General features: G+C 65.8%; 97 protein-coding genes and 1 pseudogene (1 of these 98 running past the window's edge). 61 read left to right on the top strand and 37 right to left on the bottom strand.

Annotated elements, in window-relative coordinates; translation table 11 throughout:
• The 5 genes from QRN07_RS17335 to QRN07_RS17355 form a co-directional block, all read left to right on the top strand.
• Positions 1–208 carry the end of a phosphodiester glycosidase family protein gene (locus QRN07_RS17335; protein ID WP_285241732.1) on the top strand. The gene continues 773 nt to the left of window position 1, outside the view, so 208 of the gene's 981 nt are visible here — the last part of the coding sequence; its start codon lies off the left edge, out of view; it ends in the stop codon at positions 206–208.
• 9 nt (positions 209–217) lie between these two features.
• Positions 218–1,318: a bifunctional glycosyltransferase family 2/GtrA family protein gene (locus QRN07_RS17340; protein WP_285241733.1), complete on the top strand. Its 1,101-nt coding sequence runs from the start codon at positions 218–220 to the stop codon at positions 1,316–1,318.
• Positions 1,319–1,394: 76 nt separating this feature from the next.
• Entirely contained in the window at positions 1,395–2,069 is a 675-nt protein-coding gene (locus QRN07_RS17345; RefSeq protein WP_285241734.1) for a DUF4956 domain-containing protein, read from the top strand.
• On the top strand, positions 2,066–2,851 hold the full coding sequence (locus QRN07_RS17350) for a polyphosphate polymerase domain-containing protein (protein ID WP_285241735.1): 786 nt from the start codon (positions 2,066–2,068) through the stop codon (positions 2,849–2,851). The genes QRN07_RS17345 and QRN07_RS17350 overlap by 4 nt, the downstream gene beginning before the upstream one ends.
• Before the next feature lie 38 nt (positions 2,852–2,889).
• Positions 2,890–4,488, top strand: coding sequence for a carbohydrate-binding domain-containing protein (locus QRN07_RS17355; protein ID WP_285241736.1), 1,599 nt, complete (start codon positions 2,890–2,892; stop codon positions 4,486–4,488).
• A 65-nt stretch (positions 4,489–4,553) separates the two neighbouring features.
• Here QRN07_RS17355 and QRN07_RS17360 read toward each other — a convergent pair whose 3' ends face one another.
• The 6 genes from QRN07_RS17360 to QRN07_RS17385 all read right to left on the bottom strand — a co-directional run bounded on the left by QRN07_RS17360 (position 4,554) and on the right by QRN07_RS17385 (position 11,015).
• Positions 4,554–5,390 (bottom strand): alpha/beta fold hydrolase, encoded by an 837-nt coding sequence (locus QRN07_RS17360; RefSeq protein WP_285241737.1) that lies wholly within the window; start codon positions 5,388–5,390, stop codon positions 4,554–4,556.
• A 147-nt stretch (positions 5,391–5,537) separates the two neighbouring features.
• Positions 5,538–6,713: a fatty acid desaturase family protein gene (locus QRN07_RS17365; RefSeq protein ID WP_050685094.1), complete on the bottom strand. Its 1,176-nt coding sequence runs from the start codon at positions 6,711–6,713 to the stop codon at positions 5,538–5,540.
• 13 nt (positions 6,714–6,726) lie between these two features.
• On the bottom strand, positions 6,727–7,824 hold the full coding sequence (locus QRN07_RS17370) for a ferredoxin reductase (RefSeq protein ID WP_050685093.1): 1,098 nt from the start codon (positions 7,822–7,824) through the stop codon (positions 6,727–6,729).
• Positions 7,825–8,043: 219 nt separating this feature from the next.
• Positions 8,044–9,327, bottom strand: a complete 1,284-nt coding sequence (locus QRN07_RS17375; RefSeq protein ID WP_285241738.1) for an MFS transporter — start codon at positions 9,325–9,327, stop codon at positions 8,044–8,046.
• Positions 9,324–9,914: a Chromate resistance protein ChrB gene (locus tag QRN07_RS17380; protein WP_285241739.1), complete on the bottom strand. Its 591-nt coding sequence runs from the start codon at positions 9,912–9,914 to the stop codon at positions 9,324–9,326. Before QRN07_RS17380 ends, QRN07_RS17375 begins: the two co-directional genes overlap by 4 nt.
• A gap of 69 nt (positions 9,915–9,983) precedes the next feature.
• Positions 9,984–11,015, bottom strand: coding sequence for an LLM class flavin-dependent oxidoreductase (locus QRN07_RS17385; RefSeq protein WP_285241740.1), 1,032 nt, complete (start codon positions 11,013–11,015; stop codon positions 9,984–9,986).
• Between the two features lie 120 nt (positions 11,016–11,135).
• Here QRN07_RS17385 and QRN07_RS17390 point away from each other — a divergent pair, with 120 nt between their 5' ends.
• The 4 genes from QRN07_RS17390 to QRN07_RS17405 all read left to right on the top strand — a co-directional run bounded on the left by QRN07_RS17390 (position 11,136) and on the right by QRN07_RS17405 (position 13,587).
• Complete coding sequence (locus QRN07_RS17390) at positions 11,136–11,468, top strand: YnfA family protein (RefSeq protein WP_050685149.1); 333 nt, start codon at positions 11,136–11,138, stop codon at positions 11,466–11,468.
• Between the two features lie 49 nt (positions 11,469–11,517).
• On the top strand, positions 11,518–12,714 hold the full coding sequence (gene lhgD, locus QRN07_RS17395) for an L-2-hydroxyglutarate dehydrogenase (RefSeq protein WP_285241741.1): 1,197 nt from the start codon (positions 11,518–11,520) through the stop codon (positions 12,712–12,714).
• A gap of 89 nt (positions 12,715–12,803) precedes the next feature.
• The gene (locus tag QRN07_RS17400; RefSeq protein WP_056601271.1) at positions 12,804–13,154 is read left to right on the top strand and encodes a YidH family protein; all 351 of its coding nucleotides are present in this window, start codon (positions 12,804–12,806) and stop codon (positions 13,152–13,154) included.
• Positions 13,155–13,293: 139 nt separating this feature from the next.
• Positions 13,294–13,587, top strand: coding sequence for a DUF202 domain-containing protein (locus tag QRN07_RS17405; protein ID WP_056601343.1), 294 nt, complete (start codon positions 13,294–13,296; stop codon positions 13,585–13,587).
• 63 nt (positions 13,588–13,650) lie between these two features.
• Here the strand turns inward: QRN07_RS17405 and QRN07_RS17410 are convergent, their stop codons facing one another.
• The gene (locus tag QRN07_RS17410; protein WP_050685089.1) at positions 13,651–14,049 is read right to left on the bottom strand and encodes a DUF3592 domain-containing protein; all 399 of its coding nucleotides are present in this window, start codon (positions 14,047–14,049) and stop codon (positions 13,651–13,653) included.
• 80 nt (positions 14,050–14,129) lie between these two features.
• Between QRN07_RS17410 and QRN07_RS17415 the strand changes: the two genes are divergently transcribed.
• On the top strand, positions 14,130–14,366 hold the full coding sequence (locus tag QRN07_RS17415; RefSeq protein WP_050685088.1) for a DUF2630 family protein: 237 nt from the start codon (positions 14,130–14,132) through the stop codon (positions 14,364–14,366).
• Positions 14,367–14,400: 34 nt separating this feature from the next.
• On the opposite strand, the gene QRN07_RS17420 is transcribed toward QRN07_RS17415, so the two are convergent.
• Positions 14,401–15,087: a DUF2848 domain-containing protein gene (locus QRN07_RS17420; protein ID WP_285241742.1), complete on the bottom strand. Its 687-nt coding sequence runs from the start codon at positions 15,085–15,087 to the stop codon at positions 14,401–14,403.
• Between the two features lie 149 nt (positions 15,088–15,236).
• Here QRN07_RS17420 and QRN07_RS17425 point away from each other — a divergent pair, with 149 nt between their 5' ends.
• Positions 15,237–16,619, top strand: a complete 1,383-nt coding sequence (locus tag QRN07_RS17425) for an MFS transporter (RefSeq protein WP_285241743.1) — start codon at positions 15,237–15,239, stop codon at positions 16,617–16,619.
• Positions 16,620–16,633: 14 nt separating this feature from the next.
• Here QRN07_RS17425 and QRN07_RS17430 read toward each other — a convergent pair whose 3' ends face one another.
• Positions 16,634–17,290 carry a GntR family transcriptional regulator gene (locus QRN07_RS17430; RefSeq protein WP_056601264.1) on the bottom strand — a complete coding sequence of 219 codons (657 nt, stop codon included), beginning with the start codon at positions 17,288–17,290 and terminating at the stop codon, positions 16,634–16,636.
• 31 nt (positions 17,291–17,321) lie between these two features.
• Between QRN07_RS17430 and QRN07_RS17435 the strand changes: the two genes are divergently transcribed.
• Positions 17,322–18,116, top strand: a complete 795-nt coding sequence (locus tag QRN07_RS17435) for a carbon-nitrogen hydrolase family protein (protein ID WP_285241744.1) — start codon at positions 17,322–17,324, stop codon at positions 18,114–18,116.
• Positions 18,117–18,188: 72 nt separating this feature from the next.
• Here the strand turns inward: QRN07_RS17435 and QRN07_RS17440 are convergent, their stop codons facing one another.
• Positions 18,189–18,680, bottom strand: a complete 492-nt coding sequence (locus QRN07_RS17440; RefSeq protein ID WP_285241745.1) for a MarR family winged helix-turn-helix transcriptional regulator — start codon at positions 18,678–18,680, stop codon at positions 18,189–18,191.
• A 62-nt stretch (positions 18,681–18,742) separates the two neighbouring features.
• Between QRN07_RS17440 and QRN07_RS17445 the strand changes: the two genes are divergently transcribed.
• Together QRN07_RS17445 and QRN07_RS17450 are read left to right on the top strand one after the other, a co-directional pair.
• Positions 18,743–19,111: a VOC family protein gene (locus tag QRN07_RS17445; RefSeq protein WP_285241746.1), complete on the top strand. Its 369-nt coding sequence runs from the start codon at positions 18,743–18,745 to the stop codon at positions 19,109–19,111.
• 318 nt (positions 19,112–19,429) lie between these two features.
• The gene (locus QRN07_RS17450) at positions 19,430–20,803 is read left to right on the top strand and encodes an ammonium transporter (protein ID WP_285241747.1); all 1,374 of its coding nucleotides are present in this window, start codon (positions 19,430–19,432) and stop codon (positions 20,801–20,803) included.
• Positions 20,804–20,905: 102 nt separating this feature from the next.
• On the opposite strand, the gene QRN07_RS17455 is transcribed toward QRN07_RS17450, so the two are convergent.
• Positions 20,906–21,532 (bottom strand): helix-turn-helix transcriptional regulator, encoded by a 627-nt coding sequence (locus QRN07_RS17455; protein WP_285241748.1) that lies wholly within the window; start codon positions 21,530–21,532, stop codon positions 20,906–20,908.
• A gap of 177 nt (positions 21,533–21,709) precedes the next feature.
• On the opposite strand from QRN07_RS17455, the gene QRN07_RS17460 reads away from it, so the two are divergent.
• Together QRN07_RS17460 and QRN07_RS17465 are read left to right on the top strand one after the other, a co-directional pair.
• Positions 21,710–23,890 (top strand): transglycosylase domain-containing protein, encoded by a 2,181-nt coding sequence (locus tag QRN07_RS17460; RefSeq protein ID WP_285241749.1) that lies wholly within the window; start codon positions 21,710–21,712, stop codon positions 23,888–23,890.
• 59 nt (positions 23,891–23,949) lie between these two features.
• Positions 23,950–24,495, top strand: coding sequence for a GNAT family N-acetyltransferase (locus tag QRN07_RS17465; RefSeq protein ID WP_285241750.1), 546 nt, complete (start codon positions 23,950–23,952; stop codon positions 24,493–24,495).
• Positions 24,496–24,655: 160 nt separating this feature from the next.
• On the opposite strand, the gene QRN07_RS17470 is transcribed toward QRN07_RS17465, so the two are convergent.
• On the bottom strand, positions 24,656–25,249 hold the full coding sequence (locus QRN07_RS17470) for a DnaJ family domain-containing protein (protein WP_285241751.1): 594 nt from the start codon (positions 25,247–25,249) through the stop codon (positions 24,656–24,658).
• Between the two features lie 134 nt (positions 25,250–25,383).
• Between QRN07_RS17470 and QRN07_RS17475 the strand changes: the two genes are divergently transcribed.
• The gene (locus QRN07_RS17475; RefSeq protein WP_285241752.1) at positions 25,384–27,858 is read left to right on the top strand and encodes a beta-galactosidase; all 2,475 of its coding nucleotides are present in this window, start codon (positions 25,384–25,386) and stop codon (positions 27,856–27,858) included.
• Positions 27,859–27,968: 110 nt separating this feature from the next.
• On the opposite strand, the gene QRN07_RS17480 is transcribed toward QRN07_RS17475, so the two are convergent.
• Together QRN07_RS17480 and QRN07_RS17485 are read right to left on the bottom strand one after the other, a co-directional pair.
• Positions 27,969–28,466 carry an SRPBCC family protein gene (locus QRN07_RS17480; RefSeq protein ID WP_056601250.1) on the bottom strand — a complete coding sequence of 166 codons (498 nt, stop codon included), beginning with the start codon at positions 28,464–28,466 and terminating at the stop codon, positions 27,969–27,971.
• A gap of 12 nt (positions 28,467–28,478) precedes the next feature.
• A complete protein-coding gene (locus tag QRN07_RS17485; RefSeq protein ID WP_050685076.1) occupies positions 28,479–28,811 on the bottom strand; it encodes an ArsR/SmtB family transcription factor in 333 nt (110 codons plus the stop codon).
• Positions 28,812–28,894: 83 nt separating this feature from the next.
• Between QRN07_RS17485 and QRN07_RS17490 the strand changes: the two genes are divergently transcribed.
• Positions 28,895–29,665 (top strand): Type 1 glutamine amidotransferase-like domain-containing protein, encoded by a 771-nt coding sequence (locus tag QRN07_RS17490; RefSeq protein ID WP_285241753.1) that lies wholly within the window; start codon positions 28,895–28,897, stop codon positions 29,663–29,665.
• A gap of 125 nt (positions 29,666–29,790) precedes the next feature.
• Here QRN07_RS17490 and QRN07_RS17495 read toward each other — a convergent pair whose 3' ends face one another.
• Positions 29,791–30,525, bottom strand: coding sequence for a GAF and ANTAR domain-containing protein (locus QRN07_RS17495; RefSeq protein WP_285241754.1), 735 nt, complete (start codon positions 30,523–30,525; stop codon positions 29,791–29,793).
• A gap of 387 nt (positions 30,526–30,912) precedes the next feature.
• Positions 30,913–31,065 (bottom strand): hypothetical protein, encoded by a 153-nt coding sequence (locus tag QRN07_RS17500; protein WP_285241755.1) that lies wholly within the window; start codon positions 31,063–31,065, stop codon positions 30,913–30,915.
• A gap of 342 nt (positions 31,066–31,407) precedes the next feature.
• Here QRN07_RS17500 and QRN07_RS17505 point away from each other — a divergent pair, with 342 nt between their 5' ends.
• The 16 genes from QRN07_RS17505 to QRN07_RS17580 all read left to right on the top strand — a co-directional run bounded on the left by QRN07_RS17505 (position 31,408) and on the right by QRN07_RS17580 (position 44,189).
• A complete protein-coding gene (locus QRN07_RS17505) occupies positions 31,408–31,605 on the top strand; it encodes a hypothetical protein (protein WP_050685073.1) in 198 nt (65 codons plus the stop codon).
• A gap of 189 nt (positions 31,606–31,794) precedes the next feature.
• Complete coding sequence (locus tag QRN07_RS17510; protein ID WP_285241756.1) at positions 31,795–32,637, top strand: CPBP family glutamic-type intramembrane protease; 843 nt, start codon at positions 31,795–31,797, stop codon at positions 32,635–32,637.
• Between the two features lie 114 nt (positions 32,638–32,751).
• Positions 32,752–33,231: an Asp23/Gls24 family envelope stress response protein gene (locus QRN07_RS17515; protein ID WP_050687939.1), complete on the top strand. Its 480-nt coding sequence runs from the start codon at positions 32,752–32,754 to the stop codon at positions 33,229–33,231.
• The gene (locus QRN07_RS17520) at positions 33,228–33,419 is read left to right on the top strand and encodes a DUF2273 domain-containing protein (protein WP_050687940.1); all 192 of its coding nucleotides are present in this window, start codon (positions 33,228–33,230) and stop codon (positions 33,417–33,419) included. Before QRN07_RS17515 ends, QRN07_RS17520 begins: the two co-directional genes overlap by 4 nt.
• The gene (locus QRN07_RS17525; protein ID WP_197273625.1) at positions 33,416–33,838 is read left to right on the top strand and encodes a hypothetical protein; all 423 of its coding nucleotides are present in this window, start codon (positions 33,416–33,418) and stop codon (positions 33,836–33,838) included. Before QRN07_RS17520 ends, QRN07_RS17525 begins: the two co-directional genes overlap by 4 nt.
• A 2-nt stretch (positions 33,839–33,840) precedes the next feature.
• On the top strand, positions 33,841–34,422 hold the full coding sequence (locus QRN07_RS17530) for a hypothetical protein (protein WP_285241757.1): 582 nt from the start codon (positions 33,841–33,843) through the stop codon (positions 34,420–34,422).
• Entirely contained in the window at positions 34,419–35,030 is a 612-nt protein-coding gene (locus tag QRN07_RS17535; protein ID WP_285241758.1) for a hypothetical protein, read from the top strand. Before QRN07_RS17530 ends, QRN07_RS17535 begins: the two co-directional genes overlap by 4 nt.
• 53 nt (positions 35,031–35,083) lie before the next feature.
• Entirely contained in the window at positions 35,084–35,314 is a 231-nt protein-coding gene (locus tag QRN07_RS17540; protein ID WP_285241759.1) for a CsbD family protein, read from the top strand.
• Between the two features lie 87 nt (positions 35,315–35,401).
• Positions 35,402–35,986 (top strand): RNA polymerase sigma factor, encoded by a 585-nt coding sequence (locus QRN07_RS17545; protein WP_285241760.1) that lies wholly within the window; start codon positions 35,402–35,404, stop codon positions 35,984–35,986.
• On the top strand, positions 35,983–36,591 hold the full coding sequence (locus QRN07_RS17550; protein ID WP_285241761.1) for an anti-sigma factor: 609 nt from the start codon (positions 35,983–35,985) through the stop codon (positions 36,589–36,591). Before QRN07_RS17545 ends, QRN07_RS17550 begins: the two co-directional genes overlap by 4 nt.
• Entirely contained in the window at positions 36,588–37,034 is a 447-nt protein-coding gene (locus QRN07_RS17555) for a hypothetical protein (RefSeq protein ID WP_285241762.1), read from the top strand. Before QRN07_RS17550 ends, QRN07_RS17555 begins: the two co-directional genes overlap by 4 nt.
• A 283-nt stretch (positions 37,035–37,317) precedes the next feature.
• Positions 37,318–39,495, top strand: a complete 2,178-nt coding sequence (locus QRN07_RS17560; protein WP_285241763.1) for an HNH endonuclease signature motif containing protein — start codon at positions 37,318–37,320, stop codon at positions 39,493–39,495.
• Between the two features lie 121 nt (positions 39,496–39,616).
• Positions 39,617–40,351, top strand: coding sequence for a class I SAM-dependent methyltransferase (locus QRN07_RS17565; RefSeq protein WP_050685593.1), 735 nt, complete (start codon positions 39,617–39,619; stop codon positions 40,349–40,351).
• 103 nt (positions 40,352–40,454) lie between these two features.
• Positions 40,455–41,480, top strand: coding sequence for a LacI family DNA-binding transcriptional regulator (locus QRN07_RS17570; RefSeq protein ID WP_285241764.1), 1,026 nt, complete (start codon positions 40,455–40,457; stop codon positions 41,478–41,480).
• A gap of 147 nt (positions 41,481–41,627) precedes the next feature.
• Positions 41,628–41,933, top strand: a complete 306-nt coding sequence (locus tag QRN07_RS17575) for a hypothetical protein (protein WP_050685591.1) — start codon at positions 41,628–41,630, stop codon at positions 41,931–41,933.
• A gap of 36 nt (positions 41,934–41,969) precedes the next feature.
• On the top strand, positions 41,970–44,189 hold the full coding sequence (locus QRN07_RS17580; protein WP_285241765.1) for a penicillin acylase family protein: 2,220 nt from the start codon (positions 41,970–41,972) through the stop codon (positions 44,187–44,189).
• 31 nt (positions 44,190–44,220) lie between these two features.
• Here the strand turns inward: QRN07_RS17580 and QRN07_RS17585 are convergent, their stop codons facing one another.
• The 5 genes from QRN07_RS17585 to QRN07_RS17605 form a co-directional block, all read right to left on the bottom strand.
• Positions 44,221–44,400 (bottom strand): hypothetical protein, encoded by a 180-nt coding sequence (locus tag QRN07_RS17585; RefSeq protein WP_050685589.1) that lies wholly within the window; start codon positions 44,398–44,400, stop codon positions 44,221–44,223.
• Between the two features lies 1 nt (position 44,401).
• A complete protein-coding gene (locus tag QRN07_RS17590; protein WP_231686057.1) occupies positions 44,402–44,998 on the bottom strand; it encodes a hypothetical protein in 597 nt (198 codons plus the stop codon).
• A 428-nt stretch (positions 44,999–45,426) separates the two neighbouring features.
• Positions 45,427–46,467 carry an NAD(P)-dependent alcohol dehydrogenase gene (locus QRN07_RS17595; protein WP_050685587.1) on the bottom strand — a complete coding sequence of 347 codons (1,041 nt, stop codon included), beginning with the start codon at positions 46,465–46,467 and terminating at the stop codon, positions 45,427–45,429.
• A 68-nt stretch (positions 46,468–46,535) separates the two neighbouring features.
• Positions 46,536–47,198 (bottom strand): SDR family NAD(P)-dependent oxidoreductase, encoded by a 663-nt coding sequence (locus tag QRN07_RS17600; RefSeq protein WP_056598278.1) that lies wholly within the window; start codon positions 47,196–47,198, stop codon positions 46,536–46,538.
• Positions 47,195–48,499, bottom strand: a complete 1,305-nt coding sequence (locus QRN07_RS17605; RefSeq protein WP_285241766.1) for a multidrug effflux MFS transporter — start codon at positions 48,497–48,499, stop codon at positions 47,195–47,197. Before QRN07_RS17605 ends, QRN07_RS17600 begins: the two co-directional genes overlap by 4 nt.
• Before the next feature lie 102 nt (positions 48,500–48,601).
• Here QRN07_RS17605 and QRN07_RS17610 point away from each other — a divergent pair, with 102 nt between their 5' ends.
• From QRN07_RS17610 to QRN07_RS17635, 6 genes are all read left to right on the top strand, one after another.
• Entirely contained in the window at positions 48,602–49,507 is a 906-nt protein-coding gene (locus QRN07_RS17610; RefSeq protein ID WP_285241767.1) for a helix-turn-helix transcriptional regulator, read from the top strand.
• Between the two features lie 797 nt (positions 49,508–50,304).
• On the top strand, positions 50,305–51,423 hold the full coding sequence (locus QRN07_RS17615) for an ABC transporter substrate-binding protein (protein WP_285241768.1): 1,119 nt from the start codon (positions 50,305–50,307) through the stop codon (positions 51,421–51,423).
• Positions 51,420–52,283 carry an ABC transporter permease gene (locus QRN07_RS17620; RefSeq protein ID WP_285241769.1) on the top strand — a complete coding sequence of 288 codons (864 nt, stop codon included), beginning with the start codon at positions 51,420–51,422 and terminating at the stop codon, positions 52,281–52,283. Before QRN07_RS17615 ends, QRN07_RS17620 begins: the two co-directional genes overlap by 4 nt.
• Positions 52,259–53,080: an ABC transporter ATP-binding protein gene (locus tag QRN07_RS17625; protein WP_050685583.1), complete on the top strand. Its 822-nt coding sequence runs from the start codon at positions 52,259–52,261 to the stop codon at positions 53,078–53,080. The genes QRN07_RS17620 and QRN07_RS17625 overlap by 25 nt, the downstream gene beginning before the upstream one ends.
• Positions 53,081–53,114: 34 nt before the next feature.
• Positions 53,115–54,494, top strand: a complete 1,380-nt coding sequence (locus tag QRN07_RS17630) for an LLM class flavin-dependent oxidoreductase (protein ID WP_285241770.1) — start codon at positions 53,115–53,117, stop codon at positions 54,492–54,494.
• Positions 54,494–55,831 (top strand): LLM class flavin-dependent oxidoreductase, encoded by a 1,338-nt coding sequence (locus QRN07_RS17635; protein WP_056598293.1) that lies wholly within the window; start codon positions 54,494–54,496, stop codon positions 55,829–55,831. The genes QRN07_RS17630 and QRN07_RS17635 overlap by 1 nt, the downstream gene beginning before the upstream one ends.
• An 18-nt stretch (positions 55,832–55,849) precedes the next feature.
• Here QRN07_RS17635 and QRN07_RS17640 read toward each other — a convergent pair whose 3' ends face one another.
• The 5 genes from QRN07_RS17640 to QRN07_RS17660 all read right to left on the bottom strand — a co-directional run bounded on the left by QRN07_RS17640 (position 55,850) and on the right by QRN07_RS17660 (position 60,407).
• Positions 55,850–56,740, bottom strand: coding sequence for a DUF817 domain-containing protein (locus tag QRN07_RS17640; RefSeq protein WP_285241771.1), 891 nt, complete (start codon positions 56,738–56,740; stop codon positions 55,850–55,852).
• A complete protein-coding gene (locus tag QRN07_RS17645) occupies positions 56,733–57,587 on the bottom strand; it encodes an oxygenase MpaB family protein (protein WP_285241772.1) in 855 nt (284 codons plus the stop codon). Before QRN07_RS17645 ends, QRN07_RS17640 begins: the two co-directional genes overlap by 8 nt.
• 74 nt (positions 57,588–57,661) lie before the next feature.
• Complete coding sequence (locus tag QRN07_RS17650; protein WP_285241773.1) at positions 57,662–58,798, bottom strand: mandelate racemase/muconate lactonizing enzyme family protein; 1,137 nt, start codon at positions 58,796–58,798, stop codon at positions 57,662–57,664.
• Positions 58,795–59,745, bottom strand: coding sequence for a dihydrodipicolinate synthase family protein (locus QRN07_RS17655; protein WP_285241774.1), 951 nt, complete (start codon positions 59,743–59,745; stop codon positions 58,795–58,797). Before QRN07_RS17655 ends, QRN07_RS17650 begins: the two co-directional genes overlap by 4 nt.
• Positions 59,742–60,407 carry a GntR family transcriptional regulator gene (locus QRN07_RS17660; RefSeq protein ID WP_231686056.1) on the bottom strand — a complete coding sequence of 222 codons (666 nt, stop codon included), beginning with the start codon at positions 60,405–60,407 and terminating at the stop codon, positions 59,742–59,744. The genes QRN07_RS17655 and QRN07_RS17660 overlap by 4 nt, the downstream gene beginning before the upstream one ends.
• A 107-nt stretch (positions 60,408–60,514) precedes the next feature.
• Between QRN07_RS17660 and QRN07_RS17665 the strand changes: the two genes are divergently transcribed.
• From QRN07_RS17665 to QRN07_RS17685, 5 genes are all read left to right on the top strand, one after another.
• A complete protein-coding gene (locus QRN07_RS17665) occupies positions 60,515–61,858 on the top strand; it encodes an ABC transporter substrate-binding protein (RefSeq protein ID WP_056598305.1) in 1,344 nt (447 codons plus the stop codon).
• A gap of 3 nt (positions 61,859–61,861) precedes the next feature.
• Entirely contained in the window at positions 61,862–62,803 is a 942-nt protein-coding gene (locus tag QRN07_RS17670) for a carbohydrate ABC transporter permease (protein WP_050685575.1), read from the top strand.
• On the top strand, positions 62,800–63,702 hold the full coding sequence (locus tag QRN07_RS17675; RefSeq protein WP_285241775.1) for a carbohydrate ABC transporter permease: 903 nt from the start codon (positions 62,800–62,802) through the stop codon (positions 63,700–63,702). Before QRN07_RS17670 ends, QRN07_RS17675 begins: the two co-directional genes overlap by 4 nt.
• A 91-nt stretch (positions 63,703–63,793) precedes the next feature.
• Entirely contained in the window at positions 63,794–65,383 is a 1,590-nt protein-coding gene (locus tag QRN07_RS17680; RefSeq protein WP_285241776.1) for an aldehyde dehydrogenase (NADP(+)), read from the top strand.
• A 72-nt stretch (positions 65,384–65,455) separates the two neighbouring features.
• Complete coding sequence (locus QRN07_RS17685) at positions 65,456–66,862, top strand: MFS transporter (protein WP_285241777.1); 1,407 nt, start codon at positions 65,456–65,458, stop codon at positions 66,860–66,862.
• Positions 66,863–66,866: 4 nt separating this feature from the next.
• Here QRN07_RS17685 and QRN07_RS17690 read toward each other — a convergent pair whose 3' ends face one another.
• Together QRN07_RS17690 and QRN07_RS17695 are read right to left on the bottom strand one after the other, a co-directional pair.
• On the bottom strand, positions 66,867–68,870 hold the full coding sequence (locus QRN07_RS17690; protein ID WP_285241778.1) for a vWA domain-containing protein: 2,004 nt from the start codon (positions 68,868–68,870) through the stop codon (positions 66,867–66,869).
• 15 nt (positions 68,871–68,885) lie between these two features.
• Positions 68,886–70,274: a sigma 54-interacting transcriptional regulator gene (locus QRN07_RS17695; RefSeq protein ID WP_285241779.1), complete on the bottom strand. Its 1,389-nt coding sequence runs from the start codon at positions 70,272–70,274 to the stop codon at positions 68,886–68,888.
• Positions 70,275–70,375: 101 nt separating this feature from the next.
• On the opposite strand from QRN07_RS17695, the gene QRN07_RS17700 reads away from it, so the two are divergent.
• Together QRN07_RS17700 and QRN07_RS17705 are read left to right on the top strand one after the other, a co-directional pair.
• Positions 70,376–71,074, top strand: a complete 699-nt coding sequence (locus QRN07_RS17700; RefSeq protein ID WP_285241780.1) for a histidine phosphatase family protein — start codon at positions 70,376–70,378, stop codon at positions 71,072–71,074.
• 28 nt (positions 71,075–71,102) lie between these two features.
• A complete protein-coding gene (locus QRN07_RS17705; RefSeq protein WP_285241781.1) occupies positions 71,103–71,804 on the top strand; it encodes an SCO1664 family protein in 702 nt (233 codons plus the stop codon).
• A gap of 16 nt (positions 71,805–71,820) precedes the next feature.
• On the opposite strand, the gene QRN07_RS17710 is transcribed toward QRN07_RS17705, so the two are convergent.
• On the bottom strand, positions 71,821–72,156 hold the full coding sequence (locus QRN07_RS17710; RefSeq protein ID WP_285241782.1) for a DUF3846 domain-containing protein: 336 nt from the start codon (positions 72,154–72,156) through the stop codon (positions 71,821–71,823).
• A 426-nt stretch (positions 72,157–72,582) separates the two neighbouring features.
• Here QRN07_RS17710 and QRN07_RS17715 point away from each other — a divergent pair, with 426 nt between their 5' ends.
• Complete coding sequence (locus QRN07_RS17715) at positions 72,583–73,056, top strand: GNAT family N-acetyltransferase (protein WP_285241783.1); 474 nt, start codon at positions 72,583–72,585, stop codon at positions 73,054–73,056.
• Between the two features lie 77 nt (positions 73,057–73,133).
• Here the strand turns inward: QRN07_RS17715 and QRN07_RS17720 are convergent, their stop codons facing one another.
• A complete protein-coding gene (locus tag QRN07_RS17720) occupies positions 73,134–74,036 on the bottom strand; it encodes an NAD(P)-dependent oxidoreductase (protein ID WP_285241784.1) in 903 nt (300 codons plus the stop codon).
• Positions 74,037–74,131: 95 nt separating this feature from the next.
• Positions 74,132–75,160, bottom strand: coding sequence for a substrate-binding domain-containing protein (locus QRN07_RS17725; protein ID WP_285241785.1), 1,029 nt, complete (start codon positions 75,158–75,160; stop codon positions 74,132–74,134).
• Positions 75,161–75,436: 276 nt separating this feature from the next.
• Between QRN07_RS17725 and QRN07_RS17730 the strand changes: the two genes are divergently transcribed.
• The 8 genes from QRN07_RS17730 to QRN07_RS17765 all read left to right on the top strand — a co-directional run bounded on the left by QRN07_RS17730 (position 75,437) and on the right by QRN07_RS17765 (position 85,171).
• A complete protein-coding gene (locus QRN07_RS17730) occupies positions 75,437–76,789 on the top strand; it encodes an NAD(P)H-dependent oxidoreductase (RefSeq protein ID WP_056598332.1) in 1,353 nt (450 codons plus the stop codon).
• Complete coding sequence (locus QRN07_RS17735) at positions 76,786–78,051, top strand: ABC transporter substrate-binding protein (protein WP_056598335.1); 1,266 nt, start codon at positions 76,786–76,788, stop codon at positions 78,049–78,051. Before QRN07_RS17730 ends, QRN07_RS17735 begins: the two co-directional genes overlap by 4 nt.
• A gap of 26 nt (positions 78,052–78,077) precedes the next feature.
• Positions 78,078–79,025, top strand: a complete 948-nt coding sequence (locus QRN07_RS17740; RefSeq protein ID WP_285241786.1) for a carbohydrate ABC transporter permease — start codon at positions 78,078–78,080, stop codon at positions 79,023–79,025.
• A 3-nt stretch (positions 79,026–79,028) separates the two neighbouring features.
• Positions 79,029–79,919 carry a carbohydrate ABC transporter permease gene (locus QRN07_RS17745; RefSeq protein ID WP_082484187.1) on the top strand — a complete coding sequence of 297 codons (891 nt, stop codon included), beginning with the start codon at positions 79,029–79,031 and terminating at the stop codon, positions 79,917–79,919.
• A gap of 2 nt (positions 79,920–79,921) precedes the next feature.
• Positions 79,922–81,133: an ABC transporter ATP-binding protein gene (locus tag QRN07_RS17750; protein ID WP_285241787.1), complete on the top strand. Its 1,212-nt coding sequence runs from the start codon at positions 79,922–79,924 to the stop codon at positions 81,131–81,133.
• Between the two features lie 82 nt (positions 81,134–81,215).
• On the top strand, positions 81,216–81,527 hold the full coding sequence (locus QRN07_RS17755; RefSeq protein WP_056598349.1) for a putative quinol monooxygenase: 312 nt from the start codon (positions 81,216–81,218) through the stop codon (positions 81,525–81,527).
• 141 nt (positions 81,528–81,668) lie between these two features.
• On the top strand, positions 81,669–82,226 hold the full coding sequence (locus QRN07_RS17760; RefSeq protein WP_285241788.1) for a hypothetical protein: 558 nt from the start codon (positions 81,669–81,671) through the stop codon (positions 82,224–82,226).
• On the top strand, positions 82,223–85,171 hold the full coding sequence (locus QRN07_RS17765) for an ATP-binding cassette domain-containing protein (RefSeq protein WP_285241789.1): 2,949 nt from the start codon (positions 82,223–82,225) through the stop codon (positions 85,169–85,171). Before QRN07_RS17760 ends, QRN07_RS17765 begins: the two co-directional genes overlap by 4 nt.
• On the opposite strand, the gene metH is transcribed toward QRN07_RS17765, so the two are convergent.
• Both metH and QRN07_RS17775 read right to left on the bottom strand, forming a co-directional pair.
• Positions 85,161–88,799 carry a methionine synthase gene (gene metH, locus QRN07_RS17770; RefSeq protein WP_285241790.1) on the bottom strand — a complete coding sequence of 1,213 codons (3,639 nt, stop codon included), beginning with the start codon at positions 88,797–88,799 and terminating at the stop codon, positions 85,161–85,163. The two genes, QRN07_RS17765 and metH, sit on opposite strands and share 11 nt — an antisense overlap.
• A gap of 197 nt (positions 88,800–88,996) precedes the next feature.
• On the bottom strand, positions 88,997–91,453 hold the full coding sequence (locus tag QRN07_RS17775; RefSeq protein ID WP_285241791.1) for a hypothetical protein: 2,457 nt from the start codon (positions 91,451–91,453) through the stop codon (positions 88,997–88,999).
• A 239-nt stretch (positions 91,454–91,692) separates the two neighbouring features.
• Here QRN07_RS17775 and QRN07_RS17780 point away from each other — a divergent pair, with 239 nt between their 5' ends.
• The 5 genes and pseudogenes from QRN07_RS17780 to QRN07_RS17800 form a co-directional block, all read left to right on the top strand.
• On the top strand, positions 91,693–92,484 hold the full coding sequence (locus QRN07_RS17780) for an ATP-binding protein (protein WP_285241792.1): 792 nt from the start codon (positions 91,693–91,695) through the stop codon (positions 92,482–92,484).
• Complete coding sequence (locus QRN07_RS17785; protein WP_285241793.1) at positions 92,481–92,771, top strand: DUF8462 domain-containing protein; 291 nt, start codon at positions 92,481–92,483, stop codon at positions 92,769–92,771. Before QRN07_RS17780 ends, QRN07_RS17785 begins: the two co-directional genes overlap by 4 nt.
• 229 nt (positions 92,772–93,000) lie before the next feature.
• Positions 93,001–93,567, top strand: coding sequence for a hypothetical protein (locus QRN07_RS17790; RefSeq protein WP_285241794.1), 567 nt, complete (start codon positions 93,001–93,003; stop codon positions 93,565–93,567).
• A 104-nt stretch (positions 93,568–93,671) separates the two neighbouring features.
• The gene (locus QRN07_RS17795; RefSeq protein WP_285241795.1) at positions 93,672–96,425 is read left to right on the top strand and encodes a hypothetical protein; all 2,754 of its coding nucleotides are present in this window, start codon (positions 93,672–93,674) and stop codon (positions 96,423–96,425) included.
• A gap of 47 nt (positions 96,426–96,472) precedes the next feature.
• Positions 96,473–96,991, top strand: a pseudogene (locus QRN07_RS17800) (integrase core domain-containing protein); the annotation flags it as partial.
• 67 nt (positions 96,992–97,058) lie between these two features.
• Here the strand turns inward: QRN07_RS17800 and QRN07_RS17805 are convergent.
• From QRN07_RS17805 to QRN07_RS17820, 4 genes are all read right to left on the bottom strand, one after another.
• Positions 97,059–97,793: a class I SAM-dependent methyltransferase gene (locus tag QRN07_RS17805; protein ID WP_285241796.1), complete on the bottom strand. Its 735-nt coding sequence runs from the start codon at positions 97,791–97,793 to the stop codon at positions 97,059–97,061.
• Positions 97,790–98,404: a hypothetical protein gene (locus QRN07_RS17810; RefSeq protein WP_285241797.1), complete on the bottom strand. Its 615-nt coding sequence runs from the start codon at positions 98,402–98,404 to the stop codon at positions 97,790–97,792. Before QRN07_RS17810 ends, QRN07_RS17805 begins: the two co-directional genes overlap by 4 nt.
• 406 nt (positions 98,405–98,810) lie before the next feature.
• A complete protein-coding gene (locus QRN07_RS17815) occupies positions 98,811–100,826 on the bottom strand; it encodes an ABC transporter ATP-binding protein (RefSeq protein WP_285241798.1) in 2,016 nt (671 codons plus the stop codon).
• A gap of 201 nt (positions 100,827–101,027) precedes the next feature.
• Complete coding sequence (locus QRN07_RS17820) at positions 101,028–102,743, bottom strand: thiamine pyrophosphate-dependent enzyme (RefSeq protein ID WP_285241799.1); 1,716 nt, start codon at positions 102,741–102,743, stop codon at positions 101,028–101,030.
• Positions 102,744–102,895 lie beyond the last annotated feature (152 nt).

Genomic DNA, 102,895 nt, shown 5'->3' on the forward strand with positions numbered 1-102,895 from the left:
GGTGGTGGACGGCCGCAGCCCAGGCTACAGCGCCGGCGTCACCATGACCGGCCTAGCTGAAATCATGCAGGGCCTCGGCGCCACCACCGCGTACAACATCGACGGCGGCGGGTCGTCCACCATGTATTTCAACGGCTCCCTGGTCAACAATCCGCTGGGCGAAAACAAAGAGCGCGGCACCTCCGACATCCTCTACATCGCAGGCTAGGGCCGGGCCATGATCATCCTCATTCCCGCCTACGAGCCGGACGGCCAGCTGCCTGACCTGATCCGCACCCTCCACGACGCCGAGCCGTTCGCCCCCGTGGTGGTGGTGGATGACGGCAGCGGCCCGGCGTACAAGGACGTGTTCGACGCCGTCAGGGCACTCGGGTGCCACGTCATCGGTTACGGCCGCAACCGGGGGAAGGGGTTCGCGTTGCGTACCGGCTTCGGTTTTGTGGCGGAAAACCTTCCCGGCCACGACGTGGTCTGCGCCGACAGCGACGGCCAGCACCGGGCCAACGACATCCTGAAAGTAGCCAACACGCTGCAACAGAACAGGTCCGCGCCGTGGGGCCAGGCCACCATGGCGCTGGGCAGCCGGAACTTCACCGGCGAGGTGCCCGCCCGCAGCCGGTTCGGCAACGAAGCCACCAAGGCCCTCTTTACCCTGGCCACCGGCGAGCGCATCCCGGATACCCAGACCGGGCTCCGCGGCTACCCCGCAGCGATGCTTCCGTGGCTGCTGACCGTCCGCGGTGACAGGTATGAATACGAGCTGAACCTGCTGCTGGAGGCCCGGCACGCCGGTTACGCCCTGCAATCGGTGGAGATCGCCACGGTGTACCTGGACCACAATTCAGGCTCGCATTTCAGGCCGCTTGCCGATTCGGTCCGGATTTACGCACCGATGCTCAAGTTCCTGGCATCGTCCTTCGCCGCGTTCCTGGTGGACACCGTGGTGTTCCTGGTTTTGACCGTGCTGGTCGACTCGCTGCTCCTGGCGGTGCTGGGTGCCCGCGCGGTCAGTTCGGCAGTGAACTTCATGGTCAACCGGCGCCTGGTGTTCAGGCACGGCGGGGAGAAGCCTGCCGGGTCCACCGGCCTGCGCTACTTCGGCCTGGTAACTGTGCTGCTCGCCGCCAATTTCGGCCTGATCTGGTCACTGGAGGCCGGCGGGATCCACCCGCTTCCCGCCAAGATCCTGGCCGAGATCGCCCTGCTCGCCATCAGTTTCACGGTGCAGCAGCGCTACCTGTTCGCCGGCAAAAGCGCCGCAGCCCCCGTTGACCGGACGTCCAGCGCAGCACCAGCCCGCACTCATATATCCGGCTAGGTTCCGTCACAGCAGCGGCACAGTATTGCCCGGCATCGTAGTTACCAGCCCACCGAGAACCCACCCGGAGAATCCCATGAACCCCCTGATTTTTATCCTGGCAGACCTTGCCGCCATCAGCCTCCTGACCTTCGCCCTCTACCTCCGCCGGCACCGCCGCCGGGACCTGGTGGTGTCGTACCTGGGCATGAACGTCGGCGTCCTGGCCGTTGCCACCGCCCTCTCCGGCTCGGCAGCGAGCCTGGGCCTGGGGCTGGGACTCTTAGGGGTCCTCTCCATCATCCGGCTCCGGTCCACCGAACTGGCCCAGCATGAGGTGGCCTACTACTTCTCGGCCCTGGCCCTGGGCCTGATCGCCGGACTCGGCATCGAACCCCTGTGGCTGACCGTCTCGCTGATGGCCCTGATCCTGCTGGTGATGTTTGTGGGCGACCACCCCCGCGTGCTCCCCGCCCACCGGCACCAGAGCGTGATCCTGGACCGCGCCATCGCCGAGGACAGCGAGCTCTTCGCCCGGCTGGAAGCAGTCCTGCACGGCAAGGTCCACTCCGCCACTGTCCAGGAACTGGACCTGGTGAACGACAAAACCATTGTGGACGTCCGCTACGCTTACGTGCCGGCAACCTGGCCTGCCGTGCCGGCGTCCGTCGTCGAGCCCATCTACCCCGCCCGGCAGGCCGTTTCCTCCCAGCAGGCCGCCGCCAGCGAGGCCGTCCCCGCCGCGGCACACGCCGGGACCGGTGCGGCATGAGCACCCTGGCTGCCGTCCCCATGGACAACCTGCACCTCCTGCCCGCGGTGGGACTCGAAGAGCTCAACGCCGAAGCCGCCCTCCAGACCCGGGTGGACCGGAAATACGTGGTCCCCACAGCCGTGGCCCGCCACCTGCTGGCCACCTTCCGCCACGAGGCCCGCATCCTGGAAATGGACGGCGCCCGCAGCTTCGCCTACGACTCGGTCTACTTCGACACGGCAGCCCTGGACAGCTACCTGTTGGCGGCCCACGGCCGCCGCCGGCGCTACAAGATCCGCACCCGCACCTACGTGGACAGCGGCATCAGCTTCCTGGAAGTCAAAACCGAGGGCGCCCGGGAAGCCACCGTCAAGGAACGCATCCCGTACCGCCTGGCGGACCGGGACCGCCTCACCGAGGAAGGCCTGGACTACGTCCGCGAAACCCTGGCCGCCGCCGTCGGCACCGTTCCTGCCGGCACCCTTGCGCCTGTCCTGGAAACCAGATACCACCGCACCACGTTGCTCCTGCCGGGCTGCGGCAGCCGGGCCACGATCGATACCGGGGTGACCTGGCAGCGGCCGGCCCACCGGTCCTGGGTCCTTACCGACGCGATCATCCTTGAGACAAAATCCGGTTCCACTGCCGGCCCGCTGGACCGGCACCTCTGGGCCCACGGCATCCGGCCGTCCCGGATTTCAAAGTTTGCCACCGGCATGGCAGCCCTTCGGGCGGACCTGCCGGCCAACCGCTGGCACCGGACGCTTCGCCGGTCGCTGAACCTCCAGCCCGCAGCCTGACCCTCCCACTCTCTTTCTTCCCCCAAAGGACCTTCACCATGAAAAGCTTCCGTTCATACCTCTCCGTTGCAGCCCTCGCCGCCGCGATCGGCCTGGCAGGCTGCTCAGTGGCCGCGACCACCCCCACCGGGGTGTCGTCCGTCAGCGGCGCCACCACCGGCAGCAGTTCCACGGCCACCACCGGGACGGCGCAGGCCGTTTCGCTGGACACCCTGGCTGAGGACACCCACTACGACGCCGACGACCTCACCTGGGACGCAGCCAGCGAAGTAGCCGTGACGCTGGCGGACGGTGCCAGTGCCGTGGCCGGCGGCACAACGTCGGACGCGGTCACAGTGGATGGCGATACGGTGACCATCACCGCCGCCGGCACCTACCGCCTCAGCGGTTCCCTTTCCGACGGCCAGGTGGTGGTCGCTGCCGGCGAGGAGGACACCGTCCGGATCATCCTGGCCGGCGCGGACATCACCAGCTCCACCGGTTCCCCGTTTGTGGTCCAGAGCGCCAACGAGGCCATCGTGTTCCTCGAGGACGGCACCAACAACGCGCTCAGCGACGCCACCAGCTACACGGACCAGGGCACGGACGCCCCCAACGCGGCGCTGTACTCCATGGCCGATCTGACCATCGCCGGCACCGGAGCGCTGACGGTGGACGGTAACTACAACGACGGGATCGCCAGCAAGGACGGCCTGGTCCTGGCGGCCGGCAACGTCACGATTAAGGCAGCGGATGACGGGATTGTGGGCAAGGACTACGCCGTCCTCCTCGACGGCGCCTACCAGGTCACCGCGGGCGACGACGGCTTCAAAAGCGACAACGACACAGACGAAGGCCGCGGCTGGGTCCTCATCAACGGCGGCACCCTGACCGTTTCAGCGGCCGACGACGGCGTCAAGGCCTTCAACACCCTCACCATCGCGGCCGGTACCACCACCGTGACGGAGTCGGAGGAAGGCCTCGAGGCACAGCACATCGTGATAGCGGGCGGCACGGCCACCGTCACCTCGAACGACGACGGCGTGAACGCCTCGGGCGGCAGCTCCACCACGGGCGCGGCGCAAGGCGGAATGGGCGGCGGCGAGACGGTGGGCGACTACACCGTGGAGGTGACCGGCGGCCTGCTGACAATCAACGCCCAGGGTGACGGCCTGGATTCCAACGGCAACGCGTCCATCTCCGGCGGCACCGTGATCGTCAACGGCCCCACAAACAGCGGCAACGGCGCGCTGGACGTCAACGGCGAACTGGCCGTGACCGGGGGTACCGTTGCCGCCGCCGGCAGCGCCGGGATGGTGGTAACCCCGGGCAGCACCTCCACCCAGTCGGGAGTCCAGGTTGCCCTGGATTCCACGGTGTCAGCGGGCACCGTGATCCAGCTCGCCGACTCCTCCGGCACCGTGGTGGCGGCCTTCGTCACCACCAAGGCAACGCAGTCGCTGGTGTTCTCGTCGGCGGCCATCACGGCGGGGGCGGAGTACACCGTGTACACCGGCGGAACTGCCACCGTCAGCGCGGGCCTCGGCGAAGGGACCCTGGACGGCGCCTCCAGCGCCGGCACCGTGACCGCCGGCGAATACACGGCGGCGCAGGGCCCGGGCGGTGGCATGGGCGGGATGGGTGGCGGCCGGATGTAACTGGCCACCACATGGAACGGGTGGCAGCGGACTTCCGCTGCCACCCGTTTCAGTGCGTTAAGGGCCTACTTGGCCAGGAACCCGAGCAGGGCCTCGTTCACCTCTGCCGCGTGCGTCCACAGCAGGCCGTGCGGGGCACCTTCGATTTCCACGTAGTCGGCGCTGGGCAGGGCCTTCGCGAACAGGCGTCCGGTGGAGTCGATGGGCAGGATGTTGTCTGCGGTGCCGTGCACAATCAGGGCCGGGACGTCGATTTTGGGAATGTCGGCCCGGAAGTCGGTCAGCCACGTGGGCTGGGCCGCCACGGACGCGGTGGCGCTGGCGCCGGCAGCAAGGTTCCAGCCGGCGTCGATGACTTCCTGGCTGAGCCGGGGCGTGCCCAGGAACGTGTCGGCGTTGTAGAAGTTCTTGAAGAATTCCGTGAAGAAGGCGTACCTGTCTACGGTGACGGCTTCCTCGAGACCATCGAAGACTTCCTGCGGAACACCGCCGGGGTTGTCATCGGTTTGCAGCAGGTACGGTTCCAGGGAACCCAGGAACGCTGCCTTGGCCACGCGGGCCGAGCCGTAAGTGCCCAGGTAGCGGCCCACCTCCCCGGTGCCCATGGAGAAGCCCACCAGGACAACATCACTGAGGTCCAGGCTGGTCAGGAGGGTGTTGAGGTCCGCGGCGAAGGTGTCATAGTCGTAGCCTTCGGTGGGTTTGCTGGACTTGCCGAAGCCGCGGCGGTCGTAGGTGATGACGCGGTAGCCTGCGGCCAGCAGGGCAGCCGTCTGCTTCTCCCACGAGGAGCCGTCCAGCGGGTAGCCGTGGATCAGGACCACGGGCTGTCCCGCGCCGTGGTCCTCGTAGTACAACTCGATGTCGGTGCTGTTCTCGGTGCCAACTTTGATAAGTGCCATGGGCAGTCCTTTCGGGAGGGACGGCGGTCACCGGTCCTCCGGTACCCGCAGTTTCCACTCTAGGACGGTTGCGCGGCCGGTTTCACTGAACCGGCAGAAACAAAAGCACCCCCGGCGTGATCCGCCGGGGGTGCTTTCGAAAAGGGGTTACGCCTGGGCAGTGGCCGGCTTGCCCGGAAGGGCCAGCTTGAAGACCTTGGCCCAGGAGGAGCCAACCTGCTTCAGCAGCGGGCCGGTGGTGTACTTCAGGCCGTAGCGCTGGCAGATCTCGCGGACCCGGGGAGCCACTTCGGCGTACCTGTTGGAGGGCAGGTCCGGGAAGAGGTGGTGCTCGATCTGGTGGGACAGGTTGCCGGTCATCAGGTGCATGAACTTTGAACCTGAGATGTTGGCGGAGCCGATCATCTGGCGGACGTACCAGTCACCCCGGGTTTCGCCTTCCACCATTTCCTCGGTGAAGGTGTCGGTGCCTTCGGGGAAGTGGCCGCAGAAGATGACCGCATGCGCCCAGACGTTGCGGACCGCATTGGCAGTGATGGTGCCCAACAGTGCCTGCTTGGCGGAGCCGGTGAGCATGGCCACTGCCGGGGTGGCGGCGTAGTCCTTGGTGAACTGCGTGATGACCTTTTTGCCCAGGGCCTTGAGGTCCTTGTTCAGCGCTTCCTTGGACTTGAGCCCCGCCTTGTACTCGGTCAGCTCAAGGTCATAGACGGCGATGCCCCATTCGAAGATGGGGGCCAGGATGGCGTTGAACAACGGGTTGGCCAGGTTGATCGGCTTCCACGGCTGGTTCTCATCCATACGCAGGAGGTTGTATCCGACGTCGTTGTCCTTGCCCACCACGTTGGTCCAGCGGTGGTGGAGGTCGTTGTGGGTGTGCTGCCACGAGCGTGAGGGGGTAACGAAGTCCCACTCCCAGGTGGTGGAGTGGATGTCCGGGTCCCGCATCCAGTCCCACTGGCCGTGCAGGATGTTGTGGCCCAGTTCCATGTTTTCCAGGATCTTGGCCAGGCTCAGCAGCGTGGTTCCGGTGACCCACGCTGCCTTGTTTTTGCTGACCAGGAGCGCGGCGCGGCCGGAAATCTCCAGGCCACGCTGGATTTTGATCATGCGGCGGATGTAGGCGGCGTCGGCGGCGCCCCGCTTGCCCAGGATCTCGTCGCGGATGGCGTCCAGCTCGCGGCCCAGCTCGGCCACCTGCTCGTCGCTGAGGTGGGCAGCGGCGGGTGGCCGGACGGTGGGGCTGCCGGATTCCGCCAACTTCCCGGGGCGCGTTCGCGGGCTCTCGGTGGGAGTGGCTTTGGTGGGTGAAATTACAGACATACCTTGATGCTCCTCAGAGTTCGAGGTTGACGGGTCCGGCGGCTGCCGAGACACACGTTTGGATAAGTTGGCCGGGCTCGCCATGGACCTCGCCGGTGCGGAGGTCCCGGACCTGTCCGGCCAGGAGGGGGGTCAGGCAGCTGTGGCAGATGCCCATCCGGCAGCCGCTGGGCATCAGCACCCCTGCGTCCTCGCCGATGTCCAGGATGGGGGTATCGCCGTCAGCTTCCACTTCCCGGTCCGAGGCTTCGAAGGTGACCAGGCCGCCGTCGAATCCCACGCCGCCGGCGAAGGTGGTGTTGAAGCGTTCGATCATGAGGTTGCCGGCGCTGCCGGCCACTGCCACGTCCGTGCCGGGCGCCGCGGTGGTCAGCAGCGCGCGCTTCCAGAGGTCCTCGGCGTCGTCCAGGAAGCTGTCCGGGCCGCAGGCATACGCTGCGCGTTCCTTCCAGTCCGGGCAGATCTCGTCCAGCTGGGAGGTGCTGGTCAGGTCCATGCGGCCCTGCTCGCCGGTGAACCAGTGCGCCAGCCGGAAGTTGGGGAACTGGTCCGCAAGTTCGGCGAGTTCCTCGCGGAACAGGCTGTCTCCCGGCGTACGCGCTGAATGAACCAGCACAACGTCGGCATCCGGACGCCGCGGCACAAGGGTCCGGATCATGGACATCACCGGAGTGATGCCGCTTCCCGCGGTGACCATCAGGAGGGGACGCGGGTGCTCGGGGAGGACGAAGTCGCCCTGCGGCGGCGCCAGGAAGAGGACGTCGCCGGGCCGGGTGGTGCGCACCAGGGTGCCCGATACTGCTCCGACGTCCGTGACGGTGATGGCAGGATCTTTGCCGGCTGCGGCGCTGAGGGAATAGGAGCGCCAGTGGCGGACGCCGTCGAGTTCCACTCCGATGCGGGCCCACTGGCCTGCCAGGTGCGACTGCCAGCCGCGGCCGGGGCGGAAGAAGATGGTGGCGGACTGGGCGGTCTCCTGGACCACCCTTGTCACAACGCCACGGAGTTGCCGGGCAGAGAAGACAGGGTTGAAGAGGGCAAGGATGTCCTCGGGGGCCAGCGGTGTGGTGATCACCGAGGCCGCCTGCGCGAGTTGTCGTAGCCGGATCATGCGTTAAATCCTAGAGCGGCGCGAGCCATATTTCTCTCATTCCGTCATATGACCGTTCCGCAGTCACGCTGTTGGGGCGCTAAGCCCCCAAGCCGCACTTTAAGAGTAACGGCTGGGGCAGCCCAATGGTTCCGCGGGGGGAGTTTCTGGCGGCAGGAACGGCCGGTCCTGCCGGGTTTTACTTTTTGCTGATCCGTCCGGGGCCTGCGTCACTGCAGTTCAGGTGCGTTTCCGCGAATTCCGGAGGGTAACTGAAGAGGAGTCAGCTTTAGTCGTTTCGGCCGCCATCTTGGCTGTACCGGTGTGGCGCAACGCAACGAAGCAGGTGGCAGCGGCCGCGGCAAGCAGTGCCGCCAGGAAGCCGAGTCCGGCCGCGATACCGGCGATGGTGGCGATGCCGCCGACGATCAGCGGGCCTGCTGCGTCGCCCAGTTCCCGGCCCAGTTCGGCCGTGCCCATGGTCCGGCCCATCCGTTCGTGCGGAGTGTTCGCTGCAAGATGGGCGAAGCCCAGGGGCGTGGCGACGCCGATGCCCAGTCCGATGAGCGCTGCGGCGGGGTACAGCGTGAAAGGCTGTGGTGCAAGGGCGAGGATGATGATTCCCATGGCGATCAAAGCCAGCGCAGCCGCCATGCCGGTCCGGGGAACAATCCGCCCTTCATCACGGAAACGGCCGATGACGGGTTGGGTGAGCGTCGATGAGAGCGCCAGGACGGCAACGGCACCCATGCTGACGGGGACGGGCAGGTCCATGGAGTTGCCAAGCAGGGGCAGGAAGCCGACGGCGACCCCCAAAGCGCCCGTGGCTCCCGCCAGGACCATTGTGGGTACCAGGAATCCGCGGTCCGTGCTCTGGCGAAGGAGATCAGCCAGGGTGTAGCGCGGACGCGGCAGCGGCGGAAGTCCGGGCAGGGCGGCAAGGGTCCAGATGGCTGTCGCTGCCGAGCACACGGCGAGTGTGATGAACAGTGCGGGGAAGCCGCCGGCCCAGATCAGCCCTGCGCCAAGGAGCGGGCCAAGGACGTATCCCATTCCCTTCCAGGAACCGTAGCGGCCAAAGTAGCGTCCGGCCGCAGCGGGACCTGCAAGCCTGGCGACGGCGGCGGAGGACGCGGGCGAGAATGCGGACGCTGCCGCGCCCTGGCCAAGGCGGGCGAGGGCCAGCAGTGCGGGACCGGTGGCAAAAGCGCCGATGAGTGACGCGGCGCTGAAGGCGATGAGGCCGCCCACGATCACCGGTTTGACGCCGATCCTGTCGCTCAGCGAGCCGAAGACTGGTTTCAAAAAGACCTCTGCGACGTCATAGAGGGCCAGAAGAATACCGAAGGTCAGCAGGCTCAGGCCGATGTTTCCCCCCTCCACGCCCAATCCCGCGGCAATGCTGTGGGCCCCGAACGCGGTGGTGAACCCGGCTCCATAAAGGGGCGCGAGGACCCGCAACGACGGGTGTTCCTGCCCGGCGCCGGGCTGGGTGTCCGCAGCCGCGTTTCGCCGCCGGCTCATCCCGCTGCCTCTTTTTCTGAGGTCCCGGCCACGTCCTGGTCCTCAGCGGTGGCGTGGACCGTTTTATAGACCCGGTCAGCGAAGCCGTCGAGGAGGTTGCTGCATGCCCGCAACTTTTGCTCGGCGTCCTGGGCTTCGGAGAGCTCCAACACGTCCCGCTTCTTGAGTTCGCGGTACCAGCGGCGCAAACGGTCCAGGCTTTGCTCTTCCTCTTCGAGCTCGGCGAAGGTGAATTTTTCCTTCTCGATCTCTTTGGCGATCTCCTGCCCGAACTTAAAGCAGTCGCCGATGAATTCAGCCCACTCCTCGGCGCGGGCGGCGCGGAACAGGGTTCTGAACAGGTCAGCCGACGAAAGATCCCTGGGCGAGACCGTCACGACGGCGAACGTGCCGTTGCCTTCGCCGCAGAGGTCCCTGGCCCGCTCGATACCGGCTTCAAACACCGGGACCGCAGGCAACGTCCACAATCCGGGCGATACAGGCACCGCTCCCGTTTTGCGCAGCTGCCGCCACACAGACACCCGGTGCTTGGAGGGCTGCGCCGGAATCTGCACCATCAGCAGCAGCCAGTCAGGATCATTAGTCACATAGGGAAGTGTAACGGCTGTTACAAAATGGTTTTGGATCGACTTGCCTCGGCGGTGACGGGACGGGTGTCAGGCTCGCCCGGGCTGCCACCCCAGGGACGGGGCGATATGCCGGGCGATGTTTCCCAGAAGTTTTGCGTTGAAGTCCACACCCAGCTGGTTGGGGACCGTCAACAGGAGCAGGTCAGCGGCCTGGACGGCGGAGTCGGCGGCGAGTTCGCGTGCCAAGGCGTCCGGTTCACCCACATAGCTTTTGCCGAACCGCGCCGTCAGCCCGTCAATGACGCCCACCTGGTCCCGGCCTTCACGCAGCGCGCTGCCGGCAAAGTAGCGGGCGTCTTCGGCGTCCACAATGGGCAGGACGCTGCGGCTCACCGACACCTGGGGCGTGAAGGAATGCCCGGCGGCGGCCCAGGCGTCCCGGAACAACCGGATCTGTTCAGCCTGCAACTCGTGGAACGGCACGCCGGTGTCCTCGGTGAGCAGGGTGGAGCTCATCAGGTTCATGCCCTGCTCGGCAGCGCGCACGGCTGACTTGCGGGAGCCTGCGCCCCACCAGATCCGCTCGCCGAGTCCGGGCGACTGCGGTTGGACGGGGAGCAGCCCGGTGGTGGCGGCAAATCTGGGATCGGCGTTGGCCACGCCTGCCCCGCTGATGGCCGATCGGAAGAGGTCGGTGTGCTGGTGGGCCATGTCTTCATCGGTCTCCCCCGCCTGCGGGCGGTAGCCAAAGGCCGCAGCGCCGTTGAGGGCCGGCTCAGGTGAACCACGGCTGATGCCCAGCTGCAGCCGGTTCCTGCTGATGAGGTCCGTGGCGGCAGCTTCCTCCGCCATGTACAGCGGATTCTCGTAGCGCATGTCAATCACGCCGGTGCCGATGGCGATCCGGCTGGTGCGGGCGGCGATGGCGGCCAGCAGGGGAAACGGCGAGGACTGCTGCCGGGCGAAGTGGTGGACCCGGAAGAAGGCGCCGTCCACGCCCAGTTCCTCCGCGGCCACGGCCAGGTCGATGCCCTGCAGCAGCATGTCGCCGGCACTCCGGGTCTGGCTGCCCTGGCCGGGGCCCCAATGGCCGAAGGAAAGGAATCCGATTCGTTGCATATCTGCAGCAACCGGGAACACCCGCCCCGCATTCCCGGCGCCGCTGGTTCGGGCACCCCCGTCCCGCCAGGACGGAGCTGGCATGATGGCCGGGTGGACACAACAAATGACGCCGCTGCCATGGCAAAAACGGCGTTGCTGTTCCTGCTGGCTGCGGTCGCGGAAATCGGCGGGGCCTGGCTGGTGTGGCAGGCGGTGCGCGAAGGCAGGGACTGGTGGTGGGCCGGGCTGGGCGTTATCGCGCTGGGCATTTACGGCTTTGTGGCCACCCTTCAGCCGGATGCCAACTTCGGCCGGATCCTTGCAGCTTACGGCGGGGTATTTGTGGCCGGGTCGCTGGCCTGGGGCATGGCCTTTGACGGCTTCCGTCCGGACCGGTGGGACATCATCGGGTCCATTATTTGCCTGGTGGGTGTCGCGGTAATCATGTTTGCCCCGCGCAGCGGGGCCTGAGTCAACCACAGGAGCGCTAGGCTCAAACCTGAAACGGAGAGGCGGCCCAGTGACCCGGACGGACTACTGCATCATTGGCGGCGGCATCGTGGGCCTGGCCACCGCGTACCAGCTCCTTCGCCTGCAGCCGGATGCCTCGCTGGTGCTGCTCGAAGCGGCACCGGAACTGGCCTCCCACCAGACCGGCCACAACAGCGGGGTGATCCATTCCGGCATCTATTACGCCCCGGACAGCCTCAAGGCCCGGTTCAGCATGGCCGGCGCGCAGCAGACCAAGGAGTTCTGCCGGGAGCACGGCATCGACTACGCGGAACCGGGCAAACTGCTGGTGGCAACCTCGGAACTGGAACTGGCCCGACTGGGCCAGCTGGAGGACCGCGCCGCCATCCACGGCCTGCCCTGCGAGCGCATCGACGCCTCGGAACTGGCCCGCCGGGAGCCGAACATCACCGGGCTGGGGGCGCTGTTCCTCCCGGACACCGGAATTGTGGACTACCGCGCCGTAGCCCAAAAACTCGCGGAGCTGGTGGTAGCGGCCGGCGGGCAGGTGGTCACCGGCGCACCAGTGACCTCCATCCGGGAAGATCCGGATCTGGTGCATGTAGGCACGGCGACGGCGGACTACACCTGCCGCCGGCTGGTGGCCTGCGCCGGGCTGCAGTCCGACCGGATGGCGGAGCTGGCGGGGATGGACATCGATGTCCAGATCATCCCGTTCCGGGGCGAGTACTTTGCGCTTCCGGCTGCCATGTCCGGGTATGTCCGGCACCTGATCTATCCGGTGCCGGACCCTGCCCTGCCGTTCCTGGGGGTCCACCTGACGCCCACGGTGGCCGGCACCATAACGGTGGGGCCCAACGCGGTGCTGGGCATGGCGCGGGAGGGCTACCCCAAGTTCTCGGTGAACGTCCGGGACGTTGCCCGCTACGCGCGGTTCCCGGGGTTCTGGAAGGTGGCCCGGAACCACGCGGGGACCGCCGTCCGTGAGGTCCGCAACTCCTTGTTCAAAGCCAGTTACCTCCAGGAATGCCGGAAGTACGCTCCCGGGTTGCGCGCAGCCGACCTGCTGCCGTTTGAGGCCGGCATCAGGGCACAGGCTGTCCGCCGGGACGGCACCCTGATCCATGATTTCCTTCTTGCTGAAACGGAGCGGATGATCCACGTGCTGAACGCGCCCTCGCCTGCGGCCACTGCCGCCCTTCCCATCGGTGCCCACCTGGCCGGCAAGGCGGTGCTGGCACCGTGACGGACAACAGGGACACGTCCGCGGCGCCGGATCCCGGCGGGCGGCCGGGGGCACAACCCGCGCCGACAGCACATCCACCGCGCGGCAGGATGGCGGAACGGCTGCTTCCCGGCGGCGAGGAGCCGGACCCCCGGTTCACCCTGGCCAACGAACGGACGTTCCTGGCCTGGATCCGAACCTCCCTGGCGCTCCTGGCCGGCGGCATCGCAATCGAGGCCTTCACCGAGGATCTTTTTGTGGTTCCGGTCCGCAAAGGCCTGGCCATGATCCTGCTGCTGATGGGAATCCTGCTCAGCGCCGGGTCAGCAGTGCGGTGGCTCCGGGTGGAGCGGAGCATGCGGAACAAAGCACCCCTGCCTTTGCCCCTGGTGGTGCCGCTGCTGGCGGGGGCAGGCGCCCTGGCAGCCGCCGTTGTCCTGGCCTTTGTCCTCTGGCGCTGACGCCATGTCATCGTTGGGAGGCACAGCACCCGGCCATAACGGGTCAGGCCACAGCAATTCAGGCCACAACGGTTCAAGCCATAACGGGTCAGGCCATAACGGGTCAGGCCCTAACAGTTCAGGCCACGGCGACCCCGGCCTGCAACCTGAGCGGACCACCCTTGCCTGGGGCCGGACCGTGCTTGCCCTGGTGAGCGTCAGCGCCATTTTCCTGCGCTGGCTGCCGCAGCACGGGTTGCCCATCCTGCTGATGTTTGCCGTGGCCGCCGCCGCGGCGGCAGCCATTTATCTCACCCAGCGGCGCCGGTACGGCGCCTTTTCCCGCGGCCTGGTCCGGGAGCGGGTGGACGCTGACGCCGCAGCGGTGCTGTGGACGGCAGCTGCCGGCGTGGCGCTGGGCGGCCTGGGCATCGGCGTGGTGCTGGCCGGTTAGCCTGCGGAGATAACTGCCAGGCCGCCGTCGTACTCCTGGTTCTGGACTGCTGGCTGGTTACTGCTAAAACATGGGCAGGACAAAGCCCGCCAGCAGGGCCACCGCACCGATGGCGGTCAGGCAACGCCCCAGGACCAGGGCGGTCCGGGCCGGTTCCTCCGGCACGGTGACCTGCCACTGCGTGGGCCGTTTGGGGTGGTAGTAGATGGGCAGGGTGTCGCCGATGGCCAGGTCCTTGATGTCATGCGGGGACATGGGCGCATGGTGGACCTGGTACTTCCGGTCGAACCAGCGGAAACCCACGCCGGTGCTGTCCGAATACACCACAGCCTCGGCCACCACCCAGGGATGCACAAAGCGACGCAGGATCCCGGTATAGAAGAGCAGGCCCAGTCCCACGGGCAGGCACAACCAGGTCAGCATTTCCAGGATTGGACCTGCCATATCAAGCACAGTGGGCATGCTGTTGATGGTACAGGGGCTGGTGGGTGGCGCCCGGACTCCGTACGCTGGGCAGGACCGTCCAAACGATAGGGGAAACCGTGAACGACCAGGATCTTTTGGCGAAAATCCAGGCGCTGGTGGAGGAGGAGCATGCCCTCCGGGACGACACCGGCACCGGCCACACCCCGGACAAGGCGCGGCTCCGCCAGGTGGCCGAAAGCCTGGACCAGTGCTGGGACCTGCTGCGGCAGCGCCGGGCCAAGGCGGAGTCGGGCGAGAACCCGAACGACGCCGAGACCCGGCCCGTGAGCGAAGTTGAGGGCTACAAGCAGTAGCCTTCGCCGCATCCCACCGGAACCCCGGGCGGGGTCAGCCGATCGGTTCCGCCATCTCCGCCACCACGTACTGGGCGTCGACTGCCAGCCCGGTGACCGGGTCCGCCAGCTCCACCTTCCAGCTGCGGGCAAACTGGTCCACCCCCGCGGTCATGGCCACCGTGCCTGAGATCAGCACGGTGCCCGGCTTGTTCAGGCCACGCTCCGCAAGGACTTCGAGCCAGTAGTCAGGTGTCAGGAGCGCCGCCAGTGAACTGTCCTGGATCAGCGTGTCCGGGGTATCCCCTGCCCCCACCCAGCCCTTGAGCGTGATCCGGTCCAGGTGCGGCCGGACGTCGTCCAGCCACCACGCCTTCCGGCCCAGGACATCAGGGCTGGCGTTTTTGCTCCAGGCAACGCCGTGGACTTCCAGCGCCCTGTCGGTGTGGTCGCACGCCACCGTCAGCAGCACGCCGTCCGCCGTAATGACCAGCGCCCATTCCGCTTCGCCCGAGGTCCTGGCGTGCTGGACCTGGACTTCGGCAACCTGCTGTGCCAGGTACGGCGAAACCGGGTAGAGCGCCGGCGTGGTGCTGGGACCCGGGACCCCAAGTTCCGCCAGTTCGGCGATGTGCGCCTGGACCTCGTCCTGCTCCCTGCCCGCGTAGCCCGCGTTGAGGAGGTTCGTGACCTGGACATCCGTGGTGCTGCCATCGGGAAGTTCGAAACTGAGAAGCGTCATGGTTGTTCAGTCCTTTTCGGTGCTGCGGGCGGAAAATTAACAAACCGGAAACCCGTATCGGTCGCCAATGTACATCCAGTATGCGTAATGTATACATTTAACGCCAGCGTGACAGGCGTCACTCGCAAATAACACTGTGGAGGCACTCCTTGATCAACTCCCCCGCCCAGGGCGCGACGCCGCACCCCAAGCCCGTCCACCCCAAAGGCCTGTACAAGGCCTTCGCCGCCAGCCTGACCGGCACCGCGCTCGAATGGTACGACTTCGCCGTTTACTCGGCAGCTGCAGCAGTTGTTTTCCCCCTCGTTTTCTTCCCCTCCTCGGACCCCCTTACCGGAACCATCCTGGCTTTCTCCACCTATGCGGTGGGCTATGTTTCCCGGCCCGTGGGCGGCATCATCTTTGGCCGGCTCGGGGACCGGATCGGGCGCAAGAAGGTCCTGGTCACCACGCTGATGATCATCGGGGTGGCCACCGTCCTGATCGGCGTCCTGCCCGGTTATGACAGCATCGGCATCACGGCGCCCATCATCCTGGTCCTGCTGCGCTTCGCCCAGGGTGTGGGTGTGGGCGGCGAATGGGGCGGCGCCGTCCTGCTCTCCAGCGAATACGGCGACCCGCACCGCCGCGGCTTTTGGGCCTCGGCAGCACAGGTGGGCCCGCCCGCCGGCAACCTGCTGGCCAACGGCGCCCTGGCCATCCTGACCCTGGCCCTCACCGAGGAGCAGTTCATCAGCTTCGGCTGGCGCATCGCCTTCCTGGTCTCCGCCGTCCTGGTGGGCTTCGGCCTCTGGATCCGGCTCAAGCTGGAAGACACTCCCATTTTCAAAGCCATCGAGGCGCACGGCGAACAGCCCAGCGCCCCGGTCCGCGAAGTGTTCAGCAAGGAACTCCGCCCGCTGATCGCCGCCATCCTGAGCCGCGTGGGTCCGGACGTCCTCTACGCACTCTTCACCGTGTTCACCCTGACCTACGGCATCCAAACGCTCGGCTACGAGCGCAACCAGGTACTCACCGCCGTCCTTATCGGTTCGGCCTTCCAGCTGTTCATGATTCCCTTGGCGGGCGCCGTGTCTGACAGGTTCAACCGCCGCGCCGTCTACGGTGTGGCCGCGATCCTCGGAGCGGTGTGGACGTTTGTCTTCTTCGGCATCCTGGGCGGCGACAACCAGCCGATGCTTATTGTCGGCATCGTCCTGGGCTTGATGGCCCACTCCTTTATGTACGGCCCGCAAGCGGCGTTCATCGTGGAGCAGTTCTCGCCCCGCCTCCGGTCCACCGGCAGCTCTCTGGCGTACACGTTCGCCGGTGTGATCGGCGGCGCCATTGCCCCGCTGATGTTCACGCTGCTGCTGTCCCAGTTCGGCAGCTGGATCCCCGTCGCAATCTATGTCGCCGTCGCGGGCGCCGTCACCGTGGTGGGACTGGCGCTGGGCCGGGACTCAAACACCGTGGAGGATGAGGACTACCGGTTGCTGCTCGAAGGCACCGGAACCGCGGACCGGGCGGCCGGCGTCGGCGAATCCCGCTGAATCCGATCCAACCCTCAGGAGCGGAGCAGGAGGTCCCGCGTCACCGCAAGGTGATGGTCGATCGACTCCTGCGCCAGCCCGGCGTCGCCGGCCACCAGGGCATCAAGGATGTCCTGGTGTTCGGTGCACACCGCCTGGCGGCGGCCGCCCGTGCGGAACAAGGCGGCCACGCCCACCAGGATCTGGCGCACATGGAGTTTGCTGTAGGTCCGGGAAATGAGTTCGTTGCCCGCGGCGTCGATCAGCTGCTGATGGAAGAGCGTGTCCAGCCGGATGAATTCGCGGGCGTCGGCCGCCTGGCCGTTCTCGGGGACCTGGGCCTGCAGGTCAAGGGTTTCCTGCATCAGCTGCTGCGGAACGCACTGCTCGGCGATCACCAGGCGGGCCGCGTGGCTCTCCAGGACGCCGCGCAGTTCCATCAGCTCGGAAATCTCCCGGCCGGTGACGGGCGGAACATAGGCGCCCCGCTGCGGGATGAGTTCCACCAGGCCGTCGGAGACCAGGAGCAGCAGCGCTTCGCGGACGGGGGTGCGGGAGACGCCGATCTCGGCAGCGAGCTCCTGCTCATTGAGGAAGCGGCCCTGGAGCTCGGGATCGGTCAGCACGTATTCGCGCAGATGCGCGTAGGCCTTTTCCCGCCCCGACGCGGCCAAACCCGACACTTTTCCCATACATTATGTATACAACAGATTGGAGCCATCCATGCGCCTTGCAGTCGCACAGATCATCACCGGTAAGAGCACCGCAGCCAACCTCGACCTGATCCGGGACTACGCCACCCAAGCCAAGGCGGCCGGCGCGGAACTGGTGGTTTTCCCGGAAGCAGCCATGCGGGCTTTCGGGCACTCCCTGACAGACATCGCCGAACCCCTGGACGGACCCTGGGCACAAAGCGTGCGGAACCTGGCGCAGGAACTGGACATCGCCATTGTCGCCGGAATGTTCACCCCCGGAAAGGACGGCAAGGTCCGCAACACGCTCCTGGTGGCCGGGCCGGGCCTGGCCGCCGCCTACGACAAGGTGCACCTTTTCGACGCCTTCGGGTTTGCGGAATCCAACACGGTGGACGCCGGCGAAACCCCTGTGACCTTCGAGCTCAACGGCACCACGTTCGGCCTGGCCACCTGCTACGACGTCCGCTTCCCCGCCCTGTTCACAGCCAACGCCAAGGCAGGCGCGCAGGTCACCATCGTGTGCGCGTCCTGGGGAGCCGGCGAGGGCAAGGCCGAACAGTGGGACCTGCTGGTGCGGGCCCGTGCGCTGGACAGCACCACGTTTGTGGTGGCGTGCGGCCAGGGCGATCCCGAGACCACCGGCGCCGGTCCCGCCGGTTCCGCGCCCACGGGCATCGGCCACAGTGCCGTCATCAGCCCCCTGGGCTCCGCACTCGCAACACTCGGCGGGGAGCCGGGCCTCGCCGTGGTGGACATCGATCCCGCAACCGTGGCCGGCGTGCGGGAAAAGCTCCCCGTCCTCGCCAACGCCCGGACGTTCTGACTCCACTTTTGGATTCACGACGGCGGCTGCGCACCCTGGTGCGCGGCCGCCGTCGGGCGTTCCCCGCCTCTGTTACTGCCCCAACCCGCTGTCTCCAGCCTCAGCGCCGTCGTTGCCACCGGCACCATCGCCGACCAGCGACCGGATCATGCTCCGCAGGATCCTGGCAGCACCCGCCTGGTCTTCCGGCGTTACGCCGGCCAGCATCCTGACCTCGACCGCCCTGACAGCCTGGCTCGCCTGCTCACGGCGCTTCCTGCCGAGCGGAGTGAGCTGGGTGGGCAGGACCTTCCCCACCCGGGCCGCCGCCGGCCGGGCCACCTGGCCGTCCCGCTCCAGGGCCTGCAGCAGCACGTTCATCGACTGCCGCGTCACAAACGCCCCCCGCGCCAGTTCCGAGTTGGACAGGCCGGGCCGCTGCGCCAGCAGTTCCAGGCACGAATAGTGCGTCACCGTCATGCCGAGCGGGCGCAGCTCCGCCTCCATGGCAAAACGAAGGGCACTGGACGCCTCCTTCAGCAGGTATCCGAGTGATGTTTCCAGCTCGATCCCATCTTGACTCATGTCAGTATTCTGACATATGTTAATCGATGTCAGATAACTGACACAAGAGAAAGCAGCAATCCATGCCAGTCACCGGCCCAGATTTCATCTCCCTCCAAGCCCGCAATCTTGACGCGTCCCAGGCGTTCTATGAGAAGTACCTGGGCCTCGTCCGGTCACCGGCGGGCCCTCCCCACGCGGTCGTTTTCCAAACGGCCCCGATCGCTTTTGCACTCCGGGACCTCGTTCCCGGCACCGACCTGGCGTCCGTCGCCCACCCCGGCATCGGCGCGGCAATCTGGCTGCACGCCACGGACGTCCAGGCCATCCATGACGCCCTCGCCGCCGACGGCCATCCCATCACCTCGGCGCCCATTGACGGCCCCTTCGGGCGCACGTTCACTTTCGCCGACCCCGACGGCTACCGGATCACCCTCCACGACCGGGCGTAGGACGTGAGGCGCCGTTCATGCCGGGGAAACGTTGGGCATTCGGGCGGCCGACGCCGGCGCCTCACCTGCTGCGGGCAGGCCCACCCCTGATCCCGGGGCCTTCGCCCGCCCCGGCCAGGATTCGGGGGACGCCTGGTCGGGGTGCGTTAACGCGCCCGAAACATACCCGACATGCGAACTTCACAACCGGGCGCTTTGTGTAACACAGGCGCAACTTTGCGGGGCACTGTTCGAAACACGCAGCGCCAAAAATGGACGACGGGGGAAATGCACGGGGCCACGCAGCGCCCCGCCTCAATCGTTCGAAGGGACCTGCCGGTGGAGATCACTGCCCAACACGTCTGGCTGATGATTTCGGCCGCGATGGTTTTGCTGATGACTCCCGGTCTTGGCCTCTTCTACGGCGGCATGACCCGCGCCAAGGCTGCCCTGAACATGATCATGATGAGTTTCATCTCGGCCGGCATTGTTGGCGTGGTGTGGATCCTCTGGGGCTATTCAATGACCACCGGCGAGGGCATCCTGGGTCTCTTCGGCAATCCGTTCACCAGCTTCGGACTGCAGAACCTGATGGGCTCTCCGGACCTGATCAAGGCCGGTTACAGCGCAACCTTCGCCATCATCACCGTGGCACTGATCAGCGGCGCCATCGCCGACCGCGCCAAGTTCAGCGCCTGGGCACTGTTTGTCCCGGTATGGATCACCCTGGTCTACTGCCCGCTGGCCTTTATGATCTGGGGCGGCGGCCTGATGGGCCCGGACGGCGCCGTGACGGTGGCGTTCGGCCAGGTCATCGACTTTGCCGGTGGCGCAGTGGTGGAGATCAGCTCCGGCACCGCGGCCCTGGTCCTGGCGCTCATTGTTGGCCAGCGCCACGGCTTCGCCAAGGATCCCAACCACCGCCCGCACAACGTGCCCTTCATCATGCTGGGTGCCGCCATCCTGTGGTTTGGCTGGTTCGGCTTCAACGGCGGTGCCGCCACCACGGTGGAGCAGGCAGGACTGATCTGGATCAACACCCTGGTCACCCCCGCGGCCGCCATGCTCAGCTGGCTGGTGGTGGAGAAGGTCCGCCACGGACACCCCACGTCGCTGGGTGCGGCCTCCGGCGTTGTGGCCGGGCTTGTGGCCATCACCCCGTCCTGCGCCAACATCAGCCCGGTGGCCGCCATCGGCCTGGGCCTGGTGGCCGGGGCTGCGTGCGCGGTGTTTGTGGACCTTAAGTACAGGTTTGGCCTGGACGACTCGCTGGATGTTGTGGGCGTCCACCTGGGGGCCGGCCTGGTGGGCACGCTCTCTCTGGGATTCATCGCCCTTCCGGTGGACGGCCAGGGCGGCGGCCTTTTCTACGGCGGCGGCTTCCAGCAGCTTATAGCGCAGTCCGCGGCCGTGGTGATCACGCTGCTGCTGTCCGGGCTGGGCACACTGGTGATCGGCCGCGTCATCAACAGGACTGTGGGCTTCCGTGTCAGCCACGAGGCAGAAACCGCGGGCGTGGATCTGTCGGAGCACGCAGAGACCGCCTACGCCTTCGGCGAGATGGGGGCCGCTTTCAGCCCGCTGCGGGCCATGCTGTCCGGCACGCCGGCAGCCGAATCGGCCAGTGCTTCAGTCGGCACGCCCGCGCACGACACCCCGGCTCAGGGCAGCCCGGCTCAGGGCAGCAATCCGGAGCTTGTCCGGCAGACCTAGGCCTGAAGGCTCCGATCTGCGGACAAGCCCAGGCTTACCGGCCGGCGCTGGCGGAACAACGCCTGCTCCGGCAACGACGCGACCGACAACCTGCACCCGCACTCAGTCCGCCAGGATCTTGTAAAGCGCGCGGCGGGTCTCATCCATTTTTTCCTGGGCCGCTGCACGCTGTTCAGCCGTGACGCCGCTGCGGAACTGGTGGACGACGGCCATCAGCTTGCCGATGCTCTGGTGGAAGTCCCGGTCCGGATTCTCCGCCCCGGAGTTCCAGGCGTTCTCCATCTCCTCCGCATGCTCGGCCACGTAGGCGCGGCCGGCCTCCGTGAGGGTGAACTCGGTTCCGCGGCCTTCGCTGAGGGCCGCGATCAGGCCTTCATCCACCAGTTGCTGCAGGGTGGGGTAGATGGAGCCAGGGCTGGGCCGCCAGGCACCGTCGGTCTTTTCGGCGATGGTTTTGATCAGGCCGTACCCGTTGGAGGGTGCCTCGGCCAGGAGCGAAAGTATGGCGGCCCGGACGTCGCCGCGGCTGGCCCGCCGGGGTCCGCGGCCAAAGCCCGGGCCGAATCCGGGACCAAAACCGGGCCCGAAGCCGCCGCCCGCACCCGGGCCGAAGCCGGGTCCGAAGCCGCCGCCGCGGTGACCATGCGGCCCCCGCCGGCCACGGCCGCGCTCGAATTTGCCCCTACCGAACTCGGGGCCTGCAAAGGTGTTTTCAGAATTGCCGTTCATGGTGGCATGTCCCTTCAAGATAACTAACGCTGATTTCTTCAGCGATAGTTAACGATAGATCGTTAACTATCGCCAAGTCAAGAGGTCTGACGAATCGGCACCTGCGCCGGCCGGACGCTGGATCGGCTGCCCCCTACGGCGTAGTCTGATCCCACCATCAAGCTCGAGGGCTGGCCGATGACAAAGAAGCGGACGTTGACGCGCAGGGTTGCCGCCATCCTGGCGGCCTTCGTGGGATTCCTCACCGTCAGCTGCATTTGCGGGGTGCTGGCCGCCAGCCTGGTGGTACCGGCCGTTGCGGCTGCGGGCATGGGCGTCAGCAACTCCATCGGTTTCTTCGACAGCCTGCCCGCGGAGCTGACGGTGGCACCGCCGTCGCAATCCACCAAGGTCCTCACCTCGGACGGCCAGCCGATCGCCGTCTTCTTCGCCGAAAACCGGGTCCGCGTCCCCCTGGACCAGATGTCCCCGTTCGTCCGGGACGCCATCGTGTCCATCGAGGACAGCAGGTTCTACCAACACGCCGGCGTTGACGTCCAAAGCGTGGTCCGGGCAGTGATGTCCAACCTGACCAAGGGCGGCCAGCAGGGCGCCTCCACCATCACCCAGCAGTACGTCACGAACGTCATCAACGAATCCAGGCTGTCGCAGGACCGCCCGGACGAGGTGATCCTCAGCGGCCAGAAAAACATGGGCGACAAACTTCGCGAAATGAAGCTTGCCATCGCCCTGGAGAAGCAGTTCTCCAAGGACCAGATCCTGGAGGGCTACCTCAACATCGTGTTTTTCAACAGCGATGCCTACGGGATCGAGGCGGCGTCGCGGTATTTCTTCAGCACCACCGCCAAGGACCTCACCCTGCCCCAGGCGGCGCTGCTGGCCGGGCTGGTCAACAGCCCGTCGTACTACAACCCTGCGGTCAACCCGGAGAAGTCCATTGTGCGGCGCAACCAGGTACTGGCGGAGATGCTGCTGCTGGGCAAGATCACGCAGGAACAGCACGACACCGCCGTAGCCATCCCCATTGAACTGGTCCTCAATCCCCAGCGGCAGGGCTGCGCCAATGCCGTCCAGGCGCCGTACTTCTGCGACTACATCTCGCACCTCATCCTGAACAATCCGGCGTACGGGGCCAGCCTGATTGAACGCCAGCGGACACTGTACCGCGGCGGCCTGACCATCGTCACCACCCTGGACAGCAGGCTGCAGGCGGCGGCGCAGGTCCAGGTGGACAGCTCGGCAGGGGAAAATCCGGACCGGTGGGGCGCAGCGCTGGTGTCCATCCAGCCCGGGACCGGAAAGATCCTGGCCATGGCCCAGAACACGGTGTTCCTGCCGGAGCCCGGCAGGTTCGACACGCAGCTGAACTTCAGCGTCGACGCCAGGGATCCGGACGGGAACGACCTCAACGGGGCCGGCGGGTTCCAGCCGGGATCCACCATGAAGCCGTTCACGTTTGCCGAGTGGCTCAACGAAGGCAAGTCCGGCACCGCCGTGGTGGATGCCTCCCGGCGGGTCTACCCCCTTGGCTTCCCTTGGCGGTCCACCTGCGGTCGGGTGCTGGGGGCCTACAGCACGGCGCAGAACAACCCTGAATTTGGGGCCGCGGACGATCTGCAGAACTCCGAACCCGGCTTCTACCGGCCCATGCCCATCAATTACGGGCTGTACAACTCGATCAACACCGCCACCTTCGCCACCGCTGCGCAACTGGATTTCTGCGGCATCCAGAAAATGGTGGACACGGTGGGCCTGCACAGCGGGCTGGACGGCGCCCAGATCAACATGCACCAGCTGGGCAACCTGCTGGGTGCCATCGGGGTCGCGCCGCTGCATCTGGCCAACGCCTTCGCCACGTTCGCCAATGACGGCCGGTACTGCACCCCGGTGGCCCTCCTGGAGGTCCGGGACGCGGCGGGTGGCCAGTTGCCCGTGCAGCCCACGGAGTGCCGGGACGCGGTGAAGCCGGCCGTGGCGCGCGGCGTTAATGCTGTCCTCCAGGATGTGATGAAGATGGGCTCGGGGGTGTGGATCCAGCCCAAGGTCCACACCCGTTTCCCGGTGGCTGCCAAAACCGGGACGTCCAACAACAACGGCTCCACCTGGGTGGTGGGGTACACCACCGGCCTGGCCACGGCGTCCTTCTTCGGCGATGCGCTGGAAGGCCAGAGCCGGCCGGGCCAAAACGTCACCATCAACGGAACCTTCTACCCCAGGCTGGACGGTTACATGATCGCGGGCCCGCAGTGGGCCAACTACATGCTGGCGGTGGCACCGCTGTTCCCCACCGGGGCGTTCCCGGCACCCCCACCTCCCCCACCGCCGCCGGCCACGCCCACGCCCAGCCCCCGCCGCTAGCAGTGCCGCCGGGCCCGGCAGCCGGACGCGCCAGCTGCTCCTGCTGGCAGGATGGGGCGATGCAAACCCTTGAGACCGCCCGGCTGCGGCTGCGCCCGTGGGAGCCTGGCGACGCCGGTTTTGTCCTGGACCTGTATTCGCGCTGGGATGTGCAGCGGTTCATCGGCAGCACGCCGCGGGTGATGGTCGATCCAGCCGAGGCCACCGAACGGATCAACGCGTGGCGCACCATGGACCACCCCGTCTATGGGGTCTGGGCTGTTGAAGTGAAGGAGGCCGGGACCCTGGCGGGCACGCTGCTGCTGAAGTCCATTCCGGCGTCCGGACCGGTCCCCCTGCAGCCGTCCGGAGATACCGAGATCGGCTGGCATTTCCACCCGGACGCCTGGGGCCGGGGCTACGCCACGGAGGCGGCCGCAGCTGTCCTAGCGTACGCCTTCGGGCACGGGCTGCCGGCCGTTGTGGCGGTCACCAACCCGGCCAACGCCGCGTCGCAACGGGTCTGCGCCCGCATCGGGCTGGCGCATCAAGGCCGGACCGACAGGTATTACAACGCCACCTGCGAACTGTTCGGGCTGCAGGCACCCGGCACCGAACGGCCCTGACCGCGTACCCGCCGGCTTACAGCAGCGGCACTTGCCGCGGGTCCGACGACGGCGCCGCCACCCGCCGTCGTCCGCCCACTTACGTGGAACCCCGCCGCAGCCGCTGCCACCAGGACCGGGATGGTTTCAGGGCCGCCGACACCCGCCGTAGTCCGCCCACTTACGTGGAACCCCGCCGCAGCCGCTGCCACCAGGACCGGGATGGTTGCGGTTCCGGTGGCTGGTCCACGGTCCGGGCGGTACGGCGCTGCCGCCAACGCTCCACTTCCGTCTCCACGTCGCGGGTCATCGTGACCACGGGCGGGCCGCCCTGCAACTGCCGGCGCGCGTCCACCACCCGCCGGTTGAAGTCCAGGACCAGGTCACGGACCTGCTGCTCCGAATACTGGGCATCCAGTTTGGTGTCCAAGTCGGCGTCCTCGCTGCGCAGCACAATGGCCGCCGGCCCCATGCCGCTGATGTTTTCGCGCTCCAGGAGCCCTTTGACCCACCAGTCGGGGTCGTACTGCTCACCCAGCCCCGGGATGGGTTTGCCCGCGTACTTCAGGTTGTCGAACTTGCCCTGCGCCATCGCATCCCGGACCAGATAGTCAGCCCGGGCCGCATCGCCCACCTTGCTGCGCTTCTGGCGTTCGGACTCTTCGCGGGCCGCCAGGGCGGTCTCCTCCGCAGGGGTGATGCCGGCGCCGCGGTAGGAGCGCGCTTCCGCCGCCCGTTCAAGGCGCTTCCGGAATTCCGCTGACCCGTTGCCCATACCTGCACCCCCTGCCTCGATCCGGTTTCCTGCCCTCCAGTATTTCGAAGCAGGCCGCAAGGTTCAACGGCTTGCCGCAGACCGACCGGGAAAGCGCTTCCCGGCACCGCTTTTCCTGTGGAATACTCGGTGCCATGCCCAACCACACCAGCAGCCCGGCTGCCCTGCACGTCGTCCACCAGCCCTGGGAAACCCCGCTGACCGAGCCCGACATGAGCAACACCGAGGACCGGCATAAGCGGTACCGGCTCACCAACCGGCACGTCGAAGTTGATGGCGCACCGGCCATTCCCGTGTCCGGTGAGCTGCACTTCAGCCGTGTCCCCCACCGGCATTGGGAGGAGCGGTTGCGCCTGATGAAGGCCGGCGGAATCACTGTAGTGGCCACATACGTGTTCTGGATCCATCACGAACCCGACGCGGGCCGGGCTGGCTTCGCGGACAACCTGGACGTGGCGGCGTTTGTAGCCCTATGCGCGGAGGTGGGCCTGGACGTGGTGCTGCGGATCGGCCCGTGGTGCCACGGTGAGGTCCGCAACGGTGGCTTCCCGGACTGGGTACAGGCGGCGGACGTGCAGCACCGCACCGACGATCCCGCCTACCTTGCCCTGGTGGAAGCCTGGTTCGGGCTGCTGGGCCGGGAATTGAGCCCCCTGGTGGGTGCCGGCAGCAACGTGATCGGCATCCAGCTGGAAAATGAACTCTACGACCAGCCCGGTCACCTCATCACCCTGAAACGGCTGGCCCGGGCAGCTGGCTTGTCGGCCCCCATCTGGACCGCCACGGCCTGGGGTGGCGCGGAGCTGCCCGAAGGCGAGGTGCTGCCGCTCTTCGGCGGGTACGGCGACGGTTTCTGGGTGGATGCGGATGCTCCGTGGGATCCCACGTTCCGCGAGCACTTCTTCTTCAGCCATTCCTGGGACGACCCCGGCATCGGCGCCGACCTGCGCGAACACCTGGGCGCCGGTGGTCCGGCCGCCGCTCCCAGGGCTGCGTCGGCGCTTTTCCCGCCCGCCACCTGCGAACTGGCAGGCGGAATGGCTACCGCCTACCAGCGCCGGCCCCGGCCGCAGGGCGCGGACGTGGCGGCTGTGGCGGCCAACAAGATCGGCAACGGCTCCGCCTGGCAGGGCTACTACATGTTTGCCGGCGGCCGGAACCCCGGTGACGGGCTGCAGGAGTCCCAGGCCACCGGTTACCCCAACGACCTGCCGCGTTTCGACTACGATTTCCACGCCCCGATCGGTGCCACCGGCAGGCTGGCCGGCAGTTTTGCCGCGCTGCGCAGGCAGCACGCGTTCCTGGCTGCGTTCGGCGACCGGTTGGCACTGATGCCGTCGTCCCTTCCCGCCGTTATGCCCGCCGGGGTGGACGACTCCGCCACCCTCCGCTGGGCCCTCCGCAGCGACGGCTCCGCCGGCTTTGTTTTTGTTACCTGGCACCAGCCGCACGTCCCGCTGGACACCTGCCGGGGCGCGCAGTTTGAGGTAACGCTCGACGCCGGGACCGTCACCTTTCCGGCGGCGCCAGTGGACATTCCCGCCGGCACCATCGCCTGCTGGCCGGTGAACCTCACGGTGGCCGGCGTGCGGATCGACTGGGCCACAGCTACTCCCCTGACCATCCTGGATCCCGGTTCCACAGTGCCCACCCTGGTGCTGGCCGCCGGGCACGGCATCCCGGTGGACCTGAAGTTCGCGCCGGAAACGACTGTCAGCAGCATCGATCTCCATAACAGCGTCCCTGGCGGCCCGGCCGGGAAGCACCAGGCAGGCGGCCTGGCTTCGGGCGCCGGTCTCGCTTCCGATGCCGGTCTTCTTCCCGAGGCCGGTCTTCGTCCCGGTGCTGACGGGGTCTGGCGGGTGTCCCCGGCGGAACCGCAGCTTCTCACCGCCGTGGACGGGAGCCGCACGCTGGACATCCTGGTGCTCCCCGCGGAGACCGCGGACCAGGCATGGGTGCTGGCCGGGGAGCTGGTGCTGTCCGACGAGCCGGTGTGGACGGTGCCCGGCGGCTTGGCCGGGCGTTCACAGGGCCGGCCGTCGCTGCAGCGGTACAGCCCCGACCGGCGCGGATTCGCCGGAGTGGATGTCGCGGTGCCTCTGCCGGCGGAGGCAGAGGTTCCCGGATTCCAGGCCGGCAACGACGCAGTTCCAAGGGTCGTGCCAGCGGTCTTGACCCGGGTTGCAGCGCCGGTACCGGCGTCGTTTGGTTCGGCAGCCAACCGCGCGGCGGCACCGTCGCCGGAGACGATCGCCGAACTGGCCGCGGAGTACTCACTGTCCTTCCCGGTGGAGGGGGTGGACGGGCATCACACCGAGCTCGAAATGGAGTGGGCGGGTGATGTTGCCCAGCTCCTGGTGGATGGGGTGCCCGTGGCGGACAGGTTCTGGGACGGTTCGCCCTGGGTCCTGGACCTTGCTGACGCAGGCATCACTCCGGGTTCTGCCGTAACCCTGCAGATCCTTCCGCTTCATGCGGAGGCGCAGGTGGGCTTGCCGGTCGAGGCCCGGGTCCGCCGCGAGGCCACCGACGGTGACCTCGCGGCCCTGGACTCAGTCCGCCTGGTCCACTGGCACCGCTGGCTGGAAGCGGGTGCGGGCCAGTAGCGCCGCGTAGCGGGTGCCGGCCAGTAGCGCCGCGTAGCGGGTGCCGGCCAGTAGCGCCGCGTAGCGGGTGCCGGCCATTAGCTGCGCGTTGCCATGCCAGCGCTCAGCGGTCAGGCGTTTGCGTGTTCGGCAAGGATGGCGTCGATCTGCCCCATGGCCTCGGTCATGCCTTCCTGCATGCCCATCTGGACCATCTGTTCCATCTGCTCTTCCGATTCGAAGGTGGACTGGACGGTCATCCGGGTCCGGTCCCCCAGCGGTTCCAGGGTCACGGTTGCCCGGGTGATACCCATGTCACCGGTGGGGTTTCCGTCTTCATCCGCGAAGCCGTCGTCAAAGGCGAGCCGGGCGGGCGACTCGACGTGCGTGAACTCCCACCAGCCGTGAGCCTTGGTGCCGTCCGGCCCGGTCATATAGTAGTTAGCCTTGCCGCCGGGAACCAGATCAAGCTTTTCGAAGGTGGCAGGCCAGGTGGGCGGTCCCCACCAGCGCTCCAGCTGGCGGGGGTCGGCCCAAAGCTCCCAGACGCGCTCCACACCGGCCTCAAACTCGGCTACCAGCGTGAAGCTTAGGGCTTCCGGATTTTTGGTGGAACTGATGACTGACATGGCATTGCCTTCCTACTCTTCTGCGAGGATGTCCGCGATCCGGGCGGCCCGTTGCCGCCAGACCTGTTCATATTCATCGAGCAGCCACCGGGCTTTCTGCAGGCCTTCATGGTTGCCCCGCACAATCTGCTCCCTTCCGCGCTTCTCCTTGGTCACCAGGGAAGCCCGCTCCAGCACCGCCACATGCTTCTGGACTGCGGCGAAACTCATGGCGTAGAGGGCAGCCAGGCCGGAAACCGAATATTCGGTGACGGTTACCCGCCGCACGATGTCGCGGCGGGTGGAATCGGCGAACGCCTGGAAGAGGCGGTCCAATTCGGTTTCTCGGAGCTGATCTACAACCATTTGGTTGTACGATATTCCTTCTCCCACCCCATGTCAATGGTTTTTTCCACCAAGGCGTGCCGGCGTCCGGTACGTTGAGGGCCATGGGCATCTACCTAGCGGGATCCACTCCGGATCCGGGCAGCTTTCCCGCCGTGTTTGACCACTTTGTCCGCGCACTTCCGCACCACCGGCCAGCCCGGATCGCTTTGGTGCTCCACACAGCGGGCAGGGATCCGGCCGGAGCCCTACCCGCCTATGTTGATCCGCTGGGGGCGCGGATTGCCTGCGAGGTGGTTCCCGTCCTGCTGCGGCAGGACGGGACGGCCGGGGCCGTTCGCCCAGCCAGCCCCACTTCCTTCCACAACGTGGACGCCGTGATGGTGGGCGGCGGACTGACACCCGCCTATCTGGCCGGGCTCAGCGGGTCCGGTGCAGAAATTTCGCGATTGGTGGCCGGCGGTGCGTCCTATCTGGGCTTTTCCGCGGGGGCGATGGTGGCGCCGGGTGCCGCGCTCATCGGCGGCTACCGCATCGACGGCGTCGAGGTCTGCGATGCGGGATGTTCCGAGGGCCTGGACAACGTCGAAGTCCGCGCCGGCTTGGGACTGGCACCGTTCACTGTGGACGTGCACGCCGCCCAGGCAGGTACCGTGAGCCGGGCGGCCGGCGCCGTTGCCGCCGGACTGGTGGACCGGATGGTGGCCCTCGACGAGGGTACGGCACTGGTGCTGGCAACACCCGAAAACGCGGATTACGAGGTACTCGGCACCGGACGGTGCTGGGACTTCCGGCGGGAGGACGTGGCGGGCGGGCTGCCCGCACGGGGCGCGGCCGCCGTCGTCAGCCTCCACATGGCCGGGCACGGCACCTAACAGCAGCATCCGGCGCGGCCGCCGTCGTCAGCCTCTGCATGGCCGGCAAGATACCTGACAGCAGTAGCCGCCGATACCGAAATATGATCCCAGCACAACCCAGTGCTGCCGGGATCTACTGACGACTAAGTGTCGAAGTGGGTCCGGACGGGACTGCCGGAAAGCTGCTCGATCAGTTCCTTGGCAACATCGCGGAGCTTCCGGTTGCGGTTGCCGGACACTTTGGTGAGGATGGCCATGGCTTCCTCCTGGGAACACCGGTTCTGCGCCATGATCACGCCGCAGGCCAGGTTGATGGCGGTCCTGCTTTCCAGGGCGGCCTCCAGGTCATCGGCCCTGCCCTGCACTGTCCGGAGCCGCACCGACAGCTGCAGGGTGTTGCTGGCTGCAGCCGCGAAGGCCTCTGCTTTTTCGTACACGTCGGGACTGAAGGCGTCTGGCCTTGTGGCGAAGAAGTTCAGCGCTGCACCGGCACCCCCACTGATCTCCAGCGGGACACCAAGGGTGCTATGGATGTTGACGTCCAGGAGTTTCTGCATATACAAGGGCCAGCGGGCATCCAGGGACACGTCAACCACCAGGACGGTGGACATTTCCCGCAGCGCCATGATGCAGGGGCCATCGCCCAAGGCCTGCTCCACATGGTCCAGCTCGATGGCGCGGGCGCTGCTGCCGGCAGCCGTGACGGGACGGCGGTGCAACTTCAGGGTGATGGCGCACTCAATGGTGTCCCCGGCCGCCTCCGAGACAGCCGCCGCAGCCATGCCGGCCAGGCCGGAGAGGAATTCGACAGCATCGTCGGCACCCACCAGGATCTCCTGCAATTGCGCTGCGGTCTGGCTATCAATGGAACTCGACATAGAGCCATCCTACTGTCGCCCCGCCCACAGGACGGCGGAACCAGGGCAGCGGACCTGGTGCCCTGGTTGGCGTCACGGGACTGGCCCGCATCCCCAACCCGGGCAGGCCCTGCGCACCCGGTCCACAGAGCTGGTGCCTGACCTCCGGGGAGCGCCGCTGGGAACCTTATTTCCTGGCCGCAGCCGCCACCGGGGCCCCCGTCCATCCTGGCCGCCCCGGTGGACCTCAACGGGGATGCAGAAGAGGTGCTCATCCTGAATTCAACACCCACTTCGACGAGTGGGCGCGTCCCGGCAACCGCGGCACGCGGAACTGCGGCCACACATGGAGAAGCAGCCGGCTTCGAAGACGAAACCGGCTGCTGCGTCCTGTTGATGGTGCGGGTACTAAGCCCGGGTTTTACGCTTCAGCCAGCCCCAGACGCCAGTGGCGACAAAGAGGACCAGGCCGACGATGGCCAGCCACAGCAAGCCCTTGACGACGAACCCGAGGACTGAAAGAACCAGCCAGATAATAAGCAGTGTGATGATAATTCCCATGCCTGAAGCATATGCCTTGGCACCGGGCACCACACCGTCGGCTGATCTCGGGGCCGCCCAACGTGATCAGTCTCACCCGCAACAAACCCCTTATAGGTTGAGCCGCCAATTCCTGGTTCTGCACTATTGAAGAACAGTGCGGAACGTTCCAGCCTGTCCGCGGCAACCCGGGACCGCCGGTGTGCTTGGTCACATCAGCCCCAAAACGGTTGCCATCGGCAAGCCGGGCAGGCACCATTGAAATATCGGGAACGCGCTTTCCCGCACTTTTGTCCTCACCGTCGAGGACACGGCCCCGGCCCTGCGCCGAGCCGTCCACCAGCAAGAAATGGAAGTTGAATAATGACGTTCGATGCCACTAACTCCGTGACCCTGAAAATCTGGGACAAGGCCGCCCTGCACCACACCATTGATTCCGCGGTCAGCGACATGTCCGCCCTGCACAACACCACCACCTGCGGCATCGCCGTGACCTGCAGCGGCCCTAACACCTTCACGCTGAGCCTCCGCCACGACGCCAAGGTCCTCGCCTCCGTCTAAGCGGCCACAACGGACCCGGTTGCCACGCAACTGAAGCGGACGACGCCGGCACCTCCCGGCGTCGTCCGCTTTCCTTTTTCGCCGCCGGGCTGCGTCCGCACCGCCGGGCCGCAGCCCCGCCGTCGTTGCCTCTGGTCCGGGCCGAAGCTGCAGCAGTAGAGTCGATGGCACCAGACTCGGGGGGTCACGATGAAAAACCAGCCACACCGGGCCGGAACCGGACCCGCGGACGCGCTGAAGCTGTTCCCCGCGCCACCGGCGCTTGCCCCGGCGGCTCTTGTGGCGGCGTCGGGCTTCCTGCTGTTTGTCCGGGAGGACCGCCCTTTTGGATTTTTGCTGCTCGGGGCGGCGCTGATCACCGCAGGATTCCTTAGCCGCCGCCTTCTGGTTGACCTGGCCCTCGTTGCGTTCGGGCTTACTGCCATGAGCCTGGTCCCGATCACCACGGACATCAGCACCGCGCACATGATGGTGATGGGCACGGCAATGGTCCTGGCCGTTGGCGTCCCCTATGCGGTCTCACGTTTTGTCACCCGCGAGCACGCCATCCGCTTTCCGGTCCGGACCGGGAAGCCCTGGACACGGGCGGAGAAGTGGTATCTCCCGGCGGTCCTGGTGATCGGCTACGCCCTGATGCCCATGTACATGGTGCGGACCGGCGTCTACGCCAACTGGCCTGCGGTGAGCGACCCCGAGGGCATCGGCCGGCTGTTCCTGGGCACCAACGTGCTGGGAATCTGGGACGAGCTGTTTTTCATCTGCACGGTGTTCACCCTGCTGCGCCGCCATCTTCCGGACTGGCAGGCCAACCTGCTGCAGGCGGTCCTCTTTACGTCGTTCCTCTGGGAACTGGGATTCCACGCGTGGGCACCGTTTTTCATCTTCCCGTTCGCCCTGCTGCAGGCCCGCCTGTTCACCATCACCCGGTCTTTGTCCTACATTGTCAGCGTCCACCTCCTGTTCGACTTTGTGCTCTTCCTGGTCCTGATCCACGCGCACAACCGCGAGTGGATCAACATCTTCATCTACTGACCCCTGCAACGTGATGGGCGTCACGCAAATCCGTGCGTGACGAACCGGGCCCGGGCTGCGTCTTTATCTGTGAAGGCGCAAACAGCCTCCCCGACGAACCTCAGGAGTGACACGATGACCACGCAGCCGCAGACCCCTTCCGACGTACAGAAGAAGACCACCGCACCGGGCCATGAGCTCGCAGCAGGCGAAGGCCACGACGGCCGCGGCAAGACCACCGTGGCGGACGGCGTTGTTGCCAAGATCGCCGGCATCGCCATCCAGGAGATCGAAGGCGTCCACGCACTGGGCGGCGGGGCAGCCCGCGCCTTGGGCAACCTCCGGGAGAAGGTGGGCCAGAAGGACCTCACCCAGGGCGTAACCGTAGAGGTGGGCCAGACCCAGGTTGCCGTGGACGTCACCCTGGTGGTGGAGTACCCCCACCCGCTGCAGCAGGTTGCCGACCGCGCCCGCGACGCTGTTTACACCGCCGTCGAGGACCTGGTGGGCATGGAAGTCACCGAAGTGAACATCACCATCACCGACATCCACGTAGCCTCCGAGGCAGATAACACCGACGACGACGACGCCCCGCGTGAGCCGAGGGTGGCATGACCCCGGTGGTGGCCGGCGCAGCCGCCGGCGCCGTCCTGGCGTACGTCGCCCTTGCCTTCGGGTTCTGGGGCTTCCTGCTGACGGCCTTGTTTATGGGAATCGGCGCGGTCCTGGGCCGCTCCGCCGAGGGCAAGCTTGATCTGGGCGGGGTGCTGGACGCGCTGCGTGGCCGGCGCTCCTCCTCATGACCCGCGCAGGCCACACCAGGATTGCCCCCGCCGCGCTGAAGCACACTGTGGAAGCTGTGGCAGCCGGAGCGTTCGGGGTGCCCCCCGGGCAGGTGGCGGCAGCGCTGGACGACGACGCGGGCAAGCTGGGCGTGGCTCTGACTGTCCGGCTGCCAGCGCCGGCCCTGCTGGAGCGGGGCCTTGAGGCAACCCACCGGCATTCGGCCTTTGAACAGGCGCACATTGCCCGGCTCAAGGTCTCGGTTGCCTGCCGGCAGATCACCGGGATGGAGCTGGGCCGGATCAACATCCGGCTGGCGGCCGCCAAGCGCCGGCAGGTCCCGGACTCCAGGGTGGACAGCGGCTCCGCAGCACCCGGATCGGGGTCCCGCAGCGCTGACGACACGGCTGTCGACACCGATCTACTCGAGAGGAGGTAACCATGGGACAGGCCCGAACCAACAAACGGATCATCCGGCGGGAGACGCACTCATCGCGCGCCCGGCTGTCAGTGGCCGTTGCCCTGCTGGCCCTGTGCTTCTTTGCCTGGCTCGCCGCCGAAAGCGTCCTCTCGCTGTTTGGGCAGGACGCCCTCCTGGCCAGCCCCGGCCAGCTGGCGGCGCAGGTGGTTGCCCTTCCGCAGGCTGTCCTGCCGGGCGCTTTGGCTGCGGCCGGCGTGGCGGTGGCCCTGCTGGGGCTGCTGGTCCTGCTCGCCGCCGTCAAGGGCGGCCGGCGCCCACGCCGTTCCATGGACAGTGACCGGGTTGCCCTGGTGGTGGACGATTCGGCCATTGCCGCAGCCGTTTCCCGGAAGGTGCGCCTGGCGGCGAACCTGGCCCCGGAGCAGGTGACCACCACGGTAGGCAAGCGCTCCCTCCGCGCCCTAGTACGGCCGACGTCGGGCGTTGCCATTGACCGCGAGGCCCTCACCTCCGCCGCCGTCAGCGAAGTGTCCTCCTACGGGCTCACCAGGAACCTGCGCACCGACGTGCGCGTCTCACCGGAAGGGGTGACGGGCCGATGAACCGCACCAACAGGGCCTTGAACCGGCTCCTGCTCGCACTTGCGGGAATACTGCTGGCCGCCGTCGGTATCCTAACGGCCGGCGCCGCACTTAACCCCCTCGTCAGGGACGGCTGGACCCGCTTTACCGGCGCGGCCGTTGACAGGTGGCAAGCCATCCAGGCCTCGGCGCCCCTGCAGGATCCGCTTGGCAGTTGGTGGACCGTGGCCCTCGTGGCCGCGCTGGTGCTCCTGGCAGTGCTGTGCATCGTGTGGATGACGCGGCAGGGCGGCGGCAGGAGCCGAACCGGCGCGGAGGACAGCGACGCCGAGCTCGGGAACACCGCCGTCGACATCTCCTATTTGGAGGCTGCCCTGGATGCGGCACTGGCCGGCAGCAACTCCATCGTCGGAAGTTCCGTCACGGCGTGGCGGGGATCCGGCCGGGGCCCGAGCGGCCTCCGGCTGATCCTCCAGACACGGCGCGGAGCCTCCCCCAGGGACGTGGCCGATACCGCCGAAGCCCTGGTCCGCTCAATTGACGGGCTGTTGGGCCATCACACCACCGTTCTGGTCCGAATAGCCACTGGAACAAGGACCAAACTGACCGGCGCCCTTCGCACCGACTGATCCTCTGCACCCACTGATCAGCCCCGCAGGAAACCAAGGAAAGGAACATCATCATGGGAATTGATAACAGGCTCACCAATGCAGCAACCAACCACCTCGGTGCCGCCAAGGAAGGCCTCGGCAGGCGGACCGGGGACCGGGAACTGGAACGCGAGGGCCAGGGCGACCAGGCGCAGGCCAAGATCCATGATGCGGGCGAAAAAGTGAAGGACGCCGCGAAGGACATCGGCGGAAACCTCAAGGACGCAGCAGCCAAGATCAAAGAAGGCTTCGCCAAGCACTAGGCCCCTCGAGCGGCGGGTCCGCGGGGCATTCCGTGGGCCCGCCTGCCGTTGTTCCGGCGTTCGCGCCAAGAGTGAAAGCAGAATCAGGTGACAGATCCCTTGGTGCCGGATCGGCTGGATTTGGTCCCCGACGCCCTCCTGGTGGGCCGGGCAGCCGACGGCGACACCGCCGCGTTCGAAACCCTGGCCCGCCGGTACGGTCCGCTGATGCGGGCCTGCGCGCGGAGGCTGACTGGATCGTATGCCGATGCCGACGACGTGGTGCAGGAAGCCTTGGTCCAGGCCTGGAAGCAACTCGATACGCTCCGCGAACCCGGCGCCGTGAAGAGTTGGCTCCTGCGCCTGACCGGCAGCCGCAGCATCGACTTCCTGCGGCGGCGGCGGAACCATACGGGCTTCGGTGACATCGACGAGGTCAGCGGCAAAGGGGACGTGGGCTCCCCGGAGGCCGGCCCCGAGGCCAAGGCGGTCCAGGGGTCCAGCATTGAGTCGCTGAAGGCGGCGCTGGCGCGGCTTCCCGAAGAGCAGCGCCGTTGTTGGGTCCTCAAGGAATTCAACGGCCAGAGCTACGACCAGATTGCCCAAACACTGAACATCAGCACAGCCAGCGTCCGTGGCAGGCTTGCCCGGGCACGGATTACGCTGGTCCGTGAAATGGAGGAGTGGCGATGAGCATCCCCAACGACAACTTGGAGTGCGGGCACACCCTCGAGGAGCTGAGCCTATACCTGGATACGGACGAGTTTGCCGATCCGCGGCACCTGGAGACCTGCCCAGACTGCCGCAATGGCCTGGACTCCCTGCGGCGGCTCACGGCTGCCGGCAGTGAACTGCTGAGCAACGACCTGGCGGCGGCCGGCAGCGGCAACGACCAGTGGATGAAGAACATCCTGGCCAGCCTGAGGCTGGAACTGCGGCCGGGCCGGGATATCCCGCTCCGCTCCGATGACCCGGCGGACCGGCTGACGGAAACCGAGGGGTCCGTGTTCGCCCTGATCCGGTCCGTGGCGGACGCGACTCCCGGGGCCGTGGCTGGAAAGGTGCGCCTGCACGGCGATGTAACAGTGCCGGGCGAACCGATCACTGTCAGCGTTGATCTTGCCGTGGCATTCGGGCATCCCTTCATGCGCAGCGCAGCGGCCCTCCGGCTGGAACTGGCCAAGGCCCTGGCGCGGCACACGGAGCTGAACATCGCCGGGATCGACATCACCATCACCGACGTTATTGAACCGTCCGCGGCACAGGCCCCGGACCCCGCCCCGCAGGAGGAATCATGAGCACTCCCGTACAGCCGTCCGCTGCCGATGGCCTTCCAGGTCAGCGCACAACTTCCGACGTCCAGCTGCCCGTGGACCTGCGGCGGGTCATCCTTGCGGTGCCAGGGGTGACCGAGGTCTTCCCGTCGCGGCCCCTGTGGCAGCGGCTGCCGGCGCGGGCCGCGGCGCTGATCACCAGCGATGAGCCGCAGGACCAGGACCTCCCCTTGGTGGAAAAGCGTTCCGACGGCGGTCCCACGGAGGTTTCCGTGCGGATTGGCGTCAGTGCGGGAAAGTCCGGGGCGCCAGGGCTGTCTGGTGCGCCGGGGACGCCGGGGATACTCGGGACGCCGGAGGTTGCCCGGGCGGTGGCGGCCGCTGTACGGAACCATTTTTCTCCTGAGCAGGTGGTGGCCAGGGTCTCCGTGGTGCGGATCGCCGGCGACTTCCTGACAGGCGGTTAGTACCCAACCTTTTAGGCGCGTACGACGGCGGTGCATGGGGTGCGGTGCCGGCGTTCTCCTTTGGTGTTGGCTGGCCTTATGCCGGCTGGGTTTTGTGGCTGATCAGATTGTCGTACCCCTTCCCTATGCTGGGGTTATGGACGGCGAAGAGGCTCCAGGGACGGACGGCAGTGGCTCCGTTCCGGCTGGTCCCGGGGCTGTTTCCGGGGCCGGCTTTGGGGGCGATCCATCGGTCGCTTCCGGCTCCGACAGGATTGTCGTACCCCCTGCATATGCTGGGGTCATGGACGGCAACGAAGCTCCAGGCACGGACGGCAGGGACCCGGTTCCGGCTGCTTCCGGGGCCGTTGCGGGGCCAGTGGGTGTGGTGGTTGGCTCGCTCGCGGACGCCATGACGGAACTGAACGCCTTGGTCCAGGTCGCGGATGTTGCGTTGGAGGATGATTGGTCCGGGGAGGACCTGCTGGAGCGGGCCAAGGAAAACCGTTTACAGCGCCTGGGCGTGGTGCGACGGCTCGAATCCGAACTCGCGGCCGTCAAGGCCCTCACCATCGCCGAGTATGTCGGGATCGAGGACGCCCTCACCCCACCGGATCTGGGCATCACCCATCAACGGGCCCGGGAAATCTCCCTGATCGCTGAGGTCGGCGGGATCCTTGGTCTTGGGGCCGGGGCTGCGGCGGACCTGGTCAGCACCAGCTACCAGCTTGCCGCCACCCAGCCGCTGACGCTCGCGGCACTGGCCGCCGGGGAAATCACCTACCAGCACGCCCGGGTCCTCACCGACGAATGCACCGGCCTGCCCCACGCCGGGACCACCGCCCTCGAAACCCACTTCCTCACCCCCACACTCCCGGATCCCACCCTCCCTGATCCTGCACTCCCGGACCCGATCGATGTGGCTGATCCTGCAGGTGCTGACCCGGCAGGCCCACTCCTGACACCTGCCCCCGATCCGGCCGTCGGCAGTGTCCTGGCCGGGCGGTGTGTGGCGGCGGTCCTGGTCCCGGGACGGTTACGGGCCAAGGTGCGTTCCTGGCGCGAACGCCACCACCCCGAATCCATTGAGGAACGCCACGTCCGGTCGGCCGCGGACCGCAGGGTCGAGTTCACCCCGGCCCGGGACGGAATGGCCTGGCTCAGCGCCTGCCTCCCGGCCGCCTCCGCCGAAGCGATCCACAACCGGCTCACCGCGATCTCCCGCGGACAGCAAGGCCCCCACGAGACCCGCACCCTGCCCCAACGCCGCGCTGATAACCTCGTCGAAGCCCTCCTCACCGCCGGACTCACCCCCACAGAACACAACACCGCTGGCGCTGTCACTGGGGAAACCGCCTCTGGAACGGAGGCCGGATCCACGCCTGACGCTGCCACCAGCCCTGGGGCGCCGTTTACCTCCGCCAAGGCCTGGGGTGATGTTCCGGTACCCAGGGCGCAGGTCCTGATCACCGTCCCGGTCATGGCCCTCCTCGGAGCCACCGACGAACCCGCGATCCTCGACGGCTACGGCCCCATCCCACCCTCCATGGCCAGGGACCTCATCGCCAACGGCGCCGAATCCTTCCACCGCGTCCTGATCGACCCCCGCGACGGCGCACCCCTGGAAATCGGCCGCAAAAACTACCGCCTCACCCCCGCCATGCGCCACTGGCTCCGACTCCGCGACGCCAAATGCACCTTCCCCGGATGCAACAACAACACCCTCGACAACGACGCCGACCACATCCACCCCTGGCACCACGGCGGCACCACCGGCATCAACAACCTCAACCAACTCTGCCCCAAACACCACCACCTCAAACACAACACCACCTGGACCCCCACCACCGCCACCAAAAACCACCCACCCGGCTGGCTCTCACCCACCGGCCGCTACTACCCCGCCGAACACCCCGACCACGAACCACCCACCTGGCCCACCACCTGGACCCAACAACACCCCATACCCAACACGCCCCAACACCAAGCGCCAGAAACCCCAGCACCAGAACGGCAACAACACCAAGCGCCAGAGCAGCACGCCCAAGAAGCCCTGCCACCTGAACAACACACACCGGAACCATGCGCGCCTAGACATTCGGAACCACCAAACCCCCAGACATCCCAGCCGACAGCAGGAGATCCACATGCTCCGGCGCTGCATGTCCCGGAACAGTCCGCGTCCTGGCCCGAAGCGCAGACCGGTTTCCGTACGGGCGAAGCCCGCGGGAGATCCACCTCCACGGAAACGCTTGGCAGCACTCCTCGGAGGCCCGCTGCGAGGCCCCTGGAGTTCAAGCCCGCCCGGGATCCTGGCTCGGCACCCACCCTGGTGTGGACGCCGGGTGCAACTGGCCCGGTTCCGCACTTCGTTCCGCAGATCCCGAAGATCAGTCGGCACCATCGACGCCGGAGATGGCACAAAGAACTGTCGCCCTGCGAAGCAGCCGTCCAGCAGTGCCTCGACAGCCCCGGGAAATGAGAACGGAGAGGGCAACTGGACAACCGGGCAGCCGGGCAGCCGGGCAGCCTGGACAACCGGGCAGCCGCCCCAGGATCGCCCGGTCTACCCCACACGGATCAGCATGCAATAGCGTTGCTGCATGGCTTCACACCTGACCGACGTTCAACGGGCGGAGCTCTACGACCTCCAGAACACATGGGCACCCGATGACGAGTTCTTCCTGGCGACCGCCAACCAACTACCCACCAGCCGCATCCTGGACCTTGGCTGCGGCACCGGCCGGTTGACGTTGGCTCTTGCAGCTTCGGGACACACCGTGGTTGGGCTGGATCCGGATGCCGGCTCCCTGGCTGCTGCCAGGCGGAAGGACAAAACGTCAGCAGTGACCTGGGTCAACGGAACGTCCAGCGAAGTCGCCGCGGACGGCGGATTCGACCTCGTGGTGATGACGGCCCACGTCGTGCAGGCCATCCACGATAAGGAGGCCTGGGCCAGGACTCTGTCTGACGCCCATAGCGCCCTGGCCCCGGGCGGGCGGCTGGTCTTTGACTCACGCGACCCGGCTGCCCGCGCATGGGAACACTGGACACCAGGGAAAACGCGCACGTCCTTCACCTTGCCTGGCGGAAGCAAGGGCGAAACCTGGAAGGACGCAGGCCCCAACCAGGACGGGAAGGTGACAATCAGCGAACACGTCCATCTGTCCGGCCACACCGCGGCGGTCCATAAGTCGGTCCTCGCTTTCCGGACTGAGCAGGAGCTTCGCAGCGACCTCGGCTCCGCAGGGTTCACGGTGCAGCGGGTGTTCGGCGGCTGGCACAAGGAACCCGTGGGCGCCGGCCGCGGCGAATTAGTGGTCATGGCACGCCGGTAAGACTCCAGACGGAAGGACATGCCACCTCGGTCGGCCGCAACCACTAGGCTGGAGCGGATCCCTCCCGCAGGTGCGGGACTGTACCTGAAGGGACGCCATACCGATGGTGCAGGACGCATTTGAGCAAGGCCGGCCCAAGGCCGCCACCATCTACGACGTCGCCGCGTTGGCCGGCGTCTCCCATCAGACGGTCTCGCGCTACCTCAAGGACCGGAACACGCTCAAACCCAGCACCCTGGAGCGGGTCGAAAAGGCCCTGGCGGCGCTGGACTACACCCCCAACCTCGCGGCCCGGTCCCTGCGGTCGCGCGAGCCGTACCGCGTTGTGGTGGTAGTGCCCGAAGCCTCGCTCTATTTCCCTTCCAGGGTCCTCAAGGGCGCGGCGGCCACCGCCCACGGCAATGGCTACCGCGTGGACGTGGTTTCCATGGAGGGGACCGCTGAAGCGCGGTCAAAACAACTGAACAGCCTCCTCTCCGGCGAGGACATCGCCGGCATCCTGTCCTTCGTCCCGCGTCCCGACGGCGATCCCGGCGCCGGTTCCCGGGTCCCCTTGGTGGTGGCCGGCGAATACGACAACAGGATGCGCGCGCTCGGCAGCATTGCCGACGGCTCCCCTGCCGCGAGCATCGTTAAGCACCTGGCAGCCATGGGCCACCGGAACTTCTTCCACGTGGCAGGCCCGGACGGCTGGCCATCCGCCCGAAACCGCCACCAGGTCTACGAAGAAACCATCGCGGCCTTGGGCCTGAACTCCCTGGGTGTGGTGGCCGGGGACTGGTCGCCGGCTTCCGGCTACGCGGCGGGGCAGGTGGTGGCGGCAACAACGGACGTCACCGCCGTCGTGGTGGCAAACGACCAGATGGCCGTGGGCGTCATCCGTGCCCTGCATGAGCACGGCATCCCGGTCCCGGGCCGCGTCAGCGTCTTCGGCTGGGACGACACCCCCGAGTCGAAGTACCAGGTCCCATCCCTTTCCACGGTCCACATGGACCTCGAAGAACTCGGCGCCCGCAGCATGGCCGAACTCATCGCCCGGATCCGCGGCGAACAGTCCCCCGCCGACCCGCTGGAACTGCCACCCATGGAACTGATTTTCCGGGAATCCACGGGCCCAGTCCGGGCCTGAAGCACGCCCCGCCGTCCCACCGGTCGCGCGTCCAGAAGACCGCCGTCGTAAATTCCATCGCAACAATTTTGGCGCCCTGACCTGCGCACCCTATTCTGTTCTTAGCTAAGCCTTACCTAACTATCGACAGAGAGAAAGGGCACGAACATGGAGGCCATCCTGTTCCCTACTGCGCACAACAGCGACTACCTTTACGGGCTGGCGAGCCACATCTGGATGGGCGACGGCCTGTTCCCGTCAGCACACAACCGCCGCGACGCGTATGCCCTTCCGGCCTACGACATCAACGGCCAGTGGTTCTACCCCTCGCGGTACAACAACTTCCTGTCACCGCAGCTGCCCGTGTACCTGCTGGACGAAGGCTTCCTGATGTCCACCGGCCACGGCCCTGAAGAGCCCGGCCTGCCCATCTTCGAGGTCCGGTGCATGTGCCTGCCGCAGCTTCAACAGTGAAAATCACGACGCCGGCACGCGCCAGTGTGCCGCAGCATGCCTGCTGAGACATTCCGCGACGCCTGGGGCATCCCCCACCTCCGGGCGGATTCCGCCGTCGAACTCGCGTACCTGCAGGGGCAGAACGCAGCCTCGGACCGCTCGTGGCAGATCGAGATGGAGCGCTGGCGCTCTGAGGGCCGGACGGCTGAACAGCTGGGTCCGGAGGGCCTGCTGTGGGACCGGTTCGCCAGGCAGGCGGGGATCGACCACACGGCACGCCTTTGTTTCGAGGCCATGGACGCGGAAACCCGGGAGTGGTGCGCAGCCTACGTAGCCGGCGTCAACAACGCCCTGGAGTCCGGCCTGCGCGATGCTCCGGAGTTCCGTAACAGCAGCACCGCCCCGGACCGTTGGCAGCCGTGGACCCCTCTGGGCGTCTTCCTGGTGCACCACATCCTTTTCAGCACCTTCCCCAACAAGCTGTGGCGGCAACATGTTGCCACTGCCTTGGGCGCCGATGCAGTGGAGCTGTTCAGCATTGAGGCGCCGGTCTGGGCGGGCAGCAATTCGTGGGCAGTGGCGGGCGGCCTGACCGCAACCGGCGCCCCGCTATTGGCCGGTGATCCGCACCGGCTGTTGGAGTTACCCGGGGTCTATCAGCAGGTGCGGCTGGCCTGTCCGGAGTTCGACGCCGTGGGGCTGGCTTTCCCGGGCGTGCCCGGACTGCCGCACTTTGGCCACGCCGGCAAGGCAGCATGGGCTGTCACCAACGCCATGGCTGACTATCAGGATCTCTTCCACGAGCAACTTCGCCCTCACGGCAGTTCCACGCAGGCGCTGGGTCCCGACGGCTGGGAATCTGTGGTCAGCAGCCATCAGGAAATCATTCAGGTCCGTGGCGGCGAATCGGATTCGGTGGACGTTGTGGAGACACTGCGCGGGCCGGTCATTTCCGGCGGGGCCGACGGCGGGGCGCTGAGTTTGCGGATGCCATCGCGGGTTTTGCGGTCCCTGGGTTTCGAAGCCCAGCTGCCGCTCCTGCGCAGCACCTCGGCGGCAGACGTGGAACATGCCCTGGAACAGTGGGTTGAGCCCGTGAACTGCGTGCTTGCAGCAGACAGCGGCGGCGACGTCCGGCAGTTGGTTGCCGGCAAGGTCCCGATCCGTGACGCCCGCAACCGCTCCCATCCCGTACCCGGCTGGCTGCCGGAGCACCAATGGACCGGCAAGTGGGTGCAGCTGCCCCGGCAGGAAGTGTCCAGGCTGGCCGTAAACGCCAACGATCGGGAATCCGGCGGCGGCAGCCTGACGGGGCTCGAGTTTGCCCCCGCACACCGGGCCCACCGCATCCGCCACCTGTTGGAGAAGGCTGTCGCTGACCAGGGCGGCGGGGCAGGCACAGAGTCAGGGCGAGGGCCTGAGATCGGCGCCGGGTCAGGGCACGGGGCCGGTTCAGGGACTGAGCCAATATCCGGGCCCGGGCTGCGGGCCGGTCTGGACGCGGACCACATGCAACGTATCCACATGGACACCCGTCTGGGCTCTTGGCCCGCCCTCCGAACGGTACTGGCAGACCTGTGCAGCACGGACCTCCCACTGTCGGGCCCGGCCGCTGCCCTTCGGCGCCAACTGCTGGGCTGGGACGGGCACATGGATGCAGCAAGTTCTGTGGCCGGAAGCCTTGCCGCATGGCGTTCGGCCCTGGTGCTGGCCCTGGCGCGAGCCCCGCAGTTTGCCCCGCTGGCTGAACCTTCCGGGTATTCGGCGCTCTTCTCGCCCTGGTTGAGCCCGGTGGCCCGGGTGGGGTTTGCCCTGGAAACGGTCCTCTCGGACGGCATGCACTTCGGCATCGACGTCGCTGCCGCGGCCCGTCAGGCACTGGAGGAAACAGCGGCTGCACCAGTAAACGGGCCGTGGGGTGCCAACCACACCGTCCTGCCGTTGCACGCCCTGGCCGACTACCCTGCCAGCGGTGCGGTACCACCCGGTACCGCACCCACGCAGCTCTCCGGCGACACCAGTTGTGTGCTCTCCACTGAGAGCCTCCCGGGACTCAGTGACGGATCCTTCCGGGGACCGGTAGCCCGTTACGTGTGGGATCTGTCAGACAGGGCTGGAAGCCGGTGGATCGTGCCCTTCGGGGCAGCGGGCAACCCCCACGACCCCCACTTCCAGAGCCAACTGCCGCTGTGGGCTGCGGGCGACCTGATTCCCGTGGTGACCGACTGGGACCAGCTCACCAGGGACGACCCGCCCGCGGGGAGTGAGTCTTAGCCGGTCCCGGCCGGAGACACGGGCAGGTGGGCTACTCCTCGCCGTTGTCCTTCGCGTCGAGGTACTTGGCCATGGCCTCACAGGCCTGGTTCCACCTCGCGTTCAGCGCGTGCCGGCTCAACGGTTCGAGCATGCCGTCCAGGACTTTTTCCATTGCTGCATGTGCGGCATCCAGGGCCCGTTCCTGCGCCGCCGGCGTGTAGTAGTTCATGTCAGTTATTCGTTGCGGCGGCGGACGGGGATGGTGGAATGCTGCTGGGCATCGGCGCGGCAGGCCGTAGCGAGGTGATCATCCGCCGGATGTCCTGGTACTCGGTGGTGTCCATGTATTTCCGGGCCTGTTCCAGATAGGGCAGACCCGCGGCGCCGGGCACCACGTTGTTGTCCGGGTTGAAAAAGGCGCCGAACATGGCGGCGGTGGGCGGCCAGGTAAAGAAGTGGAAGATGGGGCACGCTGAGTCACCCGTGGCCGCCGGCACTGTGGTGATGCCATAGGCCGCGGCCGGGGTCTCAGCCGGTCCCGCTGCTTCAGCATCGCCTCTGGTTTCGAAAACAAACCTCGGCTTAACACCGTTCCGAGCCAGCACGGGAAGTTCCTGCAGCTCCAGCACCTCGTACGGGTACTTTTCCTGACAGGTGGAGCCCGTTGCCATGTTTGTCCGCAGCGTGGCCAGCGGCTTACCGGACTTATTGGTGACTTCCGCGAAGGCCCCGCCACCCTCAGGCAGTTCACCTGCCGGATCCCGGACGCTCCACGCCTCCGGATAGTCGAACGCCAGTTGCCCGTCCGCCGTCGTAAACGTCTTCAAGGAAGCCCTCGGGGCTGTGCTGGTTGAAGGGGATGTAGTTGAAGGCGCCGTGGTAGTTGAGGGGCCCGTGGTGGAAGGGGCAGTGGCGGAAGGCGAAACGGCGGGCGGTGAGGTGGCCTCGACGCTCGGCGGCACCGGTATCCCTACGGGGAGGGTCGACGTTGGCGTCCCGCCCTGCAGGCCGCATCCCGCGAGCGCCACACCCATCAGAATCATTGCGGGGAACAACCCGCCGGACCTTTTCATTTCACCCTCCAGAGAACGGGAAAACCTGTTCTCCCATTGTGGAACTGCGGCTCCGTTCCGGACCCGGCTCCAGGTCATTGCCGCCCAACCGTTGCGGCCGGTCACAAAAGGGCACCTCAGGTTAACGGACGACGGCGGCCCGGTACCAAAGGGAACCGAACCGCCGTCGCGCAACTCCTGGGTTAGAGGGTGGCGGTGTCGATCACAAAGCGGTAGCGGACATCGGAGGCGAGGACGCGCTCGTACGCCTCGTTGATCTTGTCGGCCGCGATGACCTCGATCTCGGCGCCGATCTTGTGTTCGGCGCAGAAGTCGAGCATTTCCTGGGTTTCGCGGATGCCGCCGATCATGGAGCCGGCGAAGGACCGGCGTCCGCCGATCAGGGCGAACGCGTTCACCGGAAGCGGTTCAGCCGGGGCACCCACGTTGACCAGTGCGCCGTCGAGGGACAGCAGCTGCAGGTAGGAGCTGATGTCGATCGAAGCGCTGACGGTGTTGATGATCAGGTCGAAGGACCCTGCCAGCTTCTCGAACGTCTCCGGCTCGCTGGTGGCGTAGTAGTGCTGGGCGCCCAGGCGCAGCCCGTCTTCCTGCTTCTTCAGGGACTGCGAAAGGACCGTCACTTCGGCACCCATGGCTGCGGCGATCTTGACGGCCATGTGGCCCAGCCCGCCCAGGCCAACCACTGCCACCTTCTTGCCTTCGCCGGCACCCCAGTGGTGCAGCGGGGAGAAGGTGGTGATGCCTGCGCAGAGCAGCGGCGCGGCCACGTCGAGGTCGATGCCCTCGGGAATGCGGACCACAAAGTCCTCGGTGACCACAACGTGGGTGGAGTAACCGCCCTGGGTGATGGATCCGTCGCGGTCAACAGCACCGTACGTGCCAACGTTGCCCTTGAGGCAGTACTGCTCTTCGCCCTTCAGGCAGTTGACGCACTCGCGGCACGAGTTGACCATGCAGCCAACACCGACGCGGTCGCCCACGGCGTGCTTGGTTACGGCGGAGCCAACCTCGGTGACGATGCCGGCGATTTCGTGGCCGGGAACCAGCGGGTACTGCTGGGGTCCCCAGTCACCGCGGACGGTGTGGATGTCCGAGTGGCAGATGCCGGCGAACTTGATGTCGATCAGGATGTCGTGGGCACCCACTTCGCGGCGCTCAATGGTGGTGGACACCAGGTCACCTGTGGCGGACGGCGAGGCAAAAGCTTTGACGGTAGTCATGATTCTCCTGTGGTGTTGGGGATAAAAACTGGAGGGTGTTCAGTTATTGGATCTTCGGTTCTGCCCTGTTATTCGAGCGGTGCCAGGAACGTCCGGAAGTCCCCGCGCTCCGAGTGCATCCGCCAAAGGGTTTCGGCAATTGCGTCGGGGTGGTGCGTGGGGTCTCCCCCACCGATTCCGCGGGGAATGATCAGTTGGCCCACGTGGATTCCCTCCGGGGCGAGGGCATCGTGGAGCAGTTGCGCGTAGGCACTCCCGCCGGCGAAGGCGATGGAGGTGCCGGTAACTGCCCCGTTGGGCCTGACCGCGCTGGCGCCGTTGACAAAAAGGACAGTTCCGCCGCCCAAAGTCCGCATGCCGGGGATGACCTGGCGTGCTGCGGTGACGGGACCGTAGATGGAAAACTCTACCGGCCCCACGAGGTCAGAGGCTGCGGTGTCCAGGACCGGAAGCATAAATTCCGGGGCGGGAACGGGGCTGTACTGGAGCACCTCCACCGGCCCCAGTGCTGAGGCGGCACGGTCAAGGGCCCCCTGCAGGGACCCCGGGTCCCGGACGTCGGCGGTTAAGCCAACAGCGTGAATTCCTTCGGCACTGAGGGTACCGGTGAGGGCGTCCAGGTTGTCCTGGTTCCGGGCCAGCAGGGCCACGGCATACCCTTCGCGGCCGAAGCGCCGGGCAACTGCGAGGCCCAGGCCTTTGCCGGCGCCGATGATGGCGATAGTGCTCATGGTGTTGATGCTCCGTTCTGTTGAAGGTTTCCGGGACCGGCGTCGGGATGGCTGTCGCGGCGGGCGTCCCGGCCGGTGTCGGGGCGTGCTTCCTGGCGGGCCAGGACCAGGAGCCCGAACAGCGACAGCAGCGCCCCGCCGATCATGAGCGCAGCCATGGGCACTGCAGTGTCGGTGCCGCCCAATCCCGCGATGGGCGCCACCACCCCTGCCGTGGTCCACTGCACCAGGCCCAGCACTGCGGAACTGGTGCCCGGATGGCTGGGGACTTCGGCGGAGGCGAGGGCGCCGCCGTTCGTGTTGATCAGGCCCTGCGCCACCATGAGTGCGAAAAAACTGCCCATCGCCACCAGCAGCGGGGTTCCCCACCACAGCGCGCCGGCCAGCATGGCCAGGCCCGCGGCGAGCGCGATGACCTGCCCGGTGAGGATCACTTTCCGCGTGGACACCCGCCCTGCCAGGCGTGCGGAGACCAGGGCTGCGATGGTCATCCCGCCGGCGTTGGCGGCGAAAACCACCGAGTAGGCCACCGGGGAGAGCCCGTTCATGTTCTGCAGGATAAAGGCGGACGTGGCCACATAAGCAAACAACGCAATAAAGGCCGACGACGCCACCACCACATAGCCAACAAAGCGGCGGTTGGACAGCACCACCTTCGCCGCCCGGCCGAATTCGCCCAGCCCGCCCGCATGCCGCTTTTCCGGCGGCATCGACTCCGGCACAATCAGCAAAGCACACAGGGCCATCAGGATACCCAGCGCTGCCAGGGTCCAGAACGTCATGCGCCAGCCCGTCAGCTGGAGGATGACGGCGCCCAGCAGCGGGCTGATGATCGGTGCCACGCCGCCGATTCCCATCACCACGTTGAGCACCCGCACCAGCTGCGGACCGTGGGCCAGGTCCACAATCACGGCGCGGCCGATCACCATGGCCCAGCCACCGCCAAAACCTTGCAGGAAGCGGGCGGCCATCAGGATGCCCACGTCCGGTGAGAGGGCGCAGGCGATCGAAGCGAGCGTCATCAGGATGGTGCCCGCCACCAGCGGCAGGCGTCTTCCTCGCTGGTCGCTGAACGGCCCGCCCACCAGCTGGCCAAGGCCCATGCCGGCGAAAAAGGTGGTTAGCGTCAGCTGCACGGCCGACGCTGTGGTTCCGAACTCGCCGGCAACCCGCGGGAACGCCGGCACGTACATGTCCGTAGCCAGGGGCGCCACAGCGGTCAGGAAAATCACCGTGGCCACCAGCGTAGCCGGGACAGTACCGGCCGACGGCGGCAAGGTGGAAGGGAATCGATTGGGCACCACCCCATCAAACAACCCTCCGCAAATCCTAGCGAGGGCCCTGCTGTAACGGGTTCCAGCAGACCCTCCCTAGGGCCTGCCGTTCCGTCGTAACGTGTCCCTATGGATAACCGAGCCGAGGTCAGGACGTTCCTGGCATCCCGCCGTGCCCGCATCACCCCCGAACAGGCCGGCGTGGAATCCTACGGCGGCCGCCGGCGGGTGCCCGGCCTGCGCCGCGAGGAAGTGGCCCGGCTTGCCGGAGTGAGCGTGGATTACTACACCCGGCTGGAGCGCGGGAACCTCAGCGGCGTCTCGGACAGCGTCCTGGACTCCATTGCCTGGGCGCTGGAACTGGACCGCGCCGAGCACGACCACCTCTACGACCTGGCCCGTGCCGCCACCCCGTCGGGCCGGAAACGTCCTGCGGGAACGGCTCCCGCCGGGGTCCGCCCGGTCCTGCAGCACCTGCTGGACACCATCACCGGAGCGCCGGCGTTCATCGGCAACAACCGGATGGATATTGTGGCTGCCAACACCCTGGGCTACGCCCTCTACGCGGACCTGTACCGCGGGGTGTCCCGCCCGGCCAACCACTCGCGGTTCATCTTCCTGGACCCCCGCGCCCATACCTTTTATACCGATTGGGACCGGGCCGCCAACGTCAACGTGGCCATCCTCCGCCGCGACGCGGGCCGCGCCCCGCACGACAAGGGCATCGCCGAACTGGTGGGTGAGCTGTCCATGCAAAGTGACGAGTTCCGCACCCGCTGGGCGGCGCACAACGTCCGCCGGCACTACTCGGGCACCAAATTCTTCCAGCACCCGGTGGTAGGGCTGCTCGAACTGGACTACCAGGTCCTGGACCTGGGTGAAGACCCCGGCCACACCCTGACCGTCTACCCTGCAGTCCCCGGCAGCCCGTCGGAAGAGGCCCTGAAGCTCCTGGCATCGTGGGCCGTGACCGAGAAAATCGTCGAGCGGGCCAGGGAGCAGGTCCGTACAGGGGCCGGCAGCCAGCCGGGGTAGACCTCGCGGGCACGTGATCTCCGCAAGCCGGCACGTTTCCCTCGAAAGGTCAGGCGCGGGCCGCCAGTCACATGAACCCGCGTTGCGGTCCGTGGCGCCCGATTGCCGTCAGAGCCCTCCCGATGGCGCAATAAGAAGCGGCGTTTCCTCCCGTTTCGCCTCCATTGCAGCATGCTGGCCAAGGCCTGCTGAACCGTGCTTAAGTGTTGGAACAGCCGGTCCCAAGGTGTACCGGAAGCAAGGAAGCGACAAAGGAGGACCGATTGCCAGGCACCATCACAACCGCACCCGGCAGCAGCCACGCCTCGCCGTTTTTCCGCACCCCGCTGCCTGGTTTCCGGCGGTCCACCCACTACCGGCGGCAGTCGTGGTGTCTGTCGTCCACCGGCAGCCGGCGTCGAATGTGTCCGGCCTCCTGATCTCCGCCTAGCGGCCCCGCCCGGCCTTCCCGATCCGCCCGCCGCCGTCCCACTTCCAAATCCGGCAGAGCAAACCTGACGGAGTAAATCCAACAGGCAAACCCAACAGGCAAGGCCGGCACGGCACCTAAGACAGGCACGACAACAGGCAGCCCCTGACCGTGCGGACCGTTCTCCAGCGGTTCTCTTCTCCGGTTTCCCTGGTCGGCCGCCTGGCCCTGGCACGTTCCGAAACCAACGCCAGGGTCTGCGCAGTTCGTACCCAGCCCTATCCGGCACCGCCCGGTTGCCGGCCGGGCGGGTTTGTCGCACCCAAAAACCTGCGGTTCCCCTTGTTTTTGACCCAAATTTCCAGCCCTCGTCCCCGAAAGGCACACCATGTCCTTGACACCCTCCCCGCCGCCGCTGGGTATCTCCCGGCACCCGTTGACCCGCCGCCGCGCCCTCGCCGCGCTCCTGGCGATTCCAGCCGTCGGCCTCCTGACTGCCTGCGGCGGCGCCGCCACTGCCGGCAACCAGCCCTCTGACCGGGTGTCGTTCGCGCCGCTGGAAACGTCGGTCCCGGCCGGCACCACCATCACCGTGGGTGATCCCAGCATCAAGGTGGCCCTGGAACTGTCAGGACTGGGCAAAGAGCTGGAGGGCATCAACGTAGCGTTCGCCAACATCTCCGGCGGCCCGCAAACCACCGAAGCCTTCCGGGCCAACGCCCTGGATGTGGGCTCTGTGGCCGACATCCCGCCCATCCATGCAACCTGGACCGGCCTGGACGTCCGCATCATCGCCAGTGCCTACCGGCAGGATGCGGTGAACCATCCGCTCTACGAACTGGGTATTGCACCGGAATCCGGCATCAAAAAGCTGGAAGACCTCCGCGGCAAAAAGGTGGCGTACAGCCCCGGGCAGGCCCAGGGCGCCCTGGTGCTGCGTATCCTGGAAAAAGCAGGGCTGGCCCAGGACGACGTCAAACTGGTGGAACTGCCCAGCAACGGCGACGCTTACTCCTCAGCATTGTCCAGCCGGCAGGTGGACGCGGCCCCCCTGGGCGGTGTCCAGATCAAGCGTTACCTGGCCAAGTACGGCGCCGACGGTGCCAGTACCCTCCGCCACGGCCTTCGCGACGACCCCGGCCACCTGTATTCGCCCGCCACCGTCCTGGCCGACCCCGCCAAGGCAGCAGCCCTGGCCAAGTATGCGGAGGTCTGGGGCAAAGCCCAGCGCTGGGTCGAGGACCACCCGAAGGAATGGCTCGAGGGCTACTACATCAAGGACCAGGGCCTGTCCGCCGCGGACGGCCAGTACCTGATCGACGCAGCCGGCCGGCGGGACGTCCCCACTTCCTGGACCGAAGCCATCGCCAGGCACCAGCAAACGATTGACCTGCTGTCCCGGGAGCAGAAAAAACCGCACCTCAACGCCGCTGACCTCTATGACACCCGCTTCGAAGCGATCGCAGGCACTGCCTTCGCCGAAGCTGCCAAGGGAGGCACCCAGTGAGCGCCGCCCCCGTACTGGAACGCCCCGCCGTCGAACCCCACCAGGACCCCGCCCTCGCCGGCCGCGACGACGTCCGGCCTACCGGCAAAAGGTTAGGACCCGGGCGACGACGGCGACTCGCCTGGCTGCTGGGCCCCTCGGCGTTGCTGCTGCTCTGGACCGCCGGCTCGGCAACGGGCCTGCTGGACCCCAGGATCCTGTCCGAGCCATGGACGGTGGTGGCCACCGCAGGTGAGCTGCTGGCCGACGGGCGTCTGCAGGAAAACCTGGCCATCTCTGCCCAGCGCGCCCTGCTGGGGCTGTTCTTCGGCACGCTGGTGGGTGCGGTCCTGGCCCTGCTCGCCGGGCTCAGCCGTGTGGGCGAGGCGCTCATCGACGGGCCCGTCCAAATCAAGCGGGCAATCCCCGGCCTGGCCCTGATCCCGCTCCTGATCCTGTGGTTCGGGATCGACGAGACCATGAAGGTCCTCACCATCACGCTTGGCGTTTTCGTCCCGGTCTACCTCCAGACGCACGCCGGCCTGCGGGGCATCGACCTCCGCTATGTGGAACTGGCGCAGACCGTGGGCCTGAGCCGGGCAGGCTTTATCCGCCGCGTGGTCCTGCCCGGCGCCCTCCCCGGATTCTTCCTGGGGCTGCGCTTCGCGGTCACCGGCGCGTGGGTGTCCCTGGTGGTGGTGGAACAGATCAACGCCACCAGCGGCATCGGCTACATGATGGAGCTCGCCCGCACCTACGGCCAAACCAACATCATCGTTTTGGGCCTGGCCGTCTACGGCATCCTGGGCCTGCTGTCCGACGGCACCGTCCGCTTCATCGAACGAAAGGCACTCTCATGGCAACGCACGTTGGCGGGCTGACCCGTACCGCCCCTCCCATTTCCGGATCCGCGGCATCCGCGGACTCCCGGGCGGCAGTGTCCGTCCGCGGCCTGATCCGCAGTTTCGGTCCCAAGGGCGTCCTGAACGGCGTGGACCTTGACATCGCCCCCGGCGAATTCGTGGCACTCCTGGGACCCAGCGGCTGCGGCAAAAGCACCCTGCTCCGCGCCCTCGCCGGATTGGACCACGACGTCCGAGGCAGCGGTGTCATCACCGTCCCGGACCGGGTCTCCGTGGTCTTCCAGGACTCGAGACTGCTGCCCTGGGACACCGTCCTGGGCAACGTCACCCTGGGTCTGCGGGAGCACGACGCCGAGGCACGGTCCCGCAGGGCACTCGCCGAAGTGGGACTCGCCGGCCGGGAAAAGTCCTGGCCGCACGAGCTGTCCGGCGGCGAACAGCAGCGGGTGGCGTTGGCCCGGTCCCTGGTCCGGGAACCGCAGCTGCTCCTGGCCGACGAACCGTTCGGCGCCCTGGACGCCCTCACCCGCATCCGGATGCACGGGCTTCTGCAGGACCTTGTGGCCGCGCACCGCCCGGCTGTCCTGCTGGTCACGCACGACGTGGACGAGGCCATTGCCCTGGCCCACCGGATCGTGGTCCTGGACAGCGGCCGGGTGGCCACCGTCCGGACTGTCTCGCCGGACGTTGGTTCGGCGGCCGACGCCGCCGGGCACGAAGCCTTGCGTCGGGACCTCCTCGCCGCGCTGGGCGTGGTCCCCGCACCTGGTGCCCAGCCCACCACGCCTGCTGCACCAGCCGCCGTCGGCCATTGAAATCCCAGCCTTCCATCTTCCCAAGGAGTACCCCATGAGTTCCAGCCCCGGATCCCCGCAGCGCCAGCTTCACCTCAATGCCTTCCTGATGAGCACCGGCCACCACGAAGCGTCGTGGCGGTTGCCCGAAAGCGACCCCCTGGCCAGCACCGATGTGGAGCATTACCGGAAGCTGGCCCGCACGGCCGAGCGCGGCAAGCTTGATTCCATCTTTTTCGCCGACTCCCCCGTCCTGTTCGGCGAGGTGGGCCGTCGGCCCGCCGGCAAGCTGGAACCCACGGTCCTCCTCACCGCGATTGCCGGCGCCACCGAACGGATAGGGCTGATTGCCACCGCCTCCACCACCTACAACGAGCCGTACAACCTGGCCCGCCGCTTCGCCTCGGTGGACTGGGCCAGCGGCGGGCGGGTCGGCTGGAACGTGGTCACCACCGCCGGACCGGACGCGGCCCGGAACTTCGGCGTGGATGACCAGCCCGCCCACGCCGTCCGGTACGAGCGGGCTGCTGAGTTCATCGAGGTGGCAAAGAAGCTCTGGGACAGCTGGGACGACGACGCTGTTGTCGCCGACAAGGCGGAGGGCGTGTGGGGGGACGGGGAACGGATCCGCGTGATCGACCATCACGGCAGCCACTTCAAGGTCCGCGGCCCGCTCAACGTGCCGCGCCCACCGCAGGGGCACCCGCTGATTGTGCAGGCAGGTTCCTCCGAGGACGGCAAGGACCTCGCCGCCCGGTACGCGGACGCCGTCTTCACCGCCCACCAGACCCTTGCCGACGCGCAGGCGTTCTACGCGGACCTCAAGACCAGGACGGCCGCGGCAGGACGGAATCCGGACGCCATCAAAATCCTTCCCGGCATCGTCCCGGTCATCGGCGCCACCGAGGCGGAGGCGCTGGAGCTGGAGCGTGAGCTGGACCGGCTGATCAAGCCGGAGTACGCCCGGCTCCAGCTGGCTAAAACCCTTCGTGTGGCGCCCGAGGACCTGGCCCTGGACCGGAAACTGCCGGACAACCTGCCCAGCGAGGACCAGATCGAGGGCGCCAAGAGCAGGTACACCCTGATCGTGCAGCTGGCCCGGCGCGAACGCCTCACCGTGCGCCAGCTGATCGGGCGCCTGGGTGGCGGCCGGGGGCACCGGACCTTCACCGGCACCCCTGTCCAGGTGGCGGACGCCATCCAGGAATGGTTCGACGGTGTCGCTGCGGACGGCTTCAACATCATGCCCCCGGTCCTGCCGTCCGGCCTGGAAACGTTTGTGGACCAGGTGGTGCCCATCCTGCAGGAGCGCGGCCTGTTCCGGACCGAGTACACGGGAAGCACGCTGCGGGAGCACTACGGCCTGGAACGCCCGGCCAACCAATACGCCGGCACCACTGCCCCCGTGCTCGCCTCGGTGGGGGCGGCGCTGTAATGGGCCGGCAGCTCAAACTCAACCTCTTTATTTATCCCGGCGGCCACCACGAGGCAGCCTGGCGGCACCCGAAATCCGCCACGGACCGGCTGCTGGACATCCGGTTCTACCAGGAACTGGCGCAGCGGGCCGAGCGGGCCAAGCTGGACGCCGTGTTTTACGCGGACGGCCCGGCGCTGGAGAGCAACGTCCGGTTCGCCACCCGCTTCCGGATCGAACCGTTCACCTGGCTGTCAGCGATCGCGGTGGCCACCGAACGGATCGGCCTGATCGGCACCGCCAGCACCACCTACCTGGAACCGTACAACGCCGCCCGGCTCTTCGCCTCGCTGGACCACATCAGCGGCGGCCGGGCCGGCTGGAACATCGTCACCACCGGCGCGGAACGGGCGGCCCAAAACTTCGGCCTGGACCAGCATCCGCCCCACGCCGAGCGGTACGCCCGGGCCGAGGAGTTTGTCCAGGTCACAGGCAAGCTATGGGACAGCTGGGAGGATGACGCGGTGGTGGCCGACGCCGGTACCGGGGTTTTCGCCGACACGTCACGGATCCACGCGATTGACCATGAGGGCGGCTACTTCCGCGTGGCCGGCGCCTTGAACACGCCCCGGACCCCGCAGGGCCGGCCGGTGCACGTCCAGGCCGGGTCGTCCCCCGAAGGCACCGCGTTTGCAGCCCGGCACGCCGAAGCCGTCTTCACCGCGCATCAAAGCCTTGCCAGCGGCCAGGCGTTTTATGCCGACATCAAAGCCCAGGCGGCAGCCCTGGGACGCGACCCGGACCAGCTCCTGGTGCTGCCCGGCATCAGCCCCTACCTGGGCTCCACGGAAGCAGAAGCCAAAGCCCTCAAGCAGGAGTTCGATGAGCTTACCCAGCCTGAATACGGGCTGGGCATCCTGCGGAATCTCCTGGGGGTTGACCTGTCAGGCGCGGACCTGGACCAGCCGTTCCCGCCGGATCTGCTGGCCGGGGCGGAAGGGTTGGCCAGCAGCCGCAGCCAGCTGGTCCTTGACGTCATCCGCCGGGAACAGCCCACCGTCCGGGAGGTCCTGCACCGGTATGCCGGCGCCCGCGGACACTACGTCTTTGCCGGCACTCCGGTCCAGGTGGCGGACGAGATCCAGCGCTGGTTTGAACAGGGCGCCGCGGACGGGTTCAACATCATGCCGCCGTGGCTGCCGGGAGGCTTCGACGCCTTCGCGGACGAAGTGGTCCCCATCCTGCAGGCCCGTGGCCTGTTCCGCACCGAGTACACCAGCACCACCCTCCGCGGGCACTTCGGCCTGGACCGTCCCGCCAGCCAGTACAGCCGCGGACTCCTGGCGGCCCGGGGCTGACGCCGCGGGAAAGGGGCGTCAGGGCAGCGACATCTTCGGGGCAGGGGCGTCGCTGCCCACCGTGGCGGGCGGCTGGGGTTTGTACACCCAGGCCACCAGCACCACCGAAATGATCATCAGCAGGAACCAGGACACCAGCTTTTCCAGGCCCACGGGTTGCCAGCCGTCCACCTGGCTGGGGTAGAGCCACGCACCGGACCAGGTGGCGATGTTCTCCGCGACCCAGATGAACAGCGCCACCAGCAGGAAGGAGAGCACCAGCGGCATCCTGAACTCCCGGCGGAACACCCGGAAATGCATCACGCAGCGACCGTAAATGATCACGACGGCGGCCAACAGCAGCCAGCGCAGGTCCCAGATGTAGTGGTGGGTGAAGAAATTCGCGTAGATGCCAATGCCCAGCAGCGCCGTGATCCAGCGGGGCGGGTAGTTGGCAAACTTGAGGTCGAACAGCCGGTACACCCGCACCATGTAGGAGCCCACCGCAGCGTACATAAAGCCGCTGAACAGGGGCACCGCGCCGATCCGCAGGACGCCCTCCGCCTCATAGGCCCACGAGCCGACGTCCGTTTTGAAGAGCTCCATCACCGTTCCCACCAGGTGGAACAGGATGATGACACGCAACTCCCGCAGGGTTTCCAGCCGGAAGGCCACCATCAGGATCTGGATAACGACGGCGGCCAGTGTCAGGAAGTCGTTCCTGGCCAGTCCTGCGCTGTCCGGGTACCAGAGCCGGGCCGCCATCAGGACCACCAGGAGTGCGGCGCCGAAGATGCAGGCCCAGCCTTGTTTGAGGCCAAAAACCACAAACTCGGTGAGTTTTGACCGGGCACCGCCGGCAGGCGCCGTGGCCAGGAACCGGCGTGCCCTCGCGTCGATCCGCTGCTCAACGGTGGTGGCACTACGCACGGTGTTCCTGCTTTTTCGGGTTGCGGGGTTTCGGGTTGCCAGGGTTTGGTTTACCGGATTTTGGTTTACCGGTCTGCGGCTTGTCCAGGCTGGCCAGGCAGTAATCCTTGAACCAGTGCCGGAGGCGGCGCGGCAGCCGCGGATAGGTGACCGCGAGCGCGCGCAGGGTCCGGTGGAAACGCCGTTCGTGGCCCTCGCTCCACGGCAGCCCGAAGTCCTTCCGCAGCTGGTCCGGCAGCAGTCCGGCGGTGAGGAACCGGGCCAGCGGCATCACGGCGCGGTACCAGAGCGGTGCCTGCTCCGGATACAGCAGGCCCCGGCCCACACGGACGGCGGCGGCGTCGGCCCGCAGCGAGCCGAGCTGTCCGTCCCAGTACTGCGCAAAGGCGGCCCGGTCCGCCGGCCACTTGTGCGCGGGAAGCTGCAGGGCTGTGCCGAGTTTCGCGTAGTCGCGGTACATCGCGTCGGCGGTGTCGGCGTCGGGTGCGCCGTAGATTTCGGTGATGATGACGTTGGCCGTGTCGTAGAGGGTGGCGGCCACCCAAAGCTGCGCATCGGCGTCGTACGCGTTGTAGCCCCTGGCCGATGCGTCGGCATCACGCCGGACGGGGGCGTGCGCCTTGTTGACACGGCGCCGGACCTCGCGGACCTGCTCCTCGGAGCCGTAGACCACCGCGTAGACGTAGGTGAGGGTGCCCATCAGGCGGCTGATGGGCCGGTGCGTAAACGTGCTGTGCTCGGCCACACCGTGGCCCACTGCCGGGTTGGCGATCTGCAGCAGGATGGCCCTGCCCGCGCCGGCGAGCAGGATGCCTTCAGCGCCCAGATGGGCTATTCCCCGCTCCATCCCAACAGGCTACCGGAGGCAGGCCTGCCGGGCCGCCCGGCTGGAGCGGGGACCCGCCCGGCCGGGCGGGCGGCTCAGCAGAAGGCGAGCGACCCGTCCGGGCGGACCGGCAAGGTGCGTTCCCAGTGGATGTAGTCGTCTTCCGCCAGGGTGGACTCGTCGATCTCGATCCCCCACCCGGGCCGGTCCGGCCGCAGTTCAAGGTGCCCGTTCACCGGCAGGTACGGATCGGGGCACCAGGTGGTTTCCTCCAGCTTGTATTCAAGGATGGAGAAGTTGCTGCAGGCGGCGGCGAAGTGAAGGTTGTGGGCCACGGCCAGCGGGCCCATGGGGTTGTGCGGGGCCACCATGGTGAAGTGCGCTTCGGCGATCGTGGCGATCCTGCGCATCTGCGAGATCCCGCCCACCACGCAGATGTCCGGCTGGATGATGTCGGCTCCCCCGCCCGTGAGCAGGCTGAGGAACTCGTTGCTGGAATACAGGCTTTCGCCGGTGGCCAGCGGCACTTTGAGCTCGGACCGCAGCCGGTGCCAGGCCGGGAAGTATTCGGGCCTGATCGGTTCCTCAAAAAAGAGCGGCTGGTAGGGCGCCAGTTCGTTGCCCAGCTGGACCGCCTGGTACGGCTCGAAAATCTTGGCATGCGCGTCGAACGCGAAGTCCCACTCATCGGGGCAGGCTTCGCGGACTGCACCGAAGTACTCCGCCGTTTCGTTGACCACCGCACCCCAGCGCCGGTTATGGATGTCGCCCCGGAACGGGCTGAGCTTGAAGGCGGTGAACCCGAACTGCTCATTCAGGCCGGTTGTAACGTCCCTGCACTCCGCGGGGTCCGGCGCCGAGTAGACACCTGCATAGACGGCAACCCTGTCCCGGACGGCACCGCCGAGCAGCCCGTACACGGGAAGGTTGACAGCTTTGGCGGCGATGTCCCACAGCGCGTGGTCGATGGCGGAGATCGCGGCCAGGCCCAGCGCCCCCTGCGGAAACCGTGCCATCCGGATGAGCTTTTGGGTCAGGAACTCGATCCGCCGGGGATCCTGGCCCTTAACCTGCTCGAACATGTAGTCCAGCATGGGCACCAGGGCCCAGTCCGGTCCGTGGTTGTAGGCCTCGCCCCAGCCGGACAGGCCCTCATCCGTGTCGACGCGCAGGAGCAGCCGCGGCCGGTTGCCCACCCGCTGCATAAAGGTCTTGAATCCGGTGATTTTCATGTGTGGGCTCCTGCCGCTGCGTGGATCGGCTGGCCCTGGTCCGCAGCGGTGCAGCCCCATTCGGACAGGATCCCCGCGATTTCGGTGCGGGCCTGATGGTTGAGCTCGTGGCTGGGTGGCCTGATGGTGCGGTTGCACAGACCCAGCTGGGCCAGGGCTTCCTTGATGACGCTGACATTGTTGGCGGAGCTGTCCTCGGCGCGCAGCTCCTCAAATCGGGAGATGCTGGCCAGCATGTCCCTGGCGGCCGGGTAATCCTGCGTCCGCAGGGCGTCCCGCAACGCCAACGAAAGCCGTGGGTTGACGTTGACCAGGCCTGAGGTGAAGCCTTCGGCGCCGTGGACGGCGTAGGACAGGGCGTACGGTTCCGCGAGGCCGGCGATCCATACAAACCTGTCCGGCCCGGCCAGGTCCCGGATCCGGGCAAACTGCGTCACGTCCGGGACGGCGTATTTGATGCCGACGACGTTGGGGCACCGGCCTGCCAGTTCCACCAGCATGGCCGGGGTCACCCAGGCGCTGCGGATATAGAGGACAAAGGCCACGCCAGGGGCGGCCGAGGCGATCTGCGCGTGGTAGTCCACCCAGCCCAGCGGTGAAACGTGCGGATGGACCGGCTGGTGGATCATAACCATCCTGATGCCGGCCTCTTCGCCCGCCTTCACGTCCGCGACTGCTGTGGCAACGTCGTGTCCCACCCCGAGGAGCAGGAAGGCTTCCGCCCCCACTTCTTCGGCGGCGGCTGTGATCAGCTGACGGCGCTCTGCGGCAGTGAGGGCGTAGAACTCACTGGTGTTGCCGTTGGGGGTGATGGTGGTGACGCCGCTGCTGACCAGCCGGCGCAGCAGCTTCCGGAAGCTGCCCAGGTCCAGTGCACCGTCCTGGTACGGCGTGACCGGAATGGCAACTACATCTGCCAATGCGGTGCGGAGCTCAGAGAACGTCATCGTTTTCCCCCGACTATCTGTCCGATTGCCCGGACCTCGAAACTGTGGATGTGGTTTAGGACCAGTTCGCCGGCCCGGCCGGCGTCGCCGTTCCGTGCTGCGGCGAGGATTTCGGCGTGCTCGGCGGCTTCCGAATCCCAGGAGGGCAGCCGGGTCCAGGCGTTGACGGAGATGAGGGCAGTCTGCTCACGCAGGCCGTCCAGCATGTCCACCAGGACGGGGTTGCCGCAGTTGGAATACAGGAGCTGGTGGAAGTCGCGGTTGGCGAGGCTGCGCTCGGCCTCATCCTCTGAGGAGGTGGCCCGGTCCAGGGCCTGCTGGGCGAGTTCGACGTCGAACCCGCGCTCCACGGTCCGGGCCACCGCCACTGGTTCCAGCAGGGTCCGGACGTCGAAGATGCTGCGGGCCATCGCTTCGTCCACCACGCGCACCGTTGCGCCCTTGTACTCGCTCATGGTGACCAGGCCGGCACCGGCGAGGGTCTTCAAGGCCTCCCGGACAGGCGTTTTGGAGATCCCGAAGCTGCGCGCCAGGTCCGTTTCCACCAAAGGCTGCCCGGCAGGCAACTCACCTGTGAGGATCGAGCGCCGAAGGGCTTCAACAACGAGACCCGTCCGGGAGGAGGAGAGCAGCGGCCCGGGCTGCATGGCGTTCGTAGTCACAGTAAATTCCTTTCCATAAACATCAGCATATCAGGTGTATCGTATGTAGTATACGATGTACGAAGCACGACATGGCCGGCTTCACATCGCCACTTGAGAGGAACGCAATGAAGCGTACGGATAATGCCCAGTCCCCGACCCGGAGCCGCAAGGGCAGGACAGCACTTGCCCTGGCAGCCATCATGGCTTCCACACTGGCGCTGGGTGCCTGCGGTTCAGGCAGCACAGGGGCCAGCGACTCCGGGGAAGTTGTCCTGGAGCTCTGGGACACGGACACCCGCCCCGAGCGGACCGAGAACCTGAAAAAACTGATCAGCATGTTTGAGGCCAAAAACCCCGGCATCAAGGTCAACTACCTGGGGTTGCCCACCGACTCCTACATGCAGAAGATCAGCACCGCCATTGCCACCAAGGCCACCCCGGACCTGGTGACCCCCAAGGCGTCGGACGTTTCAGCCCTTGTCGCCCAGGGCGCCCTGGCACCCCTGGACCAGGACTTCAAGGACGGCGGATGGGAAGAAAAGATTTCCCCCGCCATGACCAAGTCCTCCAAGGCAGCCTCACCCGATGGGAAGCTCTACCTGACCCCGGCCACCAGCCTCGCCGACGTCATCTACTACCGCTCCGATTTCATGAAGGACGCCGGCTTGTCGGCTCCCGCATCCTGGGACGACTTCTACACGGCAGCGGACAAGCTGACGGACAAGGGCGCAGGGAAATTCGGCTATACCCTCCGCGGCGGCAACGGGTTCTTCTCCCAGTTTGTCCAGATGGTCTACCCGCAGTCCGGCGTGGACACGTTCTTCCGCGAGGACGGAACCTCCACCCTTGACGATCCGGCAGTTGTTGCCGCGGCCCAGAAATACGTGGACCTTTACGGCAAGGACACCGCCGGAAGCGACCTGACCGCGGACTTCAAAACCATGGTGGCGCAGTTCGGCGCCGGCGGCGCTGCAATGCTCAGCCACAGCATCGGTTCCTACCCCACCCACGTTGCCGCCATCGGCGCGGACAAGATCGGCGCCGTGGCACCGTTCCCCGCGGACAACGGCAAAACCGTGCTCACCGGCCGCATGACCACCGGGTTCTCGATGTTCCAGGCAAGTCCCCACAAGGAAGCCGCCTGGAAGTTCCTTGAATACACCATGAGCGATGAAGGCAACAGCTTCTGGGCCCAGAAGTCCGGCTACCTCCCGGGCAACCTCGAAGTGGCCAAGGAAACCTGGGTTACCGAAAACCCGGCCATGCAGGCCTCCGTAAAAGCCGTTGAGGACAGCAAGGCCGTGGTCCTGGAACAGCCGTTCTACCTGCCCGAGTTCAACTCCATCACCACCACGGACATGCTTCCGGAGTGGCAGCGGGTGCTCCAGGGCGACCTTTCCGTGAAGGACTTCCTGACCCAGTCCGCGGAGAAACTCACCAAAGCCCAGCAGAAGCACGCGAAGAAGTAGGCCATGGCCCTGATCGCCCAGAAACAAAAGCCCGGCAGGCCGCCGGCCGCCACGCCGCGCAAGCGAGCGAACAGGTCGCGGCGCCTGTACCCCTACCTCCTGATCGCGCCCGCCGCGATCCTGACGCTCGTGTTCCTGGTCTACCCGGTGGGCAGCGTCTTCTACTACAGCCTGCAGCACTCCAACGTCACCCAGCCCTGGGACGACGGGTTTGCCGGCTTCGAGAACTTCATCGCGATGGGTTCGGACCCGCTGTTCTGGCGGAGCCTTTCCTTCACCGCCCAGTGGGTGGTGGTGGAAGTGGGGCTTCAGTTTGTCTTCGGGCTCGCGCTGGCCCTGCTCATCAACAAGTCGTTCATCGGCCGCGGGCTGGCCCGATCCCTGGTCTTTTCCCCCTGGGCCGTGTCAGGCATCCTGACCACCACCATCTGGATCCTGATCTACAACCCGTCCACCGGCGTCGGCCGCTATCTTGCCGACATGGGCATCGGCGAATACGGCGTGTCCCTCCTGGCAGGCAGCGACACCACGTTCTGGGCCCTGGTGCTCGCCGAAATGTGGAAGGGCATCCCGTTCTTCGCCATCCTCATCCTGGCCGATCTCCAGTCAGTGTCCCTGGAGCTGTACGAGTCCGCGGACGTTGACGGCGCCGGGACCTGGCGGAAGTTTGTGTCCATCACCTGGCCGCATATCCGGCAGGCCGTTGTGGTGGCCACGCTGCTGCGGGCGGTCTGGGAATTCAACAACGTTGACCTCCTGTACACACTGACCGGCGGCGGGCCGGCAAGCTCCACCACCACCCTGCCGCTCTATGTGGCGCAAACGGCCATCCACGACCGCGACTTCGGCTACGGGTCCGCCCTGACCGTGGTGGCATTCCTGATCCTGACCTTCTTCTCGCTGGTCTATCTGCGCATCACCAAGTCAAAGGAGGATGACAAGTGACCTCGCTGCTTCCCAAAGCGCATGCCGCTGGCCGTGCCATCGCGCCGGTACCGATACCGGCCCGGCCCATCAGCAAGCTCAAGGCACGCCAACGCCGGATCGACCGCGTCCTGACCTACGTGCCGCTGGCACTGTTCCTGATCTTCACCCTTGTGCCGTTCTACTGGATGCTGCTTTTCGCGTTCCGACCCACGGGATCCACCTCGCTGGTCCCCTGGCCCATCACCTTCGAGCACTTCGAAACGGTCTGGAACGGCTCCGGATTCGGCATCTACTTCAAAAACAGCCTGTTTGTGGCCGTGATGAGCCTGCTGTGCTCAACGGTCATCGCGCTGCTGGGCGGTTACGCCCTGGCACGCTTCAGGTTCCGGGGCAAGACGCTGTTCCTCGTGGCCATGCTGTGCACCCAGTTTGTTCCCGGGGCCATGATGCTGATCCCGCTTTTCGAGATCTTCAACGCCGTGGGCCTGACCAACAGCCTCTGGAGCCTCATCATCTCCGACACGGTGTTCCACCTGCCGCTGTCACTGATCCTGATGTCCGGCTTCATCCGCAACGTGCCGGTGGAGCTGGAGGAGGCCGCCTGGGTGGACGGCTGCACCCGCATCCAGGCGTTCCGGCTGGTGGTCCTTCCCCTGCTGAAACCCGGCATTGTGGCCGTTGGTTCCTTTGCCTTCATCAGTGCCTGGAACAACTTCCTCTTCGCCATCATGTTCATCAGCAGCCAGGACCAGTTCACGGTTCCCGTGGGCCTGAGCTACCTGCTGGGAGAGTTCGGCGCCGACTTCGGCGCCCTGGCCGCCGGCGGCGTCATTGCCATCATTCCCGTGGTGCTCCTGTTCGCCTACGTGCAGAAGTTCCTGGTCCAGGGACTCAGCGCCGGTGCGGTCAAGGGCTGAGCCCGGACCCGTTCGAAGTGTCGGGGCCGGCTGCCGGGTGGCGGCCGGCCCCAACGATGCTTTCCCGTATCCCCACACCCTGGAGCTTGTTGTGATTCTTTCCGGACATTCCCTGATCGCCGGCCGGCCTGTCGTCGGCGACGGCAAAACCGCCTTCGGTTTCAATCCCGCCACGAATGAGCAGCTCGATCCCGCGTATTCGCTGATCACCGAGGAACAGCTGACGACGGCGACCTCCGCCGCCGCTGACGCCTACCCGTCCTTCAGCACCCTGGACCCCGAAACCCACGCCGCTTTCCTCGAAGCGATCGCGGAGAACATCGAAGCCATCGGCGAAGACCTCATCACCCGCGCCACCCAGGAAACCGGCCTCCCCACCGCCCGCCTCACCGGCGAACGCGCCCGCACCACCGCCCAACTCCGGCTCTTCGCCGCAGTGGTCCGCCAGGGCGACCACCGCGGCATCCGCATCGACCCCGCCCTCCCGGACCGCACCCCCACACCCCGGGCGGACATCCGCCAACGCCAAATCCCGCTGGGCCCCGTCGCCGTCTTCGGTGCCAGCAACTTCCCTCTCGCCTTCTCGACGGCGGGTGGTGACACCGCCTCCGCCCTCGCCGCCGGCTGCCCCGTGGTCTTCAAAGCCCACAACGCCCACCCCGGCACCAGCGAACTCGTCGGCCACGCCATCACCAAAGCCGTCACCGACCAGGGCCTGCACCCCGGCGTGTTCTCCCTCATCTACGGCCCCGGCGCCAGCATCGGCCAAGCCCTCGTGGCCGACCCCAACATCAAAGCCGTCGGCTTCACCGGCTCCCAGGCCGCCGGCACCGCCCTGACCCGGACCGCCGCCAACCGCCCCGAACCCATCCCCGTCTACGCCGAAATGTCCTCCCTGAACCCCGTCATCGTCTTCGAAGGCGCCCTCACCGGCCCCACCGCCAACATCGACACCCTCGCCCAGCAGTATGTCGCCGCCGTCACCGGCAGCTCCGGACAACTCTGCACCTCCCCCGGACTCCTCTTCGCCCCCACCGGCGACGCAGGCGACAAGTTCGCCGCCGCCGTCAACCACGCCATCACCACCTGCGCCGGGCAGACCATGCTCACCGAAAGCATCGCCGGATCCTGGCACACCGGAACCGAAGCACTGGGCTCTGCGGACGGCGTCACCGTCCTCGGACAGGGCGCCGACGGCCAAACCCACAACGCCCCCGCCCCGGCCATCTACGCGACCCAGGTCAAGGACTTCCTCACCAACGAAATCCTGCACCAGGAAATCTTCGGCGCAGCCTCCCTGGTTATCCGCTACACCACCACCGAAGACCTCCTCACCGCCATCACCCGGCTCGAAGGCCAACTCACCGCCACCCTTCACCTCACCAACCACGACTACCCCACCGCCGCGCCCCTCATCCCCGCCCTCGAACAAAAAGTCGGCCGCATCATCGTCAACGGCTGGCCCACCGGCGTCGAAGTAGGCCACGCCATGGTCCACGGCGGCCCCTACCCCGCGACCTCCGATACCCGCACCACCTCCGTCGGCACCCTCGCCATCAACCGCTTCCTCCGCCCCGTCGCCTACCAAAACCTCCCCACCGAACTCCTCCCGACCCCCCTCCACAACACCAACCCCTGGCACCTCAACCGCCTCATCAACGGCCAACCCACCGCACCCTGACCTGTCCCACAAGCCAAATTACGCAGGCATTTCCCATGTCCGCGGGGGCCTGTTGTCCGTAAACTGGAGCCCATGACCGAGCACAAACCGGATCCCCTGGTGGCTGCGGGTCCGGGGCTCGCCGATGCCCCAGCCAACACCAGTCACCTGCGAACCCCGGCAGAGCGGTCCCGCACGTTTACCGGGATCCTGGTCAACACTGCCTTGGCAAACATCACCACCAGCTACCTCTGGTTCGCCCTGACGTTCTGGGTCTATCTGGAGACGCGAAATGTGATTGCCACCGGGGTTATCGGCGGGGCGTACATGCTGCTGATCGCGCTCTCCAGCATCAGCTTCGGCACTTTCGTGGACCGGTACCGCAAGCTGGCGGTGATGCGCTTTGCCGGTGGCTTCACCCTGGTGATGTTCGTCGTCGCCGGAATCATGTTCCTGCTGACGCCGGAGGCCGACCTGCTGGACCTGGTCCAGCCGTGGTTCTGGATCTTTGCCGTGATCATCCTGGTGGGGGCGGTGGTGGAAAACCTGCGCAACATCGCCCTGTCCACCACCGTCACCATCCTGATCGATCCTGACCGGCGGGCCAACGCCAACGGACTGGTGGGCATGGTGCAGGGCCTGGCGTTCATCGCCACGTCGGTCATCTCCGGGCTGTCGGTGGGCCTGCTGGGCATGGGCTGGACCATCGCCGCGGCCCTGGTCCTGACAGCCGTGGCATACGGCCACCTGCTCACCGTGCGGATGCCCGAGGAAACCCAGCCGGCAGCCACGGATGCCCAAGGTGGATTCGACCTGCGCGGATCCATGGCCGCCGTTCTGGCCATTGCCGGCCTGTTCGCACTGATCCTGTTCTCCACCTTCAACAACCTCATCGGCGGCGTGTACATGGCCCTGATGGATCCTTACGGCTTGGAGATGTTCCCGGTTGAGCTGTGGGGCGCCTTCTTTGCGCTTGGCGCCACCGGATTTGTTGTGGGCGGGGCACTCGTGGGCAAGTTCGGCCTGGGCTCCAACCCGCTGCGGACCCTGCTGTTCGCGGTGATCCTGATCGGCCTCTTTGGTGCGGTGTTCACCTTGCGGGAATGGCCATGGCTGTACATCGCGGGGATCTGGCTCTACATGGTGATGGTGCCGTTCGCGGAGGCAGCAGAACAGACGATCATCCAGCAGGTGGTCCCACTGCCCCGGCAGGGCCGGGTGTTTGGCTTCGCCATGGCCTTCGAATCCGCGGCGGCACCCATCACCGCGTTCCTCATCGCCCCCATCGCGGAGGTCTGGATCATCCCGTACGCCAGGTCCGCGGAGGGTGCGGCGCAGCTGGCGCCGCTGCTGGGCGAGGGCGTGTCCCGCGGCATCGCCCTGGTGTTCCTGGTGGCCGGGATCATCCTGATGGCCGCCGCGGCGCTGGCGTTCCTCACCCCGGTGTACCGCAGGGTCTCGGAAACGTACCGCCGGGGGCCCGTCGAGGCAGGGCAATAGGCGCCTAGAACGCCCAATCGGAGTCGCCGTACGCCCGGCCGCGGAAGTGCGCGCGGAGGTATTCGCCCACCACCGCAGCGCCGAGCTCGCCGGCTTCGGGCGCCACCACCCGGCCGTCAACCCGGCGGGCCATCCGTTGGATAAAGCGTTCCAGGCCCGGGTCGTCGCCCAGCCGGAAGAAGGTGGCCTGCGCGCCGGCACGTCCCACCCGGTCCAGCTCGTCCACGGTGGCGCGGATGGTCGAGGGGTGCGGCGGCCAGGAAAACATGGATTCGCCGTCGGGCAGCAGGTGGGCCGTCGGTTCGCCGTCGGTGACCACCAGCAGCACCGGCTGCATGGCCGGGTGTTTCCGGAAGAACCGGCTGGCCAGCAGCAGCCCGTGGTGCAGGTTGGTGCCCTGCTCGCGGAAGGCCGGCAGCGATGTCAGCCCGCCGATGTCCATGGTCTGGGCGTACCGGCCAAACGTGATCAGCTGCAGTTTGTCGCCCCGGAACCTTGTGGACACCAGGTGGTGCAGGGCCAGCGCCGTGCGTTTCATGGGCACCCACCGCCCCTCGGCGGCCATCGAGAAGGATACGTCGACCAGGAGGACGACGGCGGCCTGCGTGCGTTCCTCGGTTTCCGTCACCTCGATGTCGTCCACAGCCAGCCGGACACCCCGGCCCGGGTCGCCGCCGTCGGCGATGGTCCGGCGGATCGAGTTGGTGATGGTCCGGGTGACGTCCCACGGCGCGGTGTCGCCGAACTCCCACGGCCGGCTGGATCCGGTCTGGTCGCCGGCGGCACCGGCCTCCCGCGTCTCCCGCCTGCCCTGGCGCCCGGACAGCTGCTTGGCGGCATCACGCAGCAGCGACCTGCCCAGCCGCCGCATCGCCTGGGGCGAGAGCCGGAAGTCGCCGTCCGCACCCTTGGTGAGGTAGCCGCCGTCGTGCATTGCCTTTTCAATCGCCGCCAACGTGCGTGCGCTGACCGCCGCGTCCTCCCCCAGCTGGCGGGCCAGGGCATCCAGGTCCACGTCGTCCATGTGGGAGCTGTCGAAGTCCTGGCCCAGCTGGTCCGCCAACTGGTCCAGCTCGGCAAGGTCCTGGAGCACGCCCGTGCCGTCGCCCAGGCCCATGCCTTCCTGGCCTTCGAACCGCTCTGATCCGTTCCAGTCCTCCCCCGGCCGCAGGGCCTGCAGGGTCTCGTCCAGCTGGCCCAACTGGGCCATCAGGTCCTGGGAGCCAAAGGCCTGGGCGGAGAGCTGCATCAGCTCGGCGCGCTGTTCCGGGGTCATGGACTGCATCAGCCGCTGGGCTGCCGCCGCGCGCTTGGCCAGCGCATCCACCAGTTCCTCGACGTTCCGGGGATTCTCGGGGAAGTGCTCGCCGTGCTTGGCCATGAACTCCGCAAAGTCCGCCGGGGTGTCCGCCTTCCAGCGGTGCTTGTCCAGGAGTTCGTTGAGGTCGGCCAGCATGGCGCTGATGGCTGCCCGGTCCTGGTCCGTGGCCCCTTCCAGTGCCTGCTTCATCCCGGCGAAGCGCTGGTCCAGGACCTCGCGGCCCAGGAGGTCCTTGATTTTTTCGTACGCCTCGCGGGCCGTGCTGGATTGCCAGTCGTAGGAGGCCAGCTCGTTGACCGCCGCCGCGGTGGATTGGGGCAGGTTCTGGATCTGCATCTCGCGGAAGGCCCGGTCCGTGTTGTCCATCATGGCGTCGCGGGCCAGCTGCTTGCGTTCCTCCAGTACGGCCGTGTCCAGGAGTTTTTTCACTTCATTGAGCGTGCCGTTGAGGTTGTGCTTGCCCAGCAGGTCCTGGCGGCGCTGCTGGATCCGGCCGGCGAGCTCGTCCAGGCCTTCCTGGTCCGGGCCGCCGCGGCGCAGGTACTCCTGCAGGGCACGCCGCGGCGAGTAGCCCGCCATCACGTCCTCGGCCACGGCATCCAGCGCCTCCGTCAGGTCAACGGGCGGCGCCAGCGGGTCCGGCCCGCCGCGGTAGCGGCCATAGCGGGAGCGGGGATGAAGGCTCATGGCGCGTGCCTGTCCTTAGCCGTAGATGGTGGCTTCGTCGTCGGACTCCTTGGAGATCCGGCGGCCAAGGTAGAGGCCTTCAAGGGCCAGTTCGACGGCGGCGGCCCGCTGGCCGTCGTTTTCGGCGCCGAGGCGCTTCCCGATTTCGTCGTAGAGGCCCGATCCGTTGAGCGAGGGCAGGTTCGCCAGGAATTCCTTGGCGGTGACCAGCTCACCGGTGGTTACCGTGGAGTGCCCGTCCAGGGCAGCGACCAGTGGCGCCAGGTCCAGGCCCTGGAAGTGTTCCCGGACGGCCTCGGCGGTGGCGGTGCGCAGGAGGTGGTCCAGGATGTCCTGCTCACGGCCTTCCTCGCCGGATTCAAACTCGATCTTTCCGGTGAGCACTTCCACGGCGGCGTCCAGGTCGATGATCCGGGCCACGGCCTCGTCCTCACCCCGCACGCTGGCGCGCCGCAGCGCGGCCGCAGCAACGGTCTCGGCCCCGGCGATGGCGAACCGGGCGGAGACACCGGAGCTCTGGTTGATGGCCGGGGACTCGCGCAGGGCTCGGGTGTAGCGGGCCAGGATCTCCAGGATCACGGGCGGCACGCTGGCCACCAGGTGGCCCTCCTGCTCGATCACCGCCACCTCATCCTTAAGTTCAAGGGGGTAGTGCGTGCGGATTTCGGCGCCGAACCGGTCCTTGAGCGGGGTGATGATCCGGCCGCGGTTGGTGTAGTCCTCGGGGTTGGCGGAAGCCACCACCAGGACGTCCAGCGGCAGGCGCAGGACGTAGCCGCGGATCTGGATGTCCCGCTCCTCCATCACGTTCAGCATGGAGACCTGGATGCGTTCGGCGAGGTCAGGGAGTTCGTTGATGGCCACAATGCCGCGGTTGGAACGCGGGATCAGGCCGTAGTGGATGGTTTCCGGGTCCCCCAGCCGGCGGCCCTCGGCCACCCGCATGGGGTCGACGTCGCCGATCAGGTCCGCCACGGAGGTGTCCGGCGTCGCGAGTTTCTCCACGTAGCGTTCCGAACGGTGCCGCCAGGCCACCCGCAACCGGTCCCCTTCGGCGAGGGCGCGGGCGCGCGAGGGCCCGGTGATGGGTTTGTAGGGGTGCTCGTTCAGCTCCGAGTCCTCGATCACCGGGGACCATTCGTCCAGCAGCCCGGCCAGGGTGCGAAGGAGCCGGGTTTTGCCCTGGCCACGTTCGCCCAGCAGCACCAGGTCATGCCCGGCGATCAGGGCGCGCTCCAGTTGGGGGATAACGGTCCGGCTGAAGCCGAACATGCCGGGCCACGGGTCGCGGCCCGCGGCCAGGGCGGAGAGGAGGTTGTCGCGGAGTTCTGTCCGCAGGTCCTTGTGAACATGGCCGGAGGCACGCAGTTCACCAACAGTGGAGATCTCAGGGCGTTCAGTCACTTCTCCACCGTAGACCTGTTCGCTGGGCCGATGGGGTGATCCGAAACATTTGTGCACGCGGGACAAGTTTTGGTCCGCCGGCAGTACTACGCTGATTCTTGATGACTGCTGCAGCCCAGCCGGCCCCGCCGGAATCCGCCCCGTCCACCGCTCCCACCACTCCCGCCGACAAGCCTGTGGTGACGCTTGTGCTCCTGGTCCGCCACGGCGAAACGCCCACCACCGGCCAGGTGCTGCCGGGCCGGGCCCCGAACCTGCATCTTTCGGAGCGTGGCCGGGCCCAGGCGGAACGGGTGGCCGAACGCCTCGTGGGGCTTCCGGTCACCGCCGTGTATTCCTCGCCGTTGGAGCGCGCCCAGGAAACGGCAGGGCCGACGGCGGCCGCCAACGGCCTGCAAATCCAGCCGGCCGACGGGCTGCTGGAGTGCGACTTCGGCGACTGGACCGGTGCCGAGATTTCCCGCCTGGCCGCCTTGCCGGAGTGGCGGACTGTGCAGTCCAGCCCGTCCACGTTCCGGTTCCCCAACGGGGAGAGCTTTACGGAGATGCAGGACCGCATGGTGGGTGCCCTGGAGAACCTGGTGGCGGCCCATCCGGGCGGCGTTGTCGTTTGCTTCTCCCACGCGGACACCATCAAGGCTGCAGTGGCCCATGCGGTGGGGACGCCGCTGGACCTGTTCCAGCGGATCATGATCAGCCCGGGCTCAGTGTCCGCGGTCTCGTTTGTGGACGGCCGGGCAGCGTCGGTGCTGATGGTGAATTCCTACTCGGAACCGTTGAGCGGATTGAGGCCGCAGTGACAGGGTTTTCCGCCGCCAGGGGTATGCCGTGACGGACCGGGACCTGGCGTTGCTGACCTTGGGCGAAGTGGAGCTGGTGGGCCAGTTTGCGCGCAGCAGCAACGCCACGTTCCTGGTCCGCCTCACCCATGGGGATGAGGTAGCACAGGCGGTCTATAAACCAGAGGCCGGCGAACAGCCGCTGTCCGACTTCGATCCAGGGCTGTACAAGCGGGAGCGGGCGGCGTACCTGCTCAGTGAGGCTTTGGGCTGGGGCATGGTGCCGCCCACGGTCATCCGGGAGGACGCACCGCTTGGTGTGGGGTCCCTGCAGTCGTTTATCGACTGCGATTTCCGGCAGCACTATTTCACGCTGGCGGCGGAGGACCCGTCCACCCATCCCGAGCTGGCCCGGATGGCTTTGTTTGACTTCATTTCCAATAACACGGACCGCAAAAGCGGGCACGTGCTCCGCGGCGGCGACGGCCGGATCTGGGGCATCGACCACGGATTGTGCTTTTCCGCTGCCTTTAAGCTGCGCACGGTCATTTGGGACTTTGCCGGCGAAGCAATTCCGGACGGGCTACTGGCAGATATCGCACCCCTCGCCGAGGCCGTTCCTGAGGAGTTGGCCGGGCTGCTCGACGACGATGAAAACGCGGCCCTGAAGCGGCGGGCCCGCCGGATCCTGCAGGACGGGACACTGCCTGTGGACCTGACGGGCTCCCGCTACCCTTGGCCGCTGGTGTAGCGGGAGGCGCAAGCGTTCAGGCGGCCAGCGCCTGCTCGAACAGGGCTTCCGCCAGTCGGATGAGTCGCAGGGGCGCGTCCACTTCCTGCCCGCGGCTGCAGTGACCCAGGAAAACCGCTGTGCCGTTCAGGACCTCTTCGAGGTGAACACCGGCTTCCCGGGCCAGCACTTCGGCCCGGATGTTCTGCGGCAGGCGGTTGCCTTCGTCGCTGACGTAGGCATGCCAATCACGGGTACTGATTGCTTCGATGTTTCCCGACATCAACCGCTGAAGTGCCGGCATGTCCGTATCGACGGATTCGAGGCGTACCGGCTGTGTGAGTTGAGCCGGGATGATCAGTGCGTTGCACATGCTTTTCATGGCTGGGCCCGCTAGCGCTGGTTCTTGCGCGGTTTTATGAAACTGATTTCACTGCTCTCGGTTTTGGCCCTTTTATCGGCCCTTTTTTCGAGGATGGATTTTCCCGCTTTTTTGACATTGCTGCTTTTAGGCGATTTACCCGACACTGGAATCACATCTTTCTTTGTGGTGCTTGTACCCAGTACCATACACACTTATATTTTTATTGCCAGTCACGCAGAAAATGATTACCTGGAGGGAATTTCCGGCAACCAATTCGAAAACTTCTGAATTTTTACGGTATAAAAGCCGGCTTTGTGAACTTTCTGCATTTTCGCTTCCGGAGGCCGCATTCACTGAACTCGCCTGCGCCTTTCCCGGCTGTGCTTCCAGGCGGCGCGTGCCGCGCCTCCGCTGCGCCCGGTAAATTTGGAACTGATGATTCTTATAGACCGGGACAGCCCCCACCGCGACGATGTCCACCTGCTCCTGAGCGAGCACCTTGCAGACATGTTTGCCACCTCACCGGCCGAAAGCGTCCATGCCCTGGACCCGGCAGCCCTGGCCGGACCGGACATCAGTTTCTGGACGGCACGGGAGGGCGGCGCCCTGCTGGGGTGCGGAGCCCTCAAGGTCCTCAAACCGGTGCCTGGCCAGGCTGCTTCTGCCGAGCTGAAGTCCATGCGCACTTCGGCGCAGGCGCGGGGGCGCGGCGTCGCCACCCTCATGCTCCTGCACATCCTGGCCGACGCCCGGGCCAACAGCCTGGAGCGGGTGTACCTGGAAACCGGCACCGAGGACTACTTCGCTCCAGCCCGGCGGCTGTATGCGCGGCACGGCTTCACCGATTGCCCGCCGTTCGCGGACTACCGGCCGGATCCCAACAGCGTTTTTATGGAGCTGCAGCTCTGAGTTCAACGGCTGCGCGAGCCCCCAAGTAGCTGGCAGTAGATGTCGTTATGAGCGCTCAAAACGACATCTACTGCTACCTAGTTGGCGGAGAGAGCGCGGCGGGCCAGCGACCGGTGGATTCCGGTGTGGTCCAGTGCGCCGTCGCCCTGGGCCACCATGTCGGCGAACAGGTCTCGGACGGTGCCGCTGAGGGCCAGGTCCAGTCCGCGGGCCTGCGCGACCTCGGCGATGAACCCCAGGTCCTTGAGCTGGTTGTTGGCGCTGCCGCCGCCGTCGAAATTGTCCTCCACCCAGCGCTGTCCCTTCTGCCGCAGGACTGCCGAATCGGCCAAGCCGCCCCTGAGGAGCTCCAGCACAACGTTTACGTCGAGGCCGCCCTGCCGGGCCAACAGCATCGCCTCGGAAACTGCTGTCACTGTGGCGGCCACAACGATCTGGTTGCAGGCCTTGGCAAGTTCCCCCGAGCCGCTGGGCCCGAGGTACCGCACGGTGGTGCCCATCGACTGGAAGGCAGGTTCCAGGTCGCTTGCCGCGCCGGCGTCGCCACCCACCATGATGCTGAGAGTGCCGTCCTCCGCGCCCATCGTCCCGCCGCTGACGGGCGCATCGAGGACTGTCACGCCGCGGGCCTTCAGCCGTTCGGCAAAGCCGGCCACCGCCACCGGCGACACCGTGCCGTGGACCACCAGGACAGGACTGCTGATGCCCTTGGCGTCCCAGCCCGCCAGCAGGCCGTCCGGACCGCCCAGCAGACTGTCCACTTGTTCCAGATCGGGAAGGACAGTGAGGACGACGTCGGACGCGGCCTCAGCGGGCGTCATTGCCGCGCGTGCGCCCAGGGCCGCCAGGGGTTCGGTTTTCGCGGCCGTCCGGTTCCACACCGTGAGGTGGGGCGCGAAGGCCAGGAGCCTGCGGGCCATGGGTGCGCCCATGGGCCCGAGACCCAGGAGGGCGTAGGAGCGGGAGGTAGTCTGCGTCATGTCAGTCCTTTGGGTTCGGCGCCGGTGCTGCCGCAGGCAGCCGGTGCAGGGTGCGGCGGCACGCGGCCGCGGGAAGGGTAGAGCGGAACGACTTGTCAGGCGCGGACTTTGAGCCGGCCCACGCTGGCGCGTTCAATGAGTTCGGCATCCACCCGCACCACCGTAGGCTTGCCGGGCGTCCTGCCACCCGGGTTGGCTAGGGCAAGGCGAACGGAGTGCCGGGCAAGGAGGTCAATGGGCTGTCGGACGATGGTCAGCGGCGGCATCATCAGTTCCGTCCAGGGCGAATCCTCGAAGACGATCACGGAGAGTTCCGCCGGGACGGACACCCCGGCATGGGCCAGCCGGCCCAGTACAGCCGTCACCTGGGCGGTGTTCGCCACCACCACTGCGGTGGGTGGCTCGTCCAGGTTCAGGAGCGCGCTCATCGCATCTCCTCCGGCGGTGCCGCGGAACGCCGCCGACCGGACCAGGAGATCATCCCGCTCCAGCCCCGCAGCGTCAAGGGCCTGCCGGTAGCCGGCGATCCGGTCCCGGCCCGTGGTGGATTCCGCCGGCCCGGAAATCATCGCGATCCGCCGGTGTCCGTGCGCAGCCAGCAGGGCCGTGGCGGACCGCCCCGACTCCACGTTGTTGATGGTCACCACATCCACGTCAGCCAAGGCAGGGATGGAGCGGTCAACAAACACCACGTCCGTTCCCATGTCCTGGAGCCTCTTCCAAATATCCAGGTTGTTCCCCGTGGGGGTGGCGATGATGCCGCTGACCCGGCGTTCGATCAGGGTGGAGAGCCGCTCGGATTCGAGCTGGTCGTCCTCCTGGGTGGTCATCAACAGCACCTGGATGCCGCGGGAGTGCGCTTCCTGGACCACTTGGTCGGCAAGGCGGGCGAAGAAGGGATTCGAAACATCCGCCAGGAGCAGGCCCAGGGTGGTGGGCGGGCCGTGCTTCAGCTCCCGGGCGGCCGTACGCGGGTGGTAACCCAGGGTAGCCATGACCTCGTGAACCCGGTCCCGGGTTGCGGCAGCCACCGGCCCTGACCCGGGGTTGAGCACCCGCGAGACCACAGCGACGGATACTCCCGCCGCCGCAGCAACGTCGCGGATGGTGGGCTGCTTCTGCACGTGTACTCCTCGGTCGGCTACTGCAGCTCTGCCGTCAAGTCCGGCAGGAACTTTTTCAGACTAGGGTATTGACCTCGTCCGGCAGGTATGAAATAAAAGTGGAACCGGTTCCATTATGTTTACTTCCACAGTGAATGTCTACCACCGCACCCCTCGGATTCCACCGGCACCACCCCGCCGGCCCCGAACGCCACAGCCTGCCGCAACGCTGCACAGGCACCGGCGCACACCACTGGCCGTCCAGCACGGACGCAGCCAAACCACCGAAAGGCAATTATGAACCTCCACAAACTCCTGACCCAGCGCGAGGCCGACGGCGCCCCGATCCGTGTGGGCCTGATCGGTGCCGGCCGCTACGGAACCATGTACCTGGCGCAGGCACGCAACATCCCGGGCATCCACGTGGTGGCCATTGCCGACATCAACGCCGAGCGGGCCAAGGGTGCACTGAAGCTCGTCGAGTGGCCCGATGAAGCCTTTGTTGACGACATCGAAACGGCCCTGGCCACCCGTGCCACCACTGTTGTGACCGACGCCGCTGCCCTGTTCGACGCCGAACTCGACGTCATCGTAGAGGCCACCGGCAACCCGATCGTTGGCATCAACCACGCGCTGCGCGCCATCGAAACCGGCAAGCACATCATCATGGTCACCGTCGAGGCGGACGCCCTCGCCGGACCTGCCCTCGCCAAACGCGCCCGGGAGGCCGGCGTCGTCTATTCCCTCGCCTACGGCGACCAGCCCGCCCTGATCTGGGAACTCGTGGACTGGGCGCGGACGTCGGGCTTCGACGTGGTCTGCGCCGGCAAGGGCGCCAAGTACCTCTCGCACTACCACGGCATGAATCCGGACAATGTGTGGGAAAACTGGGAGTTCTCCAAGGAGCTGACCGATTCCGGCCAGCTCAACCCGTACATGCACACCTCCTTCCGCGACGGCACCAAGGCAGCCATCGAAATGGCGGCGGTAGCCAACGCCGCCGGCCTGCGCCCCTCCGATGAGGGCCTCACCTTCACCCCCGGCGACGTCGAGGAAATCGCCACGATCTGCCGGCCGGCAGCCGACGGCGGCGTCCTCAGCCATGCAGGCAGCGTCGATGTGATGTCCAGCGTGACCCGCGCCGGCGACTGGATCCCCCACAACACCCAGGAAGGCGTCTTTGTGGTGGTCAAGGCCACCAACAAGTACGTCTCCGGCTGCTTCCAGGAATACCCCTGGCACCCGGACCCCACCGGCCAGTACGCCGCCCTGTACCGCCCGTACCACTACGTGGGCCTGGAACTGAACGTCTCGATAGCGAACGCCGTGCTCCGCGGAGTAGCCACGGGCGCGCCCGAAGGCTTCCACGCCGACGTGGTGGCCTGCGCCAAAAAAGACCTCAAAGCGGGTGAAATCCTCGACGGCGAAGGCGGCTTCACCGTCTGGGGCAAGCTGATCTCGGCTGAGAAGTCCGTCCGGGACCGCGCCCTGCCGGTCGCCATGGCCCATCATGTCAAACTCGTCAACGACATCCCCGAAGGCGGCATCGTGGGCTGGGACGACGTCGAGATCGACACCTCGCTGGACCAGGCGCTGAAGCTGCGCCGCGAGACCGAGGCCCTGGCCCTTGATGTGGTGCCGGCGACATGATCGACAGGCGCACATTCCTGGGAGCGGCCGGAGCCAGCCTGCTGCTGGCCGGCTGCGGCGCCACCCCGGCTTTGGACCCCAACCGGGCGGCGTCAGCCGGCGGCACCCTGAAGTTCGGCAGCTGGCAGTGGCTTGAGCCGGGCCGCGGCGAGGCCATGTGGAAAGCCGTCCAGGCCTACCAGAAGAAGAACCCGTCAGCCGTGCTGGCCCAAAGCACCACCCCGTTCCTCTCCTTCGCCGACAAGCTCAACACCGAACTTGGCGGCAAGGGCGGCCCTGACATCTTTGTGGTGCAGGACGTGAACTTCTACCCCCTGGCCGACGCCGGCATCCTGGCTCCGCTGACCTCGGTGGTCGAATCCCACAAGGGCACCCCGTTCAACCACACCATCAAGTCCGGCGAGGTGAACGGGGTGCAGTACGGGATCACCTGGGAGCGGCTCAACTGGAACTTCTTCTGGAACCGGGGCCTGCTGGAAAAGGCCAACGTGGCACCGCCCACCACTGTGGCTGAACTGATTTCCGCCGCCGGGGAGATCAGGAACGCCACCGGCCTGGACGGGTTCGGGGTCCGCCACCAGATGACCGAGTTCGATTCCTGGTTCATGGACTTCGACGTCTGGACCTACGGGTTCGGCGGATCCTGGTCCGACGGGTCCCGCCCCACCATCGATTCGAAGGAAAACATCGCCGGGGTGGAGGCCTTCGGGGAACTTTACCGGTCCGGGGCCATGCCTATCGGCGACGACGCGTCCACCATGCGCACCAAGTTCCGTGAGGGCAGGCTCGGCATGATGATCGATGTCTCCTCCACGGTGGCGGGCATCCTGCGCTCCTCCAAGACGCTGAAGTCCGAGGACATCGGCTTCGCCGACCGGATCCCGCTCCCCAGCCCATCCGCCCACCAGGAGATCGTGCTGGCCGTGAACGGGTTCGGCAAGAACAAGAACCTTGCCGTCGACTTCGTCGGCTGGGTGGGCTCCGATGAAGGCCAGGCGGAACTCCGCACCGCCATGGGACCGTCCACCCTGGCCACCGACGTGCCGCTGGCGCCCGATTACGCGGCGGCAAACCCGTGGGCCAAGGCGTTCATCGACCTCGCCGCCGACTCGCGCAGCCCCCTTATCAAGGGCTATGAGGCGCAGACCAAGGCCATCATGCGCGAAGTCATGACGCAGGTGGAACGCTACCTCGTGGACGGCGGCGACGCTGCCAAGGCACTCGCCACCGCACAGACACAAGTAACTCAGCTGATCGGCTGAGCACACCTAGGCAAAGGATCCGGGCAATGTCGCTCCGAACTTCGATCTCCCCGCCCGCCGTGGCGCAGCCGCCAATACAGGATGCGCCTTCCCGGCATCACATGTGGCAGAAAATCTCCCCCTACATCTACGTCGGCCCGGCCGTCATCTACCTGATCATTTTTATGATCATCCCCGTGGTGCAGGGAATCCAGCTCAGCTTCACCAAAACCCCGCTGGTACGGCCGGACGGCGGCACCGGCGTGGGGCTGGAGAACTATGCCAAACTGCTGGGCAGCCCCCAGTTCTACAACTCCCTGGGCGCCACCGTCCTGTACACGGCCGCCACGGTGCTGTTCGCCGTCGTCATCGGTACCGGGTCGGCGCTGCTGCTGAACCGCGCATTCAAGGGCCGCACGGTGGTGCGGGCAATCATCACCTTCCCGTGGGCCGTGCCCACAGTGGCCACCGCCTTGATTTTCGGCTGGATCTTCAACCGTTCGGACGGTGTCCTCAACGAGGTGGTGGGCGTGATGGGCATCGGCCAGCAGGGCTGGCTGGTGGACCCCAAGTTCGGCATGGCCGCCGTGGTCCTGACCTCCGTCTGGAAAGTCATGCCACTGGTGATGCTGGTGGTCCTGGCCTCGCTGCAGTCCATTCCCACCGAACTGTATGAAGCCACCAGGATGGACGGCGCCGGCGCGCTGGAAACCTTCCGGGCCGTCACGTGGCCACACATCGCCCCCACGGTCCGGGTGGTCACCCTACTGATGACCATCTGGTCCATCCGCCGCTTCGAGATCATCTACCTCCTCACCGGCGGCGGCCCCGTGGACAGCACCAATACCTTGGTGGTCAACGTCTACAGGCAGGCCTTCAGCAACCAGGAACTGGGCCGCGCCGCAGCCATCGGTGCCCTGGGCCTGGTCCTGTCCCTGCTGGTCACGGTTGTCTACTTCATCATGGAACGGCGCACTGCCGCCAAGGAGGCCTGAGATATGAGCACCAAAGAAGCACCCCCGGTCCTCCACGCTCCCGCCCGGCGGCGGCTCAAGGCGCCGGGACAACGGAACTTCAGCAAGCCCGTCCGGTTGCTCCTGCTGGCCGCCCTGGTCCTGTTCTCCGGCTTCCCGCTGTACTGGATGCTGAACACTGCCCTCAGCGTGGACTCGGAACTTTATGGCCAGGCGCAGGGCTGGTGGCCGCACTGGGAACGGCTGGCCGACTTCGGTGAACTGATCGGCACCGTCCCGATTTTCAAGTGGCTCACCAACTCGGTGGTCATCGCCGGCGGCACCACACTGCTGTCCCTCGTTTTCGCTGTCCTGGCCGGATATGCGCTGTCCCGGTTCAAGTTTTACGGCAAGGGAGCCGCTGGGTTCCTGCTCTTCGCCACCCAGATGCTGCCGGAGGCGCTCCTGGTGGTCCCCATTTATGCCTTGTTCGCATCATTGGGGCTGCTGAACGGGATGGGCGGCCTGATCCTGGCCAACGTGGCGTTCACCATGCCGGTCAGCGTCTGGATCATCAAGGGAGCCATCGATGCCATCCCATACGAAATCGAGGAAGCTGCATCCGTTGACGGCTGCCCCAGGGTTACCATCCTTTCCCTGGTCCTTACCCCGTTGATCCTGCCCAGCGTTGCCGCTGCCGCCGTCATCAACTTCTTTGACGGCTGGAACGAGTTCCTGCTGGCCAAGACGTTCATCGCCGAGCGGGACCTGTGGCCGGCGTCGGTGGGCCTGGCCTCGTTCGTTGGCCAGTACCTGACCTCGCTGAACTCCGTCATGGCAGCAGCGCTGCTGTTCACACTGCCGGCGCTGATCTTCTTCCTCCTTGTCCAGCGTCGCATCGTCTCAGGCCTCACGGCCGGCTCAGTCAAAGGTTGATCATGGCAAAGCTCTCATTACGCAACATCAGCAAACGGTTCGGGGACACCAAGGTGATCCACGACTTCAGCGCCGAGGTGGACAACGGCGAGTTCCTGGTCCTGCTAGGCGCTTCCGGATCCGGCAAGTCCACCCTGCTGCGCATCATTGCGGGCCTGACGGACGCCACCGCGGGGGACGTCATCTTCGATAACCTCAGGGTCAACCGGCAGAGCCCGCGCGAGCGGGACGTCGCCTTTGTTTTCCAGTCCTACGCCCTGTACCCGCACCTGACCGTCCGGGAGAACATCGCGTTCCCGCTGGCGCTGGACAAGTTCAAGGGCTGGCACCACATTCCGGGCATCAGCACCATTGCACGGCGGGTGTTTGGTTCCTCGAAGGACATCGCCAAGCAGGTGTCCGGGGTCTCCGCCATGCTGGAGCTTGACCAGTACGCGGACCGCAAGCCGGGCGGCCTTTCCGGCGGCCAGCGCCAGCGCGTGGCATTGGCCCGGGCCCTCATCCGCAATCCATCAATGTTCCTGCTGGATGAGCCGCTGTCCAACCTGGATGCAAAACTCCGGGCGGAACTGCGCGGCGAAATTGTCCGGCTGCACCGCCTGACCGGCAAGACGTTCGTTTATGTCACGCATGACCAGGTGGAAGCCATGACCATGGCCACACAGATCGTCATCCTGCACAACGGCGTGGTCCAGCAACACGCCACGCCGCAGGAGATCTACACCCGACCGGCCAACACATATGTGGCCAGGTTCATCGGCAGCCCGCCCATGAACCTGATGGCCGCTGCCGTGGTTGACGGCCAGTCTGTGGTTGGCGGACTGACGTTGGCGGCTCCGGACGGTCCCGGGGTTGGTCAACCCCGGCTTGGCGATGGGGGCGTTACCGTGGGCGTTCGCCCGGAACACCTCAGCGTCACCGTGGACGGAGGGAGGCAGGGCCTGCCCGGCACTGTCCGGCGGATCGAGGACCTCGGGGCGGACACCCTCATCGGGGTCCAGCCGGACCCCGCCCTGGACCTCAAGACGTGGGAACTAAACCGTGACGAACTCATCTGGATCCGCCAGGCCGGGCAATCCCGGCTGATGGCCGGCGACGCCTGCACCGTGGTCCCTGAGCCCGGGAAGGCCAGCTACTTCGACAGCACCACCGGCGAAAACCTCGCACCGGCCGGCCGGAACTCTGATGCCGGGGCAGTGCCGCTGGGCGCCTGACCCTGGCCCACGCCCCCATTGTCCCGTCCCCACCTGTCCCGTCCCCCACCGGATGAACCCACCCAGCAAAGGAAAAGCACCCATGACCATCGTTGTGACTGCGGCATTCACCCCCAACGAAGGCTTCTACCAGCAGGTGGTGGACGCCCTGGCGCCGGCCATCGCCGAAGTCCACCAGGAGCCCGGCTGCCTGCTCTACGCCATCCATGAATCACCCAACGGCCAGATCCTGATGATCGAGAAGTGGACCAGCGCGGCGCTGCTGGACGCCCACGGCGCCGGCGAACCCGTCCAGCGGCTTAACGCTGCGCTGGAGGGCCTGCTGGCAAAGCCGGTCGAGGTCACCCGCCTCGTACCCATTCCCGTCGGAACCGCCGCCCAGGGCGCGCTCTAAGCACACCTGGTACAAGGAAGCGGACGACGCCGGGTGCCCACCCGCCGTAGTCCGCTTCCGTTTCGTGCCGGGGACAAAAGTCCGGCGTCACACAAGGGAACGGCCTCCGGTTCCGGACCGGCTACGCCTAATCTTGGACTCGTGACTCTGCCTACCCTTCGTACCGCGGCCGCGAGCTCACTCGCCGCCGCAGGTCTCCTGTTCAGCCTCGCTGCCTGCTCAGCACCGGCCGCCACCTCGCCGTCGTCCTCCGCCCCCGCGGCCAGCGCCTCGGCGTCGGCGAGCGCCGACAACGGTCCCTGCACCGGGGTCACGGTGATTGTGGATTCGGGCGCCCTGAAACAGGACGCCGCCACCACCTCCGTGTGCGTTCCCGCGGACGCCGCCACGCCCGCCGCCAAGGTGCTGGCGGAGGCAAAGGTCAAGACCGAGGGCACCGTCCAGTACCCCACCGAACTGGTGTGCCGGGTGAACGGCGTCCCCGCCGCGGATCTGGAGATCAAGCACAAGGAAGGCACGTACAAGGAAGAGTGCACGGGGATGCCTGCCGCGTTCGCTTACTGGGCCATCTGGGTCAAGCCCAGCGGCGGCGCCTGGGAGTACGCGCAGGAAGGCCTCGCCACCCTGCAGGTCAAGCCGGGCGAAAGCCTGGAGCTGCTGTACTCGGTCGACGGCGAACCGGCCGCCCCAGCGGCATGAGTTTCCGGCCCGCGCCGTTGCGAGCAGCGGCGGTTCTTGCCGCCGTGTTCATCGCGGCGCGGGTCATCTACCGGGTCCTCTTCAACGGCGCGGGCCTGGGCGAACCGCTCCTGTTTGACCTTCCGGCGGTAAGGCTGCCCGTGCCGTTTGCGCACGTGGCAGTGTTCGGGCCGGTCAGCGGCCCCGGGTTGTTGGCTGCTGCGGCGTCGGCGTTCCCCATCGCCGCCACCATCCTGGGCTTCGGTGTGCTCAATTCGCTGGTGGACATCTCCCGCGGCTTCGTCCGGCTGGCCCGGCGCGGGCCGCTGCAGGGCGTGGCCCGGACGCTGGTGGTGGCGTGGGCCGCCCTGCCGGCATTGGCCGACGCCGTTTCCTCCGTCCGCCTGGCCTTCCGGCTCCGCGGCGAACGGTTTGGGCCTCGTGCCCTGGTGCCCATCCTGGAGCGCACCCTGGAACATGCCGGCAGGGTTGCAGCCGCGCTGGAACTCCGCGGTTTCGGCGCCGCCCGCAGGCACACGCCCGACGGCGGTCCGCGCCCTGGTGCGCCGCTCACCATCCGCGACGCGCACTTCAGCATTGGTGACACCAGGATCGAGGTCACGGAATTCGTCCCGCGGCCCGGCGTGACTGTGGTTACCGGCGCCACGGGGGCCGGGAAATCAACGGTGCTCAGAGGCACCGCCGGGCTCCTGTCCCATGTGGATGGCGGCAGCATCAGCGGTACCGTCCGGGTGGGCTGGGCTGACCGCGCCGCCGTGCCGCCCCGCGAAACGGCCCGGCAGATTGGTGTGGTCCTGCAGAATCCGCGGGCGGCGTTTGCCACCAGCCGGGTGCGGGACGAGATCGGCCTGGCCCTGGAGCTGCGCGGCCTGGCCCCGGCCGCCGCCAAAGACCAGGTCCGGGAGGCAGCGGAACTGGTGGGTGTTACCGCCCTGCTGGACCGGAACCTCAGCACCCTTTCCGCAGGCGAAGCCACATTGGTGGCCATCGCCGCCGCCGTGGTGGACAGCCCGTCCTTGCTCCTGGTAGACGAACCCCTGGCAGATCTCGATGCTGACGCCCGGGACCGCGTCATCACTGTCCTGGCCAGCCTCGCCCGGGACGCTGGGATCTGCGTGATTGTGGCAGAGCACCGGGCCGCGGCGCTCACTGCTGTGGCGGACGCCTGGTGGACGGTGGTGGACGGCGCGCTGCTGCCCGGGACCCCGCCACCCGGCGCGGCAGCCGAGGCAGTCGCAGCCGAGCAAACCGCAACAACAGCCCACGCATCCAAGGCTCCTGCGCACTTCGCCGGGGAACCCGTCCTCGAAGCCAGCGGGCTGGCCGTCTGCCGCAAGGGCGCCACGTTGGTTCGCGACGCGTCCCTGGCATTGCATCGCGGAAGCATCACGGCGCTGGTGGGGCCCAACGGCGCCGGGAAATCGTCGCTGCTGGTGGCGCTGGCGCTCGGCGAAGGAACGGGCCGGTCCACCGCGAAATCGCCGGTGCAAGGAGCCGCCTCGGGAGGACGGGCCCGCGACGTCCGGGTTGCGCTGGTACCTGATGCCTCGGACGACCTTTTCACCCGGGACACGGTTGCCGGCGAACTCCGCGCCGCCGAGCGGAGGATCTCGAAAGCCAGGCGCAACGACGCTCCCCTGGCACCCGGCACCGCTGCCGCGCACCTGTCCCGGCTGCGCGGCGGGGCGCCCATGCCGGACGGCAACGAACACCCTCGGGATCTCTCCGCAGGTGAGCGGCGGATCCTGGCCATCGCCCTGCAGACCCTGGACCGGCCGGAGGTTTTGCTCATCGACGAGCCCACCCGCGGCTTGGACCCGGCCGCCCGCGCAGCCGTCGCCGCAGCGCTCCTGGCAGCGGCGGAGCAGGGAGCCGCGGTCCTGATCGCCACCCACGATCTTCCGTTCGCCCACAGCCTGGCTGCCCGGATCCTGCCGATGCGCGACGGCGTCGCACCGGCACGGGCGTTAGCACCCAACCCAACTCCGGCAGATGCTCCCGGCCCCGTCGCAGCATCGGCCTGGCCACCACGCACGGCGCAGGAGGTCCCGGCGGCAGCGTCACCGGCCGCGGTGTCGCCGGCGGCACAGGTATCCGCCGCGACTGCAGCACCGCGGCGGCGCCGGGTCCGGCTCCCCCGCGCTGGCGAGCTGCTGGTCCTCGCTGCCGCGAACCTCCTGGCCCTCGCCGCGTTCTGCTGGCCGCTGCTGGGGACCGCCCTCCCGAAGGATGCCGCGGCGGCGCTGCCGTTCGCGGCACTGGCCATCGCCCCGGTGGCTGCTGTCGCCGTCGTCCTGGCCCTGGACGGTTCCGTCCGCTCCGCCCATACGGTGGCGCTGCTGGGGGTCCTGGCCGCTGTGGGTACGGCCGTGCGGGTGGCGAGTACCGGCGTCGGCGGCGTTGAAGCGGTATTTATCCTGCTGATCCTGGCCGGGCGGGCGTTTGGCGCGCGGTTCGGGCTGCTCCTGGGCGCCGCCACGATCACCGTGTCCAGTGTGGTGACCGGCGGCATGGGGCCGTGGACACCGTTCCAGGTTTTTGCGTGCGCGTGGGTGGGCGCCGTGGCCGGGCTGCTGCCCAAGGGCGTGCGCGGCAGGGCGGAACTGTGGATGCTGGCCGGGTACGGGATGGTGGCGTCGTACCTGTTCGGGCTGCTGACCAACCTGTGGTTCTGGCCGTTTGCGGTGGGGTACGGCACGGGGATTTCCTACCAGCCGGGCGCGCCGCTGGGCACCAACCTGTCCAGCTTCCTGCTGTATTCGCTGCTGACCTCGACGGCGGGCTGGGACACCCTGCGTGCCGTCACCACCATCATGGGGATCGTGGTGGTGGGCCGGGCCGTGCTGGCCGCCTTCCGGCGGGTGAAGCCGGTCTCCAGCCTAGGCGGGAACGGTGCAGTGACGCGTTCCACCCCGGCCAGGGACCGGCTGCAACTCACACCTTGAAGTACTTGGCCTCCGGGTGGTGGAACACAAACGCGTCGGTGGACTGCTCCGGGTGCAACATCAGCTCGTCGCTGAGGACCACGCCCATCCGCTCGGGCTTGAGGAGCTCCACCACCTTGCGGCGGTCCTCCATGTCCGGACACGCCGGGTAGCCCAGCGAGAACCGGGCGCCGCGGTAGTCGAGTTTGAACAGGCCTGCCTTGTCCTTGGGTTCCTCGGCGGCGAACCCCAGCTCCTTGCGGATCCGGGAGTGCCAGAATTCGGCGAGCGATTCGGTCAGCTGCATAACCAGCCCGTTGAGCTCGTAGTAGTCGCGGTAGGCGTTGGCGGCGAACATCTTGGAGGTGAACTCCTCGATCTTCGAGCCGGCGGTGACCAGCTGCACCGGCAGCACGTCGATCTGGCCCGACTCGCGGGAGCGGACAAAGTCGGCCAGGCACAGGTGCCGGTCGCGGCGCTGGCGCGGGAAGGTGAACCGCAGGCGCTCGGTGCCGATCGGGCCGCCCGAGCCACCGTCCGGGGCGAGGAGCCCCGGCGTGCCGAGGACGCCGTCGCGGTCTTCCCCGTGATGCAGCACCACCACGTCCTCGCCTTCGGTGAACACGGGGAAGTAGCCGTAGGCCACGGAGGCGTCCAGCATGCCCTCGCCCAGGATGCGGTCCAGCCAGTAGCGCAGGCGCGGCCTGCCCTCGCGTTCCACCAGTTCCTCGTAGGAGGCGCCGTCCTCGCCGCGGCCGGGCTTGAGGCCCCACTGGCCCATGAAGGTGGCCCGCTCGTCCAGGAAGCTGGCGTAGTCATTCAGGGCCACGCCGCGCACAATGCGGGTGCCCCAAAACGGCGGCGCGGGAACAGCGTTGTCAGCCACGACGTCGGACCTGCCGGGCATGGCTTCGGGCTCGGTCACGGTGAACCTGGGGCCGCTGTTGTGGATGCGCTTCTTGAGCGGCGGGAGGCCGACGGCGGCCGGGTCGGCGCCGCGGGCCACCCGCACCAGCGGTTCCATCAGCGCCAGGCCCTCGAAGGCGTCCTTGGCGTAGCGGACGGTGCCTTCGAACTGCTCGGCGAGGTCCTGCTCCACGTACGCACGGGTCAGGGCGGCGCCGCCCAGGATGATGGGCCACTTCTTGGCCAGGCCGCGGGACTGGAGTTCGGCGAGGTTTTCCTTCATCACCACGGTGGATTTCACCAGCAGCCCGGACATGCCGATCACGTCAGCGTTGTGTTCCTCGGCGGCGGCCATGATCTCGACGATGCCCTGCTTGATGCCGATGTTGATGACTTTGTAGCCGTTGTTGGTGAGGATGATGTCCACCAGGTTCTTGCCGATGTCGTGCACGTCGCCGCGGACGGTGGCGATCACCATGGTGCCCTTGCCGGAGGAGTCCGACTTCTCCATGTGCGGCTCCAGGAGGGCCACGGCGTTTTTCATGACCTCGGCGGACTGCAGCACAAACGGCAGCTGCATCTCGCCGGCACCGAATCGCTCACCGACGACTTTCATGCCTTCAAGGAGCTGGTCGTTGATGATGGCCAGCGGGGACATGCCTTCGCTGCGGGCCAGGTCCAGGTCCGCTTCCAGGCCTTTGCCTTCGCCGTCGACGATGCGGCGCTGCAAGCGTTCGCCGGTGGGCAGCGCGGCGAGTTCGGCGGCGCGCTGGTCCTTGAGCGCTGCGGTGTCGACGCCGGCGAACAGGTCCAGCATGATGGCCAGCGGATCGTACGTGACGTTGCCGTCGTCGTCGTATTCGCGGCGGTCGTAGACCAGGTCCAGTGCGACTTTGCGCTGTTCCTCCGGGAGGGACGCGAGCGGCACGATCTTGGCGGCGTCGATGATGCCGCTGGTGAGGCCGGCCTGGACGGCTTCGTGCAGGAACACGGAGTTCAGCACCATGCGTGCGGCCGGGTTGAGGCCGAAGGAGACGTTGGAGACGCCGAGGGTGGTGTTGATGCCGGGGTATTTGGTGCTGATCTGGCGGATGGCCTCGATGGTTTCGATGCCGTCGCGGCGGGTTTCCTCCTGGCCGGTGGCGACGGGGAAGGTGAGGGCGTCCACGATGATGTCCTCGACGCGCATGCCCCACTCGCCCACCAGGGAGTCCACCAGGCGGGAGGCGATGGCCACCTTGCCGTCGGTGGTGCGGGCCTGGCCCTGTTCGTCGATGGTCAGGGCGATCACGGCGGTGCCGTGTTCCTTGACCAGCGGCATGATGCGGGCGAAACGGCTGTTGGGGCCGTCGCCGTCCTCGTAGTTGACGGAATTGACCACCGGGCGGCCGCCGATGAGTTCGAGGCCGGCCTGCAGCACGGGAGGTTCCGTGGAGTCGATGACCAGCGGGAGGGTGGAGGCCGACGCGAATCTCGAGACGACCTCCTTGATGTCCGCGACGCCGTCGCGCCCCACGTAGTCGATGCAGACGTCCAGGAGGTGCGCGCCGACGCGGACCTGCTCGCGGGCGATATCCACGCAGTCGTCCCAGCGCTCTTCGAGCATCGCTTGGCGGAAGGCCCTGGAACCGTTCGCGTTGGTGCGCTCACCGATGGCGAGGTAGGCGGACTCCTGGTCGAAGTTCACGTGGTGGTAGAGGGAAGCGATGCCGGCTTCGCGCTCGGTGGGGGTGCGGGCGGGGCCCTTGCCGGCTTTCGTCTCCTGCTTGCGGAAGGGCGCAAGGCGTTCGACGACGGCGGCCATGTGTTCCGGCGTCGTACCGCAGCAGCCGCCAACCAGGCCGAGGCCGAATTCGCGGACGAACTGTTCGTGGGCGGTGGCGAGTTCGGTGGGTGTGAGCGGGTAGTGCGCGCCGTTGGGGCCGAGGACGGGCAGGCCGGCGTTGGGCATGCAGGCGATGGCGACGGTGGACTGCTTGGAGAGGTGGCGGAGGTGCTCGCTCATCTCGTCCGGGCCGGTGGCGCAGTTCAGGCCGATGGCGTCGACGCCGAGCGGTTCGAGGGCAGTGAGTGCGGCGCCGATTTCGGAGCCCATGAGCATGGTGCCGGTGGTTTCGACGGTCACTTCGACGAAGATGGGGAGGCGGATTCCCTTGGCAACGATGGCCTGTTTGCAGCCGTTGACGGCGGCCTTGGTCTGCAGGAGGTCCTGGCTGGTTTCGATGAGGAACGCGTCCGCGCCGCCGTCGATGAGGCCCTCCGCTTGCAGGGCGAAAGTCTGCTTGAGGTAATCGTAGGTGGTGTGGCCCAGGCTGGGGAGCTTGGTGCCGGGCCCCATGGAGCCGAGGACCCAGCGCATCCGGCCGTCTGTTGCTTCCGCTGCCTCTGCGCGTTCGCGGGCGATTCTGGCGCCTTTGTTTGCCAGTTCTTCGATGCGGTCATCGATGCCGTAGTCGGAGAGGTTGGACCAGTTGGCGCCGAAGGTGTTGGTTTCCACGGCGTCGATGCCGGTGGCGAAGTAGGCGTCGTGGATGTCCGCGAGGACGTCCGGCCGGGTGTCGTTGAGGATCTCGTTGCAGCCTTCGAGGCCCTGGAAGTCTTCCTCGAGGGAGAGGTCCCGGCCCTGCAGCATGGTGCCCATGGCCCCGTCGGCAATGACGACCCGGTTGTTGACCGCGTCCAGGAGCGCCTGGGCGCGGACTGGACGGGCGACGGAGTCTATATCAAGCGCGAAGCGAGGCATCTCAACAGGTTACGTGTGGGGGCGGACACGTTGCGCTGTGTGTCTGCTTGCTACGGCCGTGGGGACGAGGGCTGCCAGCTTCCAAAGCCCTTCTCCGGTGCACGACCTTGGCCAGCATGCCGATGGTCGACCTTACGTAAAGCTGGGACGGAGAAGGGGCCACAAGAGGCCCTCCCGGCGGATCGCTTCTCCCATGTCTACCGGCGCCGACTTTTCTTCTTGCCCCCGTTCAGTCGCTTTGTAGTTCTTCGAGCAGACGGCGGTATCGGTCGCGCCATGAATTCGGGAGGCAATAGGCCTAATGCATCGCCCAGAGCGTCTAGGTCCTGACGATCTTCGAATGGCTTGTTATCATAACGCACGGACCGGATATTTCCCCGTTGGTCGAACAGAACCATTAGTGACCGGTCAGACTTTACTTGATGCTTCTTGGTCGTCGCATAGGTAGCCAAGCGACGACTCGCAGACACTTGAGGCATAGTATTCGGTTGCGTCCCTACAAACAGTGTGGGGTAACCCCAAACACCTGCAAAGGCTACGAAAAGACTGTGTGGCTGACCATCACTCCGGGTTTTGGTGACCAGGGTTTTGATATCGCGCGCGAGCTTTTCTTGAGCTTCCCCGCTGAGATTCAGCAGGTCTGCCGAAAAGCGAAACCATCCCGGTTTCTTTCCGTTCTGCAGGAAATCTACGAGGTTGAGCACACCAGGATGGCCTTCGAACTCAGGCTTCAGCGCCGGTCCCTCCACTGACCCCTCTTGGTGGTATACCCAGGCATCTAGAGGATCCGTATGTGTCATAACCCGCGTCGGGACCGCACTACTCCTATACCGCCGCCTGTCGCCGCCCGACGGACGGCGAACTCCCAAAAACTCCTCGCTTACGCGGTCAGGGTCAGGCTCTACATATAACTGACCGGACAAAAACAGCATGAATAGGTCAAGCTCGTCTATGGCCCAGAACTTGAGCGATACTTCCGACTCCGTTCGGCGGCGAAGGTAGAGGAGGAACTCTGCTGGGCGGTCAATCACCGCTGCGATAATCGCGAGATCGTGCAGAGAGACTATCCAGGGGAACCGGTCACTCTTAATGACATTGCCACGGACCAGTTCGTCGAGTGCCGTCCCAAGGGGGCCCATGTCGTCGAGGCAAACTGCAATGGATCGCACCTCTCGAACTCCGGATAAATCGAGCCAGGTCCTATCCTCGAGCCAGAGCCCACCGTTAGTGCGGATCAGGCCCTCGAGCCGAAGGGCTTGGTCGGTGGCCTCACCTACCGTGGACTTGAGGTCACCGGTCAATCTCTGAACGTGCCCGCCGCGGGCCTGATGCGACACACTGCGCCCCTTGACTTCAACACAGACCGCGACGTCCTCAATGAGGAACAGAGCATCGGACTCGGTCTGCTCGGCGATAGACGTGATGTCGGCTGCAGTCGAGGCCAGCTGTGCTGGTTCAACTTCAGGATTCGGCCTAAAGTACTTGATGTTCACATGTGTGGCATCTGCCCCCAGCAGCTTCGTGAGATATTCGACGGAGAACTGCTCGCTCACTGACATACGGCGCTTCTCGTAACGCCGCCATCGGGCTGATTGGCCCTTCAATCCGGCCTCAATGACTTGCCGGAAGCAATCCGTCCCGATGGGAACGTTCATCGTGACATAGTTGCCAGCGCCGTCAGCAATCAGCGATACGTTCCGGAGCGGGTTGTCGCCCGCTAAGAACGACTCAACTGCTGTGACTGGATCGTCTACTGCCGCAAAGGAGATGCTGAATCGATCAAGAATCCGCTCCACACGGGCTTTAGGCACCGATGATGCATCTGCAATATCTGTCGCGGTAAAGCTCGCACGCTCCCCCGGATAGAACATGAGATCGTATACAGCAGTCCTACCTTGTTCGGTGCGCTCAGTCGACTGTCCGGATCGACCACTAGCAGCCCACTCCTGGACTACATCACCGAGAACGTCTCTCGCTGAAAGAAGGCGGTTAAGATAGACCGACCCGATTGCTTCACGAACCCCCAGAAAATCCTCGTAGGTGAAACCAAAGACTTCAAGCAAAAGTGTGCCAAGGTGCTTACTGCTGAACAGCGCTTCATTCAACCCATCCTGAATGTGCGCATATTGCTTGAACTTCACATTGAGCTCATGGCCCACGTACGTAGCTGCGAGGGTTGTGAGCGGCCCGAATCTTTCTGCTTGGCCACCGGACAGAAGCACAAACTGACCCACCGCGAGCAACGCTCTTGCGTGGTTGTGAAGGTCGGGAACTACTTTGGAAGGCTGCGCTGCTTTCACGTCGACGGCCGACGAATCTCGGGCGCCCCGCGCGAGCAGGATAAGTGCAACCACGTCGACGGCTGTGGGCAGCTGGTCTGAGAGGCTTTCTCGGAAGCCATCCAGCACCATCGGCATCTCGCGAAGCCGCATCAATTCGATGACGTCAAAGGCATCTGCCAGTTTAACCGCGCCGGCAATCGCTTCAACGTGCTCTCTTATCACTTCAGAGCCACGGGAAACAAAGTCAGTGAGTGATTCCCCAGGACGGAGGTTGCCCAAAGTCGTTGCCATACTCTGCAAGGAGGCGTCCCTACTGGCGTCGTCGGCAGTGATGATCCGACTGTCGGGCAGACCCTTGGTAGCGCTTGCCACTTCAATCCTCTCTCGCTCGGTTAACGCAGGATCGGCCTCAAAATTTAGGGTCGGATGTCATCTCCTAATGCCGCCTTGGCCGTGAAATACACAAGCCTATAAAACCTTATCCAAAAAAATGGATAAAGCTTTACACTAATAGATATGGAAAGCGCGCTCAACCCCTACTCCCCGGTTCTGGCAGGCGTCCCATTGAACTTGCAGGGCGCGACGCTGAGATCGACGCCTTTGATCTTTTGATGGCGAAAATTCGGCAGCGCCACCCCGATCGGGGTACTGTCCTCCACGGACTTCGCGGTGTCGGAAAAACAGTCCTCCTGAACGAATTCCTGCGACGGGCCGAACGCGCCGATTTGATGGTCATCACCCTCGAAAGACGTGGTGCCGACGGCGGTCTGGCAGCAGTCAGGGCCAAACTTGCCCGCAGCCTTCTCCAAGCAGGACGAAAGCACAACACAAGGATAGCCGGAGCGAAACTTAAGGCGGCGCTTGGCTCCCTTGCCTCTTTTTCCGCCAAACTTGGAGTTACAGGAATCGACATCGGTGTCGCCCTGAACCATGGACGTGCCGACTCCGGCTCAATTGAAGTCGATCTTGAAGATCTGGTCGAAGACCTGTCGCAGGCCCTCGCTGAGACCCGCTCTGGTTTGGTGTTCATCATTGATGAGATGCAGGACTTAGACTCTAGTCTTATGGCTGCGCTGCTCAGCGTCCAACATCTGGCCAACCAAAGAGAGTGGCCCTTCTATATATCGCTGGGGCGGGCCTACCGAACCTCCCAGGTGTGCTCAGTGAGTCGCGCAACTATACCGAGCGGCTGTTCACCTACAGAAGCATTGGTTCGCTCACCGCGGAAGCCGCCGAATCTGCTCTGCTTGTCCCCGCATCAAAATACGGTGTCGTTTTCGACAGTGAAGCACGGGAACTACTGCTTGAGGCGTAAGGGGGCTATCCCTATTTTATTCAGGAATATGGCTACGCTGCCTGGGAGACAGCTCCTGAGACGTCCATCACCAATGCAGTCGCCATGATTGCAATAGAACTTGGCCGTCAGCAACTCGACCAAGGTTTCTTCCCGTCCCGCTGGGAGAAGACCACCAAGGCCGAAAAGGCTTTCCTCCGGCACATGGCTGTCGATGAAGAGGACGGATCTAGTACATCTGAACTCGCAGACCGTGCCGGAAAGAAACAGAGTTCCATGACTATGACCAGGTCAGCGCTCATTAGCAAGGGCATCATCTGCGCTCCGTCCACCGGCCGGGTGGCGTTCACTCTGCCGGGCATGGCCGACTACATCACTCGACTAAGTCAGGATTAGGAGGCAGAACTATGCACGGACAACAGCGGAGGCATTTGATTTTCAGGACATCAGTTGCTGCGGAAGTCTTATACGGGGTACCCGCCGGGAGCCGTTCCTGTAGTGAACGGGTTGAACAAGCGAAATGTTGACCTCTACCGCAGACGAACTTTTCGACGAACGTCGGCAGCGGGTCTTTGAGTTCTTGAAACACCGGAGTTTAGCCTTAGCGGGCATGTACAGGGCGGCCGTGGACCTTCTGGCTGCCGCGCCGGTCGATGAAGGCGAAAACGCTCGGGTCTCTGTCATCTGCCATTGCATGCGCGAGTTGATGAATGGACTACCTTCAGTCTTATCGGAGGCTTCGATCCCTCGCCCCTATCCTTCTTCGGTAGCTCTTCTGAGGAAACTTCCCCAACTGCTTACAGAGCACCCGGGGATTGACCTGGAACTGGACCAGGATCTGATTCCGGTACCCAGGAAGCTTGCTCAAGCCTTGTCCGCGCTAACCAGTACCGTCACCAGGGAGCAGGGGCGCAACCGCGAGAATGCTGCAGCGCTGCTAACCGGATCCTCGTCAGCAACGCACCCTGTCATCGATCAATGGAACAGGACCTACCAGTTCTTCGTCGGATGGACGCATCTCGACAGGGATCACGACAACGGGAAAGTGCTTCCAACGGACGAGGTCCTGATTGGCCATTTCCGCGTGATTGAGGACGTCATCGAGGTACGGGCCGGACTATTCTTTGAAAACCTTCATGCTTTGGAAGACCTCCTTGCAGAAATTAATGAAGTCACGGAGGACAAGAGCTGATGCCGACGTACAAACCACCAACCCGCTCCCAGATAGATGAAGTTCTCCGTCGGATCGCTACGCCCGCTCTGCGACGGGCGTTCTTTGCGGGACTAAGAAATCCCATGTGGGTAGTCCCCTTGGCGAGCGAGGGAATGTTCGCCGATCCCCCCGAGCCAGAAACAACAAGTGACGGACTCATTCGAGACCACCATTGGGCAGAGATCGATTACCTCACACGGGTAGCACCTGACGTTCCAACTGCGGTCGTAGACATCTTGTTGAAGCTGAAGGGCAGCCGAAACCCTTGGGTGCGTGCTGCAACCTTCAGAATTGGAGCCTCGATCCCGGCTGCAGAAGCCGCCAGGCTCAAGCAACTGGTCATTGCCTGGAACGAAACAGGTTACGGCTGGCGTTCAAGTCCGCCTGAAATGGTCGCCTTTGCGGCCAACTTGCTCAACGGAGGTCAACGCAAGGCTGGCATTGCGGTCGCCAACCTGCTGTTCCGCCCCCGGGGAAAGAAGAGCACCAAAGCACCCGAGCTGGTAATCGATGAGTACTGGTATGAAGAATGCCTGCCAACAATAATTGCAGCCCTTGGCGATGATGCCCTGAAAACTGCATTACATTGGCTTGAGGAATACGAACGGGACACAGGGCATCTAAGCGAAGACTTCGACATGACCTATACCTCACGATCATCCATCCGCAATGAGGATGATCGCTTCGCTTCCGTAGAGCACGCGCTCATCGACGCAGTCCGCGACGCGACTACCGCGGCCATGGCAGCACAGCCGCAATCAACGAGAATGATGCTGTCAAGGTCCCCAATGGTTTTGGCCCGAAGGATAACTCTTCACGCCACCACTGAGGCAATAAAAAAAGCGGGTGCCTCGAGAGACGACATTCAACGAGGCCTGCTGGATACCGCCACAGAACTCCTGGCGGACGGTGACCACCGGGATGATGCGTGTCGCATCGAGCTTTGTGAACTTGCCCGCGAACTAGCAGGACACCGCCCGGGCGCATTGGAACCCCTCGTTGCCTTCATCAAGAATGGCCCTCCAATGGGTGTAGAGGAAGCCCAGGACCGCCTGGCCAGCTACCACGAAGGAGAATCCCCTGAGGCTATAGCCGCCCGCGTCCAAGAATGGATTGAAACGTGGCAGCATCGATGGCTATCAGGAATTGGGAATGATGCGCTACCTGCTGAGCTGAAAACGATACTAGTTCAACTGGATAACCAGCGGGGTTCTATCGATTCGCCACTCACCCCCCTAAACAAGATAACGACCTGGAGCGGACCCAACAGTCCTTTGTCTCAGGACGAAATGTCTGTGATGGGCCCAGAGGACCTGGCAGCACACCTAGAAAGCTGGCAGGCCGGCGACACTTGGGGCCCCGCTCCGTCTCACGAAGGTCAAGGCAGAGAACTTTCAGCGCTAATTACCACCAATCCGCGGCTACTCGACGGGATCGATGGTTTGGTCGACAGGCTCCGCCCCACCTACTTACGGTCAATACTCCAAGGTTGGGAAGCAGCCCTTAAGGCTGGCTTAAACCTTGACTGGGAGTTGGTCACAGAACTTATCCACGATGTGCTCACTCATAGCAACACCTCCAGGTTCCCTCATGAAGGTGACAATTTCGATGATGACAATGACTTCCGAGGCGCCAAAAAAGCGGCCGTAAATTTGCTCGAAGAACTCGCCAAAAAGCGGGAATTGCCAGCAATTCCCGAAGAAGCATTGCGGAAGTTTGCAGCGCTTCTGCTAACAGAAGCAGAAGACGAAACAGCATGGGCCGAATACGACTCACACAAGGGCGACATGGACCCACTAACACTATCCCTCAATTTACGATGGCCCATTAGGGTCCACGGCCTGCTGAATCTGATATCACATGGCAAAGATGCCCCTTGGTTTCAAACGGCACTCGCTGCACTTGAAGGAGCCCTTGCCATGCCCGACGTTCACGGCGCATCACGGGCTGTCTTGGGTGAAGGACTCGGACATTTTTTGACAGTAGCACCCAACTGGATTGGAGAAAGGGCCAACGAATTGTTCGGAACAGCGGATGGCCTAACTCGTAATCAGCAAATTGCCATGACAACTGCCATGGCAATTCACCGGTATCACCGCGAATTTTACGCTTTCCTCGAACCTTGCATGCTGGGGGCCGTCCAATCGCGAATTCCATTGGTTTCGGGCTGGAAGGGCAGGACCGACCCAGTGCAGCAAATCGGTGAGTGGGCAATCTACGCGATCATCTTTGATCATCGGACGGCATTCAATCCGCTAGCGGGTGCATTCTTTACAACAGCGGACCCAGAACTAAGAGGTCAGGCCCTTGGTCGCATCGCGTGGTCTATGACCAACGTTGAATCTGTCGACGAGGTTATTCGTGATCGATTGGCGGCGCTCTGGGATTCAAGAGTTGAACACGTACGCTCCAATCCTGACGATGCCATGGAACTAAACCAGTTCCACTGGTTTATCCGGAGCAATCAATTCCATGCTTGGTGGTGGCTACCCCGCCTGAAGGAAGCTCTCGAGCTAAGTCCTGGACTCGCTGGGGAAAGATTCATGATCAGCAAACAGATCGCGAGCTCTGCTGAGCTTGATCCCCAGGGAGCCTTTGAAGCAACAAGACTGCTTTTATCCGGTAAAGCCGCAGCAGGCCTTCATACATGGGACCTGTCACGCAACGCTGTCCCTATGGTCATCGCGAGAGCGCGGCAGTCCGGCGACCCCGACCTCGAGCGTCAAGCGATCCAACTGATGAATGAGTTAGGCGAGAGCGGCTATTCGGAGCTCGAGAGCGAAGTTATGAAGGCCATGTCGGGTGAAATCAGCGAAGATGATCTTGAGGACGTGTGAGCCATAAGACCTCAAGCCCCTTGCGGACGCGCAAGTTTCTTAAGACAATCAAGAAGCTCGGGCGTATTCCCAATGGCGGCGGCCACCGGGCGCTGGGCCGTGGGAACCGAAGGGCCGGGACCGGGTACGCGTACCTCCACCACGCCGTCGACGACCACACGAGACTCGCGTACTCGGAAATCCTCGACGACGAAAGAAGGAAACCGCTGCCGCTTTCTGGATCCGCGCGGCAGCGTTCTTCGCCGCGCACGGCATCACCGTCAAAGCCATCCTGACGGACAACGGATCCTGCTACCACTTCAGGACCTTCGTCCGCTGCCCTGGGCCCACACCTGAAGCACCGACGGACCCGCCCCGACCGTCCGCAGACCAACGGCAAGGTAGAACGCTTCAACCGCACCCTCGCCGCAGAACGGGCCTGCGCCAGGCCCTACACCTCAGAAGCCGAACGCGCCGCCACCTACGACCAATTGCTACACCACTACAATCACCACAGAACCCATACCGGCATCGGCGGCACAACCCCCATCAGCCGCGTTCGCAACCTCAGTGGGAATTACAACTAGGCTCGGCTGAAAACATTGGCTTTAGAGTAACGCCTCAGTACTGAAGCGCGAAACAGGCAGACAAAATTCAAACATCACGTGGCACCGCCTCAATGCCGATGAACCTCGGAAATGGGAAAACCTCGGGTGACTCAGGGCCACGAAGTTCCTCAAAACAAGTAATTTCTAATCCACTATTTCGAAGTGCTTCGATATACCTGCTGAGCGGCCGATGCACATGGGTTGTCGATAGCGAATACTCTAACGAGGCAGTTTTGAATGGCGCTTCGACGAGGATCTCATCTGAGTAGTTAAATTTTGGATTAGCCGCATACCCCCAGTACGCCGGCCAGAAAGCCGGATGTGTAAAGGTAACCACTAGTCGTCCACACTGGCTTAGACGCGCAAGCGCTGTAATGACCTTATCGATTTGTAGAGCATCCATTAATACCATGCTTGCGACAACCAAATCGCAGCTAGCGTCAGGGTTTTCCGCTGTCCATTCCTCGACGGAGGCAACTATATAGTCACTTTGAACATCATGTGACCGCGCGATCTCGATACTTGCAGCACTTGGATCAAGCCCTATTACTTGCCTGCCTAGTCCTTGCAGCTTGGCGGTGAGTCGCCCTGTTCCACATCCTACGTCTATGACTGATTTGGCTTCACAAAGGCGATTGAGAACCCACGGCTCCAGTACACGGCTGAAGGATGCATCATGGTCGGATGCAATTTGCGCATCTCTTTGGGGTGCAATTAGGTCCCATTCGCGTGTAACGGCTGCTTGACTCTTCGCTGTCAGGAATCTGATCTCGTCATTCATTTGGGCGACACGCGCATCTTATTCCGTGCCATCAAGCGATATAGATCGTCAACGAGATGAATGGCCGGATCGTCCTTAGAGCTAATTTTCCGAATTGTGTGCACTTCTTCGGTCCTATGACCGATTGCGACCCAGGCACCCGATCCGGACGGATTGAACAAAGTAAAACGGCTTGTGAATTTAAATTGATCATCACCGTAATAATACGCTTTGGCCCCTTTGGAAACTAGTCTAACGCTGATATCATTCTCGATTGGCATTAGAAGTGTGAGTGAATTTGTACTCGCCTTCTCCTCCAGCACCTTCTCAGCAGCCGCATCCACCCAACTTAGATCATTTGAAGAGATCACGCATTGGGACTGTGGTTTGAGCAGCTTGATCATGTATTTTAGGATTTTAGCATCTCGCTTGGGTCCTTTAAAGCGACGTGGTTGAGACTTGTAAGTTCCGACGATCTCCCAAGTAGCCGAAAGGATTGCGAACAGCACGGCAATGCTACCCAATACCACTTTCCAAAGAGTGGAAAATAGATTATTCAAATCATTAGCGAGCATGATGCTCGATATTAATGCTGCGATTGCCGCAATCTGTGTTATCCAAGTCCTGGTCATGGTTAAAGACTATAGAACTACGGACAAGTGCTTGATAGCTGCATCAGGTATCTTTGCCGGAGGTGATGGGCGTTCAACATCCTTCCCCGAGAGTCATCCGCTTGTCGTGAACCAGTCCCTGAGCGGGTCCCTCAGCGCCCCTGTTCGATGCGCGTCATGCCGCCTACCGCCCTGGCGATGGGCGATGTACTCTTACCCCGCACGATGAGCATGCACGCACGGGCGCTCTATACGTACGTCGGACCGTCATTGCCGTCATTGCCGTCAGTGGCTTTCGTACACCCCACGCTGACGTCAGGCAGCAGGGATCCGATGAAGGGGACTTAGATGCCAACCGGACGGTCGTGCTGCCGGACAGTCTTGTCCAAGGGGTGCCCGGTCTTGGGAACCGGGCTTCGTAAAAATCTCAGACCTCCGCCACCGGCGCCGCGAACTGAGCCTCGTACAGCCGCGCGTAAGCCCCGCCGGCGGCCAGCAAAGAAGCGTGCGTCCCCTGCTCCACGATCTGCCCGGCCTCCATCACCAGGATCAGATCGGCGTCGCGGATGGTGGACAGGCGGTGCGCAATGACAAAGGAAGTCCGGTCGGACCGCAGCGCACTCATCGCCTTCTGCACCAGCACCTCCGTCCGGGTGTCCACGGATGAGGTCGCCTCGTCCAGGATCAACACCAACGGCCGGGCCAGGAACGCCCGCGCAATCGTCAGCAGCTGCTTCTCCCCCGCCGAGACGTTGGCGCCCTCATCCGTGAGCACCGTGTCGTACCCATCAGGCAGCGACCGCACAAACCGGTCAACATAGGTCGCCTCGGCCGCCTCCAGGATCTCCTCCGCAGAAGCCCCCGGCCGGCCGTACGCGATGTTGTCCTTGATGGTCCCGCCAAACAGCCACGTATCCTGCAGCACCATCCCCATCCGCGCCCGCAGCTCCCGCCGCGGCATCAGCGCGATGTCCACTCCGTCCAGGGTGATCCGGCCGCCGTCGAGCTCGTAAAACCGCATCATCAGGTTCACCAGCGTGGTCTTCCCCGCTCCGGTGGGCCCCACAATCGCCACCGTTTGCCCCGGCTCCGCCACCAAAGACAGCGAAGAGATCAACGGCTTGTCCGCCGAGTACGCAAAGGACACGTCCTCGAACTCCAGCCGCCCCCGCACAGATTCGGGCCGCAACGGCGCGTCCGGGTCCGTCAGCTCCTCCTCCTCATCCAGCAGCGAGAACACCCGCTCAGCGGACGCCACCCCGGACTGCAGCAGGTTCGCCATGGACCCCAGCTGCGCCAGCGGCATGGTGAACTGCCGCGAGTACTGGATGAACGCCTGCACGTCCCCCAGCTGCATCGCCCCGGACGCCACCTGCAGCCCGCCCACCACGGCGATTCCCACGTACACCAGGTTCCCGATGAAGTTCATGGCCGGCATGATCAGCCCGGAAATGAACTGCGCCCCGAAGCTCGCCTGGTACAGCTCGACGTTTTTGGCCCGGAACCGCTCCTCCACCTCCCGCTGCCGGCCAAACACCTTCACCAGCGCATGCCCGGTGTACGTTTCCTCGATCTGCCCGTTCAGCTCGCCGGTGTTTTTCCACTGCGCCACAAACAGCTTCTGCGACCGCTTGGCAATCAGGGCCGTGATCCCCAGCGTCAACGGAATGGTCACCAGCGCAATCAGCGCCAGCGTGGGCGACAGGATCAGCATCATCACCAGCACCCCCACCACCGTCAGCACCGACGTCACCGCTTGCGAAATGGTCTGCTGCAGGCTCTGCGACACGTTGTCCACATCGTTGGTCACCCGGCTCAGCAGCTCACCGCGCTGGATCGAGTCGAAGTACCGCAGCGGCAGCCGGTGGATCTTGCCCTCGATCCGCTCCCGCAGCCGGTACACGGTCCGCTGCACCACGCCGTTCAGCACATAGGCCTGCACCCACATAAACGCCGACGCCAGCACATACAGCAGCAGCGCCCACATCAGCACGCTGCCCAGCGCCACAAAATCGATCCCCTGCCCCGGCGTCAGCGCCATGGGCGAGAGCATGTCCGCCTTCTGGTTGTCCCCCTCAGCCCGCAGCTGCGCAATCAGCTGCTCCTTGCTCACCCCGGCGGGCAGGTCGCGGGACACCACCCCGGCAAAAATCAGGTTGGTGCCTTCGCCCAGCAGCCTGGGCCCGATCACCGAGAAGGAAACGCTGACGACGCCGAGCGCCAGGACCAGCAGCAGCCAGGCCCTTTCGGGGCGCAACTCAGCCGCCAACCGCCGGGCGGACGGGCCAAAGTTCAGCGCCTTCTCCGCCGGCACATTCATGCCGGCAAACGGACCGCCCCGGCCTGGCCCGCCGGCAGGACGCGGGATGCGTTCGACGGCGGCAGGCCGGGTGTCGGAGGCCGCGGCGGTTCCGCCGCGGGCACCGGTGGGTTCCGGGCTCATACCACCTCCTCCGCTGCCAGCCCGAAGAGCACATGCCGGCTTACTGCCTGCCGATGCGGGCGCGGCCGCAGGTGTCCAAGGAACATTTTCCAGAGCATGCCGGCTCCAACCTGATTCAAAGCTCACGGGAAGTGATGCGAAGGTCAGTTTACGTCCGGCGGCTGGGAAATTCCGGGCCCGCAGCTAAAGGAAATCCCCGCCTCAATAGGCTTTGACCCGCTGTTCCACAATGAGGTGGATCAGCGCGAAGACGCCGTCCTCATCGATGGCCGCCAACGCCGCGTCCAGGGCGGCCGGAACGTCACGGTCGTCGGTAACGGTGATCCCAAAACCGCCGAAGGCCCGGGCCATCAGGCCGAAATCCGGATTCTTCAGCTGCGTCCCGGAAACGCGGGCCGGATAGTGCCGCTCCTGGTGGGTGCGGATGGTGCCGTACTCCTGGTTGTCCATCACGATCACCAGCGGTGTGGCCCCGTACTGTGCCGCGGTGGCCAGTTCCTGCCCGTTCATCAGGAACTCGCCGTCCCCGGCAATGGTTACCACCCGGCGTCGTGGGTCAGCCAGCGAGGCCGCTATGGCCGAGGGGACCGAATAGCCCATGGAACCGTTGCGGGCGCTGATCATGGACGCGTAGCGGCGGGTGGGAAAATAGCGGTGCGCCCAGTTGGTATGTTCGCCCGCGCCGAAGGTGACCATCGAATCCTCCGGCAGCCTGGGCACCAGGTTGGCCATGAGTGTGTCCATCCTCGCCTGCCCTGCTGCCGGTTCCGCCGGGGGCAGGGCGGCGAACCGTTCCTGCTCGCCGCGCATCCGGGCCGTCCACGCCTTCCAACCGTCCTTCACGGGCAGGTCAATGCCCGCAAGGTCGCGCACAAAAGCGTCGGGCTTGGCCAGGATCTGCCGCGAAACGGGCCCCGAGCGGCCCCTAAGTGAAGGGTCCACCGTGACCAGGAAGTTCTTTTTGTTCCAGTCCTGCCGGCAGAGGAACCCGTCCGTAATCACGTCGCCCGGCACCGTCCCCACAAACACCAGCAGGTCGGTTTCCTCCAGCAGGTTGTACGTGGGCCGGGGGCGCCCGTAGCCGATCGGTCCCACGTAGGACGGCGAATCGAAGGACACCGTGCCCTGCGTCCGCCATTCCGCTGCCGCCGGGATGTGATGCCGTTCCAGCCATCCGGTCAGCTGGTCCGCCGCCTCGTGCGTCCAGTCGTTGCCCCCGGTGACAAACAGCGGCTTGCGGGACTCCGCCAGCGCAGCCTGCAGGGCAGCGGCGTCGGTACTGCTCATCCCGCCGGCCGCCACCGGTATGACGGGGTGGACTGCCGGGTCGATCTGCTGCCGGATGATGTCCTCCGGCAACCCCACCACCACCGGGCCCGGCCGCCCGCTCATGGCCGCAAACATCGCCTCAGCCACAATCTCGGACGCCCGCTCCGGGTGGTCCAGCACCATGACACGTTTGGCGCCGGTATCAAACCAGGCCTTGATGTCGAACTCCTGGAACGCCTCACGGTCACGGTGTGCAAACGGGATCAGGCCCACGAACAGCAGCATGGGGGTGGAATCCTGCCATGCGGTATGCAGCCCCACATGCGCGTTGGCCGCCCCGGGACCGCGGGTCACCATGGCCACCCCGGGACGCTGCTGCATCTTCCCGTCCGCCTCGGCCATATAGGCCGCGCCGCCTTCGTGCCGGCAGACGATGGTTTCAATCTCCGAGTGGTGCAGGCCGTCCAGCACATCAAGGAAGCTCTCGCCGGGGACCACGTAGGTGCGCTCCACCCCGTGGGCCAGCAGCGAATCAACAATCACGTGCCCGGCGGACTTCAGCGCCGGGCGTGGGCTGACAGGGGGAAGTACGACGGCGGCGGGCCGGGTGGAGGATGCGGTCAGGGTTGCTTCGGTTTCCGTTGTCATGGGCTTTCTTTGCTGTGCGGATCGGTTGGCGGTGGTGCTGGATTACCTGATGGGTGTTCGGTTGGCGATGACGGGTGCGGTGCCGGTGTAGCCTTTTCGGGTTTCGGCGATTTCGCGGATGCGTTTGCGGCAGGCGAACCAGCCGGCCACCA

Origin of the sequence: Pseudarthrobacter sp. MEB009 (assembly GCF_030208875.1) — a bacterium.
GTDB lineage: Bacteria > Actinomycetota > Actinomycetes > Actinomycetales > Micrococcaceae > Arthrobacter.

What these genes read in the sequence shown, in the direction of transcription:
- QRN07_RS17820 (WP_285241799.1), bottom strand. Translation starts at nt 102,743, where the DNA reads ATGACAACGGAAACCGAAGCAACCCTGACCGCATCCTCCACCCGGCCC.
- QRN07_RS17610 (WP_285241767.1), top strand. Translation starts at nt 48,602, where the DNA reads ATGGATAACCGAGCCGAGGTCAGGACGTTCCTGGCATCCCGCCGTGCC.
- QRN07_RS17365 (WP_050685094.1), bottom strand. Translation starts at nt 6,713, where the DNA reads ATGTCTGTAATTTCACCCACCAAAGCCACTCCCACCGAGAGCCCGCGA.
- QRN07_RS17465 (WP_285241750.1), top strand. Translation starts at nt 23,950, where the DNA reads ATGCAAACCCTTGAGACCGCCCGGCTGCGGCTGCGCCCGTGGGAGCCT.
- QRN07_RS17345 (WP_285241734.1), top strand. Translation starts at nt 1,395, where the DNA reads ATGAACCCCCTGATTTTTATCCTGGCAGACCTTGCCGCCATCAGCCTC.
- QRN07_RS17625 (WP_050685583.1), top strand. Translation starts at nt 52,259, where the DNA reads ATGGCAACGCACGTTGGCGGGCTGACCCGTACCGCCCCTCCCATTTCC.
- QRN07_RS17720 (WP_285241784.1), bottom strand. Translation starts at nt 74,036, where the DNA reads ATGACGCAGACTACCTCCCGCTCCTACGCCCTCCTGGGTCTCGGGCCC.
- QRN07_RS17580 (WP_285241765.1), top strand. Translation starts at nt 41,970, where the DNA reads ATGCCTGCTGAGACATTCCGCGACGCCTGGGGCATCCCCCACCTCCGG.
- QRN07_RS17630 (WP_285241770.1), top strand. Translation starts at nt 53,115, where the DNA reads ATGAGTTCCAGCCCCGGATCCCCGCAGCGCCAGCTTCACCTCAATGCC.
- QRN07_RS17370 (WP_050685093.1), bottom strand. Translation starts at nt 7,824, where the DNA reads ATGATCCGGCTACGACAACTCGCGCAGGCGGCCTCGGTGATCACCACA.
- QRN07_RS17565 (WP_050685593.1), top strand. Translation starts at nt 39,617, where the DNA reads ATGGCTTCACACCTGACCGACGTTCAACGGGCGGAGCTCTACGACCTC.
- QRN07_RS17535 (WP_285241758.1), top strand. Translation starts at nt 34,419, where the DNA reads ATGAACCGCACCAACAGGGCCTTGAACCGGCTCCTGCTCGCACTTGCG.
- QRN07_RS17730 (WP_056598332.1), top strand. Translation starts at nt 75,437, where the DNA reads ATGAACCTCCACAAACTCCTGACCCAGCGCGAGGCCGACGGCGCCCCG.
- QRN07_RS17540 (WP_285241759.1), top strand. Translation starts at nt 35,084, where the DNA reads ATGGGAATTGATAACAGGCTCACCAATGCAGCAACCAACCACCTCGGT.
- QRN07_RS17500 (WP_285241755.1), bottom strand. Translation starts at nt 31,065, where the DNA reads ATGGGAATTATCATCACACTGCTTATTATCTGGCTGGTTCTTTCAGTC.
- QRN07_RS17510 (WP_285241756.1), top strand. Translation starts at nt 31,795, where the DNA reads ATGAAAAACCAGCCACACCGGGCCGGAACCGGACCCGCGGACGCGCTG.
- QRN07_RS17485 (WP_050685076.1), bottom strand. Translation starts at nt 28,811, where the DNA reads ATGGTTGTAGATCAGCTCCGAGAAACCGAATTGGACCGCCTCTTCCAG.
- QRN07_RS17390 (WP_050685149.1), top strand. Translation starts at nt 11,136, where the DNA reads ATGGCAAAAACGGCGTTGCTGTTCCTGCTGGCTGCGGTCGCGGAAATC.
- QRN07_RS17710 (WP_285241782.1), bottom strand. Translation starts at nt 72,156, where the DNA reads ATGTGCAACGCACTGATCATCCCGGCTCAACTCACACAGCCGGTACGC.
- QRN07_RS17750 (WP_285241787.1), top strand. Translation starts at nt 79,922, where the DNA reads ATGGCAAAGCTCTCATTACGCAACATCAGCAAACGGTTCGGGGACACC.
- QRN07_RS17795 (WP_285241795.1), top strand. Translation starts at nt 93,672, where the DNA reads ATGTGGGTAGTCCCCTTGGCGAGCGAGGGAATGTTCGCCGATCCCCCC.
- QRN07_RS17765 (WP_285241789.1), top strand. Translation starts at nt 82,223, where the DNA reads ATGAGTTTCCGGCCCGCGCCGTTGCGAGCAGCGGCGGTTCTTGCCGCC.
- QRN07_RS17435 (WP_285241744.1), top strand. Translation starts at nt 17,322, where the DNA reads ATGCGCCTTGCAGTCGCACAGATCATCACCGGTAAGAGCACCGCAGCC.
- QRN07_RS17455 (WP_285241748.1), bottom strand. Translation starts at nt 21,532, where the DNA reads ATGAACGGCAATTCTGAAAACACCTTTGCAGGCCCCGAGTTCGGTAGG.
- metH (WP_285241790.1), bottom strand. Translation starts at nt 88,799, where the DNA reads ATGCCTCGCTTCGCGCTTGATATAGACTCCGTCGCCCGTCCAGTCCGC.
- QRN07_RS17690 (WP_285241778.1), bottom strand. Translation starts at nt 68,870, where the DNA reads ATGAGCCTTCATCCCCGCTCCCGCTATGGCCGCTACCGCGGCGGGCCG.
- QRN07_RS17475 (WP_285241752.1), top strand. Translation starts at nt 25,384, where the DNA reads ATGCCCAACCACACCAGCAGCCCGGCTGCCCTGCACGTCGTCCACCAG.
- QRN07_RS17420 (WP_285241742.1), bottom strand. Translation starts at nt 15,087, where the DNA reads ATGACGCTTCTCAGTTTCGAACTTCCCGATGGCAGCACCACGGATGTC.
- QRN07_RS17650 (WP_285241773.1), bottom strand. Translation starts at nt 58,798, where the DNA reads ATGAAAATCACCGGATTCAAGACCTTTATGCAGCGGGTGGGCAACCGG.
- QRN07_RS17595 (WP_050685587.1), bottom strand. Translation starts at nt 46,467, where the DNA reads ATGACTACCGTCAAAGCTTTTGCCTCGCCGTCCGCCACAGGTGACCTG.
- QRN07_RS17785 (WP_285241793.1), top strand. Translation starts at nt 92,481, where the DNA reads ATGATTGCAATAGAACTTGGCCGTCAGCAACTCGACCAAGGTTTCTTC.
- QRN07_RS17645 (WP_285241772.1), bottom strand. Translation starts at nt 57,587, where the DNA reads ATGGAGCGGGGAATAGCCCATCTGGGCGCTGAAGGCATCCTGCTCGCC.
- QRN07_RS17585 (WP_050685589.1), bottom strand. Translation starts at nt 44,400, where the DNA reads ATGAACTACTACACGCCGGCGGCGCAGGAACGGGCCCTGGATGCCGCA.
- QRN07_RS17505 (WP_050685073.1), top strand. Translation starts at nt 31,408, where the DNA reads ATGACGTTCGATGCCACTAACTCCGTGACCCTGAAAATCTGGGACAAG.
- QRN07_RS17340 (WP_285241733.1), top strand. Translation starts at nt 218, where the DNA reads ATGATCATCCTCATTCCCGCCTACGAGCCGGACGGCCAGCTGCCTGAC.
- QRN07_RS17515 (WP_050687939.1), top strand. Translation starts at nt 32,752, where the DNA reads ATGACCACGCAGCCGCAGACCCCTTCCGACGTACAGAAGAAGACCACC.
- QRN07_RS17560 (WP_285241763.1), top strand. Translation starts at nt 37,318, where the DNA reads ATGGACGGCAACGAAGCTCCAGGCACGGACGGCAGGGACCCGGTTCCG.
- QRN07_RS17480 (WP_056601250.1), bottom strand. Translation starts at nt 28,466, where the DNA reads ATGTCAGTCATCAGTTCCACCAAAAATCCGGAAGCCCTAAGCTTCACG.
- QRN07_RS17600 (WP_056598278.1), bottom strand. Translation starts at nt 47,198, where the DNA reads ATGAGCACTATCGCCATCATCGGCGCCGGCAAAGGCCTGGGCCTCGCA.
- QRN07_RS17570 (WP_285241764.1), top strand. Translation starts at nt 40,455, where the DNA reads ATGGTGCAGGACGCATTTGAGCAAGGCCGGCCCAAGGCCGCCACCATC.
- QRN07_RS17410 (WP_050685089.1), bottom strand. Translation starts at nt 14,049, where the DNA reads ATGCCCACTGTGCTTGATATGGCAGGTCCAATCCTGGAAATGCTGACC.
- QRN07_RS17375 (WP_285241738.1), bottom strand. Translation starts at nt 9,327, where the DNA reads ATGAGCCGGCGGCGAAACGCGGCTGCGGACACCCAGCCCGGCGCCGGG.
- QRN07_RS17740 (WP_285241786.1), top strand. Translation starts at nt 78,078, where the DNA reads ATGTCGCTCCGAACTTCGATCTCCCCGCCCGCCGTGGCGCAGCCGCCA.
- QRN07_RS17615 (WP_285241768.1), top strand. Translation starts at nt 50,305, where the DNA reads ATGTCCTTGACACCCTCCCCGCCGCCGCTGGGTATCTCCCGGCACCCG.
- QRN07_RS17490 (WP_285241753.1), top strand. Translation starts at nt 28,895, where the DNA reads ATGGGCATCTACCTAGCGGGATCCACTCCGGATCCGGGCAGCTTTCCC.
- QRN07_RS17440 (WP_285241745.1), bottom strand. Translation starts at nt 18,680, where the DNA reads ATGAGTCAAGATGGGATCGAGCTGGAAACATCACTCGGATACCTGCTG.
- QRN07_RS17400 (WP_056601271.1), top strand. Translation starts at nt 12,804, where the DNA reads ATGGCGGAACGGCTGCTTCCCGGCGGCGAGGAGCCGGACCCCCGGTTC.
- QRN07_RS17735 (WP_056598335.1), top strand. Translation starts at nt 76,786, where the DNA reads ATGATCGACAGGCGCACATTCCTGGGAGCGGCCGGAGCCAGCCTGCTG.
- QRN07_RS17445 (WP_285241746.1), top strand. Translation starts at nt 18,743, where the DNA reads ATGCCAGTCACCGGCCCAGATTTCATCTCCCTCCAAGCCCGCAATCTT.
- QRN07_RS17685 (WP_285241777.1), top strand. Translation starts at nt 65,456, where the DNA reads ATGACCGAGCACAAACCGGATCCCCTGGTGGCTGCGGGTCCGGGGCTC.
- QRN07_RS17430 (WP_056601264.1), bottom strand. Translation starts at nt 17,290, where the DNA reads ATGGGAAAAGTGTCGGGTTTGGCCGCGTCGGGGCGGGAAAAGGCCTAC.
- QRN07_RS17355 (WP_285241736.1), top strand. Translation starts at nt 2,890, where the DNA reads ATGAAAAGCTTCCGTTCATACCTCTCCGTTGCAGCCCTCGCCGCCGCG.
- QRN07_RS17555 (WP_285241762.1), top strand. Translation starts at nt 36,588, where the DNA reads ATGAGCACTCCCGTACAGCCGTCCGCTGCCGATGGCCTTCCAGGTCAG.
- QRN07_RS17460 (WP_285241749.1), top strand. Translation starts at nt 21,710, where the DNA reads ATGACAAAGAAGCGGACGTTGACGCGCAGGGTTGCCGCCATCCTGGCG.
- QRN07_RS17805 (WP_285241796.1), bottom strand. Translation starts at nt 97,793, where the DNA reads ATGAATGACGAGATCAGATTCCTGACAGCGAAGAGTCAAGCAGCCGTT.
- QRN07_RS17635 (WP_056598293.1), top strand. Translation starts at nt 54,494, where the DNA reads ATGGGCCGGCAGCTCAAACTCAACCTCTTTATTTATCCCGGCGGCCAC.
- QRN07_RS17550 (WP_285241761.1), top strand. Translation starts at nt 35,983, where the DNA reads ATGAGCATCCCCAACGACAACTTGGAGTGCGGGCACACCCTCGAGGAG.
- QRN07_RS17495 (WP_285241754.1), bottom strand. Translation starts at nt 30,525, where the DNA reads ATGTCGAGTTCCATTGATAGCCAGACCGCAGCGCAATTGCAGGAGATC.
- QRN07_RS17530 (WP_285241757.1), top strand. Translation starts at nt 33,841, where the DNA reads ATGGGACAGGCCCGAACCAACAAACGGATCATCCGGCGGGAGACGCAC.
- QRN07_RS17780 (WP_285241792.1), top strand. Translation starts at nt 91,693, where the DNA reads ATGGCGAAAATTCGGCAGCGCCACCCCGATCGGGGTACTGTCCTCCAC.
- QRN07_RS17655 (WP_285241774.1), bottom strand. Translation starts at nt 59,745, where the DNA reads ATGACGTTCTCTGAGCTCCGCACCGCATTGGCAGATGTAGTTGCCATT.
- QRN07_RS17520 (WP_050687940.1), top strand. Translation starts at nt 33,228, where the DNA reads ATGACCCCGGTGGTGGCCGGCGCAGCCGCCGGCGCCGTCCTGGCGTAC.
- QRN07_RS17810 (WP_285241797.1), bottom strand. Translation starts at nt 98,404, where the DNA reads ATGACCAGGACTTGGATAACACAGATTGCGGCAATCGCAGCATTAATA.
- QRN07_RS17385 (WP_285241740.1), bottom strand. Translation starts at nt 11,015, where the DNA reads ATGCAACGAATCGGATTCCTTTCCTTCGGCCATTGGGGCCCCGGCCAG.
- QRN07_RS17525 (WP_197273625.1), top strand. Translation starts at nt 33,416, where the DNA reads ATGACCCGCGCAGGCCACACCAGGATTGCCCCCGCCGCGCTGAAGCAC.
- QRN07_RS17745 (WP_082484187.1), top strand. Translation starts at nt 79,029, where the DNA reads ATGAGCACCAAAGAAGCACCCCCGGTCCTCCACGCTCCCGCCCGGCGG.
- QRN07_RS17815 (WP_285241798.1), bottom strand. Translation starts at nt 100,826, where the DNA reads ATGAGCCCGGAACCCACCGGTGCCCGCGGCGGAACCGCCGCGGCCTCC.
- QRN07_RS17715 (WP_285241783.1), top strand. Translation starts at nt 72,583, where the DNA reads ATGATTCTTATAGACCGGGACAGCCCCCACCGCGACGATGTCCACCTG.
- QRN07_RS17670 (WP_050685575.1), top strand. Translation starts at nt 61,862, where the DNA reads ATGGCCCTGATCGCCCAGAAACAAAAGCCCGGCAGGCCGCCGGCCGCC.
- QRN07_RS17700 (WP_285241780.1), top strand. Translation starts at nt 70,376, where the DNA reads ATGACTGCTGCAGCCCAGCCGGCCCCGCCGGAATCCGCCCCGTCCACC.
- QRN07_RS17755 (WP_056598349.1), top strand. Translation starts at nt 81,216, where the DNA reads ATGACCATCGTTGTGACTGCGGCATTCACCCCCAACGAAGGCTTCTAC.
- QRN07_RS17575 (WP_050685591.1), top strand. Translation starts at nt 41,628, where the DNA reads ATGGAGGCCATCCTGTTCCCTACTGCGCACAACAGCGACTACCTTTAC.
- QRN07_RS17470 (WP_285241751.1), bottom strand. Translation starts at nt 25,249, where the DNA reads ATGGGCAACGGGTCAGCGGAATTCCGGAAGCGCCTTGAACGGGCGGCG.
- QRN07_RS17665 (WP_056598305.1), top strand. Translation starts at nt 60,515, where the DNA reads ATGAAGCGTACGGATAATGCCCAGTCCCCGACCCGGAGCCGCAAGGGC.
- QRN07_RS17360 (WP_285241737.1), bottom strand. Translation starts at nt 5,390, where the DNA reads ATGGCACTTATCAAAGTTGGCACCGAGAACAGCACCGACATCGAGTTG.
- QRN07_RS17350 (WP_285241735.1), top strand. Translation starts at nt 2,066, where the DNA reads ATGAGCACCCTGGCTGCCGTCCCCATGGACAACCTGCACCTCCTGCCC.